This window comes from Pseudomonas sp. B21-031 (genome assembly GCF_024748985.1).
GTDB classification, from domain to species: domain Bacteria; phylum Pseudomonadota; class Gammaproteobacteria; order Pseudomonadales; family Pseudomonadaceae; genus Aquipseudomonas; species Aquipseudomonas kermanshahensis.
In genome coordinates, this window is sequence record NZ_CP087181.1 from 55,193 (window position 1) to 137,500 (window position 82,308).

General features: G+C 62.2%; 82 protein-coding genes (2 of these 82 only partly in view). 49 read left to right on the plus strand and 33 right to left on the minus strand.

Annotated features, from left to right (window positions below; translation table 11 throughout):
* The 22 genes from trbB to LOY53_RS00375 all read left to right on the plus strand — a co-directional run.
* Positions 1-55, plus strand: partial view of a P-type conjugative transfer ATPase TrbB gene (trbB, locus tag LOY53_RS00270; RefSeq protein ID WP_309475947.1) — the final stretch only. It extends 896 nt beyond the left edge of the window; 55 of the gene's 951 nt are visible here — the last part of the coding sequence; its start codon lies beyond the left edge, outside the window; the stop codon is at positions 53-55.
* Positions 56-69: 14 nt separating this feature from the next.
* Complete coding sequence (locus tag LOY53_RS00275; protein ID WP_099452529.1) at positions 70-465, plus strand: TrbC/VirB2 family protein; 396 nt, start codon at positions 70-72, stop codon at positions 463-465.
* 3 nt (positions 466-468) lie between these two features.
* Positions 469-780: a conjugal transfer protein TrbD gene (locus tag LOY53_RS00280; protein WP_099452530.1), complete on the plus strand. Its 312-nt coding sequence runs from the start codon at positions 469-471 to the stop codon at positions 778-780.
* Positions 777-3,335: a VirB4 family type IV secretion/conjugal transfer ATPase gene (locus tag LOY53_RS00285; protein WP_099452531.1), complete on the plus strand. Its 2,559-nt coding sequence runs from the start codon at positions 777-779 to the stop codon at positions 3,333-3,335. Before LOY53_RS00280 ends, LOY53_RS00285 begins: the two co-directional genes overlap by 4 nt.
* Positions 3,332-4,081 (plus strand): conjugal transfer protein TrbF, encoded by a 750-nt coding sequence (locus LOY53_RS00290; RefSeq protein WP_099452532.1) that lies wholly within the window; start codon positions 3,332-3,334, stop codon positions 4,079-4,081. The genes LOY53_RS00285 and LOY53_RS00290 overlap by 4 nt, the downstream gene beginning before the upstream one ends.
* A gap of 10 nt (positions 4,082-4,091) precedes the next feature.
* Positions 4,092-4,982, plus strand: a complete 891-nt coding sequence (gene trbG, locus LOY53_RS00295; protein WP_033702498.1) for a P-type conjugative transfer protein TrbG — start codon at positions 4,092-4,094, stop codon at positions 4,980-4,982.
* Between the two features lie 2 nt (positions 4,983-4,984).
* Positions 4,985-5,428: a conjugal transfer protein TrbH gene (locus LOY53_RS00300; protein WP_099452533.1), complete on the plus strand. Its 444-nt coding sequence runs from the start codon at positions 4,985-4,987 to the stop codon at positions 5,426-5,428.
* Between the two features lie 6 nt (positions 5,429-5,434).
* Positions 5,435-6,820, plus strand: coding sequence for a TrbI/VirB10 family protein (locus LOY53_RS00305; protein WP_252826325.1), 1,386 nt, complete (start codon positions 5,435-5,437; stop codon positions 6,818-6,820).
* Positions 6,821-6,842: 22 nt separating this feature from the next.
* Positions 6,843-7,643 carry a P-type conjugative transfer protein TrbJ gene (gene trbJ / locus LOY53_RS00310; protein ID WP_252826326.1) on the plus strand — a complete coding sequence of 267 codons (801 nt, stop codon included), beginning with the start codon at positions 6,843-6,845 and terminating at the stop codon, positions 7,641-7,643.
* Between the two features lie 8 nt (positions 7,644-7,651).
* Positions 7,652-7,900 carry an entry exclusion lipoprotein TrbK gene (gene trbK, locus LOY53_RS00315; protein ID WP_099452536.1) on the plus strand — a complete coding sequence of 83 codons (249 nt, stop codon included), beginning with the start codon at positions 7,652-7,654 and terminating at the stop codon, positions 7,898-7,900.
* Between the two features lie 45 nt (positions 7,901-7,945).
* Positions 7,946-9,667 carry a P-type conjugative transfer protein TrbL gene (trbL, locus tag LOY53_RS00320; RefSeq protein ID WP_258704191.1) on the plus strand — a complete coding sequence of 574 codons (1,722 nt, stop codon included), beginning with the start codon at positions 7,946-7,948 and terminating at the stop codon, positions 9,665-9,667.
* 13 nt (positions 9,668-9,680) lie between these two features.
* Entirely contained in the window at positions 9,681-9,983 is a 303-nt protein-coding gene (locus LOY53_RS00325) for a TrbM/KikA/MpfK family conjugal transfer protein (protein ID WP_258703464.1), read from the plus strand.
* An 11-nt stretch (positions 9,984-9,994) separates the two neighbouring features.
* On the plus strand, positions 9,995-10,600 hold the full coding sequence (locus LOY53_RS00330) for a muramidase (protein ID WP_252826328.1): 606 nt from the start codon (positions 9,995-9,997) through the stop codon (positions 10,598-10,600).
* Between the two features lie 77 nt (positions 10,601-10,677).
* Entirely contained in the window at positions 10,678-11,304 is a 627-nt protein-coding gene (locus LOY53_RS00335) for a hypothetical protein (protein WP_252826329.1), read from the plus strand.
* Between the two features lie 111 nt (positions 11,305-11,415).
* Entirely contained in the window at positions 11,416-12,012 is a 597-nt protein-coding gene (locus LOY53_RS00340; protein ID WP_258703465.1) for a hypothetical protein, read from the plus strand.
* Positions 12,013-12,071: 59 nt separating this feature from the next.
* The gene (locus tag LOY53_RS00345; RefSeq protein ID WP_252826330.1) at positions 12,072-13,766 is read left to right on the plus strand and encodes a DUF2235 domain-containing protein; all 1,695 of its coding nucleotides are present in this window, start codon (positions 12,072-12,074) and stop codon (positions 13,764-13,766) included.
* Between the two features lie 5 nt (positions 13,767-13,771).
* Positions 13,772-14,482, plus strand: coding sequence for a TraX family protein (locus LOY53_RS00350; RefSeq protein ID WP_252826331.1), 711 nt, complete (start codon positions 13,772-13,774; stop codon positions 14,480-14,482).
* An 11-nt stretch (positions 14,483-14,493) separates the two neighbouring features.
* A complete protein-coding gene (locus tag LOY53_RS00355) occupies positions 14,494-15,033 on the plus strand; it encodes an IncP plasmid survival protein KfrC family protein (protein ID WP_143491050.1) in 540 nt (179 codons plus the stop codon).
* 45 nt (positions 15,034-15,078) lie between these two features.
* A complete protein-coding gene (locus LOY53_RS00360) occupies positions 15,079-16,902 on the plus strand; it encodes a type IV secretory system conjugative DNA transfer family protein (protein WP_252826332.1) in 1,824 nt (607 codons plus the stop codon).
* On the plus strand, positions 16,899-17,438 hold the full coding sequence (gene traF / locus LOY53_RS00365; protein WP_252826333.1) for a conjugative transfer signal peptidase TraF: 540 nt from the start codon (positions 16,899-16,901) through the stop codon (positions 17,436-17,438). The genes LOY53_RS00360 and traF overlap by 4 nt, the downstream gene beginning before the upstream one ends.
* A 392-nt stretch (positions 17,439-17,830) precedes the next feature.
* Positions 17,831-18,550 carry a carbonic anhydrase gene (locus tag LOY53_RS00370; protein WP_099452544.1) on the plus strand — a complete coding sequence of 240 codons (720 nt, stop codon included), beginning with the start codon at positions 17,831-17,833 and terminating at the stop codon, positions 18,548-18,550.
* 198 nt (positions 18,551-18,748) lie between these two features.
* The gene (locus LOY53_RS00375) at positions 18,749-20,275 is read left to right on the plus strand and encodes a SulP family inorganic anion transporter (protein ID WP_172960331.1); all 1,527 of its coding nucleotides are present in this window, start codon (positions 18,749-18,751) and stop codon (positions 20,273-20,275) included.
* A gap of 97 nt (positions 20,276-20,372) precedes the next feature.
* On the opposite strand, the gene LOY53_RS00380 is transcribed toward LOY53_RS00375, so the two are convergent.
* A complete protein-coding gene (locus LOY53_RS00380; protein ID WP_099452545.1) occupies positions 20,373-21,014 on the minus strand; it encodes a hypothetical protein in 642 nt (213 codons plus the stop codon).
* A gap of 368 nt (positions 21,015-21,382) precedes the next feature.
* On the opposite strand from LOY53_RS00380, the gene coxB reads away from it, so the two are divergent.
* From coxB to LOY53_RS00400, 4 genes are read left to right on the plus strand one after another with little or no spacing between them, the layout of a single operon-like run.
* On the plus strand, positions 21,383-22,510 hold the full coding sequence (coxB, locus tag LOY53_RS00385) for a cytochrome c oxidase subunit II (protein ID WP_252826336.1): 1,128 nt from the start codon (positions 21,383-21,385) through the stop codon (positions 22,508-22,510).
* A gap of 43 nt (positions 22,511-22,553) precedes the next feature.
* Entirely contained in the window at positions 22,554-24,143 is a 1,590-nt protein-coding gene (gene ctaD / locus LOY53_RS00390; protein ID WP_027591995.1) for a cytochrome c oxidase subunit I, read from the plus strand.
* Between the two features lie 2 nt (positions 24,144-24,145).
* Positions 24,146-24,712, plus strand: coding sequence for a cytochrome c oxidase assembly protein (locus LOY53_RS00395; RefSeq protein WP_027591994.1), 567 nt, complete (start codon positions 24,146-24,148; stop codon positions 24,710-24,712).
* A gap of 16 nt (positions 24,713-24,728) precedes the next feature.
* A complete protein-coding gene (locus LOY53_RS00400) occupies positions 24,729-25,616 on the plus strand; it encodes a cytochrome c oxidase subunit 3 (RefSeq protein WP_027591993.1) in 888 nt (295 codons plus the stop codon).
* A gap of 32 nt (positions 25,617-25,648) precedes the next feature.
* Here LOY53_RS00400 and LOY53_RS00405 read toward each other — a convergent pair whose 3' ends face one another.
* Entirely contained in the window at positions 25,649-25,852 is a 204-nt protein-coding gene (locus LOY53_RS00405) for a twin transmembrane helix small protein (RefSeq protein WP_027591992.1), read from the minus strand.
* A 51-nt stretch (positions 25,853-25,903) separates the two neighbouring features.
* Here LOY53_RS00405 and LOY53_RS00410 point away from each other — a divergent pair, with 51 nt between their 5' ends.
* From LOY53_RS00410 to LOY53_RS00430, 5 genes are read left to right on the plus strand one after another with little or no spacing between them, the layout of a single operon-like run.
* Entirely contained in the window at positions 25,904-26,647 is a 744-nt protein-coding gene (locus LOY53_RS00410; RefSeq protein ID WP_258704192.1) for an SURF1 family protein, read from the plus strand.
* Entirely contained in the window at positions 26,613-27,197 is a 585-nt protein-coding gene (locus LOY53_RS00415) for a hypothetical protein (protein ID WP_099452549.1), read from the plus strand. Before LOY53_RS00410 ends, LOY53_RS00415 begins: the two co-directional genes overlap by 35 nt.
* A 9-nt stretch (positions 27,198-27,206) precedes the next feature.
* Positions 27,207-28,280 (plus strand): heme A synthase, encoded by a 1,074-nt coding sequence (locus LOY53_RS00420; protein ID WP_258703466.1) that lies wholly within the window; start codon positions 27,207-27,209, stop codon positions 28,278-28,280.
* Positions 28,265-29,158, plus strand: coding sequence for a heme o synthase (cyoE, locus tag LOY53_RS00425; RefSeq protein WP_027591988.1), 894 nt, complete (start codon positions 28,265-28,267; stop codon positions 29,156-29,158). Before LOY53_RS00420 ends, cyoE begins: the two co-directional genes overlap by 16 nt.
* Entirely contained in the window at positions 29,155-29,787 is a 633-nt protein-coding gene (locus LOY53_RS00430) for an SCO family protein (protein WP_027591987.1), read from the plus strand. Before cyoE ends, LOY53_RS00430 begins: the two co-directional genes overlap by 4 nt.
* Positions 29,788-29,908: 121 nt before the next feature.
* Here LOY53_RS00430 and LOY53_RS00435 read toward each other — a convergent pair whose 3' ends face one another.
* The 3 genes from LOY53_RS00435 to LOY53_RS00445 all read right to left on the minus strand — a co-directional run bounded on the left by LOY53_RS00435 (position 29,909) and on the right by LOY53_RS00445 (position 32,422).
* Complete coding sequence (locus LOY53_RS00435; protein ID WP_238209813.1) at positions 29,909-30,679, minus strand: MetQ/NlpA family ABC transporter substrate-binding protein; 771 nt, start codon at positions 30,677-30,679, stop codon at positions 29,909-29,911.
* 64 nt (positions 30,680-30,743) lie between these two features.
* Entirely contained in the window at positions 30,744-31,415 is a 672-nt protein-coding gene (locus LOY53_RS00440) for a methionine ABC transporter permease (RefSeq protein ID WP_027591985.1), read from the minus strand.
* Positions 31,415-32,422: a methionine ABC transporter ATP-binding protein gene (locus LOY53_RS00445; protein WP_252826341.1), complete on the minus strand. Its 1,008-nt coding sequence runs from the start codon at positions 32,420-32,422 to the stop codon at positions 31,415-31,417. The genes LOY53_RS00440 and LOY53_RS00445 overlap by 1 nt, the downstream gene beginning before the upstream one ends.
* 226 nt (positions 32,423-32,648) lie before the next feature.
* Here LOY53_RS00445 and katE point away from each other — a divergent pair, with 226 nt between their 5' ends.
* Positions 32,649-34,793, plus strand: coding sequence for a catalase HPII (gene katE, locus LOY53_RS00450; protein WP_258703467.1), 2,145 nt, complete (start codon positions 32,649-32,651; stop codon positions 34,791-34,793).
* Between the two features lie 106 nt (positions 34,794-34,899).
* Here katE and LOY53_RS00455 read toward each other — a convergent pair whose 3' ends face one another.
* The 4 genes from LOY53_RS00455 to zur all read right to left on the minus strand — a co-directional run bounded on the left by LOY53_RS00455 (position 34,900) and on the right by zur (position 37,765).
* Positions 34,900-35,607 carry a PA5502 family lipoprotein gene (locus tag LOY53_RS00455; RefSeq protein WP_085272111.1) on the minus strand — a complete coding sequence of 236 codons (708 nt, stop codon included), beginning with the start codon at positions 35,605-35,607 and terminating at the stop codon, positions 34,900-34,902.
* A 127-nt stretch (positions 35,608-35,734) separates the two neighbouring features.
* A complete protein-coding gene (gene znuB / locus LOY53_RS00460; RefSeq protein ID WP_027591981.1) occupies positions 35,735-36,517 on the minus strand; it encodes a zinc ABC transporter permease subunit ZnuB in 783 nt (260 codons plus the stop codon).
* Complete coding sequence (gene znuC / locus LOY53_RS00465) at positions 36,510-37,283, minus strand: zinc ABC transporter ATP-binding protein ZnuC (protein WP_027591980.1); 774 nt, start codon at positions 37,281-37,283, stop codon at positions 36,510-36,512. The genes znuB and znuC overlap by 8 nt, the downstream gene beginning before the upstream one ends.
* Complete coding sequence (zur, locus tag LOY53_RS00470; RefSeq protein ID WP_027591979.1) at positions 37,280-37,765, minus strand: zinc uptake transcriptional repressor Zur; 486 nt, start codon at positions 37,763-37,765, stop codon at positions 37,280-37,282. Before zur ends, znuC begins: the two co-directional genes overlap by 4 nt.
* An 18-nt stretch (positions 37,766-37,783) precedes the next feature.
* Here zur and LOY53_RS00475 point away from each other — a divergent pair, with 18 nt between their 5' ends.
* On the plus strand, positions 37,784-38,740 hold the full coding sequence (locus LOY53_RS00475) for a zinc ABC transporter substrate-binding protein (protein ID WP_050580704.1): 957 nt from the start codon (positions 37,784-37,786) through the stop codon (positions 38,738-38,740).
* 173 nt (positions 38,741-38,913) lie between these two features.
* Here the strand turns inward: LOY53_RS00475 and LOY53_RS00480 are convergent, their stop codons facing one another.
* Positions 38,914-39,864: a homoserine kinase gene (locus LOY53_RS00480; RefSeq protein WP_258703468.1), complete on the minus strand. Its 951-nt coding sequence runs from the start codon at positions 39,862-39,864 to the stop codon at positions 38,914-38,916.
* 68 nt (positions 39,865-39,932) lie between these two features.
* Positions 39,933-40,220, minus strand: a complete 288-nt coding sequence (locus LOY53_RS00485) for a DUF2782 domain-containing protein (protein ID WP_010951520.1) — start codon at positions 40,218-40,220, stop codon at positions 39,933-39,935.
* Positions 40,221-40,294: 74 nt separating this feature from the next.
* Between LOY53_RS00485 and polA the strand changes: the two genes are divergently transcribed.
* Entirely contained in the window at positions 40,295-43,048 is a 2,754-nt protein-coding gene (gene polA / locus LOY53_RS00490; RefSeq protein ID WP_258703469.1) for a DNA polymerase I, read from the plus strand.
* Between the two features lie 427 nt (positions 43,049-43,475).
* Here the strand turns inward: polA and yihA are convergent, their stop codons facing one another.
* Positions 43,476-44,108: a ribosome biogenesis GTP-binding protein YihA/YsxC gene (gene yihA, locus LOY53_RS00495; protein ID WP_252826349.1), complete on the minus strand. Its 633-nt coding sequence runs from the start codon at positions 44,106-44,108 to the stop codon at positions 43,476-43,478.
* Positions 44,109-44,309: 201 nt separating this feature from the next.
* Here yihA and LOY53_RS00500 point away from each other — a divergent pair, with 201 nt between their 5' ends.
* The 7 genes from LOY53_RS00500 (at position 44,310) to LOY53_RS00530 (ending at position 51,529) form a co-directional block, all read left to right on the plus strand.
* On the plus strand, positions 44,310-44,612 hold the full coding sequence (locus tag LOY53_RS00500) for a cytochrome c5 family protein (RefSeq protein WP_252826351.1): 303 nt from the start codon (positions 44,310-44,312) through the stop codon (positions 44,610-44,612).
* 31 nt (positions 44,613-44,643) lie between these two features.
* Positions 44,644-45,261, plus strand: coding sequence for a cytochrome c (locus tag LOY53_RS00505; protein ID WP_099452557.1), 618 nt, complete (start codon positions 44,644-44,646; stop codon positions 45,259-45,261).
* 203 nt (positions 45,262-45,464) lie between these two features.
* Positions 45,465-46,097, plus strand: a complete 633-nt coding sequence (gene dsbA / locus LOY53_RS00510; protein ID WP_085272105.1) for a thiol:disulfide interchange protein DsbA — start codon at positions 45,465-45,467, stop codon at positions 46,095-46,097.
* 11 nt (positions 46,098-46,108) lie between these two features.
* Positions 46,109-46,963, plus strand: coding sequence for an endonuclease/exonuclease/phosphatase family protein (locus LOY53_RS00515; RefSeq protein WP_252826353.1), 855 nt, complete (start codon positions 46,109-46,111; stop codon positions 46,961-46,963).
* 27 nt (positions 46,964-46,990) lie between these two features.
* Complete coding sequence (locus LOY53_RS00520) at positions 46,991-48,934, plus strand: GGDEF domain-containing protein (RefSeq protein WP_258703470.1); 1,944 nt, start codon at positions 46,991-46,993, stop codon at positions 48,932-48,934.
* A gap of 79 nt (positions 48,935-49,013) precedes the next feature.
* The gene (locus LOY53_RS00525) at positions 49,014-49,802 is read left to right on the plus strand and encodes an N-acetylmuramoyl-L-alanine amidase (RefSeq protein ID WP_027591969.1); all 789 of its coding nucleotides are present in this window, start codon (positions 49,014-49,016) and stop codon (positions 49,800-49,802) included.
* Between the two features lie 107 nt (positions 49,803-49,909).
* Positions 49,910-51,529: an EAL domain-containing protein gene (locus tag LOY53_RS00530; protein WP_099428015.1), complete on the plus strand. Its 1,620-nt coding sequence runs from the start codon at positions 49,910-49,912 to the stop codon at positions 51,527-51,529.
* Positions 51,530-51,544: 15 nt separating this feature from the next.
* Here LOY53_RS00530 and LOY53_RS00535 read toward each other — a convergent pair whose 3' ends face one another.
* Both LOY53_RS00535 and algB read right to left on the minus strand, forming a co-directional pair.
* Complete coding sequence (locus tag LOY53_RS00535; protein WP_258703471.1) at positions 51,545-53,323, minus strand: KinB sensor domain-containing domain; 1,779 nt, start codon at positions 53,321-53,323, stop codon at positions 51,545-51,547.
* The gene (gene algB, locus LOY53_RS00540; protein ID WP_027591966.1) at positions 53,320-54,666 is read right to left on the minus strand and encodes a sigma-54-dependent response regulator transcription factor AlgB; all 1,347 of its coding nucleotides are present in this window, start codon (positions 54,664-54,666) and stop codon (positions 53,320-53,322) included. The genes LOY53_RS00535 and algB overlap by 4 nt, the downstream gene beginning before the upstream one ends.
* A gap of 208 nt (positions 54,667-54,874) precedes the next feature.
* Here algB and LOY53_RS00545 point away from each other — a divergent pair, with 208 nt between their 5' ends.
* From LOY53_RS00545 to LOY53_RS00570, 6 genes are all read left to right on the plus strand, one after another.
* A complete protein-coding gene (locus LOY53_RS00545; protein ID WP_252826359.1) occupies positions 54,875-55,696 on the plus strand; it encodes a BON domain-containing protein in 822 nt (273 codons plus the stop codon).
* A 174-nt stretch (positions 55,697-55,870) separates the two neighbouring features.
* Positions 55,871-56,161: a hypothetical protein gene (locus LOY53_RS00550; RefSeq protein ID WP_252826360.1), complete on the plus strand. Its 291-nt coding sequence runs from the start codon at positions 55,871-55,873 to the stop codon at positions 56,159-56,161.
* A 55-nt stretch (positions 56,162-56,216) separates the two neighbouring features.
* Positions 56,217-56,378, plus strand: coding sequence for a DUF1328 domain-containing protein (locus tag LOY53_RS00555; RefSeq protein ID WP_003252966.1), 162 nt, complete (start codon positions 56,217-56,219; stop codon positions 56,376-56,378).
* Between the two features lie 2 nt (positions 56,379-56,380).
* Positions 56,381-56,851: an inhibitor of vertebrate lysozyme family protein gene (locus LOY53_RS00560; RefSeq protein WP_099452564.1), complete on the plus strand. Its 471-nt coding sequence runs from the start codon at positions 56,381-56,383 to the stop codon at positions 56,849-56,851.
* A gap of 763 nt (positions 56,852-57,614) precedes the next feature.
* On the plus strand, positions 57,615-58,943 hold the full coding sequence (gene gltP / locus LOY53_RS00565) for a glutamate/aspartate:proton symporter GltP (RefSeq protein WP_027591962.1): 1,329 nt from the start codon (positions 57,615-57,617) through the stop codon (positions 58,941-58,943).
* A gap of 240 nt (positions 58,944-59,183) precedes the next feature.
* Positions 59,184-60,413, plus strand: a complete 1,230-nt coding sequence (locus LOY53_RS00570; RefSeq protein WP_252826361.1) for a nucleoside recognition domain-containing protein — start codon at positions 59,184-59,186, stop codon at positions 60,411-60,413.
* Here the strand turns inward: LOY53_RS00570 and LOY53_RS00575 are convergent.
* From LOY53_RS00575 to LOY53_RS00615, 9 genes are all read right to left on the minus strand, one after another.
* On the minus strand, positions 60,395-61,018 hold the full coding sequence (locus tag LOY53_RS00575) for an ABC-type transport auxiliary lipoprotein family protein (protein WP_027591960.1): 624 nt from the start codon (positions 61,016-61,018) through the stop codon (positions 60,395-60,397). The genes LOY53_RS00570 and LOY53_RS00575 overlap by 19 nt on opposite strands.
* A complete protein-coding gene (locus tag LOY53_RS00580; RefSeq protein ID WP_027591959.1) occupies positions 61,015-61,953 on the minus strand; it encodes an MlaD family protein in 939 nt (312 codons plus the stop codon). The genes LOY53_RS00575 and LOY53_RS00580 overlap by 4 nt, the downstream gene beginning before the upstream one ends.
* Before the next feature lie 3 nt (positions 61,954-61,956).
* On the minus strand, positions 61,957-62,748 hold the full coding sequence (locus tag LOY53_RS00585) for an ABC transporter ATP-binding protein (protein ID WP_027591958.1): 792 nt from the start codon (positions 62,746-62,748) through the stop codon (positions 61,957-61,959).
* Positions 62,745-63,878, minus strand: coding sequence for an ABC transporter permease (locus LOY53_RS00590; RefSeq protein WP_258703472.1), 1,134 nt, complete (start codon positions 63,876-63,878; stop codon positions 62,745-62,747). Before LOY53_RS00590 ends, LOY53_RS00585 begins: the two co-directional genes overlap by 4 nt.
* Positions 63,879-64,021: 143 nt before the next feature.
* Entirely contained in the window at positions 64,022-65,044 is a 1,023-nt protein-coding gene (locus tag LOY53_RS00595) for a DUF2914 domain-containing protein (RefSeq protein WP_258703473.1), read from the minus strand.
* Positions 65,045-65,177: 133 nt separating this feature from the next.
* Positions 65,178-66,584 carry a pitrilysin family protein gene (locus LOY53_RS00600; RefSeq protein WP_258703474.1) on the minus strand — a complete coding sequence of 469 codons (1,407 nt, stop codon included), beginning with the start codon at positions 66,582-66,584 and terminating at the stop codon, positions 65,178-65,180.
* Positions 66,585-66,614: 30 nt separating this feature from the next.
* Positions 66,615-68,273 carry a Na/Pi cotransporter family protein gene (locus LOY53_RS00605; protein WP_252826362.1) on the minus strand — a complete coding sequence of 553 codons (1,659 nt, stop codon included), beginning with the start codon at positions 68,271-68,273 and terminating at the stop codon, positions 66,615-66,617.
* A 226-nt stretch (positions 68,274-68,499) separates the two neighbouring features.
* Positions 68,500-69,270, minus strand: coding sequence for a TerC family protein (locus tag LOY53_RS00610; protein ID WP_027591953.1), 771 nt, complete (start codon positions 69,268-69,270; stop codon positions 68,500-68,502).
* 73 nt (positions 69,271-69,343) lie between these two features.
* Positions 69,344-70,651, minus strand: a complete 1,308-nt coding sequence (locus tag LOY53_RS00615; protein WP_027591952.1) for a CitMHS family transporter — start codon at positions 70,649-70,651, stop codon at positions 69,344-69,346.
* 267 nt (positions 70,652-70,918) lie between these two features.
* Between LOY53_RS00615 and LOY53_RS00620 the strand changes: the two genes are divergently transcribed.
* Positions 70,919-71,320: a GFA family protein gene (locus LOY53_RS00620; protein WP_252826363.1), complete on the plus strand. Its 402-nt coding sequence runs from the start codon at positions 70,919-70,921 to the stop codon at positions 71,318-71,320.
* Between the two features lie 61 nt (positions 71,321-71,381).
* Here the strand turns inward: LOY53_RS00620 and LOY53_RS00625 are convergent, their stop codons facing one another.
* The 10 genes from LOY53_RS00625 to LOY53_RS00670 all read right to left on the minus strand — a co-directional run bounded on the left by LOY53_RS00625 (position 71,382) and on the right by LOY53_RS00670 (position 81,218).
* A complete protein-coding gene (locus tag LOY53_RS00625; protein ID WP_252826364.1) occupies positions 71,382-73,337 on the minus strand; it encodes a DUF4105 domain-containing protein in 1,956 nt (651 codons plus the stop codon).
* Positions 73,334-73,654, minus strand: coding sequence for a DUF2388 domain-containing protein (locus tag LOY53_RS00630; protein WP_027591949.1), 321 nt, complete (start codon positions 73,652-73,654; stop codon positions 73,334-73,336). Before LOY53_RS00630 ends, LOY53_RS00625 begins: the two co-directional genes overlap by 4 nt.
* Positions 73,655-73,690: 36 nt before the next feature.
* Positions 73,691-73,996, minus strand: a complete 306-nt coding sequence (locus tag LOY53_RS00635; protein WP_252826365.1) for a DUF2388 domain-containing protein — start codon at positions 73,994-73,996, stop codon at positions 73,691-73,693.
* Positions 73,997-74,081: 85 nt separating this feature from the next.
* The gene (locus LOY53_RS00640) at positions 74,082-74,399 is read right to left on the minus strand and encodes a DUF2388 domain-containing protein (RefSeq protein WP_027591947.1); all 318 of its coding nucleotides are present in this window, start codon (positions 74,397-74,399) and stop codon (positions 74,082-74,084) included.
* A gap of 295 nt (positions 74,400-74,694) precedes the next feature.
* Entirely contained in the window at positions 74,695-74,910 is a 216-nt protein-coding gene (locus LOY53_RS00645; RefSeq protein ID WP_012269957.1) for a DUF1127 domain-containing protein, read from the minus strand.
* A 408-nt stretch (positions 74,911-75,318) separates the two neighbouring features.
* Positions 75,319-76,812, minus strand: coding sequence for an acetyl-CoA hydrolase/transferase family protein (locus tag LOY53_RS00650; RefSeq protein ID WP_027591946.1), 1,494 nt, complete (start codon positions 76,810-76,812; stop codon positions 75,319-75,321).
* 187 nt (positions 76,813-76,999) lie between these two features.
* On the minus strand, positions 77,000-78,436 hold the full coding sequence (locus tag LOY53_RS00655) for an NAD(P)(+) transhydrogenase (Re/Si-specific) subunit beta (protein WP_027591945.1): 1,437 nt from the start codon (positions 78,434-78,436) through the stop codon (positions 77,000-77,002).
* Positions 78,437-78,438: 2 nt separating this feature from the next.
* Complete coding sequence (locus LOY53_RS00660) at positions 78,439-78,753, minus strand: NAD(P) transhydrogenase subunit alpha (protein WP_027591944.1); 315 nt, start codon at positions 78,751-78,753, stop codon at positions 78,439-78,441.
* A 12-nt stretch (positions 78,754-78,765) separates the two neighbouring features.
* A complete protein-coding gene (locus LOY53_RS00665) occupies positions 78,766-79,887 on the minus strand; it encodes a Re/Si-specific NAD(P)(+) transhydrogenase subunit alpha (RefSeq protein ID WP_027591943.1) in 1,122 nt (373 codons plus the stop codon).
* A gap of 428 nt (positions 79,888-80,315) precedes the next feature.
* Positions 80,316-81,218 (minus strand): LysR family transcriptional regulator, encoded by a 903-nt coding sequence (locus tag LOY53_RS00670; RefSeq protein WP_258703475.1) that lies wholly within the window; start codon positions 81,216-81,218, stop codon positions 80,316-80,318.
* A gap of 162 nt (positions 81,219-81,380) precedes the next feature.
* Between LOY53_RS00670 and LOY53_RS00675 the strand changes: the two genes are divergently transcribed.
* Positions 81,381-82,308: the 5' portion of an acyl-CoA dehydrogenase gene (locus tag LOY53_RS00675; RefSeq protein ID WP_027591941.1), read on the plus strand. It continues 254 nt past the right edge of the window; only the first 928 of its 1,182 coding nucleotides appear in the window; its start codon is at positions 81,381-81,383; its stop codon lies off the right edge, out of view.

Here is an 82,308-nt window from a genome sequence, read left to right on the forward strand (position 1 = left end):
AATCCTCGAGGTTTCCGGGTACGACAACGGCCGCTACATCATGCGCAATCTTTAAGGAAAACACTGCACATGCACGCCAACACTTCGCTGTTCCGTTTCAATGCCCAAACGTTTGGCTTTCTGGCCCTCAGCTTCCTGCTGCTAGCGGTGATGGTTGCGCCGGACAATGCCTTTGCGGCTACCAGTGGTGCCGGCACCCTGCCGTACGAAAGCTGGCTGGACTCCCTGCGTAAATCGGTCACCGGCCCAGTCGCCTTTGCACTGTCGATTATCGGCATCGTGGTCGCGGGCGGTGTGCTGATCTTCGGCGGCGACCTCAACGGCTTCTTCCGTACCCTGATTTTCCTGGTGCTGGTAATGGCGCTGATCGTGGGTGCCAACAACATCATGCAGCAATTCTTCGGCACCACCGCCGAGCTGGCTCAGCTGCTACCGCAGTTCGGCCCGGTACAAGGTCAGGTCTGAACCATGGCACTGCGCACGATTCCCATCCGAAGGGCCGGCAACCGGGACAACCTGTTCATGGGCGGGGATCGCGAGCTGGTGATGTTCTCCGGGTTGCTCGCGTTCGCGTTGATCTTCAGCGCCCAAGAGCTGCGGGCAACCTTGGTGGGCCTGACGCTGTGGTTCGGCTCGCTGTTCGTGTTTCGAATCATGGCCAAATCAGACCCGAAAATGCGCCATGTCTATCTTCGTCACCGGCGTTACAAATCGTATTACCCGGCGCGTAGCACACCGTTCAGGGACAATCCTCCAAGTCAGGGAAGTCAATACAAATGATCGAAGGTATTGCGTATGCCATCGCAGCCCTCGGTGCTTTGCTGGTCATCATGCTGATCCAGCGTCTGCTGCAGGTGGATGCGGAGCTCAAGTTGAAGAAGCATCGCACGAAGGATGCCGGCCTTGCCGATCTGCTAAACCATGCGGCGATGGTCGACGATGGTGTGATCGTGGGTAAGAACGGCGCCTTCATGGCCGCCTGGCTTTACCGAGGTGACGACAACGCCAGCAGCACCGAAGCGCAGCGCGAGCTGGTTTCGCTGCGGATCAACCAGGCGCTGGCGGGTCTGGGCAATGGCTGGATGATTCACGTCGATGCGGTACGCCGCCCGGCGTCGAACTACTCGGCCAAAGGCGTATCCCATTTCGCCGACAGCCTCACCGAGGCCATGGACGAAGAGCGCCGCGCGTACTTTGAATCGCTGGGGACCATGTACGAAGGGTACTTCGTGCTGTCCCTCACTTTCTTCCCGCCGATGCTGGCTCAGCAGAAATTCGTTGAACTGATGTTCGATGACGATACTGCGCCGCCGGATGCCAAGGCTCGCACCCGTAACCTGATCGAGCAATTCAAGCGAGACTGCGTAAGCGTCGAAGGCAGCCTGGCCTCGGTGCTAAAGCTGACCCGCCTGAAGGGCAGCCGTCTGGTGACCGAGGAAGGTGCGCAGATTACCCATGATGATTTGCTCAGCTGGGTGCAGTTCTGCGTCACCGGCGTAAGCCAGCCGGTGTTGCTGCCGAGCAACCCGATGTACCTGGATGCCGTCATCGGTGGCAAGGAACTGTGGGGTGGTGTGGTCCCGAAGATCGGTCGCAACTTCGTCCAGGTGGTCGCCATCGAAGGTTTCCCGCTGGAGTCGGCGCCAGGCATCCTCGCCGCGCTGGCCGAGCTGCCGTGCGAGTACCGTTGGTCCAGCCGTTTCATCTTCATGGACACCCATGAAGCGGTGCAGCACCTGGAAAAGTACCGCAAGAAGTGGAAACAGAAAGTCCGCGGCTTCTTTGACCAGGTGTTCAACACCAACAACAGCAACATCGACCAGGATGCGCTGTCGATGGTGCAGGACGCCGCCGATGCGATCGCCGAGGTGAACAGCGGCCTGGTCGCCCAGGGTTACTACACCAGCGTGGTGGTCCTCATGGGTGAAGACCGCGCAAGCCTTGAAGAGTCTGCGCGCAGTGTCGAAAAGGCCATCGAGCGACTGGGCTTTGCCGCACGTATCGAGACCATCAACACCCTCGATGCCTACTTGGGTAGCCTGCCAGGGCACGGCGTAGAGAACGTGCGTCGCCCGTTGATCAACACCTTGAACCTGGCCGACCTGCTGCCCACCAGCAGCATCTGGACCGGCAGCGCCGAGGCGCCCTGCCCGCTCTACCCACCGCTGTCGCCAGCGCTGATGCACTGTGTGACCAGTGGCGCGACGCCATTCCGCCTCAACCTGCACGTGCGTGACCTGGGCCATACCTTCATGTTTGGGCCAACCGGTGCGGGCAAGTCGACGCACCTGGCGCTGATCGCAGCCCAGTTGCGTCGTTACAAGGGCATGTCGATTTTCGCGTTCGACAAGGGCATGTCGATGTACCCGCTGGCGGCTGGTATTCGCGCCGAGAGCAATGGCCGCTCCGGGCGCCACTTTACGGTGGCGGCTGACGACGAGCGCCTTGCCTTCTGCCCGTTGCAGTTCCTCGAGACCAAAGGCGATCGCGCCTGGGCGATGGAGTGGCTGGACACCGTGCTGGCGCTCAATGGCCTGGAAACCACTGCGGCCCAGCGCAACGAGATTGGCCATGCGGTGATGACCATGTACCGCGACGGCTCTCGCACGTTGTCCGAGTTCTGCATCATCGTGCAGGACGAATCGGTCCGCGAAACCCTGCGCCAGTACACCGTTGACGGCACCATGGGCCACCTGCTCGATGCCGAGGAAGACGGCCTGTCGCTGTCCGATTTCACCGTGTTCGAGATCGAAGAGCTGATGAACCTGGGTGACAAGTACGCCCTGCCGGTGCTGCTGTACCTGTTCCGCCGCATCGAGTGCGCGCTCAAAGGCCAGCCGGCGGTGATCATCCTCGACGAAGCGTGGCTGATGCTCGGCCACCCGGCCTTCCGCGAGAAGATCCGCGAATGGCTGAAAGTACTGCGTAAGGCCAACTGCCTGGTGCTGATGGCCACGCAGAGCCTGTCGGACGCGGCGAACTCGGGGATTCTCGACGTCATCGTCGAGTCCACCGCCACCAAGATCTTCCTGCCAAACGTCTATGCCCGCGACGAGGACACCGCTGCCCTTTATCGCCGCATGGGCTTGAACGCCCGGCAGATCGAGATCCTCGCCACGGCTGTGCCCAAGCGCCAGTACTACTACGTGTCGGAAAACGGCCGACGCCTTTACGACCTCGCCCTTGGGCCGCTGGCCCTGGCCTTTGTCGGCTCCTCCGACAAAGAGTCCGTGGCTGCCATCAAGCGTCTGGAAGCCAAGTATGGCAATGCATGGGTGGCTGAATGGCTGGCTGCCAAAGGCCTGAGATTGAATGATTATGGAGTTGCTGCATGAGCCTTGCTGACAGCATCAAGGGACTGGTTTTCAAGCGTCCCGCCAATGCCACCGTCAAAACGGAGGCGCCTCAGGGCGCCGTCCTCGACAACCCTTACCTTACTGCCCGCCGTACCTGGAACGACCACGTCGGCAGCCTGGTGACCTCGCGCCAGTCCTGGCAGGTGGTGGGCATCCTCTCGATGATGGTCGCCCTCGCTGGAGTCGGCGGCATCATCCACATCGGCAGCCAGTCGAAGTTCGTGCCCTACGTGGTGGAAGTCGACAAGCTTGGCCAGCCTATGGCCATCGCCCCCGCACAGGCGGCAGCGCCGGTGGACCTGCGGGTGATGAAGTCGCAGGTGGCGTCTTTCATTACCGATGCGCGCACCGTCACCCCGGACGTTGCGCTGCTGCGCAAGTCGATCTTCCGCATCTATGCCCTGCTGGGGCCTAACGATCCGGCAACGCAAAAGATGAACGAGTGGCTCAACGGCAGCAAGGAATCGAGCCCGTTCGTACGCGCCGCCGAAGAGACCGTGAACGTCGATATCCGCTCGGTGATGCAGCAGACCCCGGAGACCTGGCAGGTGGACTGGGAAGAAGTCAGCCGCGACCGCCAGGGCTTGGTCAAAAGCAAGGCCAACTGGCGCGCGCTGGTGACCACCTACTCCGCCGAACCCACTACTCAGACCAGCGAAGAGCAAGTAAGGATGAACCCGATCGGGACCTACGTGCGCGACTTCTCCTGGGCCAAGCAACTCTGAAGGACCGACCATGAACCGTTACCTTTGCGCCATGCTCGCGGCAGCCTTGCCCGTCTTCGCGCAGGCCGCGCCAGGAACCAGCCAGGCCGATCTGTATTTCTCCGATGCCAACCCGACCCTGACCCCTCAGGAAAAGGCAGCGCTGTCGATTTCCCAGCGCTGGCAGCAGGCCAGTGCCACCGGCATCAAACCGGTGGATGGCGGCGATGGCACCGCCCGCTTCATTTTCGGTGCCCAGCAACCGAGCATTGTCTGCGCCGTGCTGCAGGTCTGCGACATCGCCTTGCAGGCGGGTGAACAGGTCAACTCGATCAACCTCGGCGACACCGCGCGCTGGACGGTCGAGCCGGCTATCACCGGCGTGGGCGAGAACGAAGTCCAGCACCTGATCATCAAGCCGATGGATGTGGGCCTGGAAACCTCGTTGGTGGTCACCACAAACCGCCGCACCTATCACTTCAAACTGCGTTCGCACCGTACCGAGTACATGCCGCAAGTCGCCTTCACCTACCCGGAGGAAGCGCTGGCGAAATGGAACCTGATCAAGAATCGCGAAGTGACCGAGCGCCGTAAGGCGACCATTCCGGAGACCGGCGAATACCTGGGCAACCTGAACTTCGACTACAGCGTCAACGGTGACACCTCGTGGAAGCCAGTGCGTGTATACAACGACGGCAGCAAGACCATCATCCAGATGCCGCGCACCATGGGCCAGACTGAAGCGCCGACGCTGCTGGTAATTCGCAAGGAAGGTGGCTGGTTCAAGGATGACGAGACTGTGATGGTCAACTACCGCGTTCAGGGCGACCGCTACATCGTCGACACCGTTTTCGACAAGGCGATCCTGATTGCCGGCGTCGGCAAGTCGCAAGACCGCGTCACCATCCAGAGGGGTAAATAACGATGCGAGCATGGATCGCACCTTTTGCCTGCCTCTGGCTTGCGGCCTGCGCCAACGGCCCCTATGGCAATTTTGCCGAACGCGCCACGCCAGCGATCAACCAGCAGTTGGCCAGTGCCACTGCTCGTCAATTGGCGGTGGTGCATCCGCCGGCCAGCACGCGCCTGAGGGTCAACCAGAAAACCTCTGACGGCTACGGCGCATCTTTGGTAACCGCACTGCGCGCATCGGGCTTCTCGGTGCAGGAATTCAACCCCGAAGCTCAGCCTGCGCCAGCCCCGGCCGGCACGGCAGTGCCGCTTACGGTCAATTATGTCCTCGATACGCCCAAGGATAGCGAGCTGTTACGCGTGACCTTGTTGGTCGGGCGCGAGTCCTTGAGCCGCGTCTATGCGGTACAGAGCGGCCGCGTGCTGCCTGCCGGGGCCTGGGTGCGCAAGGAGTGACGAACGATGAGTAGCAGCAACGATGTCATGTCTCCCGATGCATCGCCTGGCAAGCTGAACCGCAAGAGCGGTGTGCGCCGGGTCAACAACTGGCCGATGTACCTCATCGGCGGCGCCGCCATGGTATTCCTGCTGATCATGCTGCTGGTCGCGTCTGATCGCGCCGAGGAGCAGGACAAACCGGAGAAAAAGAAGGCGGAAAAGGCCGGCAACAGCAGCATGTTTGCCCAGCAGATCAACGGGATGGACCAGGACGGCATCATCCCCAGCAAAGCGCAGCCACCGGTCGTGCCGAAACTGGATGACACGCCAGCAGTGCAACCTGCCGCTCTCCAGGTCGTGCGCCCGAGCAACATTGATGCGCCACCGCTGCCTCCGCGCGAGCTGCCGCCCAGTGCAAATTCCGAAGAGCTTGATCGCATCCGTCAAATCAAGCGGCAGCAGTTTCAGGAAGCGGTGCGGGCGCGCAGTACCGTGCAGGTCGATGCACCGCGCAGCGCTGGCTCAAGCGTGAGTGGTGGCCCGGTGAGCAGGGAGGATGCCCTGGCTCGCATCGCAGCGGCCCGTCAAAGTCTGCAGGAGACGTCGCGCAGCGACCCAACCGAGGCCTACAAGGCGCGCCTGGCTGAAATACGGGCGATCGGTACGGGCGGTGGAGATGGCATGTATGGCGGTGGGCAGGGTGATTCGCCTTTCCTGGTTAAAGCGGCCAGTACTTCTGGCAAGGATTACCACCAGTTCGGCAAGTCTGGTGAAGACGACCGCTGGCATTTGGACGCGGCGATGGAAAAGCCGCGTAGCCCCTACGAGCTGCGTGCCGGCTATGTGATACCCGCTGTCATGATTTCCGGCATCAACTCGGAGCTGCCTGGCCAGATCATTGCTCAAATCGCCCAAGGCGTTTACGACACTGCCACGGGTAAGCATTTGCTGCTGCCCCAAGGATCGCGGCTGATCGGCTCTTACTCCAGCGACGTGGGTTATGGTCAGTCGCGCGTACTGGTGGCCTGGCAGCGCATTGTCTTTCCTGATGGCAAGGCAATGGACATCGGTTCGATGCCCGGTAGCGACAGCGGCGGTTACTCCGGCTTTAACGACCAGGTCAACAATCACTATGTCCGTATCTTCGGCTCGGCGTTGTTGATGTCAGGGATCGTTGCCGGTGTCAGCCTTAGCCAAGACCGCGCCAGCAGCAACGAAAGTGACCGGGAGACTGCCAGTAGCGCCATGAGCGAAGCGCTGGGCCAGCAGTTGGGCCAGGTGACAGTACAAATGATCAGAAAGAACCTGAACATTGCGCCAACCCTCGAAATCCGTCCGGGCTATCGCTTCAACGTAATGGTTACCAAGGATCTGACGTTCTCGAAGCCCTACAAGTCTTTCGACTACTGAGCAATTTGCCAAGGAGAGCAACATGAAATACCCGACCTTGTTGAAACCCACCATTGCGCTGTTGGCCGGTCTTGCATTTACCTTTCCCGCGCATGCGGGTATCCCCGTGATTGATGGAGCAAACGTTGCCCTCGGCAAGCTGGCGGTTGTGGAGAGCGTGAAACAGACCGCCAAGCAGCTGATGGAATACGAGAAACAGGTCGAACAGTACGCGCGCCAGGGCTTGCAGTACCAGAAACAGCTCGAACAGTACGAGAACATGGTGCAAAACACGGCGGCGCCGGCGGCTTATATCTGGGACAAGGCCAATGCCACCATCAACAAGTTGATGGAAACTCAGGACATGCTCAATTACTACACGCATCAGGCGGGAAGCCTGGATGCGTATTTGAAAAAGTTCCAGGACACCAACTATTACAAGAGCTCCCCATGCTTCGGTGGTGGCGGTTGCACAGACAAGGACCGTGCGGAGTTGGTCCGGCATGAAGAGATGGTGTCCGAATCGCAGAAAACGGCGAATGACGCCTTGTTCAAAAGTATCCAGCAGCAGCAAGAAAACTTGCAGGCTGATGCCAGGCAGTTGGAGAGCCTGCAGCAAGCTGCGACCACGGCGGATGGCCAGGTGAAGGCGATTCAGTACGCCAACCAATTGGCCAGTCAGCAATCAAACCAACTGTTGCAGTTGCGCACGCTGATGCTTGCTCAACAGGCGGCGGAAGCCAACCGAGCGGCGGCAGAACTGGATGAAAAAGCCCGCGGTGAAGCCCAGGCCAAAAAGCTGACAACGTGGCAGTTCAAGAAAAGCCCTGTAGACAATTTCTAAGGATATCAATGATGAAGTTCACGACTACCAAACTGGCCCTGGCGCTATCTGTAATGGCAGCCCTGGCGGGTTGCTCAGAAGAAAAAGTGCCTGAGCCTACCAAAGAAAATTGCACTGCACCGCTGTATGAAGAACACCTGGATAGCCTCTCCAAAGAGGCGAATCGTAATGAGTTCATCACGAACTGCAAAAGCTTCCTCAAGGCACGCAAGATGACCGAGTGGAAATTTAAGAAAAGTCCAGAAGACCAATTTTAAGACGGGGTCAGGTTGATGATTTGGGCGCGTCGGAGATCACTCTTGATGGTACTGCTGGTTGCAGTTGTTATTGCAACGCCGACGCTCGTCTACGCGGCGGATCAGCAATTGGAAAGCTCAGGCATCATGAATGAGGTGCTCCTCCGGTTCCACAAGGCGACGGAGAAGTGGCTGCCGACTATCCAAGCGGCTGCCGAACGGCTGTTTCTAGCCCTGGCTACCATATCGATGGTCTGGACGTTCGGCATGCTGCTGATGCGAAAGGCAGATATTGCAGAGTTTTTCTCCGAGCTCATCCGCTTCATGGTGGTTTTCGGCTTTTACTGGTGGCTGCTGAAAAATGCAATGCAGGGCATGAGTATCGCCGATACCATCGTTCGTTCATTGAGCCAGCTTGGCGCTTCCGCGGGAAATCTCGGCACGACAGATCTGAAGCCCTCCACCATTGTGGACCTTGGCTTCGAGCTATATGACAGGACCATCCAGGCGGCTGATCAATTGACGTGGCGTGAGTTGGGCCGTCAGCTGACCATGGAATTCATGGCCATCGGTATATTGCTGGTGTTGGCGATCGTGAGCATCAACCTCTTGGTATTGCTTGCATCGAGCTGGTTCCTCCTCTATGCCGGCGTTTTCTTTCTGGGGTTCGGCGGCTCCCGCTGGACATCCGACATGGCGCTGAACTACTACCGTGCTGTGCTGGGTGTCGGCGCACAATTGTTCGCCATGGTGTTGCTGATTGCGATCGGCAAGGATTTTATTCAAACCTTTGTCGCCCGAATCAGTGATGAAGTTGCTGTGCAGGAACTTGCCGTGATGTTGGTGGTTTCGGTCTTGCTGCTGTTTTTGGTGAACAAGATCCCACCCATGATTGCAGCCCTCGTGGGCGGCGCAGGCAGTGCATCCACCGGTATCGGCAACTTTGGGGCCGGTGCGGTTGTAGGTGCCGCAACCACCGCAGCGTCAATGATGAGTAAGGGCGCTTCGGCGATGATGACGGGCGGCGCGAACATGATGGGCGCTGCGCAAGCCTTGCAATCCGCCTTCAAAGGGGCGCAATCGAGTGTTGCCGCAGGCTCCGACATCGCCTCGCGCATGGGGGGCATGTTGGGTGGTCCTTCAAGCGCTGGCGGAGCGAGCTCCGGCGGGGGCAGCGCTGGTGCCCCCAGCGCGCTCGGCTCGGCCATGGGCTTTGCGTCCGCCGCGTCCGCCGCATCCTCGGCATCTGGAGGTGGTGCGCAGGCAGCCTCTTCTGCTGGAGGCGAATCCTCTTCGGGGGGCGGTTCGTCTGAGTCATCTTCTGGCGGTGAGTCTGCGGGTGCAGCGCCCAGCGGCGCTCAATCTGACTCATCCAGCGGGTCATCCGGTGCAGCGGGTGCCTCAGGTGCCTCTGCAGGAGGTGGTGGTGAGACGGGGTCTGCCGAGACCGCCTCAGCCAGTGGCGGTGGCTCAACCAGCGGCAGTTCGGGTTCGCAGGGTGGCACGGGTGCCAAAGGTGGTAATGCCGAAGGGGCTGGCAACTCAACCTCCAGCAGGGCAGGCACCGCAGGTCGCATAGCCTTGCAAATGGGCGCGAACCTCATGTCGGGGATGGGGCGGGCGGCGCAGTCACGCATCGACAATTCCCTCGCCGGGCGGGTTGCCATGGAAATTTCCGAACCCGGTTCCACCCGGCGTTCAAACTTGGACACCCGGTCGTCCAGCCGTGACTTCGAACCGGATGCCGAAGTGAAGAACTTCAGCGAGAGCAAACAGGACAGGACTTGAACAAGGAGTGCTCATGAACTTTGCAAAAACGCTTCCAGCCGCCGTGCTGGCCGCCAGTTTCGCCGTTGCCCCGCCCGCCCAGGCCGATGACCCTTGCGCCACTGTCCTGTGTATGTGGGGCAAGCTGAAGGGGGCGGGTGTGGTCGATAACTGCAGTGACCCGGTCAATGACTACTTCAGCATCGTCAAGAAGAAGCATGGCAAGATCAAACTGAGCCAGACCTCGGACGCCCGCCAGTCCTTCCTCGACCAATGCGAGACCGCTGACCCGAAGGCAACCAAGTCGATCAACAACAAGTTCGGCAAGGTCATCTGAGGCGCGCCACGATGCCATTTGTCGCTGACGTTCCGCCCCCGGCCCTGAGCGAACCCATCGCCTGCTCGATCATGGCGGCGGTCAAATACGAGCTGCCGGTGAACATCGTCCTGGCTGTGTCCGGCCAGGAAGGTGGCAAGCCTGGCCAGTGGGTGCGCAACCACAATGGCACCTACGACGTCGGCCCCATGCAGTTCAACACCGCCTACCTGCGCGAACTCTTGCGCTACGGCATCACCCCTGAGGATGTCGAGCAAGGCGGCTGCTACTCCTACGAGCTGGCCGCCTGGCGCATCCGTGGCCACGTGCGCAATGACCGCGGCGACTTGTGGACGCGGGTGGCGAATTACCACTCGCGCACCCCCGCCATCAATGCCCGTTACCGCCAACAGATCATGCGCCGTGCTGTCTACTGGGCCGATTGGCTGGATGCCCGCTTTGCCACCCAGCAGGTGGCGCAGAGCGCGGTATTCTCCGGCGCGCCGGCCGAGGCGTCCGTGGCAGTGGTCGAAGCAGTGCCGGCGGTGAAGGCGGCTGTCGTGCAGCAGCCGGTCTTGCCGCAACCCGTGGGCACGTCAGCCTATGTGCCCCGGGGGCTGCTGATGGGGAGCAAATGATGGATTCGCTGGTCACAGTAGCCGCATCTCGAAACGATACAGGGACCCGCCGCGAGGCGGATGCAAGGAGAGAAAGATTGAACCTACCCACTCTCGGTATGGGCGCCGCCGTTACCGACAAGGCGTCGCGCCGCCCCAGCCGCTTCTGGCTGCGCCTGCGCCTTGGCGCGCTCGTACCCCTCGTGCTGGGAGCCTGCATGCTCCTGCCTGCGACCTCTTCTGAAGTTCAAGCCAAGGAGTTTTCCATGCAAGGCAATCAAGGCCAGTACCAGCCCTACACCCCAGGCATGAAACTGCCCGAAGGCGTGTTCCCGCCGATGAAGGGTTATACCCATGAGGACTTGATTGGCGCTGCTGCCCTACCCGCAGAAGCGGTGCTGAAGGCTGAGGGAATAGACCCCACCCTGATCAGGGAATCGCTCTTCGCGCTGGCCAAACACCTCAATGAGGCACTGGAGGCGCAGAACGTCGAGTATCAGATTTCGACCTGGTACCAGAAGCCTTACGACAATCCCACTGACCGCACCAAGAGTGTTGCCGCCATGGGCGAGAGCTTTGGTGCTTTGGCGATCCGTGCTGCCGGGCAGTCGCTGCGAGGGTCCCCACTCTTGAACAAGGGCGAAGCATTCTTCGAACGCTACACCCGAAGCGCCGGTGATGGTGTCCACGATCTGATCGTGACCTTGAACAAGCCGAGCGCCTGATAGCGACGTCTCGCCAACTAGGGACATGAGCAGGATGATGCCTTGGTGAACCCATCATCAGTAGCTTTGAATTGAAACAAGGAACCGTCGTATGGCGGGTGCAAGGAGAGATTGATTGAAACGACCAAACCACGCATTCATGAGGGCTTATTGATGCGACTTCGCCTAAGCGCGCTCGTCCCTCTCGTGCTGGGAGCCTGTGTGCTCCTGCCTGCCACCTCTTCTGCAGTTCAAACCAAGGAGCTTTCCATGCAAGACAATCAAGGCCAGTACCAACCTTACACCCCTGGCATGAAACTGCCTGAAGGTGTGTTTCCTCCCATGCCGGGCTATACCCACGAGGATTTGATCGAGGCGGCGTGCAAGCGGGTCGAGGGCGTACTGAAAGCCAATGATGTCGATCCTACGCTGGCCAAAGAAACGCTCTTTGCCCTGGCCGACCATCTGAACCGTGCGTTCCAGTCGCAAAACGTCGAATACCAGATTGCAACCTGGTTCAAGAAACCCTACGACGACCCTGCTGCCCGCGCCCAAAGTGTATCTGCCATGGGCGAAACCTTTGGCTCGCTGGCCATTCGGGCTGCAGGTGACTCGCTGAAGGGCTCTCCATTGCTGCACAAGAGTGACGCGTTTCTGGGCAGCTTCATTGATGGCGCCGGTGATGGTGTGCACGATTTGATCGTGTCGCTGAACAAGCAGGGTTCCTGATACGAATTGGTTTGGAGAGGTAATCCCGCCCAAGGGGGGATTATCCATAGGGATATGGCATGAGCGATGCTAAGCGCTTTACGGTGTACTTCGATGGCACCGGTAACAACAAAGACCTGGATGTACCTGAAGGCAAGCAGACCAACGTCGCTCGCCTATATGAACTGGATACGGCCCAGGGCACCAACCTGGCCCGTAACTCTGGGCAGCCTCCCCAGCAGTACGATGCCAATGAGCGCTCCGGGCAATCGGAAAAAATCTACTTCGATGGCGTTGGCAGCCAAGCCAACACCACGGGGCGTTCCTTGCTCGAGGGCGGTACCGGGCTGGGTGGCCAGGAGCGTATCGATCAGGCCTACGACGCTATCGTGGCCTTTCATAACAAGTACCCGGACGAAAAAGTCGACGTCAACATCGTCGGTTTCAGCCGTGGCGCGGCGCAGTCCCGTGCGTTGGCCAACGAGTTCATCGAGCGCGGTGTGCCAAAGCTGGATGGTCAGGGGCAACCCACTGGCGATTTCCTGATCCCCCCCGGCCAGGCCCATGTGAATAAGCTGGGCATCTTCGACACCGTCGCCTCGTATGGCAACGCGAAGTCCGATACCCATTTGGGCAAGAACCTGGAAATCGGCAAGAACGTCGACTCGACCACTCACCTGGTCGCGATGAACGAATACCGCGATACGTTCCGCCTGACCAGTGCGTTGCGCAATGACGACAACTCGCGTATCGAAGAGCTGAAATTCGCTGGCGCGCACTCGCAAGTCGGCGGCGGCTACCAAGACGACGTGCTGGCAGCAGGGCCGCTGGCAGTGATGCACGACCGCCTGCAGTCCGCTGGCATCGAGATGAAGCCGATGCAGCAGGAAGACGTGCAGCGCATCGAGCAGTACAACGACGTGGTCAAGAGCCCCGAAAAGGTCCAGGAAGCCCTGATCGATTCGCGTCTGAAGGAAGGTAACAAAGCGTTCAGTCGTGGCGAGGACGGTTCGTACCAGGCTGTTAACAACACGCCCTTCGCGATGGAACGCGGCACGTTCAACCCCTTTGATCGCCAGGCACGCCCCTTCGATCACGAGACCAATGGTCGGGGTGTCATCTTCGAGAATGATGACCGCCTTAGCCGCAGTGCGCTGGTGCGCGGATTTGAGGGTGTGGGGGGCAAGATTGCGGATATCGGGCGTCAGGCGCTATCGGCGTCGGCGCAGTTCTTGGGCTTGGAAGAGCGCACGCACGCGAAGTCCGAGACCTTGGATAGCTTGAAGCAGGCACGTGCACAATTGAATGCCGCTTCGCAGGAACAGGTTGCGACGCTATCCGGCGAGCTCAAGGCTTCGCGGCCCAGCACGGACTACATCGAGGGCCTGAAGCTGCAAGCCGTACCGGTTCCACAAGGGATAACGGCGGGCCCGCAGGTCGACCCCCAAGCCCAGCAACGCAGTGACTCATTCAAGTCGATGGAAGACAAAGCCCGCGGCCTGAACCCCTCAGCCAGTATCGGCGAAGCTTCAGAGAGCGGGCGCAAGGCCGTCAGCGGGATGGTCGTCGACATGGACGAGCACCACATCCTGCAGAAGGTAGGCCAGACGGATCAGTTCGTCATTCATGACCGCCGTGACGTCGACCCGAGCCGCAACTTCCAGGTAGGCAAGAGCACGGCGATTGTCCACGAGAAAGGCATCGGCGACCTGGCCCGTGATGTGGCGCCGAAGCTGGAGCTCGATACCGGGCTTTCTCAGGCGATGCGTCGGTGATTTCGATGCCGCGCCTGCAACTCGCCGACGGTACGGTGGAAGCGCTGAAGTGGCTGGCGCTGTTGCTGATGACCGGCGACCACGTGAACAAGTACCTGTTCAACGAGACCCTGCCTTACCTGTTCGAAGCAGGGCGCTTGGCGATGCCGCTGTTCGTGGTCGTGCTGGCGTACAACCTGGCGCGGCCGGGAACAATGGAAAACGGTGCTTACCGGCGCACTGCGCTGCGCCTGTTTCTGTTTGGGGTGTTGGCGACGCCGCCGTTCATTGCCCTTGGGGGGCTGCTGTACGGCGGCTACCCGCTGAACATCCTCTTCACCTTGCTGGTGATTACCCTGGCGACCGAGGCCTGCGAGCGTGCCGCGCAAGGGCGGCCGCTGTTCTGGGGGCTGGCGTTACTGGTGGTGGTCGTGGGCGGTGCCTGGGTCGAGTTCTGGTGGCCGGCCGTGCTGTTGGGGCTGTGTGTGGGTTGGTACGTGCGGTGCCCGAACCTGCTGGCTGCCGTGGGGGCCGTGCTTGCGCTTGCAGCGTTAACGCCGATCAACGGCAATGCCTGGGCGCTGGCCGCGTTGCCGGTGCTGCTGGCCGCCCGCTGGGTCAGGCCTGACCTGCCGCGCTGGCGCTGGCTGTTCTACGCCTATTACCCGCTGCACCTATTGGCGCTGTGGCTGATTCGCATCCCGATGGCCAAGGCCGGATACCTCTTCCTGATATGAAGCAGATGCCCATGAACGAGCCTAAACCGCCCAAGCCGCCGCTCGACGATGCCGGGCAGGCATTGGAGGCGCAGGCTCAGGCGCTGGCCGCCGAGCAGACCGCGCTGCTGGACGCCAGCCCAGTGCAAGCACGCTACAACCAGGCTCTGGGCGAGTGCGTCGAGCAGAAGGCCGAGCAGGCCGAGGCCCTCGAGCAGCGCCTGGAGGCCATGCTGGACCGCCAGCAGGCGCAATTGCAGCAGAACCAGGCCTCGCGCCCGGGCTGGCTGGCCCTGCCCTCCACCCGCGCCGCCTGGGAGCAGGGCAACCAGCGTTGCCAGGCGCGGCTGCAGCAGTTGCAAGGCCGCCTGGAGCGGGTGCAGGAGCTGCACCACGGCATGGGCCTGTACACCCCACGCATCGAGGAGTTGGCGGTGCGCCAACTGCGTGCTGAGCAGCCAGAACTGGTCGAGCAATGGAGCTTGCAACGTCAGGCCGAGCGAACGCTTTCTGAGGCGCAGCGGCGTACCCAGGCCCAGGACATCGGGCGTTCGCGCACAACCTCGCCATGAACCAGCACCTTCCCTATTCCATCCTTTCGTTCACGGAGCGAACCCATGAAACATAACAACGCTGTGGGCCCGCAGATCCGCGGCGGCCAGCGCAGTGGTGGCAATACGTGGCAGGCCATCCTGGCCATTTTCTGCCTGCTGGCCGGCCTGGCTACTGCCACCCAGTACTTCGCCTACCTGTTCAATAACCATGCGGCGTTGGGGGCCAACCTGAATGGCGTCTACGCCCCATGGATGATTCTGGTGTGGGCCGCCAACTGGTCCGACCAGTACCAGGACACCCTGCTGCGCGCTGGCTCCCTGGGGGTTATGGTCAGCGGCGTCGGCATGATGGCGATGGTCGTGATCCGCATGATCAGCAGCAACAGCTCCAAGGCCAATCAATTCCTTCATGGCTCTGCGCGTTGGGGGGAGCGCAAGGATATCGAGAGCGCCGGCCTGTTGGCTGATGATGGCGTGTACGTAGGTGCCTGGCTGGACAAGCGCAACAAGCTGCATTACCTGCGCCACAACGGCCCGGAGCACATCCTCACCTTCGCCCCGACGCGCAGCGGTAAGGGCGTTGGCCTGGTGATCCCGACGTTGCTGTCGTGGAAGCACAGCGCGGTGATCACCGACCTCAAGGGCGAACTCTGGGCGCTCACCGCTGGCTGGCGCCAGCAGCATGCGGGCAACCGGGTATTGCGTTTCGAGCCGGCCACCGCCAATGGCTGCGTGGGCTGGAACCCGCTGGAAGAAATCCGCCTGGGCACCGAGTTTGAAGTGGGCGATGTGCAGAACCTGGCCACGCTGATCGTCGACCCGGACGGCAAGGGCCTGAACGACCACTGGCAGAAGACCTCGCAGGCGATGCTGGTGGGTTGCATCCTGCACCTGTGCTACCGCTCACAGGACGAGGGCGGTGTCGCCAGCCTGCCGGCGCTGGACGCCATGCTCGCCGACCCGTCGCGGCCAATCAGCGAGCTGTGGGCGGAAATGACCCACTACGGCCACCTCGATGGCGAAAACCACCCGCTGGTGGGGTCGGCTGCACGTGACATGCTCGACCGGCCTGCCGAAGAGGCCGGCTCGGTGCTGTCGACCGCCAAATCGTACCTGTCGCTGTTCCGCGACCCGATCGTGGCGCGTAACGTGAGCCGCTCGGAATTCAAGATCCGCGACCTGATGAACCACGACGACCCGGTCAGCCTGTTCATCATCACCCAGCCCAACGACAAGGCGCGCTTGCGCCCCTTGGTGCGCATCCTGGTGAACATGATCGTGCGCTTGCTGGCCGACAAGATGGACTTCGAGGACGGCCGGCCCAAGGCGCACTACAAGCACCGGCTGCTGATGATGCTCGACGAGTTCCCGAGCCTGGGCAAGCTCGACATCATGCAGGAGTCGCTGGCCTTCGTGGCCGGTTATGGCATCAAGTGCTACCTGATCATCCAAGATTTGTCGCAGTTGCAGGAGTTCTACGGGCAGAACGAGAGCATCACCTCCAACTGCCACATCCAGAACGCCTACCCGCCAAACCGGGTGGAAACGGCGGAGCACCTGTCCAAGCTCACCGGGCAGACCACCATCGTCAAAGAGCAGGTGACCACCAGCGGGCGACGTTCCAGCGCATTGCTGGGCCAGGTGTCGCGCACCCTTCAGGAAGTGCAGCGGCCGTTGCTGACCACCGACGAGGCCCTGCGCATGCCAGGCCCGCGCAAGGATGGCCAGGGCAATATCCAGGAAGCCGGCGACATGGTGGTGTATTGCGCAGGCTACCCGGCGTTTTATGGCAAGCAACCGCTGTACTTCCAGGACCCGGTATTCCTGGCCCGCGCCAAGGTGCCGGCACCGCGTGAAAGCGACCGCACCATCGAGTTGCCGGCATGAAACGGCCGTTGAGCGTGGCCGCTGTCGTGGCCATTCTGGCGTTTTGCGCAGTGCCGCTGGTGCTGTGGGGTGGTGCGCGGCTTAACGTCACCAGCAGTTTTCCGCCGGGCATTTACTGGGTGGTCGACAAGGCACCGGAAAAAGGCGACCTGGTGATGTTTTGCCCGCCGCAGACCGAGGTCTTCCAGTTGGCCCAAGAGCGCGGCTACTTGATCAGCGGCCCCTGCCCCGGCGGCTACATGCATATGATCAAGCGCCTGGTCGGGGTGCCGGGTGACGATGTGCTCATCGTGCCAGAGGGTGTCAGCATCAACGGTGAACTGCAGGTGCGTAGCCAGCCGTTGCACCAAGACCCCAGTGGCCGCCCCATGCCGAAGCCACCGTTGGCGCACTTCCGCCTGGGCAGCGACGAGGTGCTGATGCTCTCCGAGTACAGCCGCTTGTCGTTCGATGGCCGTTATTTCGGGGCCGTGCCGCAAGGGCAATTGGGCGAAGTGGTCGAACCTTGGCTGGTTTGGCGAAAAACGCCGTTGTAATCGAGCAGCTCGATCGCGCCGTTGTAGGAGCAGCCTTGCGCTGCGTAGAGGCCGGTAGCCTGCAATCGATGTTTGGTGCGGCTAGCGGCCTCTTCGCAGCACAAGGCTGCTCCTACAGGTAACCCTAGTACCACTAATCCAAGTGAATAATTACAGTAATGGTACTAGGCAATTGATGTTTTTTTGCTATTATTCAAACCCCGCCTTACCTATCTGGAACGCCTGTTCTAGAGCCTCCGAATTAAGTTTCAGTTAAGTTTTCCCCGCTAGCGTAGGCAATCAGTCAACGAAGACTGTGATCTGTGGCCTGTGCGCGTCATCTAAATCCCTGCATAGCCTGAATCTTTCACCGGTAAAATGGACTTACCTTCACACCGTCAAGAGGATGAATCATGCCCGTCAAGGACCCATCCAAGGTCGTTCCGGATGTACCCGCCGAGAGCGCCGATGCCGCCCTGAAGCACATCGTCGACGGCTTTCTGCGCTTTCACCATGACGTCTTCCCCGAGCAGCAAGAGCTGTTCAAGAAGCTCGCCACCGCGCAAACGCCACGCGCCATGTTCATCACCTGTGCCGACTCGCGCATCGTCCCCGAGCTGATTACCCAAAGCTCGCCAGGCGACCTGTTCGTGACCCGTAACGTCGGCAACGTGGTGCCCCCGTATGGCCAGATGAACGGCGGCGTGTCCAGCGCCATCGAATACGCGGTACTGGCACTGGGTGTACACCACATCATCGTCTGCGGCCACTCGGACTGCGGCGCAATGCGTGCGGTACTCAACCCGCAATCGCTGACCAAGATGCCGACGGTTTCTGCCTGGCTGCGCCACGCCGAAGTGGCACGCACCGTGGTCGAGAACAACTGCTCCTGCGGCAGCGAGCACGAGACCATGCAGGTGCTGACCAAAGAAAACGTCATCGCCCAGCTGCATCACCTGCGCACTCACCCCTCGGTCGCCTCGCGCCTGGCGGCGGGTGAGCTGTATATCCACGGTTGGGTCTACGACATCGAGACCAGCAAGATCGAAGCCTATGATGCTGCCAGCGACAGCTTCCTGCCCCTGGCTGCGGGTGAGCCGATCCCCTGCGCTACCCCGAGAGGCCGCTACTAAGCGACCCTTCCACCGCTAGAACCTTGATAGCCGGCTGCACCCTGTAGGGGTGTGGCGCGGCCTTCGGCTGCCTTGAATTCCCTGATTGCCTTGCCGGCATGCTCGCTGGCGGCCTGCGCCTGCGCGCTTTTCAGGGGCCAACGTGCTCACGGCCAGAGGAATGGCCGTGCAACAGACAAATGGAGAAACACGGTGAACATGACACAGTTGAAAGCGGCCTTGCCGCGAGAGTTGTTGGCGTCGGTGGTGGTATTTCTGGTCGCCCTGCCCTTGTGCATGGGCATCGCCATCGCCTCGGGGATGCCGCCTGCCAAGGGCCTGATCACCGGCATTATCGGTGGCGTCGTGGTGGGCTTCCTGGCGGGTTCACCGCTGCAGGTCAGTGGCCCTGCCGCCGGCTTGGCGGTGCTGGTGTTCGAGTTGGTGCGCCAGCACGGCGTGGCCATGCTCGGGCCGATCCTGCTGCTGGCCGGGCTGTTGCAATTGCTGGCGGGGCGCTTGCGCCTGGGCTGCTGGTTCCGCGTCACGGCACCGGCCGTGGTGTACGGCATGCTGGCGGGTATTGGTGTGCTGATCGTGCTGTCGCAGGTGCATGTGATGTTCGACACGGCGCCGCAGCCTTCGGGCATGCAGAACCTGCTGGCGTTTCCGGCAACCCTGGCCGCAGCCCTGCCATTGGAAAGCGCGGGGGCCGGCTGGCAAGCCGGTGCACTTGGGCTGGGTACCATCGCCATTATGTGGGGCTGGGAGCGCTTGCGGCCGCAACAGCTGCGGTTCGTGCCCGGTGCCTTGCTGGGCGTAGCAGCGATGACGGCCATCAGCCTGTGGCTGGCGCTGCCGGTAAACCGGGTGCAGGTGCCGGCAGACCTTTCCGAGGCTATCGACTGGATCCGCCTGGATGACCTGATGAACCTGGCCGACCCGACCCTGCTGGTGGCGGCATTCGCCCTGGCATTCATTGCCAGTGCCGAGACCCTGTTGTCGGCTGCCGCGGTGGACCGTATGCACAGCGGCCAGCGCTCGGACTTCGACCGCGAACTGTCCGCCCAGGGCATCGGCAACATGCTGTGCGGTGTGCTCGGTGCCCTGCCAATGACCGGGGTGATCGTGCGCAGCTCGGCGAATGTCCAGGCCGGCGCGCAGACCCGAGCCTCAGCGATCTTCCATGGCTTGTGGCTGTTGGCGTTTGTCGTAGTGCTGAGCAGTGTGCTGCAGCAAATTCCGGTGGCGAGCTTGGCGGGTGTGCTGGTGTTTACCGGCATCAAGCTGGTGGACTTCAAGGCGTTTCGTGGGTTGGGCCGGTATGGCCGCATGCCGATGTTCACCTATGCGGCGACGGCCTTGGCGATCATTTTCACCGACCTGCTGACCGGCGTACTGCTGGGCTTTGCCTTGACCTTGCTGAAGCTGGCCTTCAAGGCGGCGCGGTTGAAAATCAACCTGGTGAGCCTGGGCAAGCCGGGGCACATGGAGCTGCGCCTGAGTGGCGCTGCGACCTTCCTCAAGGTGCCGGCGTTGACCCAGGTGCTGGACACGGTGCCGGCGGGGACCACCTTGCATGTGCCGTTGGGCAACCTCAGCTATATCGACCACTCGTGCCTGGAACTGCTGGAGGACTGGGGCCGGAGCAATGCAGCCAATGGGTCGCGCTTGTTGATCGAGCAGCGGCGCTTGAAGCGGCGCATCGAGGGGCGGCTGCGGACGACGGCGGGGGTTGGGGCTTAGCATCTGCCTGATCTGGCCTCTTCGCGGGCAAGCCCGCTCCTACAGGGTGAATTGCATACCCTTTGGACTGCCCCGCGAAGAGGCCGGGACAGGAGTATCAGGCAGGCTGGCCCAGCTCAACACCCAGCTGACGCGACAGGCACGGCCAACGCTTCCAGGCGTTGCCGGTTTCCGGGCTGCTCAGCTTGTCGCGATAAGCCTCCACCGATTCCACCGCAAAGCTCTCGTCATTGAGCATCTCGTCGACCGAATGATGCACCACTTCATCGAGCTGGTTGGCGAAGGTCTCGCCGATCAGTTGATGGGCAATCAGGTTGGCCATCGTGGTGTCGAACGGAATCAACGGCTGCTTGAAGTGGCGGATGTACAGGTCGTTGACCTCCTCCACCAGGCGATGCGCCAGGTAGGCCTCGTCCAGCAGGCAATCCAGCCCGACATGCCCTTGCATCACCGTGGGCGGCTGCTGGAAATAAGCTTCGGCAATTTTCAGTACCGGTTTGATCTGCGACTCGATCCCCGCTTCACGGGCTACCTCGTGGGCAGCCTCCAGCAGCTCTGGAACCTGGTCGATGTAGGCGCTGACGAAACGCGCCAAGCTGCCCTGGGCGTCCTGCTCAGGTAGCTGGATCGAGGGGTGCAAGTGCGGCAGTTGTAGCTCTAGACGTTCTTTCAGTTGGCCGGTTTCAAGTTCGTGTTGATGGGCTTGGCTAATCTGCTCGCGTACAGCAGCGATGTTCATGACAACTCCAGGGACATTACGTGTCAAACGGAAGACACTAAATTAGCTCGGTATACAGAATACCTAAGACGTATTTGTTATAAACCGCGCAAACGTGTGCTTGCTCTGGCATATCGGTATGCCACTATTGCGCCATATCCTATCAAGCGCGCGGTTTTCAGGGCATTGGGCAATTTCGTGAAGTTCATTTCACAGGCTGCATTGCGTGCCATTGGTCGCTGTCTATACTCCCGTTGAACGTGATTCGTTGATGAGGCCCGTCTGCTTTTGCAGGGGCTCGGTCGTCGAAGCCAGGCAGTCTTGACCGCCGTTCCCTCTTGCCGCAGGCCACGCCTTCGGGACTACAAGAATTAGAAGGGGAACCCGCAATGATGCGACATCCACATGTCTGGATGGGCCTCCTGTTGTGGACGGTTTTCGGACAGGCCAACGCCGCCTGGACCGTCAACATGCACCCGGGGGCGACGGAAGTCTCCAACGCCGTCTTCGACCTGCACATGACCATCTTCTGGATCTGCGTGATCATCGGCATCGTGGTGTTCGGCGCGATGTTCTGGTCCATGGTCGTCCACCGCCGTTCCACAGGCCAACAGGCAGCGCATTTTCACGAGCACACCTGGGTCGAAATCATGTGGACCGTGGTGCCGTTCCTGATCCTGGTGGCCATGGCCATCCCCGCGACCAAGACCCTGATCGACATCTACGACGCCAGTGAGTCGGACATCGACATCCAAGTCACCGGCTACCAGTGGAAGTGGCACTACAAGTACCTGGGCCAGGACGTGGAGTTCTTCAGCAACCTGGCCACCCCCGCCGATCAGATTCACAACAAAGCCCCCAAGGACGAGCACTACCTGCTCGAAGTCGACCAGCCGCTGGTGCTGCCGGTGGGCGCGAAAGTGCGCTTTCTGGTAACGGCTGCCGACGTGATCCATTCCTGGTGGGTACCGGCGTTCGCGGTCAAGCGTGATGCCATCCCAGGCTTCGTCAACGAGGCCTGGACGCGTATCGAGAAGCCCGGTATCTACCGCGGCCAGTGCACCGAGTTGTGCGGCAAGGACCACGGCTTCATGCCGGTGGTGGTCGAGGTCAAGTCCAAGGCCGATTACGACACCTGGCTGGGCGAACGCAAGGCTGAGGCGGCCAAGCTCAAGGAACTCACCAGCAAAGAGTGGACCCTCGAAGAGCTGGTCGAGCGTGGCGACAAGGTCTACCACACCACCTGCGTGGCCTGTCACCAGGCCGAAGGCCAGGGCTTGCCGCCGATGTTCCCGGCACTCAAAGGCTCGAAGATCGCCACCGGGCCGAAGGAAGGCCACTTGAGCATCGTCTTCCACGGCAAGCCCGGCACGGCCATGGCCGCGTTTGGCAAGCAGCTCTCGGAAGTCGACATTGCCGCCGTGGTCACTTACGAGCGCAACGCCTGGGGCAACAACAAGGGCGACATGATCACGCCGAAGGATGTGCTGGCGCTCAAGCAGGCAGAAGCGCAATGAACCGGGTTACTCGCGGCAATCAATGGATTGCAGGAGACAGGACATGAGTGCAGTGATCGACGACCACGCCCACGGCCATGAGCATGCCCACGGCCCGGCCAAGGGCCTGATGCGCTGGGTGCTGACAACCAACCACAAGGACATCGGCACGATGTACCTGTGGTTCGCCTTCATGATGTTCCTGCTCGGTGGCTCGTTCGCCATGGTGATCCGCGCCGAGCTGTTCCAGCCTGGGCTGCAGATCGTTGAGCCAGCGTTCTTCAACCAGATGACCACCATGCACGGGCTGATCATGGTGTTCGGCGCGGTGATGCCAGCCTTCGTCGGCCTGGCCAACTGGATGATCCCGCTGATGATCGGCGCGCCGGACATGGCCCTGCCGCGGATGAACAACTTCAGCTTCTGGCTGTTGCCTGCGGCCTTCCTGCTGCTGGTCTCGACCTTGTTCAGCCCCGGCGGCGGGCCTAACTTCGGCTGGACTTTCTACGCGCCACTGTCGACCACCTATGCCCCGGCCAGCGTGACCTTCTTCATCTTTGCCATCCACCTGATGGGCATCAGCTCGATCATGGGCGCGATCAACGTCATTGCCACCATCCTCAACCTGCGCGCACCCGGCATGACCTTGATGAAAATGCCGCTGTTCGTCTGGACCTGGCTGATCACCGCGTTCCTGCTGATTGCCGTGATGCCGGTGCTGGCCGGTGTGGTGACCATGATGCTGATGGACATCCACTTCGGCACCAGCTTCTTCAGCGCCGCGGGTGGCGGTGACCCGGTGCTGTTCCAGCACGTGTTCTGGTTCTTCGGCCACCCCGAGGTGTACATCATGATCCTGCCGGCGTTCGGCGCGGTCAGCTCGATCATCCCGGCGTTCTCGCGCAAGCCGCTGTTCGGCTACACCTCGATGGTCTATGCCACCGGGGCGATCGCCTTCCTGTCGTTCATCGTCTGGGCGCACCACATGTTCGTGGTCGGCATCCCGGTGGTGGGCGAGCTGTTCTTCATGTACGCCACCATGCTCATTGCCGTGCCGACCGGGGTGAAGGTGTTCAACTGGGTCAGCACCATGTGGGAAGGGTCGCTGACCTTCGAGACGCCGATGCTGTTTGCCATCGCCTTCGTCATCCTGTTCACCATCGGCGGGTTCTCCGGGTTGATGCTGGCCATCGCGCCTGCCGATTTCCAGTACCACGACACGTACTTCGTGGTCGCGCACTTCCACTACGTGCTGGTGCCTGGGGCGATCTTCGGCATCTTCGCCTCGGCCTACTACTGGCTGCCAAAATGGACCGGCCACATGTATGACGAAACCCTCGGCAAGCTGCACTTCTGGCTGTCGTTCGTCGGCATGAACATGGCCTTCTTCCCCATGCACTTCGTGGGCTTGGCGGGCATGCCGCGGCGTATTCCGGACTACAACCTGCAGTTCGCCGACTTCAACATGGTCTCCTCGATCGGCGCGTTCATGTTCGGTGCCACGCAGATCTTCTTCCTGTTCATCGTCATCAAGTGCATCCGCGGCGGCGCCCCAGCACCGGCAAAACCCTGGGACGGTGCCGAGGGCCTGGAGTGGTCGATCCCCTCGCCTGCGCCTTACCACACCTTCCAGACGCCACCGGACGTGAAATAGCCATGAACGGCCTGTCGCTCAAACGCCTGGTCATGCGCCTGCTGATGCTGACGGTGGTGATGTTCGCCTTCGGTTTTGCCCTGGTGCCGATCTACGACGTGATGTGCAAGGCCTTTGGCATCAATGGCAAGACCGGCGGCCAGTACGAGGGCAGCCAGGTCAGCGACCCGTCGCGCTCGGTACGGGTGCAGTTCATGTCGACCAACGCCAGTGACATGGTCTGGGATTTCTACTCCACGGCCGATCAGATCGACGTGAACCCCGGTGCGGTCAACCAGATGATCTTCGTCGCGCGCAACCCGACCGACCGGCCGATGAGCGCCCAGGCGATACCCAGCATCACCCCGGCCGAGGCCGCGGCGTACTTCCACAAGACCGAGTGCTTCTGCTTTACCCAGCAGGTGCTGCAGCCCGGCGAACGCATCGAGATGCCGGTGCGCTTCATCGTTGACCGCGATCTGCCGGCCAGCGTGAAGCACCTGACACTGGCCTACACCTTGTTCGACATCACCGCTCGCCACCCGCCGGTCGCGCATGTTGCGGCCCAGGACGTCCAGGGCGCCCGTTAAGGGAAGGAGAACAGCAATGGCAAGTCATGAGCACTACTACGTTCCGGCGCAGAGCAAGTGGCCGATCATCGCAACGGTCGGCATGTTCATCACGGTGTTCGGGCTTGGCACCTGGTTCAACGACATGAAAGCCGGGCACCCCGACTCCCATGGGCCGTTGATTTTCTTCGTCGGCGCGCTGTGCCTGGCCTACATGCTGTTCGGCTGGTTCGGGGCGGTGGTGAAAGAAAGCCGTGGCGGGCTGTACAGCCCGCAGCTGGACCGTTCGTTCCGCTGGGGCATGAGCTGGTTCATCTTTTCCGAGGTGATGTTCTTCCTGGCCTTTTTCGGCGCGCTGTTCTACGTGCGCGTACTGGCCGGGCCGTGGCTGGGCGGTGAAGGGGCCAAAGGCGTTGCGCACATGCTGTGGCCCAGCTTCGAGTTTGCCTGGCCGCTGCTGCACACGCCTGACCCGAAATTGTTCCCGCCGCCCAAGGAAGTCATCGACCCTTGGCACTTGCCGTTGATCAACACCATTTTGCTGGTCAGCTCAAGCGTGACCATCACCATTGCCCACCACGCTCTGCGGCGTGACCACCGGGGCGCGCTGAAACTGTGGATGGCGCTGACCATCGCGCTGGGCATCAGCTTCATCACGCTGCAGGCCTACGAGTACCACGAGGCCTATACCAAGCTGGGGCTGACGCTGGGCTCGGGTATCTACGGCGCGACCTTCTTCATGCTCACCGGCTTCCACGGCGCCCACGTGACGCTGGGCACGATCATCTTGATCGTGATGTTCGTGCGCATCCTGCGCGGGCACTTCAACCCCGACAAACATTTCGGCTTCGAGGCTGCCAGCTGGTACTGGCACTTCGTCGATGTGGTGTGGGTGGGGCTGTTCATCTTTGTGTATGTGCTTTGACACATGTGCAGGCCAGTCAAGGCGATACAGGTTCAGAAGGGGGCGTGTGACACCAGCTGGCCACTGATGAAGCCGTAGGCCACCAGGCCGATGGTCAGGGCCGCCAGGGTCACGCGCACGGTCAGTGCCTTCAGCAAGCGGGTCGAGTTTTCATCGTCCTTGACCAGGAACACCAGGCCACTGAACAGGCTGGCAACCGTGGCCAACAGCATCAGGACAATCGCGGCCTTGAGCATGGCGCTTCTCCGGGGGGATGCGGTGATGTGGATAAGTATAGCGAGGCGCCTGTGAGGCCGTTTCGCCCAGGTTGGGTCCCAACCCTGGTGGTGCTTGCGCTGCTACCGGGGTTGATTGCGCTTGGCTGCTGGCAATTGGGCCGCGCCGACGAAAAGCGCGCGCTGCTGGCGACCTATGCCGAGCGCAGCCTCGACACGCCGCTCTCCACTGCCCAGTTGCAGCAACGCGACGATGCCGCCTACCGCCGTGTGCACCTGTACGGCCGTTTCGATGGTGAACACAGCCTGCTGCTGGATAACCGAATGCGCGACGGCGAGGCCGGCGTCGAGCTGTTGCAGCCTTTCCATGACCAGGCCAGTGGGCTGTGGTTGCTGGTCAACCGCGGCTGGTTGCCGTGGCCGGACCGCCGCGTGCCTGTGCATTTCGCAACCCCGGCGCAGCCGCTGGCGCTGGACGCGTCGGTGTATGTAGCGCCTGGCAGCACCTTCCAGCTGCACCCCGACCCGGTCGGCGGCCAATGGCCGCACTTGCTGACGGCCATCGATGCCGCCCAGCTGTGGCAGCAATTGGGCCGTGAAGGCTACGCCCATGAACTGCGCCTGGAGCCCGGGCCGGCTAGCTATCGGCTGGGTTGGCCGGTCGTCGCACTGGGGCCGGAAAAGCACCTGGGCTATGCGGTGCAGTGGTTTGCCCTGGCCACCGCGCTGGTGCTGCTTTACCTCTACTTTGGCTGGCACAACAACAAAAAGGAGAACCACCATGGCCGCCGCCACCCGTCCACTGGACGTGCCTGAACGCAGCAAGCCCAGAACCCGCGGGCGTTTGCAGCTGATTCTGATTCTGCTGGTAGTGCTCGGGCCGATGATCCTGGCCACCAGCATGTACAAGCTCAAGTTCTGGGTGCCAGAAGGCCGCAGCTACCACGGTGCGATGATCGGCAACGGCGAGAGCCGCAGCGATATCGGCATCGATGGCCAGGACGCGCGCTGGCAAGTGTTGGTCAGCACGCCCGAGGCCTGCGCCGAAGATTGCCAGCGTCTGGTGTACCTGGCCCGGCAGATACAAGTTGGCCTGGGCCGTGATGCCGGCCGTGCCAGCCATGCGCTGGCTGCCGCGCAGCCGGTGAGCGCTGACTACCAGGCGCTGCTCGGCCGTGAATACCCGCAGTTGCAACGCTACCCGTTGGATGCCCAGCGCTACCTGAACAAGGTCGGTGAGCTTGGCCCACAACTGTGGATCGTCGACCCGCACGGCAACCTGGTGTTGCGCTACGACGCCAAGGTCAACGGTAAGCACGTGCTGGACGACCTGCGTCACCTGCTCAAGCTGTCCAACATCGGCTAGGAGCCTGTCATGGCCAGACCCGGATTCCGCCTCGCTGTGTTCGCCACCCTGCTGGCACTGCTGGTCGTGCTGCTGGGCGCCTATACCCGCCTCACCCATGCAGGCCTGGGCTGCCCCGATTGGCCCGGCTGCTATGGCTTTATCAGTGTGCCGAAGACCGACGCCCAGCTGGCCCATGCCGAAATGCACTTCCCCGAGCACCCGGTGGAAGCTGCCAAGGGCTGGGCCGAGATGGTCCATCGCTACTTCGCCGGCACCCTGGCGCTGGTGATTGCCTGGCTAGCCTTACAGGCCGTGCGCCGGCATGCACGTGATGGCCAGCCCTACCGCTTGCCGGTGCTGTTGCTGGGGGTGGTGTTGGCCCAGGCGGCGTTTGGCATGTGGACAGTAACCCTCAAGCTGTGGCCGCAAGTGGTCACCGCGCACCTGCTGGGTGGGTTCACCACCTTGAGCCTGCTGTTTCTGCTGTCTCTGCGTCTATCCCGGGCCTTTGCGCCATTGCCAAAACTGCCGTTGAGCCTGCGCCGGATCGCGGCCCTGGCGCTGTTGGTGGTGATCGGCCAGATCGCCCTGGGGGGCTGGGTCAGCGCCAACTATGCGGCGGTCGCCTGTATCGACTTGCCAACCTGCCATGGCCAATGGTGGCCAGCAGCGGACTTCAGCAACGGCTTTCACCTGACTCAGCACGTCGGCCCCAACTACCTGGGCGGGCAACTGGACAGCGATGCGCGCACGGCCATCCACATCAGCCACCGGCTGGGTGCCCTACTGGTCAGTGCCGTGCTGCTGATGCTGAGCTTCAAGCTGTACCGCTGCGGCCTTTCTGGCCTGGCCCGACTGGTGTTGCTGGCCTTGGCCGTGCAGGTCGCCCTGGGCATCAGCAACGTGCTGTTTCACCTGCCGCTTGGCGTGGCAGTGGCCCATAACGCAGGCGGGGCCATGCTGTTGATGAGCATGGTGCTGGTCAATTACCGCATCCGCGTGGTCGATAAAGTGCGCGTCGGCCATGGCTGGCGCCTGACGCCGGTGGTGGGTGTGGATATCTCCCACCCTATGAGGAACGATTCGTGGCGACGCTTCTAAGCGTACGACGGGCAGGTTGGCGCGATTATCTGGAGCTGACCAAGCCCAAGGTGGTGGTGCTGATGTTGATCACCTCCCTGGCAGGCATGTTCCTCGCCAGCCGCGCAGGTGTTGCCTGGAGCGTGCTGCTGTTCGGCAACCTGGGCATTGGCCTGTGTGCGGGCGCCGCGGCGGTGGTCAACCACGTGGTAGACCGGCGCATCGACGCCTTGATGGCGCGTACCCACAAACGGCCGTTGGCCACAGGCCGGGTCGCGCCGCTACCGGCGCTGGCCTTTGCGCTGGCCCTGGCGGTGCTGGGCATGGCGCTGTTGCTGGTGTTCACCAACAGCCTGACCGCCTGGCTGACCCTGGCGTCGTTGCTGGGCTATGCGGTGCTCTACACGGGCTTCTTGAAGCGTGCCACGCCGCAGAACATCGTGATTGGTGGCCTGGCCGGCGCGGCGCCGCCACTGCTTGGCTGGGTGGCGGTCAGCGGCCATGTCAGTGCCGAGCCGCTGTTGCTGGTGCTGATCATCTTCGCCTGGACCCCGCCGCACTTCTGGGCCTTGGCCATCCACCGCAAAGCGGAGTACGCCAAGGCCGATATCCCGATGCTGCCGGTGACCCATGGCGAGCGCTACACCACGCTGCATATCCTGCTCTACACCCTGATTCTGCTGGCGGTGAGCTTGCTGCCCTATGCCATCCACATGAGCGGCCCGTTGTACCTCGCCTGTGCCCTCGCCTTGGGCCTGCGCTTCCTGCAGTGGGCCTGGGTGTTGTACCGTGGCAGCCGGCCGCACGCGGCGATCGGCACCTTCAAGTACTCTATCGGCTACTTGTTCGCGCTGTTCATCGCGTTGCTCATTGACCACTACCTGTTGTTGAACCTATGACCCGAACCCAGAAAACCGTCTTCATCCTCGTCGCCCTGGTCGCGTTGATCCTGGGCCTGACCGTCAACAAGGTGCTCAATGGCCGCGATCAGCCGAACCCCACCGAGCTGATCGACGCCGGCATCATTCTCTTGCCGCAGAGCCGTACGGTGGCGGACGTGACCATGACCAACCAGGATGGCCAGCCCGTGCAGCTGGATGACCTGAAAGGTAAATGGTCGCTGCTGTTCTTCGGCTACACCTATTGCCCAGACATCTGCCCCACCACCCTGGCCCAGTTGCGCCAGGTGAAGAGCGAATTGCCTAAGGAAGCCGTGGACCGCTTGCAGGTGGTGCTGGTGAGCGTGGACCCGAATCGCGACACGCCGAACCAGCTCAAGCAGTACCTGGGCTACTTCGACAAAGATTTTGTCGGGGTGGCGGGGTCGATCGAAGACACCCAGAAGCTGGCGAATGCCTTGAGCATTCCGTTCATTCCGGCCGATACCAGTAAGCCTGGGTATACCGTGGATCACAGCGGTAACCTGGCGATCGTCGGGCCGGATGGGCGTCAGCGCGGGTTCATTCGTGCGCCGTTCAACAACCAGAAGCTGGTGGCGCAGTTGCCGGGGCTGGTCAAGCGGGACTAAACAGGCTTTAAAAGCTTCGCGGGGCAAGCCCGCTCCCACAGCATTATCCCAAAGCCTGAGGCTAGCGATGTACCTGTGGGAGCGGGCTTGCCCCGCGAAGAATCCAGCGTGATCTAGAAGCTTAGAACGCCGGTACGACAGCGCCCTTGTACTTCTCGTTGATGAACTGCTTCACCTCTGGCGAGTGCAGCGCGGCCGCCAGTTTCTTCATGTCTTCGGAGTCTTTGTTGTCCGGGCGGGCAACCAGGATGTTCACGTATGGCGAGTCGCTGCCTTCGATGGCCAGCGCGTCTTTCTCAGGGTTCAGCTTGGCTTCCAGCGCATAGTTGGTGTTGATCAGGGCCGCATCGACCTGGGTCAGCACGCGCGGGATGGTGGCCGCTTCCAGCTCACGGAACTTCACGTTTTTCGGGTTTTGTGCAACATCCTTAACGGTCGACAGGATGTTCTTGTTGTCCTTGAGCTTGATCACGCCGGCCTTGTCCAGCAGCAGCAGCGCGCGGCCGCCGTTGGTGGCGTCGTTGGGGATGACCACGGTAGCGCCGGAGGGCAGCTCGTCGAGCTTCTTGATCTTGGTCGAGTAAACGCCCAGCGGCTCGATGTGAACGCCGGTCACGCTGACCAGGTCGGTGCCCTTGGCCTTGTTGAACTCATCCAGGTACGGCTGGTGCTGGAAGAAGTTGGCGTCCAGGCGCTTTTCGGCCACCTGCACGTTTGGCTGGATGTAGTCGGTGAACTCCTTGACCTTCAGCTCCACGCCTTCTTTCGCCAGTTGCGGTTTGACGAAGTTGAGGATCTCGGCGTGCGGCACCGGGGTGGCGGCGACGGTCAGGGTATCGGCGTGGGCCGAGAAGGCCGCGACAGCGGCAGCAACAGCAAGCAGCTTCTTCATTGATCACTCCTTGTGAGGGCCGCGACGGCCCCCGAACGGGTCGGCCAGGCCGACCCCATTGGGGTTACTTACGGGAAAAATGCACGACCAGTTTGTCGCCCACGCTCTGCAGTACTTGAACCAGCACCAGCAACAGCACCACGGTCACGACCATGACATCGGTCTGGAAGCGCTGGTAGCCGAAGCGGATGGCCAGGTCGCCCAGGCCGCCCGCGCCGACCACACCGGCCATGGCGGTGTAAGACACCAGGGTAATGGCGGTCACGGTGATGGCCGCGAAGATGCCGGGACGGGCTTCGGGCAGCAGCGCGCTGGTGATGATCTGGCGCGTTGTGGCGCCCATCGACTGGGTGGCTTCGATGATGCCGCGGTCCACTTCACGCAGGGCGGTTTCGACCAGGCGCGCGAAGAACGGCGTGGCCCCGACCACCAGAGGCGGAATGGCGCCGGCGACGCCCAGCGAGGTGCCGGTGATCAGCACGGTGATCGGGATCATCACGATCAGCAAAATGATGAACGGCAGCGAACGCAGGATGTTGACGACCAGCGACAGCAGCGCGTACACGCCTTTTTGCTCAAACATCTGGCGCGGCCCGCAAAGGAACAGCAGCACGCCCAACGGCAGGCCCAGCAGCACGGTGAAGAACAGCGAGCCGAACAGCATGATCATGGTGTCGATGGTGGCCAGCCAGATTTCGGCCCAGTCGACGTTGGCAAAGAAATTCAGGGCGTCCATCAACGCAGTACCTCCATATGTACGTCAGCTGCCTTGAAGCGGTCGAACGCCGCGTCCATGTCGCCGCCGGTGACGGCCAGGGTCAGCTGCCCATAGGGGACATCCTTGATGCGGTCGATACGCCCGGCCAGGATGCTGTAGTCAACGCCCGTCTCGCGGGCGACGGTGCCCAGCAGCGGTGCGTAGGTGGCCTCGCCCTGGAAGGTCAGGCGCACGATGCGGCCAGGTACGTGGGCGAAGTCATCACGCTGCTCGCCTTCATCGACCTGCTCGTCCTCCTGGACGAAACGCTTGGTAGTCGCGTGCTGCGGGTGCAGGAACACATCGGCCACCGGCCCTTGTTCGACGATCTGCCCGGCGTCCATCACGGCCACGCGGTCGCAGACCCGGCGGATCACGTCCATTTCGTGGGTGATCAGGACGATGGTCAGCTTCAGCTCACGGTTGATCTCGGCCAGCAGTTGCAGCACCGACGCTGTGGTCTGCGGGTCAAGCGCGCTGGTGGCTTCGTCGCACAGCAGGATCTTCGGGTTGGTAGACAGGGCGCGGGCGATGCCGACGCGCTGCTTTTGGCCGCCCGACAACTGCGCGGGGTACTTCTTGGCGTGGTCTTGCAAGCCGACGCGGGCCAGCAGCTCGGTGACGCGCTTGTCGATTTCGCTGCGCGACAGCTCGCCGGCCAGGGTCAATGGCAGGGCTACGTTGTCGGCCACGGTCTTGGAGGCCAGCAGGTTGAAGTGTTGGAAAATCATCCCGACCTGCTGGCGGAAGCCGCGCAGTTGGTTGGCATTGAACGCGGTGACGTCCTCGCCATCGACGATGATCTTGCCGCCCGAAGGCTCTTCGAGGCGGTTGATCAGGCGCAGCAGGGTGCTTTTGCCGGCGCCGGAGTGGCCGATCAGGCCGAACACCTGGCCATCTTCGATGGTCAGGCTGGTCGGGTTGAGGGCGGGGATTTCCCTACCGGCGACGCGGTAGGTCTTGTGCACATGTTGGAACTCGATCACGTAGCGAACCTTGTGGGGCGCATGGAATTTGGGGCAGCGGTTAGCTGGGGTGGCGCATTTTAGCCTTTTCCCATAGCTGTTCTTAGCATTTATTTCGTAATGCACCAACCCGGCGGGCATAACGCGACAACCGGTAAAGCTTATTGAACGTAGCCAATCGGGCTCCAGTCACTAATAGAACAAGCCCTCACGGGCAATGCCTGATGACTGATGAGGAAAGCCGACCATGCCCAGCAAGAAAGTTGATGCACCCAAAGAAAGCCAGGCCGCCGGGGTCAACAGCCCTGATCATGCCAATACCAATACCAAGCTGCAGAGCCTAGAAGGCGTGCGCAGCGATGCCACAGGCCAGGCCCTGCGCACCAATCAAGGCGTGAGGATCGCCGACAACCAGAACACCCTAAAGGCCGGGCCACGTGGGCCGTCGCTGCTCGAAGACTTCATCATGCGCGAGAAGATCACCCACTTCGACCATGAGCGCATCCCTGAACGCATCGTCCATGCCCGAGGCACCGGCGCCCATGGTTACTTCCAGAGCTACGGCAACCACGCCGAGCTGACCAAGGCCGGTTTCCTGCAGGACCCCGAAAAGATCACCCCGGTGTTCGTGCGTTTTTCCACCGTGCAGGGCCCACGTGGGTCGGGTGATACGGTGCGTGACGTGCGTGGTTTTGCCGTCAAGTTCTATACCGATGAAGGCAATTTCGACCTGGTTGGCAACAACATGCCGGTGTTCTTCATCCAGGATGCGATCAAGTTCCCCGACTTTGTGCATGCGGTGAAGCCCGAGCCGCACAATGAGATGCCCACCGGCGGTTCGGCCCACGACACGTTCTGGGACTTCGTTTCGCTGGTCCCGGAGTCAGCGCACATGGTCATGTGGGCCATGTCTGACCGCGCCATCCCGCGCAGCCTGCGGATGATGGAGGGCTTTGGCATCCACACCTTCCGCCTGATCAATGCCGAAGGCGTGGCCAGCTTCGTCAAGTTCCACTGGAAGCCGCGCCAAGGCGTGCACTCCGTGCTGTGGGATGAAGCGCAAAAGCTTGCAGGCAAAGACACCGACTTCCACCGCCGCGACCTGAGCGAGGCCATCGAGACCGGCGACTACCCTGAGTGGGAGCTGGGCGTACAGATCGTGCCGGAAGCCGATGAGCACAAATTCGAGTTCGACCTGCTCGACCCCACCAAGATCATCCCCGAAGAACTGGTGCCGGTTACGCCGTTGGGCAAGATGGTGCTCAACCGTAACCCCGACAATTTCTTTGCTGAAGTGGAGCAGGTTGCGTTCTGCCCTGGGCATATCGTGCCGGGCATCGACTTTTCCAATGACCCACTGCTGCAAGGCCGGTTGTTCTCCTATACCGACACGCAACTGAGCCGGCTGGGTGGGCCGAACTTCCATGAGATCCCGATCAACCGCCCGGTCGCGCCGAACCATAACAACCAGCGTGACGCGCTGCACCGGCAGACTATCCACAAGGGCCGCGCGTCCTACGAACCCAACTCGATTGACGGCGGCTGGCCGAAAGAAACCCCGGCCGCAGCTCAGGATGGCGGTTTTGAGAGCTATCAAGAACGCATCGACGCGGTGAAAATTCGCCAGCGCAGCGAGTCGTTCGGCGATCACTTCTCGCAGGCACGTTTGTTCTTCCACAGCATGAGCCCCAATGAGCAGCAGCACATCATCAAGGCCTACAGCTTCGAGCTGGGCAAGGTGGAGCGCGAGCATATCCGCGTGCGTGAGGTAAACGAGATTCTGGCCAACATCGACCTGAAGCTGGCAGCAGCGGTGGCGGCCAACCTTGGCTTGCCTGCGCCCAAGGCTGGCACGGTGCAGGTCAAAGGCAGCAAGCTGGCGCAATCACCGGCCTTGAGCCAGATGAATCACCCGGGCAGTGTCGGTATCAAAGGCCGCAAGATCGCCGTGCTGGTGGCCGACGGGGTGGATGGGGCGAGTGTCGATCAGTTGGTCAAGGCGCTGGAGGCACACAGTGCGCGCATTCTGGTGCTAGGGCCGAGTTCGGCGCCGGTTAAAACCGCCCAAGGCAAGCCACTGCCGGTGGATGCGTCGATGGAGGGCATGCCTTCGATCATGTTCGACGGCATTCTAGTGCCGGCTGGCAAGGCGTCGCTGGAGGCGTTGGGCGCGAGTGGCCTGGCCAAGCACTTCCTGCTGGAGGGCTACAAGCACTTGAAGGCGATCGCGTTGGCCAAGGAAGGCAAGGCATTGCTGGGCAGCTTGGGGCTCAAGGAGGACAAGGGCTTGCTGCTGGGGGATGACCAGAAAACCGTGGATGCCTTTGTGAAAGCAGTAGAAGGGCATCGGGTTTGGGAGCGGGAGGCGGCTGCTGAGGCGGTGCCGGCGTAAGGGGGCTGCTTTGCAGCCCATCGCAGGCAAGCCAGCTCCTACAAGTGCACCACAGTTCCTGAGGGTAGTGGTGGCCTTGTGGGAGCGGGCTTGCCCGCGAAGCGGTTCAGCGCTGATGCGGGACCAGTACCACCTGGGCGGGCAGCTTGCGCTGAATTTCGTGCTTCTGGTTTAGCTTGAACCCGCTATCAATCTTGTGCACCCGCTTTTCCAGCAGGGTCTTCAGCCAAGGCGCATCCTCGGTGCGCGGCACCTGGAACACCACGTCGCACTGGTAACTCACCACATCGGCAGCAATTTCATCGAGCTGACGGCGCATGGCGGCAATGTCCGTGGTCTTCAGCGCAATCACGGTGCTCGGTGCAGTCGGGTCGATCACACGCGCCTGGGGCTTGGCCTCGGCCGCCTTCAGCGCAGCCTCGGCCTTTTCCAGCTCGGCCTTGCGGGCCTGGCTGACGGCATCGCCACCGGTCACCGCCGGGGCCTGGGGCATGAGCGCGCGGGCGCGTGCCAAGGCGGTGGCTGCAGCGTTGACGTCGCCCTTCTGCAGGACGATCTGGCTACGCTGCAGGTACGCTTCGGCCAGCTGCCGCTGGTACTGCTCCAGGCGCGGGTCAACGGGTGACTGGGCCTGCAGGGCAGCCAACTGGTCTTCGGCGGTAGCCAGCTCATTGCTGGCGATGTTCTGTTGCAACTGCTGCCAGGCATCGGCTTGGGCAGGTGCATCGGCCTGTTCGACCGGGGCACTGGAACAGGCAGCCAGGAACAGGGAAAACGCGGCAACAAGCAGATAACGGGAGGCGAACGGCTTCATTCCTGCGACTCTCTATTTGCGCAAAAAGCGAGCAAGTCTACACCCAGGTGCGCACGCTCGAAAACAAGTCTTACAGACCTTTTACCCGCGAAAAGGTTGCAGGGTGCGCTGTTGCGCACCCCGGTTTTCAGCGTTTTGGCAGGGCCAGGCTCAGCAAGAATAGCACTGCCGCGCAGACCACGATGGAGGGGCCGGCCGGGGTGTCCTTGAACCAGGACATGGCCAAGCCGCCACACACCGCCGTCACCCCCAGCAGGCTGGCGCCCAGGGCCATCTGCTCGGGCGAGCGGGCGTGGCGTTGCGCGGCGGCGGCGGGGATGATCAGCAGCGAGGTAATCAACAGCACGCCGACGATCTTCATCGCCACGGCAATCACCACGGCAATCAACAGCATCAAGGCCAGGCGCAGGCCCGCCACTGGCAGGCCCTCGACCATGGCCAATTCTTCATGCACGGTCACGGCCAGCAACGGCCGCCACAGCGCGGCGAGCAGCAGCAATACCAGCACGCTGCCACCGAGGATCCAGGCAAGGTCAGTGGTGCTGATGGCCAGCAGGTCGCCGAACAGGTAGGCCATCAGGTCGATGCGTACATCGTGCATGAAGCTCAGGACCACCAGGCCCAGGGAAAGCGTGCTGGGGGCCAGGATGCCGAGCAGGGTGTCGGAGGCCAGCGGTTGGCGTTGCTGCAAAGTCACCAGCAGCAACGCTAGCAGCAGGCAGCCCACGGTTACCGCCAGTGCTGGGCTGACGTCCAAAGCGAAACCCAGGGCTACCCCGAGCAGGGCGGCGTGGGACAGGGTATCGCCGAAATAGGCCATGCGCCGCCACACCACGAAAGACCCCAGAGGGCCGGCCACCAACGCCAGGGACAGACCGGCAAGCAGGGCATAAAGAAGAAAATCAGCCATGCTTGCAGTGCTCTCCGTGAACATGGGTGCCAGGGGCGACCACCGAGCCGTGCAGGTCGTGGCTGTGGTCGTGATGGTGGTGATAGATCGCCAGGCTTGGCGCGTTCTGGCCGAACAGCTCGACGAAGGCCGGGTCGTTGCTGACCTGCTCGGGGTGGCCGGAGCAGCACACATGCCGGTTGAGGCAGACCACCTGGTCGGTGGCGCTCATCACCAGGTGCAGGTCGTGCGAAACCATCAGCACACCGCAACCGTGGCGGTCGCGCAGGCGGGTGATGAGGTTGTACAGCTCGGTCTGGCCGACCACGTCGACCCCTTGCACCGGCTCATCGAGCACCAGCAGTTGTGGCTCGCGCAGCAGCGCCCGGGCCAGCAGTACGCGCTGCATCTCGCCGCCGGAAATGGTCTGGATCGGGTTGTCGATGACCTGCTCGGCCCCCACTTCCTGCAGCGCCGACAAGGCAGCCGCGCGGTCTACACCGGGCACCAGGCGCAAAAAGCGCAGCACCGACAGCGGCAGCGTGGCATCCACCTGGATTTTTTGCGGCATGTAGCCAATGCGCAGCTTCGGCTTGCGCCAGACCTTGCCCCGGTGCGGCTTGAGCAGCCCCAGCACGGCGCGCACCAAGGTGGTCTTGCCTGCCCCGTTGGGGCCGATCAGGGTCACGATCTGGCCCGGTGCGACTGACAGGTCGATGCTGTCGAGCACCGCCTCGCCGGCGAAGGTGACGCCGACCTGCTCCAGACGGATCAGTGCGTCGCTCATGCCGCGCTCCGGCAGTTGCTGCACAGGCCGACCACTTCCACGGTCTGGGTTTCGACACTGAAGCCGACGCCCTTGGCGCTGCTGATGATGGCGTCGCTGATGCTGTCCTGCTCCAGCTCGATGGCCACATGGCAGGCGCGGCAGATCAGGAACTGGCCCTGGTGCACATGCTCTGGGTGGCTGCAGCCGATGAAGGCGTTGAGCGAGGCGATGCGGTGCACCAGGCCGTTGTCGAGGAGAAAATCCAGGGCGCGGTACACGGTCGGCGGTGCGGCGCGGCGGCCGTCCTGCTCGCTGAGCACGGCGAGGATGTCGTAGGCCCCCAGCGGCTTGTGGCTTTGCCAGACCAGCTCCAGCACACGGCGGCGCAGTGCGGTCAGGCGCAACCCCTGGCGGGTGCACAAGGCATCGGCTTCGGCCAGTGCGCTGTGTACGCAATGGGAGTGATCGTGGGGGCGGTTGGCCAGCGGCGTGATGGACATGGGCAGCGACGGTTCTGGATGGAGACGTTATTATGTTACCTGTTTCTGTCGAGCCGAGTATTCACCGTGTCCCGATTCCTAGCCCTTTTTGTCGCTTTCATCGCATTTTCAGCGCAGGCCGACGTGCGTGTGCTGACCAGTATCAAACCGCTGCAGCAGATTGCCGCCGCCGTTCAGGACGGGGTTGGCAGCCCGGATGTGCTGTTGCCGCCTGGCGCTTCGCCACACCATTACGCCCTGCGCCCCTCCGACGTACGGCGCGTTGCGGATGCCGACCTGCTGTACTGGATCGGACCGGACATGGAGAACTTTCTGCCGCGCGTGCTGAAAGGTCGGGACAAGGCCACCGTTGCGGTTCAGTCGCTGACTGGCATGCAGTTGCGCCATTTTGGCGAAGACAGCCACTCGCATGATGAAGACGACCACGACGACCATGACCACGATCACCGCCCAGGCAGCCTCGACGCGCACCTGTGGCTGTCTTCGGTCAATGCCCGGGTGATTGCAGCGAAGATGGCGGCGGACCTGGCCGAGGTCGACCCGGCCAATGCCCCGCGTTACCAGGCCAACCTGAAGGCCTTCGTCGAGCGTCTGGATGCCCTGGATGGGCGTATCAAGGCGCGGGTGGCGGGTATCGCCGACAAGCCGTACTTCGTGTTCCACGAGGCGTTCGATTACTTCGAGGCTAATTATGGTCTGAAGCACACCGGGGTATTCAGTGTGGCTTCCGAGGTGCAGCCGGGCGCGCAGCATGTGGCCGCGATGCGCAAACGCCTGCAGGAAGTGGGCAAGACCTGTGTGTTCAGCGAGCCGCCGCTGCGGCCGCGGTTGGCGGAGACGCTGACGGCTGGGTTGCCGGTGCGGTTGGCCGAACTGGACGCCTTGGGTGGCACGGACCCGGTAGATGCGAAGGGCTATGAGCGTCTGCTGGAGAAGCTGGGTAGCGACCTGGCGGGGTGCCTGGAACAGCTCTAAGGCGCGCGGCCTCTTGGCGGGGTTGCGCCCTGCCTGCGGCCATGCGCGACCCTGGTAGGAGCAGCCTTGTGCTGCGAAGAGGCCGGTAAAGACACAGACATTCTCTGCTGTTTTCACCGGCCTCTTCGCAGCACAAGGCTGCTCCTACAGGTTCATCCTCGCCCTTGGTGGGTTCAGAGGGCGAACGGCAGGTGTAATGCCACCTGCTGGCGCTGCGCCAGGCGCACCTCGAACTCGCTCGGGTCATGGATCATCACATCCATCCCGGCAAACGATTCCGCCGCAATCAGGCGCGACAGCCAGAAACGCACACACCCGACCCGCAACATCTCGGGCCACAGCTCGGCCTCGGCGGCGGTGAACGGGCGCAGCGCCGCGTAGGCCGCCAGCAGCGCCTGGGCGCGTGGCACATCGAGAGCCCCGTGCTCATCAATACACCAGTCGTTCACGGTGATGGCGATGTCATACAGCATCGGCCCCGAGCAGGCGTTGTAGAAGTCGATCACACCGGTCAGGTGCGTGCCTTCAAACATCACGTTGTCGCGGAACAGGTCGGCGTGCAGGTTGGCCCGTGGCAAGGCCAGGATCTGCGCCTTGTGTGCATTGATTTCGTCCAGCGCCGGCTGCAGCAGCGCAACCTGTTCGGCACTCAGGCGCGGCATCAGCTCGGCGCCAGACACCAGCATCCAGTCCAGGCCACGGTCGGTCTTGCGCTCGATGACGTGGTTGCGGGTGGCCAGGTGGATGTGCGCGAGCAACTCGCCGACCTGGGCGCAGTGCTGGTTGTTGGGCACCTTGATGTGCTTGCCCGACAGCCGCGGCTGCAGCAGCGCAGGCTTGCCGCACAGTTCGCGCAGGCCATTGCCATCGCGGTCACGCAGGGCGTACGGCACGGGCATGTCGGCGTCATGCAGCACGTCGAGCAGCTCGATGAAGAACGGCATGTCTTCGCTCGGGCCGCGCTCGATCAGCGTCAGGACGAACTCACCCTGTTCCAGGCTGACGAAGAAGTTGCTGTTTTCGGTACCGGCGGCGATGCCCTGGAAGTCGAGCAGACGGCCCAGCTGGTACGGCGCCAGAAAGGTTTCCAGCTCAGGCCGGGTCACGGGGGTGAAAACTGACATGATGAAAAATGCCCATACGGGCACTTCCGCCGGGAAGTGCCAGGTTAATGTGAACGATACGCGTCAGCTTACCACTCGAAGATCTTCCAGGACGGAATCAGCATGTCCGGCTGGTCGGAACGAATGAAATTGGCATCAGTGCCGTCGGCGCGTACCAGGAAATAAGGCTTGCCGTTTTTTGGCGTGATCTTGATCGCATACAGGAAGCCGTTCTGACGGTATTCCTGGATGGTTTTATCGCCTTCCGTGCGAATGGTCACCTCGGGATCGGCCGAGGGGGCGTCGTCCGCCGCCAGGGTGACGACTGGCATGGTTGCCAACAGACCGAGCAGTAACAGGCGATTGAGTGTACGCATGATAACCTTGTCCCTTTGTCGTCATTGATCCGGCTATTCTAGCTCCGGACCCGCCGAAAAGGTTGATTCTGCTCATGAGCCAAGCGCCCCTCGTCCTGGTGGACGGTTCCTCCTACCTCTACCGCGCTTTCCACGCATTGCCGCCGCTGACCACCTCCAAAGGCATGCCTACCGGCGCGGTCAAGGGTGTGCTGAACATGCTCAAGAGCCTGCGCAAGCAATACCCCGACAGCCTGTTCGCAGTGGTGTTCGACGCCAAGGGCGGTACCTTCCGCGATGCCATGTTCGCCGAGTACAAGGCCAACCGCCCGAGCATGCCCGATGACCTGCGGGTGCAGATCGAACCCCTGCATGCCAGCGTCAAGGCCTTGGGCTACCCGTTGCTGTGCGTCGAAGGCGTGGAGGCCGACGATGTGATCGGCACCCTGGCGCGCAGCAGCGCGGCGCAAGGCCGGCCGGTGATCATTTCGACTGGCGACAAGGACATGGCGCAGTTGGTGGACGGCCACGTCACCCTGGTCAACACCATGACCGGTAGCGTGATGGATGTTGCCGGCGTGCACGAAAAGTTTGGCGTTGGCCCCGAGCACATCATCGATTTCCTCGCCCTGATGGGCGACAAGGTCGACAACATCCCGGGCGTGCCGGGCGTGGGCGAGAAGACCGCTGCCGGCCTGCTGACCGGTATCGGTGGCGGCCTGCGTGATGTCTACGACAACCTCGACAAGGTCCCGGCCCTGAGCATCCGCGGCGCCAAGACCTTGCCGGCCAAGCTTGAGGAGCACCGCGAGGCGGCGTTCCTGTCCTATGAGCTGGCCACCATCAAGATCGACGTGCCGCTGGATATCGAAGTCGAGGCGCTGGTCTGCGGCGAGCCAGACCGCGATGCGCTGCTGGCGTTGTACACCGAGATGGAGTTCAAGAGCTGGGTCGCCGATGTTCAGCGTGAAGCTGCCAGGGCCGGGGCAACCGTGGCCGTGCCTGAAGAAGCGGCGCCGGCGGCCAAGGTCGAACCGAAGTACGAGACGGTCCTCGACCAGGCCCGTTTCGACGCCTGGCTGGACAAACTGCGCCAGGCCCCGCTGTTTGCGTTCGACACCGAAACCACCGGCCTGGACGCGCAGCAGGCGCAGCTGGTCGGCCTGTCGTTCGCGGTTGATCCTTTCGAAGCCGCCTATGTGCCGCTGGCCCATGACTACGAAGGCGCGCCGGTTCAGCTGGACCGCGAGGCTGTGCTGCTGGCGCTCAAGCCCCTGCTCGAAGACGCAGCCAAAGCCAAGGTCGGGCAAAACGCCAAGTACGATATCAACATCCTGGCCAATGGCGCCCCGGCCATCCACATGCGCGGCGTGGCCTACGACACCATGCTCGAGTCCTACGTGCTGGACTCCACGGCCACCCGCCACGACATGGACAGCCTGGCGCAGAAGTACCTCGACCACACCACCATCACCTTCGAGCAGATTGCCGGCAAGGGCGCGAAACAGCTGACCTTCAACCAGATCCCGCTGGACAAGGCCGGCCCGTACGCCGCCGAGGACGCCGACATCACCCTGCGCCTGCACCAGGCGCTGCAGGCGCGCCTGGCCAAAACCCCAAGCGTGCAGCCGGTGTTGATGGACATCGAGATGCCGCTGGTGCCGGTGCTGGCCAAGATCGAGCGCCAGGGCGCGCTGGTGGATGCCGAGCTGCTGCACGTGCAAAGCGGCGAACTGGGCGTGAAGATGGCCGAACTGGAGCGTCGCGCCTACGAACTGGCTGGCGAGACCTTCAACCTGGGTTCGCCCAAGCAGTTGGGTGCGATCCTCTACGACAAACTGGGCATGCCGGTGCTGAGCAAGACCGCCAAGGGCCAGCCGTCTACCGCCGAGGCGGTACTCGACGAACTGGCCGAGCAAGGCTACCCGCTGCCTGAGGTACTGATGCAGTACCGCAGCCTGAGCAAGCTCAAGAGCACCTACACCGACAAGCTGCCAGGGCAGATCAACCCACGCACCGGGCGTATTCACACCTCTTACCAGCAGGCGGTGGCGGCCACCGGGCGCCTGTCGTCGAGCGACCCGAACCTGCAGAACATCCCGATCCGCACCGCGGAAGGGCGGCGTATCCGCCAGGCCTTCGTGGCCAGCCCTGGCTACAAGCTGCTGGCGGCGGACTATTCGCAGATCGAGCTGCGCATCATGGCTCACCTGGCCAAGGACGAAGGTTTGCTGCACGCCTTCCGCAACAACCTCGACGTGCACCGCGCCACTGCAGCTGAAGTGTTCGGCGTGCCGCTTGAGGCTGTTACCACCGACCAGCGCCGCAGCGCCAAGGCCATCAACTTCGGCCTGATCTACGGCATGAGCGCCTTTGGCCTGGCCAAGCAGATCGGCGTCGATCGCAAGCAGTCCCAGGACTACATCGACCGCTATTTCGCCCGCTACCCGGGCGTGCTGGCCTACATGGAGCGCACCCGCGCTCAGGCCGCCGAGCAAGGCTTCGTCGAAACGCTCTTTGGCCGTCGCCTGTACCTGCCAGACATCAACGCCAAGAACCCGGCCCTGCGCAAAGGCGCTGAGCGGACGGCGATCAACGCACCGATGCAGGGTACGGCTGCCGATATCATCAAGCGGGCGATGGTCAATGTGGACAACTGGCTGAACGAGAGCGGCCTCGATGCCCGCGTGATCCTGCAGGTGCACGACGAATTGGTGCTGGAGGTGCGTGAGGAACTGGTCGAGCAGGTAAAAGATGAAATTCGATTGCACATGAGCCGTGCCGCGCAGCTGGATGTACCGTTGCTGGTTGAAGCAGGCATTGGCGCGAATTGGGACGAAGCTCACTGATTGAGCCGGCAAAGCTGTGTAGGATCTGCGACGTAGTGAAGCGGATCCTGGCATGGCTAGATGCCATTAGTGCTGGAGTTTCATGAAACTATCGCAAATAGTTTTCAGGGCTTCGGAACTAAACCGGTGAAGCGGAACTCAGAGTAACTGAATGGCTGGTGAAGCCCTTCGATGCTCCTATGTTGTGTTAAGTGTTGGCAGATATCTGGACCCCGCCCTAGCGGTCCGGACTTGGACCCCGAACTTCCCCCTCCCCATACGAAGTCCGGGGTTTTTTTTGCCTGCGATTTGCCTGGCAGGCGCTGCTGCTCCCCACTCTAGGAGCAGCCTTGTGCTGCGAAAGGGCCAATACAGGCAACAGATATCTACAACCTTGCATGGCCTCTTCGCAGCACAAGGCTGCTTCTACTGGGGTCTATGCAGGCCGTCAGGCTGCCGGCTTGTCTTCCAGCTCCATCCAGTCCGCCAGCACGCGGTAGGCTTCGTCCAGCCCCAGGCGCTTCGGTGCCGAGAACAGCTGGATGGTCACTGCGTCGCCCCAGCCCTTGCGGATCTCCGACTGCACCTTGAGCAAGGTGTTCTTACCGGCGCCGTGGGTGAGTTTGTCGGCCTTTGTCAGCAGGATGTGCATCGGCATGCCGCTGGCCTTGGCCCAGTCGAGCATCATCTTGTCGAAGTCGGTCATCGGATGGCGCACGTCCATCATCAGAATTACACCGCGCAGGCACTCGCGGCTGCCCAGGTAGGCTTCCAGGTGGCGCTGCCAGTGCTGCTTGAGTGGAATCGGTACTTTTGCATAACCATAGCCCGGCAGGTCGACCAAACGCCGTTCATCGTCCAGACTGAAGAAATTCAACAGCTGGGTGCGCCCCGGGGTTTTCGAGGTACGCGCCAGGCTGGCATGAGTCAGGGTATTGAGGGCGCTGGATTTGCCGGCGTTGGAACGGCCGGCGAAAGCCACCTCGTAACCCTGGTCGTCCGGGCATTGTTCGACCTTGGCTGCGCTGAGGGCGAATGTGGCTTTCTGGCAGAGGCCGAGGATGGGGTTCTTGACTTGCATGGGATATCCGATGTGGGTGTTGCCTGACTCTGAAGGCTCGAGCCTGGCAAGCGGTGTCGTTTCCGTTTGGATGGCGGAAGTATATAATGCCCCAGTTTTTGTGTGCTCATTCTCCCAGCGAAGGAGAGCGAGCATGGGGTGTCGAACAATAGCTCGCGCATCAGAACGCAGCGCGGCCCCCAACCCTGAAGGTCGTTCCGCATGGCGAAATGGCTGCTTGCTGTCGGTATGTTCCTGCCGTTTTTCAGCGCACAGGCTACACAGGATCCCGAGGTGTTGTACAACCGCACGTGTGCGGCCTGTCACACCGGTCAGTTGCCACAGGCCCCCCAGCGGGGTGACTGGGCAGCATGGGAGCCAAGGCTGGCGCAAGGTGTGGATGTACTCGTGAGGCATGTGACCCAGGGTTTCAAGGCTATGCCGCCGCGTGGATTGTGCATGGACTGCAGTGCCGAGGACTACCGTTTGGTCATCCTTTGGATGAGCGGCAGTCCCGATACATAACATTTCACCCTTAGCCGTGTTGGATTAGCTGATGAACAAACTAGTCGTGAGTCTGCTGTTGACCATGGGTGTCGCAGGTGCGGCCATTGCTGCGGAACCTATCAAAGGCGATGCCGCCGCCGGCCAGGCCAAGACGGCCGTCTGTGGTGCCTGCCACAACCCCGACGGCAATAGCCTGGCACCGAACTTCCCGAAACTGGCAGGCCAGGGCCAGCGTTACCTCGAAAAACAACTGCACGATATCAAGTCCGGCAAGCGCACCGTGCTGGAGATGACGGGCATGCTGGCTGCCTTCAGTGACCAGGACCTGGCCGATATCGCGGCGTACTTTGCCAGCCAGAAAGGCAGCGTCGGGGCGGCCGACCCCAAGCTCGTCGAACGCGGCCGCGCCTTGTTCAATGGCGGCGACTTGGAAAAAGGCATGCCCGCCTGCACCGGCTGCCACTCGCCGAACGGCGCAGGTATCGCCTTGGCGGGCTTCCCGCACCTGGGCGGGCAGCACTCGCAATACGTGACCAAACAGCTGACCGAGTTCCGTGAAGGCGTGCGTACCAACGATGGCGATGCCATGACCATGCGTACCATCGCGGGCAAGCTGAGCAACCACGATATCGAAGCGTTGGCCAGCTACATCCAGGGCCTGCACTGAGGTAAATGGCGAGTTCTTCGCGGCCAAACCCGCGAAGAGGCTGGCGTATTAACATTCGGTTAATGTTGTAAGCCAAAGATGAAAGGGCGGCCGGACCGCCCTTTTTTACGTCCGCAGCCGTTACACTACAGAACTCGGGCCTGGCCCGGCCTGTCTCAACACAGGTCGCGTCGAGGCGACCCATGAATGCTCAGGAGTAAAGCATGCGTAAACTGATTCTCAGCGCTGCGCTGGTCGCCGCCAGCGTATTCGGTATGACCGCCGTACAGGCCGCCGAGCCTGTTGCCGGCAAGGAATATCTCGAGCTGAGCAACCCTGTTCCGGTTTCCGTGCCTGGCAAGATCGAAGTGGTCGAGCTGTTCTGGTACGGCTGCCCTCACTGCTACCACTTCGAGCCGGTAATCAACCCGTGGGCTGAAAAACTGCCGAAAGACGTCAACTTCAAGCGCGTACCGGCCATGTTCGGTGGCCCGTGGGACGCTCACGGCCAGATGTTCCTGACCCTCGAAGCCATGGGCGTCGAGCACAAGGTGCATGCCGCCGTCTTCGACGCCATCCAGAACCAGAAAAAGCGCCTGACCGACCCTCAGGACATGGCCGACTTCCTCGCCACCCAAGGCGTGGACAAGGACAAATTCCTCGCCACCTTCAACTCCTTCGCCATCAAAGGCCAGGTCAACCAGGCCAAGGAACTGGCGAAGAAGTACGAAATCACCGGCGTACCGAGCATGGTCGTCAACGGCAAGTACCGCTTCGACCTGGGCACTGCAGGCGGGCCAGAGGGCGTGCTGAATGTTGCCGACCAGCTGATCGCCAAGGAGCGCGCCGCTAAGTAAGCGGCGTACCCATGCCCCGCTTCCGAAGCACGCGTGGCATTGGCCTGCACCAGCCGCAGGTCAACGAACATCACCTGCAGGCGCCCGGCCTGCCAGAGGATGGGCGCCTGCGGCTGCTGAGTTTCAATATCCAGGTCGGCATCAGCACTGAGCGCTACCGGCATTACCTGACCCGCAGCTGGCAGCACCTGCTGCCGCACACCGGGCGTGCCGGCAACCTGCAAAAAATCGGCAAGCTGCTCAGTGACTTCGACCTGGTGGCCTTGCAGGAAGCTGATGGCGGCAGCCTGCGTTCAGGCTACATCAACCAGGTCGAACACCTGGCCCAACTGGGCGCCTTCCCTTACTGGTACCAGCAGCTCAACCGTAACCTCGGGCGCTTCGCCCAGCACAGCAACGGCGTGCTCAGCCGCCTCAAGCCGCAGCACCTTGAAGACCACCCCCTGCCCGGCCCGGCCGGCCGCGGTGCCATTCTGGTGCGCTTCGGCGAGGGTGAAGATGCGCTGATCGTGGTGATGATGCACCTGGCGCTTGGCGCCAAAACCCGCGCCCTGCAGCTTGGCTACATTCGCGAGCTGATTGGCGGCTACCGCCATCAGGTGTTGATGGGTGACATGAACACCCATGCCACCGACCTGCTGGAGCATTCCCCCCTGCGCGACCTGGGCCTAATCGCCCCGCAAGTCGAGGCCACCTTCCCCAGTTGGCGACCGCAGCGTTGCCTGGACCATATCCTGCTCAGCCCAAGCCTCACCCTAGAGCGCGTCGAGGTGTTGGCGCAGCCAATTTCCGATCACCTTCCCGTTGCCGTCGAGATTCGATTGCCTGATGCATTGACTGTGGATACGCTGCCGGTTTTGAGCTAATTGCCATCACCGTTTGCGGGCCCGGGCATGACTGACGACGCTGAGCGCTGGAAAGAGAAATACCTTAAGAGCATCGAGCAGCAAGAGAAGCTTGAACGCCGTTGGGACGCACGTCTCGACCTGTTGCGTCGTGGGCTGGTGCGCAGCACCCTGGCTGCCGAAGGCAGTGACAAGGTGGTGGACCAGTGCATGAAGGAAATGCGCGAGGTCATCCGCAGCGACAACATGGACGCTGGCCTTGCCGGGCTGATTCCGCGCCTGGAAAAAGCCGTGCTGGATTCCGAGCAACGCCGGGAAACCCGCATGAACCAGGTCAGCGATGCGCTGACAGCGCTGGTCACTCAGCTGCAAGGCTTGCCGCTGCCAAGCGACATTTCGCGGCCGCTGAAAAAACTGGCGAAGAAACTCGACGGCGGGGTTGCCCAGTCGCGTGAGCTGCCCCCGTTGCTGGGTGAACTGAGCGGCCTGCAAGGTCGCGCGCTGGATGCGTTGGGCAAGCCTGAAGAAGAGCGGCCAGGCTTTTTGCAGCGCTTGTTTGGTGGTCGTGACAGCGAGCAGCCCGACGACGCAGAGGTTGCACTGGCGACGGCGCCTGTTGCGGTAACGGTCGAGGCCGTGGCGCCGCCGGTTGCCGCCCCCGTTCAGCGCATTGCCGAAGACCCGCAGCCCGAGGATGTTGACGCACTGCTGCCCCTGGCACCCCCAGCACTCGCCGAGCCAGCCTTGGTCGCGGAGCTGGAAGGGCCGGCGCTGATCGAAACCGCAGACGTGCCGAACGCGCCACAACCCGAGCCTGTGCCGGATGAGGCGCCAGCGCCAGAGCCAGCCCTCAGCCAACCCACGCCAGAGGCCACACCGCCGCAGACGCTGGAAGAAACGTTCGGTGAAGATGGCCCCTATGCCCTGCCCTACGCGGTAGAGCCGCCCTACAGCCAAGTGGCCGCCCATATCGAGCAGACCCTGATCGGCCTGCTCGACGACCTCAGCCTGCCCGAGCGGCACAAGGCCCAGGCCCTGGAAATGCGCGAGCGGGTGGCGCGGGGGCTGAATTGGTACGAACTGATCCCGGTGCTCGACGACTTGGCGGTGCTGATGCTGGCGATCACCGACAGCGGCCAGCACGAATTCGAGACCTACCTGCAACAGCTCAACGAGCGCCTGGAAGGCTTCCAGAGCCACCTGCACGAAGCCAGTGCCGGGCATGCCGACAACAGCACCGCCGCCGAGGCGCTGGATACTCAGTTGCGCCAGCAGGTCGATGGGCTGCAGAGCAGTGTTAAGGGCGCCGCCGACGTGGACAGCCTCAAGCACATCCTGGATAACCGGCTCGAGGGCTTGCTGGTGACCATGGACGAGCACAAGCATGAACGTGATCGCCGCGAGCAGGAACTTGCCGGTCGCCTGCAAGGCCTGTCCGAGCGTGTGGCGAACATGGAGCACGAGGCGCTTGGCTATCGCGAGCACCTTGAAGAGCAGCGGCAAAAGGCCTTGCTCGACCCGCTGACCGGCCTGCCCAATCGCGCGGCCTGGAGCGAGCACCTGGAGCGCGAGATGCTCGACTGGCATGAAAACGGCGGCCACTTGGCCATGGCGATCCTCGACCTGGACCACTTCAAGCGCATCAACGACAACTATGGGCACCTGGCGGGTGACAAGGTGCTGAAGATCGTCGCTGACCAGCTGCGCAAGCGCCTGCGCGGGCGCGACTTCATCGCCCGCTTTGGCGGTGAGGAATTCGTCCTGCTGTTCCCGCAGACTTCACCCACCGCGGCCGCACAGATGGCTGAGCTACTGCGTGCGACCATCGAAGCCTGCCCGTTCCATTTCAAAGGCGAGCGTGTGGTGATCACCGCCTCTATTGGCTTGGGTGCATTCCGCTCCGGCGAGCGCGGTGACCAGGTGCTCAAGCGCGCCGACACCGCGCTGTACCGTGCCAAGGACTTGGGGCGCAACCGTGTCGAGCAGGGGTAAGGGGCGGCACTGACTCACGGCGAGCACAGGCCATTCAGAGCACGTTATACTGTAGCGCTTACACGCTGAGGCCGCCGACGTGCTTTCCACCGTTAAAAAAACACTGCTCACCTGCTTGCTGGTTGCTGTTGCGGGTTGCTCGACGGGCCTGCGCATCGACCGCAGCCACCCGTCGGCCAACCAGGACGAGCGCATCCAGTTTGTCGTCCTGCACTACACCAATGCCTCGCTCGAGCGCTCATTGGCGCTACTGACCCATGGCGAGGTCAGCAGCCACTACCTGATCGGCGATGGCCCGGCCACGGTCTATCAACTGGTGGATGAAAGCCGCCGCGCCTGGCATGCCGGTGACAGCCAATGGCAGGGGCGCACTTGGTTGAATTCGACCTCGATCGGTATCGAAATCGTCAACCCCGGGTTCACCGACACGCCGAATGGCCGAGTCTGGCACCCCTACAGCGAAGCTCAGGTTCAGGCCTTGATCGCGCTGCTCAAGGACATCGTCAAACGCAACAACATCGACCCCCGGCATATCGTTGGCCACAGCGATATCGCGCCGTTGCGCAAGCTCGACCCAGGCCCGTTGTTCCCGTGGAAGCGCCTGGCCGACGCGGGTATCGGTATCTGGCCGGAGCCTAACGCAGTGGCGCGGCAACAAGCCTTCTTCAGCGTCAACCCGCCGAGCGTGAGCTGGTACCAGCAGGAGTTGGCGCGGTTCGGCTATGCCATCGCGCAAACCGGTGAACTCGATGTGGCCACCCGGCATGTGATCGCGGCGTTCCAGATGCGCTTCCGCCCACAACGCTTCGATGGCATGCCCGATGCCCAGACGGCCGCCATGCTGCAAGTGCTCAACCGCATGCGTTGATGCAGGGGGAATGGGCTGCGCAGCAGCCCTTGACCCGTTAATCGCCCAACGGCGAGGATGATTCTCGATTCAGTTGCTATACCTTGGTAATCAACTGGATGCCCTTGATGTCAGCCCTCATCGCCACGCTGCGCCAAATTTTTTACCGTCCCTGGATGCTGGCCTCACTGGCAGCACTGGCCAGCGCCGCACTGTTGCTCACCGCCAGCATCGGTATTGCCCTGCAGCAGATGAAACAAAGCGAGAGCGAACAGATGAATGCGCAGGGCGAGCGCTTTCTCGATCGCCTCGAGCAGGTATTCGGCCAGCTTCGTGAAGGGGTCGACACCCTGCAGGCGCAGCCCTTGCGCGGCTGCAGCCCAGAGATGCTGGCGGCATTGCAGCAGGTGGGCCTGAGTTCGCGCTTCATTTATGAAGCCGCTTATGTCGATGCCCATGTGGCCTGCTCCAACCGGGGGGATGAACGGGCCTTCGAGCCACTGCGCGCGCCCGACATCAAGGGGCCGACCTACAGTTACTGGTTGAACACCACGATCGAGCCCGACGAAAACCTGGCGGCCCTGATGCTGGGGCGGGGCAATTTCGTGGTGTCCACGTCGCGTGGGCACCTGACCGATGTTGTCGACCTGCCGCCCGGTGGCAGCTTGGTGGTGGTGCTGGACAACGGTACCCGGGCCATCCCGGTACTAGGCCCGCCGCAGGTGTGGCCACCACCCTCGGCCTGGTCGGCCAGCCACAAGTCGCTGCTCGAATTGAGCGACCGCCTCATCTACCGCATGCCGACCAAATCGCCAGATTACCAATTGGTGCTGATTGCGCCACGCGCCAGCCTGCCTCTGCGCATGAACGGCATGCTCTGGCTGCTGTTCCCGGGCAGCGTGCTGGCCGCCTGCTGCATTGGCTGGCTGGTGTTGCAGCTGATTCTGCAGCGCCGCTCGATGAGCTCGGAGCTGCAGAACGCACTGCGCCGGGGCGAACTGCAGGTGCTTTACCAGCCGATCATCGAGCTCGACACACGGCGTTGTGTCGGTGCCGAGGCCCTGGTGCGCTGGCGCCGCCCGGACGGCACCTTGACCAGTCCGGACCTGTTCATTCCGTTGGCCGAAAATACCGGGCAGATCCGCCAGATCACTGACTTTGTCTTGCAGCGGGTGCTTGAGCAGTTGGGCCAGTTGCTGCGTTCGCACCGCAACCTGTACATCTCGGTAAACCTTGCGGCGTGCGATGTGATGGTCCCGCGCATTGGCCGGGTGGCGGCGCGGCTGTTGGCCTTGCATCGGGTGGCGGCCAGCCAGATCGCCTTCGAGGTGACCGAGCGCGGCCTGATCGACGTGGTGGTGGCGCGCGACAACCTGCAGGCCCTGCGTGCGGTGGGCCACCAAGTATTGATCGACGATTTTGGCACGGGTTATTGCAGCCTCGCCTACCTGCAGACGCTGCCCGTGGACTGCCTGAAGATCGACAAGGCCTTCATTGATGCCTTGGGGCACGACGCCGCCAGCAGCGGTGTGGCCCCGCACATCATTCGCATGGCCCACGACCTGCACCTGCGGGTGATTGCCGAAGGCATCGAATGCGAAGACCAGGCGGTGTTGCTCAACAGTGAAGGGGTCAATTACGGCCAGGGCTGGTTGTTCGCCCGGCCGTTGAACGCCCGTCAATTTGCCGAGCTGGTGACCCGCGGGTGGCGGGCGGTGCCGGCGCGGCGGGGTACCGATGAGTCTTGAGGGCAAACCCTGTCGTCAGACCGGCAGTGCCATGTAGAACTGAGTACCCTGCCCCGGCCGGGAAAACACGCCCATTCTGCCGCCGTGCAGTTGCACGATTTCTTTGCACAACGCCAGGCCAAGCCCCGCGCCACCTTTTTTACGCCCTACCTGCACAAAGGGCTCGAAGATGCGCCCTTGCTGCCCATAGGCGATGCCCTCGCCGTTGTCTTCGACACTTATGATCACCCGCTCCGCATGCCGCCTGGCGTGAAGCCGTATACGGCCGCCGCTGGGGGTATGGCGGACGGCGTTGTGCAGCAGGTTGTCCAGCACCCGGTCGAGCTGGGCGATGTCGGCCTGAATGCGTGGCAGCGGCAGTTCCAGCTCTTTGATCAATTCGATCTGCTTGTGCGCGGCCTGCTCGGTAAAACGTAGCTGCGCGCGTTCCAGCAGCTCATCGATGGCGCAGGGGGCGATGTCGAGCTTCTGCAAGCCGCTCTGGTAGCGGGAGAAATTGAGCAGGTCGTTGATCAGTTGGGTCAGCCGCTGCATTTCCTCGCCGATGGTTTCGAGCAGGTCGTACTCGCGCGCCTCGGGCGGGAACTTCACCCGCTCACGCAGCAGGCCGAACGCCATGTGCATGCCCGTGACCGGGGTGCGCAGCTCGTGCGAGGCACGCAGCACGAACTCGCTGCGTACGCGCTCGAAGGCCCGTTGCTCGGTGACATCGTGCAGCACCATTACCGCACCTAGGATCGGCCCCTGCGGGTGGCTGACCGGTGTCAGGCTGTAGGTCAGCAGGCGGGTTTCTTCATCGACGTCGATATTCAGGTCGTCGGGTGGGCGATCTAGGCTGCCACCGCGCAGCACCTGGCGTAGCTGTTGCTCCAGCTCCGGGCGTTGCAAGGCTTCGGCCAGGGTGTTGCCCAGGCGGCTGTCGCTCCAGCCCAGCTGGCGCTGCGCCACTGGGTTGAGGTGTTCCAGGCGGCCTTGGCGGTCAATGATCAGCAGGCCATCGTCGATGCTGTCGAGCACGGCCTGCAGGCGTTGCTGGCCGGCCAGCAGTTCATCGACGTTGGTTGCCTGGTGCTTGCGCAAGGCGTCGGCCATGAGCCCGAAGCGGCGGGTCAGTTGGTTCAGCTCGATCGCCTGGGTAACCGGCAGTGTCACGTCGAAGTCGCCCTTGCCGAGTTGATCGGCCGCCTTGGCCAAGGCCTCGATGGGTTGGCCGAAGCGTCGCGCGATGTTGTGCGCCGTGATGAAACCCAGCACCAGGATTACCAGGCCCATCAGGCCAAGGACGCCGCTGACCATCAAGGCGCGATCGCGGGTATGTTCCTCGCTGCGGGTAATGTGATCCAGCGCTTGCTTGTGGGCGTCGATGAGGTCGGTGCGCACTTGGTTGAAGGCAGCCCCCAGGGGCTGGTCCATACCCATGCTGCGCGCCGGTGCGGGGCTGTCGCGGTAGGCTTCGAGGAAGGTCTGGTAGTTGCTGCTGGCCTTGCTGAAGCCGGTGCGTTCGCCGCCTTGTTCAAGCCCTTGGTTGAGCAGGGACTGGAAGTTGTCTTGCAGCACTTGCAGGCTTTGCGGCGCGGTGTCCTCGTCAAGGATCAGGGTCAGCTGTTCGCCGAGGTTCTGCCGCAACTTCAGCCCCACTTCCAGGGCGTGGGTGGTGTCACGCACGAGCTGCTGTTGCACCGAGGCCATCTGCAGCACGCTCACCAGGCCCAGCATCAGGCCGAGCAAGGCCACCGTGACCAGCGCCGAAATGCTGAGGAAAAGCCGCGTGCGCAGCTTCATCTGCCACTTCATAGGTTGTACTGCTTACGTTTGCGATACAGGGTCGAGGCATCGATGCCCAGGGTTTTGGCGGCCTGGTCAAGGGTATCGCTGGCAGCCAGCACCGCGCCGATGTGGGCGCGCTCCAGTTCATCCAGGCTCAAGGCTGCGCCAACCCGTGGTGCGTTGCCGGCCGGTTGTTCGCCCATGCCCAGGTGGCTGATTTCGACACGCTCCTGCGGGCAGATGATGCTGGCGCGCTCGACCACGTTGCGCAGTTCACGGATGTTGCCTGGCCAGCGGTAGTTGAGCAGGGCTGCACGGGCTTCGTCGCTGAAGCCGCGGGCGGGCCGGGAGTATTCCTTGACGAAGCGGGCCAGAAAACGATCGGCCAGGGTCAGGATGTCTTCGCTGCGCTCGCGCAGGGGCGGCAGGTGCAAGGTGATCACGTTCAGGCGGTACAGCAGGTCTTCGCGGAAGCGGCTTTCGCGCACCATCTCCTCGAGGTTGAGGTTGGTGGCAGCCAGAATCCGCACATCGGCGCGTCGGGTGACCGGGTCACCCACGCGCTCGTACTCCTTGTCCTGGATAAAGCGCAGCAGCTTAGGCTGCAAGGTCAGTGGGAAATCACCGATTTCATCCAGGAACAGCGTGCCGCCGTCGGCCTGGCTGACCCGGCCAAGGGTGCTCTCGCTGGCACCGGTGAAGGCGCCGCGGGTATGGCCGAACAGCTCGCTTTCCATGAGCTCGGCATTCAGCGAGGGGCAGTTGATGGTGACGCAGGCTTTGCGCGCGCGCTTGCTCCAGCCATGAATGGCGCGGGCCAGCTCGCCCTTACCGGTGCCAGACTCGCCCAGGATGAGGATGTTGGCATCGGTGGTTGCAACCTGACGCGCCGTTTCCAGCACCACCATCATGGCCGGGCTGTGCGAGTCGAGGCCGTCCTTGGGTTTGCGCACCTCGCCTTCAAGGGCTTCGAGGCGTGCCGACAGTTGGCGCACTTCCAGCTGTTTGGCGGTGGCCAGGCGCAACTGGTCTGGGCTGCAGGGTTTGACCAGGTAATCGGCCGCCCCAGCCTGGATGGCATCCACTGCGGTGTCGATCGCCGAATGCGCGGTCACGATCACCACGCGCATCCAGGGGGCCTGGATGCGCATCTGCGCCAGTACATCCAGGCCGTTGTCCTCGCCCAGGCGCAGGTCGAGGAAGCACAAGTCGAACACCTGGCGTTGCAACAAGGTTTCGGCCTGGGCGGCACTGTTGGCGGTGGCCACGCTATAGCCTTCGTCTTCGAGGCAGTAGCGGAAGGTGCGCAGGATCGCGGACTCGTCATCCACCAGCAGAATGCGGCCTTGGTTGTCCTGGGCTGATTCCATTTCCTGCGCTCCTTAGGATAGATCTTCAATTAGTGTGGGAAAAATCGGGCAAGTTGCATGGTCAATTCTGAAGGATTCTGTCCTTTGCATGCTAGCCAATGGCCAAAGTAAGCCGAAAACCGCGATATCTCGATGATTTGCTTAGAGCTGTGCGCTGGCACATTGGTTGCGACTATTTTCTGTTTTTGCCAACAAAGGAGGCACAGCCATGCCCTTTTCTCCACGACTGGCCGTGTTGGCGGCCACCTTGCTGCCGGTATTGACCCCGGCATTCGCTGACCCTGTGCAGGACGCCCGCCTGGAGGGCTCGCTGCAAACCGCGTTATCGCTCAACCGCATGCTCAACCCGTTTCGCATCGATGTCGAGGTGGACGGCCAGCAGGCGCGGCTGTCCGGAGAAGTCGAGAACGACGTCGAACGCCAGTTGGCCGAGCATGTCGCCCTGGCTACCCGCGGCATCGAACAGGTCGACAATCAGTTGAAGGTCAATGCCCAACTGGTGGAGCGCCCGCTGGAACTGCGGGCTTATGCACAGCGGCTGGAAGATGCAACGTTAGCTGCCGTGATCAGGGCACGGCTGCTGTGGAGCCGCACGACCGAGAAAGCGCCTATCGAGGTGCAAAGCAGCGATGGCGTGGTGACGCTTCGCGGCAGGGTCGACAGCGCAGAGGCCAAGGAGCTGGCCGGGGTGGTGGCGCGGACCACCGACGGCGTGCACCTGGTCAACAACCTGGTCAGCCTGGACACCGCCGCCATGGCCAAGGCACGCGAGAACCCGGTGGGTGCACCGACCGGGCCGCAACCCAGCGATAGCTGGATCGTTGACAAGATCCAGAACAGCTTCCGTTTCAGCCGCAACCTCGATGGCCTGAACCTCAAGGTGGCCAGCCAAGAGGGCCTGGTGCGGCTGTCGGGAGAGGTGGTCAGCAGCGAGCAGAAAACCATCGCCGTGGAGATTGCCCGCCAGATCATCGGCGTGCGCGGTGTGGACGCCGACCTGCTCAAGGTCGCGACCAAGGTCGAGGGCTGATCGTGCAATTCGCACGACGCCAGGGACGGCATCGTGCAGGATACGTCCTTCGGTACAATGCGTGATTATCTTAAGTATATGATTTTAAAGGAGTTTTATTGAATTCAAAGGCTGGCATGCAGGCTGCAATTACCTGTTCAGGTTTGAACAACAATTACAGCAGGAGGAGCCGGCATGAACCGCCAATCCGTCAACCGCTCGCAGAACGCCGCACTGCCTTTGCGCCAGTTCCTGTTTCTCGGCATGGCGCTGCTGATGACTTTGGCCGCCGGCCTCTTCTACTACAGCTGGCAGACCGCGCGTCTGGCGGATCAAGTGGCGGCGCAGACCGCGCTGTTGACGCAGATTCAGGCAACCCGTGCCAGCACCCTGGTCAAGGCAGCCGACCCGCTGCCTTCGCGCCACGCCAGCGCCTCGCCGGCCACCGTAGAAACTGTCGTACCCCAGGATCGCTGGGTGTTCTGAGCCTGTCCTGGACGCCTAGGACCGGATTGATTTCAAAAAAGAAAGGAGAACCACCATGCTGAGTTGGGCTATCACTTTCCTCATCATCGCCATTGTCGCCGCCGTATTGGGCTTCGGTGGTATCGCTGGCGCCGCCACGGGTATCGCGAAGATCCTGTTCATCGTCTTCCTGGTCCTGTTCGTAGCCTCCTTCTTCTTTGGACGTGGTCGAGGTTGACGATGAGCAGGAAGCTTTGCACTGCCCTGGCTGCCGCCTTGTTGCTGGGCGGCAGCGCAGGGGCGATGGCGGCCAATGACGGCCAGGTCCGGGTCGACCAAGTGCTCGGCTCGGACCCTGAATACCGGGAAGCCTGGGAGGACGCGATCAAGGGCGAGGAACGGCTGCCCGATTGGGTAGTCAACCTCACCGGCAGTGCCCAGGAGCAGATGTCGGCAGTCACCGAGGACGGCGACCAGTACCTGGTCGGCCCCCTGTGCGAAACGGCGGACAACTGCACTTACAAACGCCTGATCGTGGCGTTCAGCTGGGACAAGGACGATGCCTACGGGATGCTCGTGGAGGTACCCGAAGGCTTGCCGAGCGACAAGTCGCCTACCCGTCATGCGCAGTACCGCTGGCTTGGCAAGCCGGATGACGGCATGAAGGCGATGTTGCGCGAGCAACTCAAGCGTGACCCGAAGTGGTACTGAGCTTTTAGCCAGCGCTGATGAACGGTAACGCACTGTCACGTAATAGAAGCTGAACCTTTTTATAGTTCAGGCTTCTATGATGCGCCGCCCCGAGGAGGGGCAGCACATGACCATGGGGCCGGGCTGTTCTGATTGTTGCAAGATCGGAGTGGCCTAGGGGTACAGGGAGTGCCTCCAGTATTGGGCCGGGTCAGGAAAGGCGGAATCGGAAGCCTCAGGTCGGGGGTGTCATCGGGGACACCACACCGACCTGACTTCCGAGGAGCCATCAACCCCTTCATCATTGTCATCAGTCGATGGCCCCTCTTGCGTGTTTTTGGCTTCGGGACACATTTTGTCTCGACCGTACATCACATTTTTTTCGCCCTCAATGCGGCCGCCGCAAGTGTCATTTCGGCCATTCGGATTGTCGAACAAGCCATACAACCCCTTCCTTATGTACTGCCATATCGGCCCAAAACTGGCGCTTTGGTCTTGTTCGGGTTTCCGAACGTTATAAATCAAGCACTTGCGACATGCCATTTTTAACGCAAACCATTATGCAGTATCGGCATGGGGTATGCGTTTCCGGCATTAGATTTCCCCCTTTCCCATCGCAATAGTTGCCGCCTTTTCGCTGGCCCGAGCGCCCTGTCGCTCGCTCGCGGTGTCCTTACATGAGGTCGCCGGACGGAAGCTTTTTCGCTCACCGTGACGTTGCCAACGGCTCTGTTACGCGCGTTTTCGTTCGGCGCCCATGACCACTAGAACAAAGGGTAAAGACATGAAGAAGGCAAAACTGAGCCTCGCCTGGCAGATCGTTATCGGTCTGGTCCTGGGCGTTGCAATCGGCGCGCTACTGAATCATTTCAGTGCGGAAAAGGCATGGTGGATCAGCAACGTCCTCCAGCCCGCTGGTGACATCTTCATTCGCCTGATCAAGATGATCGTCGTCCCGATCGTGATTTCGTCGCTGATCGTGGGCATCGCCGGAGTTGGCGACGCGAAGAAACTGGGCAGCATCGGCCTCAAGACCATCATCTACTTCGAAGTGGTGACCACCATCGCCATCGTCGTCGGTCTGGTGTTGGCCAACCTGTTCCACCCGGGCGCCGGCATCGACATGAGCACCCTGGGTACCGTGGACATCTCCAAGTACCAGGCCACCGCGGCCGAAGTGCAGCATGAGCACGCGTTCATCGAAACCCTGCTGAACCTGATCCCGTCGAACATCTTCGCAGCGCTGATGCGTGGCGAAATGCTGCCGATCATCTTCTTCTCGGTAATGTTCGGCCTGGGCCTGTCGAGCCTGCAGGCCGAACTGCGCGACCCGCTGGTGCGTACCTTCCAGGCTGTGTCGGAGACCATGTTCAAGGTCACCCACATGATCATGAACTACGCCCCGATCGGCGTATTCGCCCTGATCGCCGTCACCGTCGCCAACTTCGGCTTCAGCTCGCTGCTGCCGCTGGCCAAGCTGGTGTTGCTGGTGTACTTCGCCATCGCCTTCTTCGCCTTCATGGTGCTGGGCCTGGTGGCGCGCGTGTTCGGCTTCTCGGTGATCAAGATCATGCGCATCATGAAAGATGAGCTGATCCTGGCCTACTCCACCTCCAGCTCCGAAACCGTGCTGCCACGGGTGATCGAGAAGATGGAGAAGTACGGTGCGCCGAAGTCGATCTGCTCGTTCGTGGTACCGACTGGCTACTCGTTCAACCTCGATGGTTCGACCCTGTACCAGAGCATCGCGGCAATCTTCATTGCCCAGCTGTACGGCATCGACCTGTCGTGGAGCCAGCAGCTGTTGCTGGTCCTGACCCTGATGGTCACCTCCAAAGGCATCGCCGGTGTACCGGGCGTATCCTTCGTGGTACTGCTGGCGACCCTGGGCAGCGTGGGCATCCCGCTGGAAGGCCTGGCCTTCATCGCCGGTGTCGACCGCATCATGGACATGGCCCGTACCGCACTGAACGTGGTCGGCAACGCCCTGGCCGCGCTGGTTATCGCACGCTGGGAAGGCATGTACGACGCTGCCAAGGGCGAGCAGTACTACGCCTCGCTGATGGCCGACAAGCAGGAAGCTGCAGTGGTTGGCCAGACCGCCAAACGCTGAAGCTGATGCGTTGAGCAAAAAGCCCCGACTTGTCGGGGCTTTTTGTTATCTGTTGTAAAGCACACCGACTGTAGGAGCAGCCTTGTGCTGCGAAGAGGCCGGGACCAGCGCTGAAAACAGGACAGTTGTCACCGGCCTCTTCGCAGCGCAAGGCTGCTCCTACAGGGGGCGGTCTACGTTTGGCGCTAATGAACAGCTCGATACGCTATCATTCGGGCATTTTTCACAGGGGATACACGGATGCTCAACGGCCTTTGGCTCGGCTTTTTTCTGGTGGCGGCCGTGTCCGCCCTGGCCCAATGGCTGATCGGCGGTAACGCCGGCATCTTCGCGGCGATGGTCGAAAGTATCTTTGCCATGGCCAAGCTGTCGGTGGAGGTGATGGTCCTGCTGTTCGGCACCCTGACCCTGTGGCTGGGCTTTCTGAAAATCGCCGAGAAGGCCGGCATCGTCGAGTGGCTGGCCAAGGTGCTTGGCCCGCTGTTCGCCAGGCTGATGCCAGAAGTACCCAAGGGCCACCCTGCCCTGGGCCTGATCACCATGAACTTCGCCGCCAATGGCCTGGGCCTGGACAACGCGGCCACGCCGATCGGCCTGAAGGCCATGCGGGCGCTGCAGGAGCTGAACCCCAGCAGCACCACCGCGAGCAACGCGCAGATCCTGTTCCTGGTGCTTAACGCCTCGTCGCTGACCCTGTTGCCGGTGACCATCTTCATGTACCGCGCGCAACAAGGCGCGGCCGACCCGACGATGGTGTTCCTGCCGATCCTGCTGGCCACCAGCGTGTCGACCCTGGTCGGCCTGCTGTCGGTGGCCGTCATGCAGCGCCTGCGTCTGTGGGACCCGGTGGTACTGGCTTATCTGATCCCCGGTGCGCTGCTGTTGGGCTGCTTCATGGCCTTTCTCGGTACCTTGTCGGCGGCCGCGCTGTCGAGCCTGTCGTCGATCCTGGGCAACCTCACGCTGTTTGGCGTGATCATGCTGTTTCTGCTGATCGGTGCGCTGAAGCGGGTCAAGGTGTACGAAGCCTTTGTCGAAGGGGCCAAGGAGGGCTTCGACGTGGCCAAGAACCTGCTGCCTTACCTGGTGGCCATGCTGGTGGCGGTGGGTGTGCTGCGCGCCTCGGGCGCCCTGGAGCTGGCGCTGGATGGCATTCGCCATGCGGTGAACTGGATGGGCCTGGATACGCGCTTCGTCGAAGGCCTGCCCACCGCCCTGGTCAAGCCGTTTTCCGGTAGCGCCGCGCGGGCGATGCTGATCGAGACCATGCAGACGCAAGGCGTGGACAGCTTCCCGGCACTGGTTGCAGCGACCATCCAGGGCAGCACCGAGACCACGTTCTATGTGCTGGCGGTGTACTTCGGTGCGGTGGGCATCCAGCGGGTGCGCCACGCGGTCGGTTGCGCACTGCTGGCGGAGTTCTCCGGGGTGGTCGCGGCGATCTTCGTCTGCTACTGGTTCTTCGGCTGAGCCTGCGCGGCCTGGGCGACTGTCCAGGCCACCACCTGCCCTGCCAGCTGGTCGCTGGCCGCGCCGAAGCCTGCGACCACCGCCGCGACCTGCTTGTCGGCCAACGGCCGGCGGATTTCGAACCGTTTGCTGGCCAGGATGCGCTGGCTACGGCCCTGGACCAGCCGCGCATCGTAACGAATCACCACCTCCACTGCCCCGTCCGGGCGGTACTCGCTCTGAAACGCCTGCAGCTCGCCGGCCAGCTCGTAGTCGGCCTGCAGGTTGCTGTCGTCGGCGCTCAGGCGCTGCACCTGGCCGTCACGTTGGAACCCGTCGAGCAGGCGGTTGCGTAACAGCACCGGCACAGCGTCGCTCCAGCGTGCGCCCTTGTAGCTGCTGACCACGTCGCCTTGGGGAATCACCGTGATCCGGGGGCCGGCCAGCACTTCGCTGGCCAGCGGTTTGTTCAGCCGCAGTGACCAGTCCAGCGGCGTGGCAACGCGGCTTGGCTGGTTTACGGGCAGGCGATAGAGGTCCACAGGTTCGCTTGGCGGCAGGATCGAGCAGGCACTGGCCAGGCTCATAGCGGCCGCCAGGGCCAACAGGCGCAGCGAAGGTTTCATGGCTGGAACTCCTTGTTGTTGTCGCGTCCGAGCAGGTAGCCGCTCGGGTCGGCCTCCAGTTGCCGGGAAATGCCCTTCAGTGCGTTGAGGGTCTCGCGCAGCTCGCGGATTGCGGGGGTTAGCTGGTTCAGACCCTGGGCACCGTCGCCAATGGCCTCACTGTTGTTCTTGAGCAGCTGGTTGATGGTTGCCGTGCTGTCGGCCAGCGACTGCATGGCCTGCCCTGCATTGCCGATGGCTTGCTTGCCTTCGCTGCCGAGCAAGCCGTTGGCATTGCGCATCAGTGCCTGGGTTTCGGCCAGGGTGGCGCTGGCCTGTTTGCCAACCTGCACCAGTTGCTCGATGGCCTGGGCAATGCCGCCATTCTGGCCGGCGAAGGCACTGGTGGTCTTGTCGAGGTTGGCCAGGGTGCTGCTGAGGTGGCCAATGTTGTCGTCTGAGAACATCTGGTTGGCGTTGTGCAGCAGCAGGTTGATGTTGGTCACCAGGTCGCTGCTGTCGTTGAGCAGGCGTGAGATTGGCGAAGGCGACGCGATGATCACGGGCAACTTGCCGTCCTTGCCCTTGAGCTCTGGGCTGTGGGGCGTGCCGCCGCTGAGCTGGATGAACGAGTTGCCGGTGACCCCGGCCAGGGTCAGCTTGGCCTGGGTGTCCTCCTTGACCGGTGTGTCACCGCTCAGCCGTACGCGGGCGAGCACGCGGCGCGGGTCTTTGGGGTCCAGGCGCAGGGTCGAGACGTCGCCGACCTTGATGCCGTTGTACTGCACCGGGCTACCCCGGGACAGGCCCGAGACGGCTTCGTTGAACACCACTTCGTAATCCTTGAAGGCATCGTCGACACTGGACTTGGTCAGCCACAGGCCGAACAGCATGGCACCGGCCACCACCAGGACGGTGACCAGGCCAATGAGGACATGATGTGCTCGGGTTTCCATCGTTCAGCGCTCCTGCCTCGGGCGGGCGGCGGCCTGTTCGGCTGCACGCCCGCGGGGGCCGTGAAAGTATTCTTGAATCCAGGGGTCGTTGGCTTGCTCGACCTCGGCCAGGGGGCCGGCCACCAGCACTTTCTTCTGCGACAGCACCGCGATGCGGTCGGTGATGGTGTAGAGGGTGTCCAGGTCGTGGGTGATGAGGAACACCGAGAGGCCCAGTGCGTCGCGCAGGGTCAGGATCAACTGGTCGAACGCGGCGGCGCCGATCGGGTCGAGGCCCGCGGTGGGTTCATCGAGGAACAGGATGTCCGGGTCCAGGGCCAAGGCGCGTGCCAGCGCTGCGCGCTTGATCATGCCGCCGGACAGCGAGGCCGGGTATTTGTCGGCGGCCGAAATCGGCAGCCCGGCCAGGGCCAGCTTGACCCCGGCCAGGTGCTCGGCATCCGCGCGGGACAAGCCAGCGTGCTCGATCAGCGGCAAGGCGACGTTTTCGGTGATGGTCAGCGACGAGAACAGCGCACCCTTCTGGAACAGCACGCCAAAGCGCCGCTCGACCAACGAGCGCTGCTCTTCACGTAGCTCGGCCAGGTCCTGGCCGAATACCTTGATCTGCCCTTCGTTGGGCCGGCGCAGGCCAATGATGCTGCGCAGCAGCACCGATTTACCGCTACCCGAGCCGCCGACCACGGCTAGGATCTCGCCCCGGTACAGGTCCAGGTCGAGGTTTTCATGCACGCTCTGGCTGCCGAAGCGGTTACAGATGCCCCGAGCCTCGATGACTGTTTCCCGCCCGCTCACCAGCCCATCTCCATGAAGAACAGTGCCGCCACCGCATCCAGCACGATGACCACGAAAATCGACTGCACCACTGCCGAGGTGGTGTGTGCCCCCACGGATTCTGCGCTGCCACTGACCTTGAAGCCTTCAAGGCAGCCGATGGCAGCGATCAGGAAGGCGAAAAACGGCGCCTTGGCCAGGCCGACGAGGAAGTGCTGCACACCGATGTCAGTCTGCAGCAGCGACAGGAACATGGCCGGTGAGATGTCCAGCGACAGTGCGCAGACCACCGCGCCGCCGACGATGCCACAGATCATCGCGAGGAAGGTCAGCAGCGGCAACGAGATCAGCAGGGCCAACGCCCGGGGCACGACCAGCAGCTCCATCGGGTTCAGGCCCAGGGTGCGGATGGCGTCGATTTCTTCGTTGGCCTTCATCGAGCCGATCTGCGCGGTGAAGGCACTGGCTGTGCGGCCGGCCATGAGGATGGCGGTCAATAGCACAGCGAATTCACGCAGGAACGAGAACGCCACCAGGTCGACGGTAAAGATGGTCGCGCCGAAGGCAGCCAGCACCGTGGCGCCGAGAAACGCCACCACCGCACCTACCAGGAAGGTCAGCAAGGCCACGATGGGGGCGGCGTCCAGGCCAGTCTGCTCGATGTGAGCGACCACCGGGGTAAGCCGCCAGCGGTGCGGCTGGAAGGCCCTTCGCAGCAGGGTTTCCAGAATCAGGCCGACGAAGCCGAGCAATTGCCGGGTGTCTTGCCATAGGGTATTGACGGCACGGCCGATGCGCTCCAGCAGCAACAGCAGCACCGGGCGTTCTGCTTCCTTGACCGGGATGCAGTAGTCCTGGACGGAACAGTAGACGTTCTTCAGCAGGGCGCGGCTGGCGTCGGGCAGGCTGTCGGTGCAATGGGACAGGCGCTCGGAACCGAGCAGTTCGGCCAGCAGCGAGGCGCCGGCGGTGTCGAGGCGGCCCAGTTGGCTGAGGTCGGCAACGGTGTCGCTGCTGCATTGCGTGCGCAACTGGTCGCTTTCGCGCTTGAGGCTGGCGTAGTGGGCCAGGGTCCAATCACCGGTAATGCGCAGGCAGGTGGGGTGTTGATTGGTGTCCAGGGTGGCACTGGGGGGGGTCATAGGCTCCATGCAACTGACTCGGCGCTAAGGCTTAGGGGCTGATCATAGCGCAGAGGGCATGGGCTGGTTTGTTGATTATGTGCTGAGTGGGGGCGCTTGGGGCCGCTTTGCGGCCCATCGCAGCGGTTCAGCGCCCCGACAAGCCCCAACCATCACTTCGCCGCAGTGTCGTCGACCACCTTGAAGCGCAGCACACCAATCACCTGCCCGTCTTCGGTCAGCACCCTCACCTGCCATTTGCCCACCGGGTTAGGCGGGAAGTTCTGCTTGTGGGTCCAGGCGCGGTAGCCTTCCTTGCGCCCACCGTGGATATCCAGGGCAATACGGTCGACTTCGGTACCGTCCTTTTGCCACACGTGATAGATCCGCTCGTTCAGGCCCCGTGGTGCGTTGATCGAGGTGTACGCATACAACCCGCTGCTCTTGATGCGGCTGGCAGCGATCTCCTCCAGCGACTCGCCGGGCTGGCGGTTGAGCACTTCGGTACTGACGGCCACTTCGGTCATCCACAGCGTCGCCGGTGGTACCCAGGAGCGGAGCAACCAGCCTCCGGCCCCTACCGACAGCGTCACCAGCACCAGGGCCACGCCGCGCCGCCAGGTATTCACCGGGAAGCTGCTGGCCAGGCTGGGGAACGACAGGGCCATGGCGATGATCAGCGCCAGCTTGAAGCTCTGGGCGGTGGTCAGGTGCAAAATGATGGGCAGCGCGGTCAGCAATGCTGCGAACAACGTCAGGGTGTGCAGCGCGAGGAACAGCCAGCGTCGTGGGGCCAGCCACTTGTAGTACAGCGGGTCGACGATCGAAATCAGCCCGGCAGCGCCCAGCAAGCCGGTGAACACCAGTTGGCCGCTGTTCCAGGTGGTGGTGATGAAGAAGAACGGCAGGACGAAGAACAGGGTTTCCTGGTGGATCATCTGCGTCGCGTAGCGCAGCAAGGGCTGCGGGATTTCGCGGTTGAAGGTGCGGGCGAACAGGCCGGTAAGGGTGTTTTCCAGCATCAGCCAGACCCAGCTGACCAGCATCAGGACGGCTACCCAGCTGGCAAGGCCGGCCTGGCGGTCGACCAGGATGAAGCTGCCGATGCCAGAGAGGAACCCCCCAAGCGCAATGATGCCGGGGTAGCGTTTAAGCAGTTCGATGACGCGCTGGACGAAGCGGGGAATTGGGGGCATGGGTCTACAACAGGAGAGATAGGGTGGCTGTGCCGGGCGCTTCGCAGGCAAGCCCGTTCCCACAGGGGCAATGTCTACCGCTGTGGGAGCGGGCCCGCGAACAGGCCGGTACTGGCTAAAGGATACCGCCGAATCACTTCTGCCGTGTAGCACCGCTCGGTGGTTGCGGGGTTTGCCGGCGCCAGCGCAGCAACCCTGCCGCCAGGATCAGCCCCAGCAGCAGAGCGATCAGCCCGTACAGCTCGTCATAACCCAGCAGCGGTTTCTCGATGCGCAGGTAACCCGGGTCCTTGAGCAATTCCTTCAGCGCCTCATTGGCCTGTGCCAGGCTGACCTGGCGCAACTTGCGCACCGGGTTGGCAAAGCGGCCGTCGGTGTAGTCGTTCAACGCGCCCCAGTAATAGTCGGCCAAGGCACTGTTGCCTTGGGTGCTCCAGCTTTCCCGGGCAACGCTGGCGTCCTTGATGCGGGCGAAGGTGTCCGGGTCGAGGCCTTCCTTGCGCAGGTGGTCGAACAAGCCCTGCATCACCTTGACCGCCTTGTCGATGTCGTCGCGTTCCAGGTCGGCGTTAAGGCTGAGCATGCCACTGTCGCCGAAGCTTTCGCGCTGCACCGATGGGCCGTAGGACAGCCCATTGCGCAGGCGCAACTGGTCGTACAGTGCCCATTCCAGGTAGCGTGACAGCAGGTCGAGGGTCGGCTGGTGGTCGTTGTCCAGCACCGGCTCGATGAACAGCCAATGCAACTTGACGCTGTCACCCAGCCAGCCGCGGGTCAGGTCGCGGCGTTGTTCGGCCTGCTGGCTGATGCTCTCGAGGTTGCGGCGCTCTTCCGGCTCGGTGGCAGGCAGCTCGCCAAAGGTCCGCTCCAGGTAGGCCGGCAGCAGGCGGTCGAGGCCGCCGACCAGGATCAGGGTCATGTTGTTGGCGGCGTACCAGCGGTCGCGCAGGGCCTGCACCTGTTCCAGGGTCATGTCGTCGATGTTCGAGCGCTCGGCGCACTTGAGGCCCAATTCGGTGGCCAACTGGTCACTGGCGGGGTGGCCGATGTCCTGACGGTCGAGCCAGCGCTGCAGGTGGCCATAGTGGCCGCCATCTTCGCGCTCGATGATCCTTTTCGCCGTGGCCAGGGCCTTGGCGTCGATTGGGGTGTCGCGGATTATCGCCAGCAGCAGGTCGAGGACTTTGCGCTGGTTGCGCGCTGGCGCTTCGATCACGAAGGTGGTATCGGCGCTGCTGGTGTAGGCATTCCACTCGCCGCCCAGGGCTTGCAGGCGCTCTTCCAAGCCGCCCTCGCCCGTTTCGTCGATGCCGCTGAACAGCAAGTGCTCGAGCAAGTGCGGCAGCTCTTTCTGCTCGCAGTCGAAGTCATCCAGGCCGACCCCCACCACCAGGCGGATGGCCACGTGGTCACGTTCGTAACCGTTCTTGAGGATGACCTGCAGCCCGTTGGGCAGCAGGTAGCCTTCAACCCGCGAGCGGTCGAGGGCGAGCGTGGGCAGGCTGCAGATCAGTAGGCAAACGAACATCAGGCAACGCATGGGCGAGCTTGGATCTCCTGGTTGGCGAAATCACGGCAAGCGGGCTTCGTCCGGCACGCTGTCGAGCATTAGCCCGCCCGTGTCCGAGCCACCGAGTACCACATAGGCACTGCTGCAGAACAAAGAGTTCAACCGCTTCATGTCTGCGATCAGCTCCAAGTGTAGCGAACTGGTCTCGATACTTTGCACCACCTTGCGTTGCAGGCGGCTGACATGGGCGTGGGCAAGGCGCCGTTCCTGTGCACGAAACCGGCGTTTTTCACGCAGCAACAGCTGCGCACTCTCGGGGTCGGCGCTGAGGAATACTGACAGGCCTAGGCGCAGATTCGACAGCAACTGCTCCTGCAGGCCGGTCAATTCCTCCAGGCCGACCTGGGAAAACTCGCGGCGCTGGCTGGTTTTCTGCTGCTGGACCTTGCGCAGCATGCGTTCGACCAGGTCGCAGGCCAGTTTAAGGTTGATCGCCAACTCGATGATTTCGGCCCAGCGCCGGTTATCGCGCTCGCTGAGGTCCTCCCGCGTCATCTGCGCCAGGTACAGTTTGATGGCGCTGTACAGGGCCTCGGCGTCCTCGGCCAAGGCGCGGACCTGCTGTGGCAGGGCGGTTTGCGTGCCGCGCAAGGCCCCAAGCATGGCTTCGAGCAGGCTGTCGACGATGTCGCCCAGGCGCAGGGTTTCGCGGGCGGCGTTGGCCAGTGCCAGGCTGGGCGTTTCCAGCGCTGAGGCATCAAGGTGGCGCGGGCGTACTTGGCCATTGCCGTTTTCGCGTTCGGGCAGCAAGAAGTTGCACAGCCGGCCCATGGGTTTGACGGTTGGCAGCATGAGCAGGCAGCGCAGGGTGTTGTAGAGCAGGTGGAACCCGATCACTAGCTCCTGAGGGCTGAAGCTCAAGGTGTCCATCCACTCCACCAGTGGGTGCAGCACCGGAATGATCAGCAACAGGCCGAACAGCTTGTACAGCAAGCTGCCCAGCGCGACGCGCCGCCCGGCGGCGTTCTGCATGCTGGTGCTGATGAAGGCCAGCAAGCCGCTGCCGATGTTGGCACCCACCACCAGGCCGATGGCCACCGGCAGGCTGATCACTTCAGCGCCGGCCAGGGTCGCGGTGAGCAACACCGCCGCCAGGCTGGAATAGGAGATCATGGCGAACAGCGCGCCGACCAAGGCGTCGAGCAAGATGTCCCCGGTCAACGACGCGAACAGGACTTTCACCCCTTGGGCATGGGTGATGGGCGCAGCGGCCTGCACGATCAGCTCCAGGGCCAGGATGATCAAGCCAAGGCCAATCCCTACCCGCCCCAGCTGGCCGACGCGGGTTTGTTTGCGCGAGAGGAAGAAGATCACACCCAGGAAAATCAGCAGGGGCGACAGCCACGACAGGTCGAAGGTCAGCACCCGGGCCATGAGCGCGGTACCGACATCGGCGCCAAGCATGATCGCCAAGGCCGGTGTCATGGCCATCAGGCCTTGGCCGACGAAGGATGTGACCAGCATCGCGGTGGCGTTGCTGCTCTGCACCATGGCGGTGACCAAAATCCCGGCGATGAACGCCAGGGGGCGTTTGTTCATGTTCTGGCTGATGATGCGGCGCAGGTCGGAGCCGAAAACCCGGAGGATGCCGGTACGCACGATGTGTGTGCCCCAGACCAATAGCGTCACGGCCGAGAGCAGGTTGAGCAGGGTCAGCATGGCGAAGCCCCCTGTTGCCAATGGCCCATGTGGACCAATAAGTGGAGCGTGGGCGTTTTGTAAAATTTCAGTGCCCACTCAAAGCTTTAGTTGTTTTGTGCAGCGCTTGCCAGCTTCGCATGGCTGTCGGCGATTTGAAACAACCGGTCATGAATGATTGCCCTGCTGGCCGGCAGGCACAAAAAAGGGCCCCGAAGGGCCCTTGCTTGAAACGCGCTTCCTGGGTTTATTGACCCGGAATGTCCTTGCGCAGTTTCACCGGATCATGCTCTTTGCCATCTTTGCGCGACAGGGCGGTGCGCATACGGATGTTGATCGCTTCGACCGCCAGCGAGAACGCCATGGCGAAGTAGACGTAGCCTTTTGGCACATGCACGTCGAACGATTCGGCGATCAACACGGTACCGACCACGATCAGGAACGACAGCGCGAGCATCTTCAGCGAAGGGTGCTTGTCGATGAAGTTACTGATGGCACCGGCGCACAGCATCATCACCAGCACGGCGACGACGATCGCGGCGATCATTACCGGCACGTGGGAGACCATGCCCACAGCGGTGATCACCGAGTCCAGCGAGAACACGATGTCGATGATGGCGATCTGGATGATGGTGTAGAAGAACTTGCCACCCGCGCCTTTCGGTTCGTCCGAGCTTTCGTCTTCGCCTTCCAGGCCGTGGTAGATCTCCTGGGAGCTCTTCCACAACAGGAACAGGCCGCCGAAGAACAGGATCAGGTCGCGGCCGGAAATGCCTTGGCCGAAGACCACGAACAAATCGGCGGTCAGGCGCATGACCCAGGTGATCGACAGCAACAGCATGATACGCGTGACCATGGCCAGGGCCAGGCCGAAGATCCGGGTACGTGGCTGCATGTGCTTGGGCATGCGGCTGACCAGGATCGAGATCATGATGATGTTGTCGATCCCGAGAACGATCTCAAGCGCGGTGAGGGTGAAAAAGGCAACCCAGATTTCCGGGCTGGTCAGCCATTCCATGTGTATTCCTTCGAACGGTAAAGGCGACGCGCCCCAATTTAGGGCGCACCGCGGGAGGGGTAATACGTGTTTATTAAAGACTACTGAACAGCGGGAAAATCCCCATCAGCAGCGCGGCGAGCATTATGCACAGGCACACCAGAACTGCCCACTTCAGGGTGAAGCGCTGGTGGTCACCGAACTCGATGCCGGCCAGGGCCACCAGCAGGTAGGTGGAGGGTACCAAGGGGCTGAGCAGATGTACCGGCTGGCCGACGATCGACGCGCGGGCCATCTCGACCGGGCTGATGCCGTAGTGGCTGGCTGCCTCGGCAAGTACCGGCAACACGCCGTAGTAGAAGGCGTCGTTGGACATGAAGAACGTGAACGGCATGCTCACGATCGCGGTGATCACCGCCAGGTACGGGCCCAGGGCCTCGGGGATGACCGCCAGCAGGCTCTTGGACATGGCATCGACCATGCCGGTGCCGGACAGGATGCCGGTGAAAATACCGGCGGCGAAGATCAGCCCGGTTACCGCCAGAACGCTGCCGGCGTGGGCGGCAATGCGGTCTTTTTGCTGCTGCAGGCAGGGGTAATTGACGATCATGGCGATGCTGAAGGCGATCATGAACAGCACCGGCAGTGGCAGCACGCCTGCGATCAGGGCAACCATCAGGGCCGCCGTCAGGGCACCGTTGAAGTACAGCAGTTTCGGCCGACGCGCTTCCGGGAACTGCGACACGGTGATTTCGCTGTGGTCGATGTCGTCGGTCGGCAGGTGCAGTTCGCCCAGGCGGGCACGTTCACGCTTGCCGTACAGATAGGCAATGGCCAGGATCGCCAGTACGCCGAACAGCATGGCTGGGATCATGGGCACGAAAATGTCCGACGGGTCCACGTGCAGTGCGCTGGCGGCGCGTGCGGTCGGGCCACCCCAGGGGGTCATGTTCATCACCCCGCCGGCCAGGATGATCAGGCCGGCCATGATCCGCGGGCTCATGCCCAAGCGGCTGTACATGGGCAGCATGGCGGCGCAGCAGATCATGTAGGTGGTGGCGCCGTCACCGTCGAGCGAGACCACCAGGGCCAGCACGGCGGTGCCGACCGAGACTTTCAGCGGGTCGCCTTTGACCAGCTTGAGGATCTTGCGCACGGCCGGGTCGAACAGGCCGGAGTCGATCATCAGGGCAAAGTAGAGGATGGCGAACATCAACATCACGCCGGTTGGCGCGAGCTTGCTGATGCCCTCGAGCATCATGGGGCCGATCTTGGCGGAGAAACCGCCGAACAGGGCGAACAGGATCGGTACCAGGATCAGCGCGATCAAGGCCGACAGGCGCTTGGTCATGATCAGGTACATGAAGGTGATGACCATGGCAAAGCCGAGGAAGGTCAGCATGGCAATACTCCAGGCGTGGCGCGGCGAAAGGACAGTCGATTCGGGCGGATCAGCGCGTCAGGCGCTGTGCAGGGAGCATGCGGAGGGGGACGACATGAAGGCGGGCACAGGAATACATCAGAATCACCATTGTTGTTGTTGATTGGGCCGGGCGCGGAAGATTCCGGGTACCCTGGCTGACCGGTCTTGTGCCGGTAGTGGGCGCTATCCTAAGAGGGCAAGCTTTCAGCCAGCTTTCGCTGTGACAAAGGCGACGGGAGGTAGGTGATGCAGAATGTGACCGAAGGTGGCTGCCACTGTGGTGGCTTGCGGTATCGGCTGGAGGGCGCGCTGACAGATGTCGCCCACTGCCATTGTTCGATCTGTCGGCGCGTCAGTGGCGGGCTGGTGGTGACTTGGCTGACGGTGCCGCGTTCCGCATTCCAATGGCTGACGGGCGAGCCGAGCTGCTATGTGGCGCCGGCCAGTTGCAGCCGGTATTTTTGCGGGCAGTGTGGGGCGCATGTGGCATTGGTCACTTCGCACAGCCCGGACAGCATCGATGTGACGGTGGCGACGCTGGACCACCCGGAGCGGGTGCGGGCCAACCGGCATATCTGGACGGGTAGCCGGTTGCCTTGGTTGCACCTGGATGAGGATCTGCCTGGGGAGGTTGGGGAAAGCCTGTAGGTCATCTGTTAGGTCACATGGCCTTCGCGGGCTTGCCGCGATGAGGCCGGTGCTGTGATGACTACAACTGCAACCCGCCTGCGGCCTTGTGCAGCGTTCGCAGATGCTCACCCACCTGCTTCACGTTGGTCTCGATCGCCGCAATCTCCTTGGCCCGCGAGGGGTCCAGCAGCGCCCTCACCTCTTTGTCCAAGTCGGTGCTCAGGCGCAGCAACTGGGCTTGCCGCTCGCTGCTGACTTTCTCCAGGTGCTTGCGCTCATCGGGCTGCGGTAGACCATAGCCTTTTGCGTCCAGCAGTTCTGCCGGGCGGCTGAGGAAGCCGCTGTTGGCGAGCATCTGCTGCAGCGTCTGGTTGGCCTTGTCGATGCTGCCATCCTTCAGCGCCGCCGCGTTCAGGTAGCGCTGCTTGACCTCGTCCTGGGCCAGCAACAGCTGGCGGCGCAGGCTGGCCTGCTCGAGCAGCAGCAAGGCAGCGCTGGTGCGCAGATCGGCCTGGGCGAACCAGCCGCGGCGCTGTTCGGCATCCAGGGCCAGCCAGTCCTCGACCTTGTCCTGCTTGATCGGCAGCTGCTTTTTCAGCACGTCGAACATGGCTTGGTAGCGGTCACGGTAGGAGTCGAAGCGGTAACCCAGGCGCAGGGCTTCGCGGGGGTCATCGAGCACACGGGTATCGGCAATGCCCCGCCCTTTGAGCACTTCCAGCAGGCCGTTGGGCATGATGCTGTCGAGGTCGTTCAGGCGCGGGTTGGCGGTGCCACTGCGTAGCAGTTTCAGCGATTCGACCGCGCAATTGTTGGACAGGAAGTAGTAATTGCCGTCGTAGCTCCAGTGCATTTCCGCCGCCTGGCGCACCAGGTTCTCGACTTCCTGGCGGTCGAGCTTGAGGGGGATCGACGCCAGGCTGCGCAGCTCGGTCTTGGTGTACTCGTCGATGACCTGGCCCAACGGCAACACGAACAGCCGCGATGGATAAGCGCCGACCAGGCCGTCCCAGCTGGACAACTGCACATCGTTGACGAAGGCGCGGTACGACAGCACCAGGTGCTGGTCGAGGTCCAGGCGGCAATCCGGGCCGCGCGGTCGCCCAGGTTTGCAGATGACCAGGCGCAGCATGCTGTGGCCCCAGCGGCTGACCCAGTTTTGATTGGCCTCGGCCAGCAGGTAGTCGACTTCATAAACGCGTTCGGGGTCGATTTCGCCCAGTGGCTGGCGAGCGAAGTCGCTGCCCGCGTTGAGGAATGGCAAGCCCTTGGCGCAGCTATCTTGTGCGGGTGCCCAGCCGAAGTGGTCGCGCAGGTACTGGTTCAAGGCGGGGCGCCGGCAGGCATAGCTCGGGTCGAGGAGGAAGTACTCCATGTTGACCGCAATGAATTCCTTGGGGCTGCTCAGCTCATAGGTGTCTGGGCTGCGCACGAACTGGCCGTTGTGCTGCTCGCGCTCACCGCGGCGGCCGACATATTGCTGCCAGCCAGCAAGGTCGAGCAGGCGTGGGTCATCGCTCAAGGTGAAGCGCCGTTCGGCCTGGCCGCGGCACGCCTCTGGCAAGCCGATTTTGCCCACAGTGCCCTGCTGGCGCTTGCAACGGGCGATCAGCGAGCGCTCGGAGGACGGCCACAACCGGGCCCGGTCGTAAATATGGGTCAGTTCATGCAGGACAGTCGCCAGCAGCTCTTCGCGCACGGTGCCGTGTGGGCGGTGGGTGCGTTCGCGGGCGGCGCTGCCATCGACCAGCCCGGGCAGTAGGCGGCTGTTGAGCTCCAAGGTAGAAACCAGCGACGCCTGGCCATAGGCGTCGGCGGGCATGCGCGCAGTCCAGCTGACCTGCACACGCCGGTCCAGTTGCTGCTTGAAGCGCGGCGGCAGCTTGCCCAGAGCTTCGTCGAGCAGTGCCTGGCTGGCTTGGCGTTGTTGAGGGTCGAGGCCGGAAGCCTGCAGCTCAAGCTGCAGGTCGGCCAGGGCGGGTGTGCCGAGCAGCGTCAGGGCGCAGCCGAGCAGCCAGGCACGCACCTGGTTCACAGCGCGAGAATGGCTTCAGCCAGGACTTGGTCGCTGGCGCCTCGCGCTTCAGGCAGGCGCTCGCGCAGGGTATTGAATGCAGCTTCAAGCTGAGCGCCACGGATATCACCGTTGCTGGCGACAAAGCTGGCGGCATCGTCGTGCGCTTCACGCACGACTTTGGAATCACGGATCGAGGTGGTGGTGTCGGACGTGAAATCGATCGAACGGCCAAAGGCACGCACGATGATGTTGCTGGTGGCCACCAGCGTCTGTGCCTGGGCCAGGTCGGCCAGCAGCAGCATGCCGAGGGTAGCGGCAATCAGCGGTTTACGCATGGAGCATCTCCGAAAAATACAGGGAGTCAGGTGTAGTCATTGGACGAGAATTGCCTGCGCCAGTTCCAGGTCGCCGACAGCCTGTGCGGCACCGTGCTGGCGCAGCGAGGCGAACGCCGCTTCCAGGCGCGCACCGAGGATCAGGCCATCGCTGGCGACGAATGCCGCAGCATCGTCACGGGCCTGGCTGACCAGCTTGCGGTCGAACGGCGCGGTGGTGACTTGGCTGGTGACATAGCCTGTGATGACCAGGCTTTGCGTGGTGGTGTCCAACGCATGGGCAGGTGCCATGCTCAGGGGAATGCCAACGGCGACAAACAACAACGGCAACAGATAACGCATGGGCTTCTGACGGCTGGGAACGAGGGGGTGAAGACACTGCGGCTGTTTGGGCGAGCACCCGTACAGCCGCAGGGCTCAGTGCAGGTCAGATGGCCAGGATGGCCTGTGCCAGCTGTGCGTCGCTAGCCTGCAGGGTCGGCATTTGCGCGCGAATGTGCAGGAAGGCGCTTTCCAGCTTGGCGCCACGAATGTCGCCTTGGCTGCCAACGAAGCTGGCGGCATCGTCACGGGCGGCTTGGACGATCTTGTCGTCGCGGAACGACGACGATACGTCGGAGGTGGCGTCGGTGGATGCAGCGACAGCGCCCACGACTGCGTCAGTGGTGACGACGAAGCTGGTGGCGCTGGCGGTGCCGGCCAGGCTCAGCATCAGGGCGGCGCCAATCAGGTGTTTAAGGGACATGATCGTGGACTCCTAGGGAATTCTGCTAATCGGACGCTCGCACTGTGCGCCTCGGTACTTTTCAACATCTGGTTTCTACCAGACTGTTAAGCGAAGCGTATCACGCGTCGATGTTTCTGGATGTTAATGAACAGCCCTTCCTAGTACTGTACTGGTGTTTTTTTGATTAATACGAAACTGTACCTATATGGCTGTGAGCCGCTCTGGCACGTGGCTTACAAACAAAAAACCCGCTGCAGTCGCCTGCAACGGGTTTGGGAATTCGCGGTGCCGGGCGTAGCCGGCAAGCCGGAGCTTAGCGCCAGAAAGGCTTGCTCAGCTCTTCGTAACGCTGCGACTCGCTGATACCGGCGTCGGCCAGCAGGCGGGAGTCCAGGCGAGCCAGTTGACGACGGCTGGCCATGCGACGCTGCCACAGCAGCAGGGTGGACAGGGCACGCAGAGGCATCGAAGCGTTGGATTGTTGGGCGTTGCTTTCAAAAACCAGACCGGAACTGAGTGTACGTTCCATGATGTTTCATCCTTCCGCTTATGGCGGGATTAGGTAGTGATTTAACTGATGCCAATGATCCTCCTCTCTTGTCCATAACAGTAGATACAGTTCTGCGGCATTACGATGGTTCAGTTAACTGTGTAATCCTACTGTTGCACTCGAAATAGGCGCAACTGTACTGGTCTGCACTTATATGGTGCAAAATGCTCGGGAATGAGAGGTGGTCAGCAGAGGGTAAGCTCATAATACCAGTACAGTAGTACAGTTTATGTAGCTTGATTGGCCGTCGTTTCGAGTGAGGGGTTTGACTGTACCGGCCCTATAGCCGGCAAGCCGCCTTTAACCGATACGGCGCTGATGACGAATCGCGCGTGTACCGGTTGAAGGCGGCTTGTTTGCAGCGGTGTAACGACAAGCGTGTGGGAATCAGCTGGCGAGCATACGCCCGGTCTCTTCCAGGTTTTCGTGCCAGCTCAACGCTTCGCGCAGAATGTGCGGCGTATGGCCACCGCGCTGGCAGGCCCGATCGAAATAGTCGTTCAGCGCTGCGCGGTAATCCGGGTGCACACAGTTGTCGATGATCGCCCGGGCACGCTCACGTGGCGCCAGGCCGCGCAAGTCTGCAAGCCCCTGCTCGGTGACCAGGATGTCGACGTCGTGCTCGGTGTGGTCGACGTGGCTGACCATCGGCACCACGCTGGAAATCGCGCCACCCTTGGCAATCGACTTGGTGACGAACACGGCCAGGTGCGCGTTACGGGCGAAATCGCCAGAGCCACCGATGCCGTTCATCATCCGCGTGCCGCACACGTGGGTGGAGTTGACGTTACCGTAGATGTCGAACTCCAGCGCGGTGTTGATACCAATGATGCCCAGGCGACGGACCACCTCAGGGTGGTTGGAGATCTCCTGTGGGCGCAGCACCAGCTTGTCCTTGTAGCGCTCCAGGTTGCCGAACACATCGGCATTGCGACGGGTCGACAGGGTGATCGAGCTGCCCGAGGCGAAGCTCAGCTTGCCGGCGTCGATCAGGTCGAAGGTCGAGTCCTGCAGTACTTCGGAGTACATGGTCAGGTCTTCGAACGGCGAATCGATCAAGCCGCACATCACCGCGTTGGCGATGCTGCCGATACCGGCCTGCAGTGGGCCGAGTTTGTTGGTCATGCGGCCAGCGTCGACTTCCTTCTTGAGGAAGTTGATCAGGTGGTCGGCGATGCCCTGGGTTTCGTCGTCCGGCGGCAATACAGTGGACGGCGAGTCCGGCTGGTCGCTGATGACGATACCGACGATCTTGGCCGGGTCGATCGGGATGGCGGTGCTGCCGATGCGATCATCGACTTTGACCAGCGGGATCGGTGTGCGGGTTGGGCGGTAGGTCGGGATATAGATGTCGTGCAGGCCTTCGAGGTTGGCGTTGTGCGACAGGTTGATCTCGACGATCACTTGCTTGGCGAAGATCGCGAAGCTGGCCGAGTTGCCTACCGAGGTGGTCGGCACGATATGGCCTTGTTCGGTGATGGCCACGGCTTCGATGACGGCGATGTCCGGCAGCTTGAGCTGCTGGTTGCGCAATTGCTCGACGGTTTCCGACAGGTGCTGGTCGATGAACATCACCTGGCCGTCGTTGATGGCCTTGCGCAGGGTGCTGTCGACCTGGAAGGGCATGCGGCGAGCCAGCACGCCGGCCTCGGTCAGCTGCTTGTCCAGGTCATTGCCCAGGCTGGCGCCGGTCATCAGGCTGATTTTCAGCGGCGACTGCTTGGCACGTTCGGCCAGGGCATGGGGTACGGCCTTGGCTTCGCCGGCGCGGGTGAAGCCGCTCATGCCGACGGTCATGCCGTCCTCGATCAGACCAGCGGCATCAGCCGCACTCATTACCTTGCTGTGCAGGGAGGACAAGCGGATACGATCACGGTACATGGATTGTTATCTCAGGCTACTGAAGCTACTGGAGCGCAGTCTAGAGATTTCGCCGGTTGCCGTCCCACGACCATGGTCGTATGAGGAGCCCGGAAGTAGAGCCGTTGATCTGGATCAGGCAAATGTAAAAGCCCCGCCGATTTCTCGGCGGGGCTTCTTATAGAGCGCACGGTTTGCAGCCCGTGGCTTACTCCACGGCTTTGACCATATCCTCGATTACCTTCTTGGCGTCACCGAATACCATCATGGTCTTGTCCAGGTAGAACAGTTCGTTGTCCAGGCCTGCATAGCCGCTGGCCATGGAGCGCTTGTTGACGATGATGGTCTTGGCCTTGAACGCTTCCAGGATCGGCATGCCGGCAATCGGTGACTTGGGATCGTTTTTCGCTGCTGGGTTGACCACGTCGTTGGCACCCAACACCAGTACCACGTCGGCCTGGCCGAACTCGGCGTTGATGTCGTCCATCTCGAACACCTGGTCGTACGGCACTTCGGCTTCGGCCAGCAACACGTTCATGTGCCCCGGCATGCGGCCTGCCACCGGGTGGATCGCGTACTTCACGGTCACGCCGTTGTGGGTCAGCTTCTCGGTAAGCTCCTTCAGCGCGTGCTGGGCACGGGCGACTGCCAGTCCGTAACCCGGCACGATGATCACCGTGTCGGCATTGCTGAGCAGGAAGGTAGCGTCATCGGCCGAACCTGATTTTACCGGGCGAGCTTCCTGGGTGCCTGCGGGCCCACCGGCATCGGTCGCGCCGCCGAAGCCGCCGAGGATGACATTGAAGAACGAACGGTTCATCGCCTTGCACATGATGTACGAGAGGATCGCACCGCTCGAGCCGACCAGCGAGCCGGCGATGATCAGCATCGAGTTGTTCAGCGAGAAGCCGATACCCGCCGCTGCCCAGCCCGAATAGCTGTTGAGCATCGACACCACCACCGGCATGTCCGCGCCACCGATCGGAATAATGATCAGCACGCCCATGATGAAGGCCAGAACCAGCATCAGGGTAAAGGCACTGTAGTGGCCGGTGAAGGTGAACAGCAGGCCCAGGGCGATGGTGGTCAGGCCCAGGATCAGGTTCAGCTTGTGCTGGCCGGCGAACTGTACCGGTGCGCCTTGGAACAGGCGGAACTTGTACTTGCCCGACAGCTTGCCGAAGGCGATCACGGAACCAGAGAAGGTGATGGCACCAATTGCCGCGCCGAGGAACAGCTCCAGGCGGTTACCCGTCGGGATCGGGTCGCTGATGCTGGCGACGATGCCCATCGACTGCGGCTCCAGCACGGCGGCAATGGCGATGAACACCGCGGCCAGGCCGATCATGCTGTGCATGAAAGCGACCAGTTCCGGCATCTTGGTCATCTCGACCCGCTTGGCCATGATCGAACCCGCGGTACCACCGACCAGCAGGCCGACGATCACGTAGCCGATACCGGCCGTTGCCAGTTCTGCACCCAGCTTATAAATGAGGCCAACCGTGGTGACGATTGCCAAGCCCATGCCGATCATGCCGAACAGGTTGCCGCGGCGTGATGTGGTTGGGTGCGAAAGGCCCTTGAGCGCCTGGATGAAGCAGATCGAGGCGACCAGGTAGAGAAGCGTTACCAGATTCATGCTCATGCTTACTTCTTCGCCTCGTTCTTGGCTTTCTTCTTGAACATCTCAAGCATGCGACGGGTGACCAGGAAGCCACCGAACACGTTGACCGCCGCCAAGGCCACGGCCAGCGTGCCCATCAGCTTGCCGGCGGGCGTTACGGTCAGCGCCGCCGCCAGCATGGCACCGACGATGACGATGGCCGAGATGGCGTTGGTGACCGCCATCAGCGGCGTGTGCAGCGCTGGGGTGACGTTCCACACCACGTGGTAGCCCACATAGATGGCCAGCACGAAAATGATCAGGTTGTAGATGCCATGGGAAATCAGCATGTCTTCCATTTGTCGTGCTCCTTAGCCGTTCTTGCGGACGACTTGCCCATCGCGGCACATGAGGCAGGCCGCAACGATGTCGTCTTCGAGGTTGATGACCAGCGCGTTGTCCTTGTCGAACAACAGCTTCATGAAGTCCAGCAGGTTGCGTGCATACAGCGCCGATGCATCGGCCCCCACCTGGGCCGGCAGGTTGGTCGGGCCGACGATGGTCACGCCGTTTTCCTGCACCACTTGGTCGGCGACGGTGAGCGGGCAGTTACCGCCTTGGGCGGCCGCCAGGTCGATGACCACCGACCCGGGCTTCATCTGCGCGACGGTTTCGGCGCTGAGCAGGGTCGGCGCCTTGCGGCCAGGGATCAGTGCGGTGGTGATGACGATGTCGGCCTGCTTGGCGCGTTCGTGGACAGCCTGGGCCTGGCGCTGCATCCAGCTGGCCGGCATTGGCCGCGCATAGCCACCAACGCCCTCGGCGCACTCACGTTCCTCATCGGTTTCGTAAGGCACGTCGATGAACTTGGCGCCCAGCGATTCGATCTGCTCTTTGACGGCGGGGCGTACATCCGACGCCTCGATCACGGCACCCATGCGCTTGGCGGTAGCAATGGCCTGCAGGCCTGCAACGCCTGCACCAAGGATCAGCACGCGGGCAGCCTTCACGGTACCGGCGGCCGTCATCAGCATGGGCATGAAGCGAGGGTAGTAGTGCGCTGCCAGCAGCACCGCCTTGTAACCGGCGATGTTGGCCTGGGACGACAGCACATCGAGGCTTTGTGCCCGCGAGGTACGCGGCGCTGCTTCGAGGGCGAAGGCGGTGATGCCGCGCTCGGCCATCTTGCCGATCAGTTCACTGTTGAACGGGTTGAGCATGCCCACCAGCAGGCTGCCGCTATTGATCAGCGCCATCTCCTGGTCGTTGGGCGCGACTACTTTAAGTACCAGTTGCGCGCCGTAGGCATCGGCGGCGGTACCCAGGGAGGCACCCACAGCCTCATAGGCACTGTCCGGAATGCTGGCGTTTAGCCCTGCCCCCCGTTGGACGGTGACCTGATGGCCCTGGGCAACCAGTTTTTTGATGGTTTCAGGGGTCGCGGCGACCCTTGTCTCACCCGTCTGCGTCTCGAGAGGAACACCAATGTGCACGACTATGTCTCCTGCGGTGACCTTTTGTCTTTGTTGAAGCCAGCGTACTTCGGGTGGTGCGCTGGTGCGGTCCAACCCGCCGAATCCTAGGCGGGCCAGGCATTTTGCAGATGAACCCAAGGGGCTTCAACCGGTTCTGGAGCGAAACGAAGTTAAAACTACAAGTCACCCTGTGACCGTATGTCGCAAGCCTTCGGTTGCAGCCCGTCAAACATGGGCCATTGGGAGATTAGGAGATAAAACTAAAAAAAATTGCGGTATTTCGCTTACGGTTCGCTCAATGTCGCAATTTGAGCCTGAAAGCCGCGCAGTCAGCAGGGTTAAACGGGATTTTCAGGCTTGCATAACAGTTTTCGAATATGCGACAAATACATATATCTGTAGGTGTTTAAAATAATTGACTACGAAGTCAGGTTGTTTGGCGGAAGCTACGCAGAGGCGGTGGTGTAGGCCTGCGCTTGTGCTACCAGCCAGTCCCGGAAAGCCCGCAGCGAGGCAGACTCCACTTTGCGTTCGGGAATCATCAGATAGTAGGCCTTGTCACTGCTCAGGGCATGCCTGTTAGCGACCACCAACCTACCCTCCTGCAACTCCCGCTGGATCAGAAAGGGGGGGATCAGTGCGACCCCCATTTCGTGCATCGCTGCCTGCGCGAGCATCGAGAATAGTTCATAGCGCGGGCCTGTCATGTCGCGCTCCACGTTCATGCCCAGGCCGCCGAACCATTGCCGCCAGGCATAGGGGCGTGTGGTCTGCTGCAGCAATGGCAGTTGCGCAATGCGGCGGGCGTCGAGCATGCCCTGCCCGTCCAGCAAGGCCGGGCTGCAGACGGGGATAGGGTTCTCGCCCATCAGCCGGTGCGACTGGGTGCCGGACCAGTCGGCATCGCCGAAATAGATGGCTGCATCAAAGGCTGTGTCGGCAAACAGAAATGGCCGGGTGCGGTTGGTCAGGTTGACGGTGACGTCGGGGTGGCGCTGCTGGAAGTCCTTGAGCCTGGGGAGCAGCCATTGGGTGCCGAAGGTGGGTACCACGGCCAGTTCGATCACATTGGCGCCCTGCTGGCGCATGACCGACAAGGTATCGCGCTCTACTGCATCCAGTTGCGCGGCAACCTGGCGGCTATAGGACAGGCCGGCTTCAGTCAGCTTCACCCCGCGCCTTGAGCGGCGAAACAGTTCCACATTAAGGAAGGCCTCCAGGCCGCCGATCTGCCGACAAACGGCGCCCTGGGTCAGCGCTAGTTCTTGCGCGGCCTTGGTGAAGCTCTCGTTGCGCGCCGCCGCCTCGAAACAGACCAGGGCGGCAGTGCTGGGGATCTTGCGGCGCATGTACGTCAACCTCACTTGTAAGGCTGTCAATGTGGCGTTTTGCTGATTTACGAAGTGACAAATTATCACTAATCCGTGCGCAATCCTCGTTTGTCCCGACGGCCGATCAGGCCTAGGCTCAAGGGCACAAGAATTTGCTCTCTCTTTTCGAGGATTTCGCTCATGGCCGGTAAAGCAAGCTTCAACTGGATCGATCCGCTGCTGCTCGATCAGCAGCTCACTGAAGAAGAGCGCATGGTGCGTGACAGCGCTTATCAGTTCGCCCAGGACAAGTTGGCGCCGCGCGTGCTTGAAGCCTTCCGCCATGAGCAGACCGACCCGGCGATCTTCCGCGAGATGGGTGAAATCGGCTTGCTGGGTGCAACCATCCCCGAACAGTACGGCGGCAGCGGCCTTAATTATGTGTGTTACGGGCTGATCGCTCGCGAGGTCGAGCGGATCGACTCTGGCTATCGCTCGATGATGAGTGTGCAGTCTTCCCTCGTGATGGTACCGATCAATGAGTTCGGCACCGAGGCGCAGAAGCAGAAGTACCTGCCCAAGCTCGCCACAGGTGAGTGGATCGGCTGCTTCGGCCTGACCGAGCCTAACCACGGCTCCGACCCGGGCTCGATGATCACCCGGGCCAGAAAGGTGGACGGCGGCTACCGCCTGACCGGCAGCAAGATGTGGATCACCAACAGCCCGATCGCCGATGTGTTCGTGGTGTGGGGCAAGGATGACGCTGGCGATATCCGCGGCTTCGTGCTGGAAAAGGGCTGGGAAGGCCTCAGCGCCCCGGCGATCCACGGCAAGGTGGGCCTGCGTGCTTCGATCACAGGCGAGATCGTGATGGACAACGTGTTCGTGCCTGAGGAGAACATCTTCCCGGACGTGCGGGGCCTGAAGGGCCCGTTCACCTGCCTGAACTCGGCACGCTATGGCATCTCCTGGGGGGCGTTGGGCGCCGCCGAGGCCTGCTGGCATACCGCGCGCCAATACACCCTGGATCGTCAGCAGTTCGGCCGCCCGCTGGCAGCCAATCAGTTGATCCAGAAAAAGCTGGCCGACATGCAGACCGAGATCACCCTGGCGCTGCAGGGCTGCCTGC

Coding starts and splice junctions, on each gene's coding strand:
- LOY53_RS00600 (WP_258703474.1), bottom strand. CDS start 66,584: ATGCGTTGCCTGATGTTCGTTTGCCTACTGATCTGCAGCCTGCCCACG.
- LOY53_RS00530 (WP_099428015.1), top strand. CDS start 49,910: ATGTCAGCCCTCATCGCCACGCTGCGCCAAATTTTTTACCGTCCCTGG.
- LOY53_RS00570 (WP_252826361.1), top strand. CDS start 59,184: ATGCTCAACGGCCTTTGGCTCGGCTTTTTTCTGGTGGCGGCCGTGTCC.
- LOY53_RS00655 (WP_027591945.1), bottom strand. CDS start 78,436: ATGAGCATGAATCTGGTAACGCTTCTCTACCTGGTCGCCTCGATCTGC.
- LOY53_RS00505 (WP_099452557.1), top strand. CDS start 44,644: ATGAACAAACTAGTCGTGAGTCTGCTGTTGACCATGGGTGTCGCAGGT.
- LOY53_RS00550 (WP_252826360.1), top strand. CDS start 55,871: ATGAACCGCCAATCCGTCAACCGCTCGCAGAACGCCGCACTGCCTTTG.
- LOY53_RS00640 (WP_027591947.1), bottom strand. CDS start 74,399: ATGTCCCTTAAACACCTGATTGGCGCCGCCCTGATGCTGAGCCTGGCC.
- katE (WP_258703467.1), top strand. CDS start 32,649: ATGCCCAGCAAGAAAGTTGATGCACCCAAAGAAAGCCAGGCCGCCGGG.
- dsbA (WP_085272105.1), top strand. CDS start 45,465: ATGCGTAAACTGATTCTCAGCGCTGCGCTGGTCGCCGCCAGCGTATTC.
- LOY53_RS00615 (WP_027591952.1), bottom strand. CDS start 70,651: ATGCTGACCTTCCTCGGCTTTGCCATGGTCATCACCTTCATGTACCTG.
- LOY53_RS00305 (WP_252826325.1), top strand. CDS start 5,435: ATGAGTAGCAGCAACGATGTCATGTCTCCCGATGCATCGCCTGGCAAG.
- trbK (WP_099452536.1), top strand. CDS start 7,652: ATGATGAAGTTCACGACTACCAAACTGGCCCTGGCGCTATCTGTAATG.
- LOY53_RS00485 (WP_010951520.1), bottom strand. CDS start 40,220: ATGCGTACACTCAATCGCCTGTTACTGCTCGGTCTGTTGGCAACCATG.
- LOY53_RS00605 (WP_252826362.1), bottom strand. CDS start 68,273: ATGCTGACCCTGCTCAACCTGCTCTCGGCCGTGACGCTATTGGTCTGG.
- LOY53_RS00325 (WP_258703464.1), top strand. CDS start 9,681: ATGAACTTTGCAAAAACGCTTCCAGCCGCCGTGCTGGCCGCCAGTTTC.
- LOY53_RS00610 (WP_027591953.1), bottom strand. CDS start 69,270: ATGGAATGGCTGACCAGCCCGGAAATCTGGGTTGCCTTTTTCACCCTC.
- znuC (WP_027591980.1), bottom strand. CDS start 37,283: ATGAGCGACGCACTGATCCGTCTGGAGCAGGTCGGCGTCACCTTCGCC.
- LOY53_RS00285 (WP_099452531.1), top strand. CDS start 777: ATGATCGAAGGTATTGCGTATGCCATCGCAGCCCTCGGTGCTTTGCTG.
- LOY53_RS00475 (WP_050580704.1), top strand. CDS start 37,784: ATGGAGACGTTATTATGTTACCTGTTTCTGTCGAGCCGAGTATTCACC.
- LOY53_RS00670 (WP_258703475.1), bottom strand. CDS start 81,218: ATGCGCCGCAAGATCCCCAGCACTGCCGCCCTGGTCTGTTTCGAGGCG.
- LOY53_RS00405 (WP_027591992.1), bottom strand. CDS start 25,852: ATGCTCAAGGCCGCGATTGTCCTGATGCTGTTGGCCACGGTTGCCAGC.
- LOY53_RS00290 (WP_099452532.1), top strand. CDS start 3,332: ATGAGCCTTGCTGACAGCATCAAGGGACTGGTTTTCAAGCGTCCCGCC.
- LOY53_RS00575 (WP_027591960.1), bottom strand. CDS start 61,018: ATGAAACCTTCGCTGCGCCTGTTGGCCCTGGCGGCCGCTATGAGCCTG.
- znuB (WP_027591981.1), bottom strand. CDS start 36,517: ATGGCTGATTTTCTTCTTTATGCCCTGCTTGCCGGTCTGTCCCTGGCG.
- algB (WP_027591966.1), bottom strand. CDS start 54,666: ATGGAATCAGCCCAGGACAACCAAGGCCGCATTCTGCTGGTGGATGAC.
- LOY53_RS00415 (WP_099452549.1), top strand. CDS start 26,613: ATGGCCGCCGCCACCCGTCCACTGGACGTGCCTGAACGCAGCAAGCCC.
- LOY53_RS00400 (WP_027591993.1), top strand. CDS start 24,729: ATGGCAAGTCATGAGCACTACTACGTTCCGGCGCAGAGCAAGTGGCCG.
- LOY53_RS00355 (WP_143491050.1), top strand. CDS start 14,494: ATGAACGAGCCTAAACCGCCCAAGCCGCCGCTCGACGATGCCGGGCAG.
- LOY53_RS00535 (WP_258703471.1), bottom strand. CDS start 53,323: ATGAAGTGGCAGATGAAGCTGCGCACGCGGCTTTTCCTCAGCATTTCG.
- traF (WP_252826333.1), top strand. CDS start 16,899: ATGAAACGGCCGTTGAGCGTGGCCGCTGTCGTGGCCATTCTGGCGTTT.
- LOY53_RS00555 (WP_003252966.1), top strand. CDS start 56,217: ATGCTGAGTTGGGCTATCACTTTCCTCATCATCGCCATTGTCGCCGCC.
- LOY53_RS00515 (WP_252826353.1), top strand. CDS start 46,109: ATGCCCCGCTTCCGAAGCACGCGTGGCATTGGCCTGCACCAGCCGCAG.
- LOY53_RS00580 (WP_027591959.1), bottom strand. CDS start 61,953: ATGGAAACCCGAGCACATCATGTCCTCATTGGCCTGGTCACCGTCCTG.
- LOY53_RS00275 (WP_099452529.1), top strand. CDS start 70: ATGCACGCCAACACTTCGCTGTTCCGTTTCAATGCCCAAACGTTTGGC.
- LOY53_RS00660 (WP_027591944.1), bottom strand. CDS start 78,753: ATGGAAGACATGCTGATTTCCCATGGCATCTACAACCTGATCATTTTC.
- LOY53_RS00330 (WP_252826328.1), top strand. CDS start 9,995: ATGCCATTTGTCGCTGACGTTCCGCCCCCGGCCCTGAGCGAACCCATC.
- LOY53_RS00360 (WP_252826332.1), top strand. CDS start 15,079: ATGAAACATAACAACGCTGTGGGCCCGCAGATCCGCGGCGGCCAGCGC.
- LOY53_RS00420 (WP_258703466.1), top strand. CDS start 27,207: ATGGCCAGACCCGGATTCCGCCTCGCTGTGTTCGCCACCCTGCTGGCA.
- LOY53_RS00380 (WP_099452545.1), bottom strand. CDS start 21,014: ATGAACATCGCTGCTGTACGCGAGCAGATTAGCCAAGCCCATCAACAC.
- gltP (WP_027591962.1), top strand. CDS start 57,615: ATGAAGAAGGCAAAACTGAGCCTCGCCTGGCAGATCGTTATCGGTCTG.
- trbL (WP_258704191.1), top strand. CDS start 7,946: ATGGTACTGCTGGTTGCAGTTGTTATTGCAACGCCGACGCTCGTCTAC.
- LOY53_RS00440 (WP_027591985.1), bottom strand. CDS start 31,415: ATGGACGCCCTGAATTTCTTTGCCAACGTCGACTGGGCCGAAATCTGG.
- LOY53_RS00350 (WP_252826331.1), top strand. CDS start 13,772: ATGCCGCGCCTGCAACTCGCCGACGGTACGGTGGAAGCGCTGAAGTGG.
- LOY53_RS00560 (WP_099452564.1), top strand. CDS start 56,381: ATGAGCAGGAAGCTTTGCACTGCCCTGGCTGCCGCCTTGTTGCTGGGC.
- trbJ (WP_252826326.1), top strand. CDS start 6,843: ATGAAATACCCGACCTTGTTGAAACCCACCATTGCGCTGTTGGCCGGT.
- LOY53_RS00345 (WP_252826330.1), top strand. CDS start 12,072: ATGAGCGATGCTAAGCGCTTTACGGTGTACTTCGATGGCACCGGTAAC.
- LOY53_RS00650 (WP_027591946.1), bottom strand. CDS start 76,812: ATGTACCGTGATCGTATCCGCTTGTCCTCCCTGCACAGCAAGGTAATG.
- LOY53_RS00395 (WP_027591994.1), top strand. CDS start 24,146: ATGAACGGCCTGTCGCTCAAACGCCTGGTCATGCGCCTGCTGATGCTG.
- LOY53_RS00500 (WP_252826351.1), top strand. CDS start 44,310: ATGGCGAAATGGCTGCTTGCTGTCGGTATGTTCCTGCCGTTTTTCAGC.
- LOY53_RS00635 (WP_252826365.1), bottom strand. CDS start 73,996: ATGCGTTATCTGTTGCCGTTGTTGTTTGTCGCCGTTGGCATTCCCCTG.
- coxB (WP_252826336.1), top strand. CDS start 21,383: ATGATGCGACATCCACATGTCTGGATGGGCCTCCTGTTGTGGACGGTT.
- yihA (WP_252826349.1), bottom strand. CDS start 44,108: ATGCAAGTCAAGAACCCCATCCTCGGCCTCTGCCAGAAAGCCACATTC.
- LOY53_RS00480 (WP_258703468.1), bottom strand. CDS start 39,864: ATGTCAGTTTTCACCCCCGTGACCCGGCCTGAGCTGGAAACCTTTCTG.
- LOY53_RS00280 (WP_099452530.1), top strand. CDS start 469: ATGGCACTGCGCACGATTCCCATCCGAAGGGCCGGCAACCGGGACAAC.
- trbG (WP_033702498.1), top strand. CDS start 4,092: ATGAACCGTTACCTTTGCGCCATGCTCGCGGCAGCCTTGCCCGTCTTC.
- LOY53_RS00645 (WP_012269957.1), bottom strand. CDS start 74,910: ATGGAACGTACACTCAGTTCCGGTCTGGTTTTTGAAAGCAACGCCCAA.
- LOY53_RS00595 (WP_258703473.1), bottom strand. CDS start 65,044: ATGCCCCCAATTCCCCGCTTCGTCCAGCGCGTCATCGAACTGCTTAAA.
- ctaD (WP_027591995.1), top strand. CDS start 22,554: ATGAGTGCAGTGATCGACGACCACGCCCACGGCCATGAGCATGCCCAC.
- LOY53_RS00430 (WP_027591987.1), top strand. CDS start 29,155: ATGACCCGAACCCAGAAAACCGTCTTCATCCTCGTCGCCCTGGTCGCG.
- LOY53_RS00630 (WP_027591949.1), bottom strand. CDS start 73,654: ATGCGTAAACCGCTGATTGCCGCTACCCTCGGCATGCTGCTGCTGGCC.
- LOY53_RS00620 (WP_252826363.1), top strand. CDS start 70,919: ATGCAGAATGTGACCGAAGGTGGCTGCCACTGTGGTGGCTTGCGGTAT.
- LOY53_RS00455 (WP_085272111.1), bottom strand. CDS start 35,607: ATGAAGCCGTTCGCCTCCCGTTATCTGCTTGTTGCCGCGTTTTCCCTG.
- LOY53_RS00300 (WP_099452533.1), top strand. CDS start 4,985: ATGCGAGCATGGATCGCACCTTTTGCCTGCCTCTGGCTTGCGGCCTGC.
- polA (WP_258703469.1), top strand. CDS start 40,295: ATGAGCCAAGCGCCCCTCGTCCTGGTGGACGGTTCCTCCTACCTCTAC.
- zur (WP_027591979.1), bottom strand. CDS start 37,765: ATGTCCATCACGCCGCTGGCCAACCGCCCCCACGATCACTCCCATTGC.
- LOY53_RS00370 (WP_099452544.1), top strand. CDS start 17,831: ATGCCCGTCAAGGACCCATCCAAGGTCGTTCCGGATGTACCCGCCGAG.
- LOY53_RS00545 (WP_252826359.1), top strand. CDS start 54,875: ATGCCCTTTTCTCCACGACTGGCCGTGTTGGCGGCCACCTTGCTGCCG.
- LOY53_RS00520 (WP_258703470.1), top strand. CDS start 46,991: ATGACTGACGACGCTGAGCGCTGGAAAGAGAAATACCTTAAGAGCATC.
- LOY53_RS00435 (WP_238209813.1), bottom strand. CDS start 30,679: ATGAAGAAGCTGCTTGCTGTTGCTGCCGCTGTCGCGGCCTTCTCGGCC.
- LOY53_RS00375 (WP_172960331.1), top strand. CDS start 18,749: ATGACACAGTTGAAAGCGGCCTTGCCGCGAGAGTTGTTGGCGTCGGTG.
- LOY53_RS00590 (WP_258703472.1), bottom strand. CDS start 63,878: ATGGAGCCTATGACCCCCCCCAGTGCCACCCTGGACACCAATCAACAC.